We start from the raw sequence: 112,395 nt of genomic DNA, 5'->3' as shown, positions 1-112,395 counted from the left end.
TCCCGCACATGGGCCTGACCACCAAGGGCACCATCGGCGCACGCACCGCGCTCACACTCGATGAGTGCGTCGAGCGGATCCAGGCGATTCGGGATGCCGCGGTCGCGGTCAACCCGGACATTCTCGTCCTGTGCCACGGCGGCCCCATCGCGGAACCCGCGGACGCACAGTACGTACTCACCCACACGGACGGGGTCGTGGGCTTCTTCGGCGCGAGCTCGATCGAACGCCTGCCCACGGAAGCGGGCATCCGCCGGCAGACCGAAGACTTCAAGTCCATCATCGTCCGGCCCTGAGGGCGGGTGCAGGCGAGAAGCATACGTACTGGAAAGGAGAGGAATCGTGAGCGAATCCGAGACGAGGGCCCAAACCGTGCAGTCGGAGCTGTCGACCGAGGTCTTCGACTGGGGAAGCATCAAGTGGGGGGTGAGCGCCGATCTCTTCTCGGGGGCGCCCCTTACCGCGGGTGAGGTGATCATCAACCCCGCCAAGGGCCACGAGCCGCATACGCACCCGAACTCCGACGAGGTCCTGTACTTCATCGATGGCGATGGTGTCCAAACCGTGGGTGACTCGGGGGAGTTCCCGGTGAAGGCCGGGGACTTCGTGTTCGTGCCGAGGGGAACGGTGCACTCCACCTTCAACACCGGCTGGCGGCAGCTGCGCATCATCGCGATCTACACGCCGGGCGGCGCGGAGCAGGCACTGCGGGAGGCACCCGACTACACCGTGCTGACTCCGGGCGTCCCGCCGGTCTGGGAGCGGGCGCGCTGAGCGGACGGGGCGGGAGACTTCCTGTCCCAGATCGGGAACCTGGCCCGGCAGCCGACGTCTTCGAGGTGGGCTGGGCGGTCCGGACCACGTCAGGAGAGCTGCCGCCAAGCGTGGTCGAGCGCGGCGCGCAGCTCGGCGATCTGGTCGGCGATGAGACCATCGGTCATGCTCCGCTCCAGGTCGCGTACGGGCTGCGCGTACTCGGCGAGGAGTTCGTGTCCGAGGCCGGTCAGTGCGATGAGAAGCTCGCGCCGGTTGGCCGCGTTGGGGCGCCGGACGACGTAGCCCCGGGTCTCGAGCGTGCGGACCATGTCGGCCATCGACTGGGCGGTGACGAAGGAGTCACGGGCGAGCTGTGCGGCGGTGAGGCCGTCATGCCGCTCCAGCACGGTCAGCGCGGTGTACTGCAGAGCGGTCACACCCGCCGGCTTGAGTAGCTCGTCGAGCCGTGCCCGCACGACGAGTTCGACGCGTTTGACCAGGTACAGCAGTGACGGGGGCGCCTTCACACCTCGACCGGCCGGCTGCATGGCGGCTTCCGACACGGCGCCCTCCATTCGGCTGTCCCGAGGGGCGGCCGCGGCTGCGCGCCCTGCAGAAGATAGGTCCACCCTACCCTATTGACAGGATTCCTGCCGGTCGTCAGACTGACCGTCAGCCATAATCAGGAATCCTGTCAATGAAGTGCGGAGTTCCATGGATCTGACGGGGAAGGCGGCCGCGCACGGCCACCGGCAGCCCACGATCGACGAGACGGCCGACCACTGCTGTGCGAGACACGCGCCAACGTCCTTCAGCACCCCGCCCCCCGCTCCGTCACACCGACACCGGAATGGACCCCGATGAGAACTCCAGTCGCCCTGCTGACCCTCTGCCTGTGTGCTCTCACCTCCCTACCCGCACAGGCCGCCACGGACACCCACCTGGAGGGCCGCCTCCCCTCCGGCGCCGCATACGTGATGGACGTCCCTGCCGCCTGGAACGGCACCGTGCTCCTCTACAGCCACGGCTACGCCCCCGCCGGACAGCCCAACCCCGCCCGGAACACGCCCAGTCCGGCCACCCTGGACTCACTTCTCGACCAGGGCTACGGACTCATCGGGTCCTCGTACGCGACGAACGGCTGGGCGGTCACGGAAGCCGTGCCCGACCAGCTCGCCACCCTGGACCTGTTCACCGACAAGTTCGGCAAGGCGAAGCGGACCATCGCCTGGGGCACCTCGTACGGGGGACTCGTCACGACGAGGCTGGCCGAGCGGCACGCGGACCGCTTCGACGGCTCGCTCTCCATGTGCGGTCTGGTGCAGGGTGGCGTGGCGAACTGGAACAACACGCTGGACTCGGCGTTCGCGCTGAAGACACTGCTGGCGCCGGACGCGAACATCCCGCTCACCGGATTCGCCGGCCGGGCGCAGGCGCAGAGCGCCGCCACGACCCTGACCGCCGCGGCCACCGCGGCCCAGCTGACCGCCGGGGGCCGCGCCCGCGTCGCCCTCGCCGCGGCACTGTACAACATCCCCGGCTACAACAGCACCACGCAGACCGAGCCGGGCCCCACCGACTGGGACGCCCAGCAGGCCAACCAGTACACCGCCGTCACAGGGCTCCTCCAGCTGTCCGCCTTCGGCTGGCGGCAGGAGGCCGAGAGCCGCGCCGGGGGCAACATGTCCTGGAACACGGGCGTCGACTACACGGCAATGCTCCACCGCTCCCCGCTGTTCAAGGAGGTGACGGAGTTGTACAAGAAGGCGGGTCTGTCGCTGCGCACCGACCTCGCGGCGCTCGACCGCGCACCCCGTATCTCCGCCGACCCCGCCGCCGTACGGTGGATGCGGAACACCAGCGTTTTCAAGGGCCGGCTCGCCGACCCCCAGCTCGACATCCACACCACCGGCGACCCGCTGGTTCCCGTCCAGGCGGAGAGCGCCCACCGCCGGGCCGCTGTCGCAGCCGGCTCGGGCGCCCTGCTGAGCCAGGCCTACGTCGACGGCCCCGGGCACTGCACCTTCACCTCGGGCGAGATCATCGGCGCCCTGGACACCCTGGAGCACCGCTTGGACACCGGCAGCTGGGACACCTCGCCGGCCACGCTCAACTCCCGTGCGCAGCAGGCGGATCCGACGAGCAAGCCGCGCTACGTGGCCTACCGGCCCGCCTCGTACCCGCGCCCGTACGACCTCGCGCACCATGACGGCTCCCGGCCATGACGGCTCCCTTCGGCGCCCGACCGGCTCTGTCCATGCCTGCCGCACCCGGCCACGAGCACTCCGCGCTGTGTCCCATGGGCATCACCCGCCGAGACTGCGCGCCCTGCGGAAGATAGGCCCACGCCACCACCATTGACAGGATTCCTGTTAGTCGCGAGACTGTCAGCCATAACCAGGAATCCTGTCGATGAAGGGTGGAGTTCCATGGATCTGACGGGGAAGGTGGCCGTCGTCACCGGCAGCGGCCGCGGTCTCGGGCTTGCCTACGCCCGCGCACTCGCCGCGGCCGGGGCATCCGTCGTGGTCAACGACGTGGAACGGCAGGTCGTCGACGCGGCGGTGCAGAGCGTGGAGTCGGTCGGCGGCAAGGCGTTCGGAGTGACCGCCGCGGTCGGCGCCACCGCCGCGGCCGAGGAGCTGATCTCGGCGGCGGTGGAGCATTTCGGGCGGCTCGACGTGCTGGTGACCAACGCCGGCATCCTGCGGGACAAGGTCCTGTGGAAGATGACCGACGACGACTTCGACGACGTGGTCCGTGTCCACTTGCGCGGCACGTTCACCTGCGCCCGGGCAGCCGCAGTGCGGATGCGGGAGCAGGGCGAGGGCGGCCGCATCATCCTGATCGGGTCACCGGCCGGGCAGCGCGGCAACTTCGGGCAGACCAACTACGCGGCGGCCAAGGCCGGCATCGTGGCCATGGCCCGTACCTGGGCCATGGAGCTGGCACGGGCGCGGATCACGGTGAACGCCGTCATCCCCGTGGCGGCCACCGAGATGACCAGGACGATCCCGGCGTTCGCACCCGCCATCGAGGAGGCCGAGCGCACCGGTGCCCCTCTGCCGGACTGGATGCGCAAGCAGGAGGGACTGGGCACCGTGGAAGACGCTGCCGGCCTGGTCGTCTTCCTCGGCTCCGACGCCTCGGCCGCCGTCACCGGTCAGGCGATCGGCATCGGCGGGGACCGGCTGGCGCTGTGGTATCACCCGCAGGAGAAGAAGGCCGACTTCCGCGACGGCGGCTGGAGTGCCGACGAGATCGCCGCCGCCTGGAGCGACGGTGTCGCAGCGCAACCCGAGACCTTCGGCATCCCCGCACCCCAGCCGCCGACGGGAGACTGACATGGCCGCCCCGGCCCCATGGACCCGGCCCAGCTGACCGCGATCGACGTGCACACGCACGCGGAGGTGTCCCGCACGGGCCACCGCTCCCTCAGCCCGGAGCTGAGGCCAGGCTCCCCCCGAAAGGCACGGTAGCCGTATGCGCAACCACGGCGTCGGATCTTGGATCGCGCGACGCGCCCGCAAAAGCCCTCACCGCCCCGCCGTCGTCCACGGCGGTGTCCAGATCACCTACGCCCAACTGCACGACCGCACCACGCGCCTGGCCCACCATCTGCGCCGCCTCGGCGTGCGTCCCGGCGACCGCGTCGCCTTCCTCGGCCCCAACCACCCCTCCTTCCTGGAGACCTTCTTCGCGGCCGGTCAACTCGGGGCCATCTTCGTGCCGCTCAACACCCGGCTCGCCGAACCCGAACTGTGGCACTGCCTCCAGGACTCCGGGGCGAACGTGCTGGTGCACACCTCGGCCTTCGAGCACTTCGCCCTCTCCTGCCCTACCCCCTGTCTGGTCGCCGTGGGGGACCGCCTGGACAAGGACCTCGCCGCCTGCACACCGGTGCCTCTCGACATCCCTGTGACGCACGCCGACACCGCGGTCATCATGTACACGTCCGGGACGACCGGGCATGCCAAGGGCGCCGTGCTCACCCACGGCAACCTCATCTGGAACAGCCTGAACACCTTGGTCGACGGGGAGTTCGCCGCCGGTGACGTGACCTTGCTGTCCGCGCCGTTGTTCCACACGGCCGCGCTGAACATGACCTGCCTGCCCGCCGTTCTCAAGGGCGGCACACTCGTCCTCGAGGAGTCGTTCTCGCCTGCCCGCACCCTCGACCTGATCGAGCGCTTCCGGGTCACGGTGATGTTCGGGGTGCCGGCCATGTTCCGGCAGATCGCCGCGGAGCCCCGGTTCGCCGACGCCGACCTGTCGTCGCTGCGGATCCTGCTGTGCGGGGGCGCACCGGTGTCCGAAGCGCTGATCCGCACCTATCAGCAGCGCGGGCTGGGTTTCCTCCAGGGCTACGGCATGACCGAGGCGTCCCCCGGCGTGTGCCTGCTCGACGCCGAGCACGCCCTCGACAAGCTTGGCAGCGCCGGTCTTCCCCACTTCTTCAGCGACATCCGCATCGTCGACCGCGCAGGCGAGGACGCCACACGTGGCGAACTGCTCGTGGAGGGCCCGAACGTCATGAGCGGATACTGGAACCTCCCCGAGGAGACGGCGACTGCCTTCCACGACGGCTGGTTCCGCTCCGGAGACATCGCCCACGCCGACGAGGACGGGTACGTCACCATCGTCGACCGCGCCAAAGACATGATCATCTCTGGTGGGGAGAACATCTACCCGGCCGAGATCGAGAACGTTCTGTACGAGCACCCGGCCGTCGGCGACTGCGCCGTCATCGGTGTCCGGGACGAGAAGTGGGGCGAGGTCCCCCGTGCCGTCGTGGTCCTGGCACCCGGCGCCCAGGCGAGCGCCGAGGACATCCTCGCCTTCATGGAAGGGCGCCTGGCCCGCTACAAGATCCCCAAGTCGCTCGTCTTCACCGACGTCCTGCCGCGCAGCGGCGCCGGGAAGCTGCTCAAGCCCCGCATCCGCGACAACTTCGGTACCACTATCTGAAGGAGACCTGCCGTGACCGCATTCCGCACCGTCACCGGACTCGACGAGATCAAGGCCCTCGCCGGGACCGACCTCGGCCGTACCGACTGGGTGGAGATCACCCAGGACCGGGTGAACACCTTCGCCGACGCCACCGGCGACCACCAGTGGATCCACATCGACCCCGAGCGCGCCGCCACCGGTCCGTTCAGCGGAACGATCGCCCACGGATACCTGACCCTGTCCCTGATCATCCCTCTCTTCAACCAGTTGCTGGCCATCGAGGGCACCTCCATGAGCCTCAACTACGGCCTGGACAAGGTCCGTTTCCCCCATCCGGTGAAGGTCGGCGCGAAGATCCGCCTGCACTGCGTGGTGGAGTCCGTGGAGGAGGTCCGCGGCAACGGTGTCGAGATGCGGCTCGCCTTCACCGTGGAGATCGAGGGCTCTGACAAACCCGCCTGCGCCGCGCAGGCCATCTACCGCCACTACGCCTGAGGATCACCACCCCGCAGCGGCAGACGGCTGCCCGCCTCGCGCAGCCACGCACCTCGCAACTGTTCGGACGGAACGAGGCGCAACCGCGAAGAGCCGGCTGCCGCTCTCGACACCCACGCCCCTCACATCCTCCGAAGGACTGCCGGCCATGGACCGCGACCTGTTCGACACCGACCACCAGGACTTTCGCGCAATGGTGCGGGACTTCGTCACCAAGGAAGTCCAGCCGCATCTGTCAGCCTGGGAACAAGCCGGGCAGGTGGACAGGGAACTGTACGTGAAGGCCGGCGCCGTGGGTCTGCTGGGCCTGGACATCGACGAGGCGTACGGTGGGGGCGGTGTCGCGGACTTCCGCTACAACCTCGTCGTCATCGAAGAGCTGTGCCGCGCCGGAGCAGCCGCCGTGACCATGAACCTGAGCGGGTTCAACGACCTCGTGGCGCCCTACCTGAGGGACCTGGCCACCGAGGAGCAGCGACAGCGCTGGCTGCCGGACCTGTGCAGCGGTACGAAGGTGTCGGCCATCGCCATGACCGAGCCCGGCACCGGCAGCGACCTGAAGGCCGTACGGACCACCGCGGTACGCGACGGGGACGAGTACGTCGTCAACGGAGCCAAGACCTTCATCAGCAACGGCATCCTCGCCGACCTTGTCGTCGCCGTCGTCTCCACCGATCCGGCCGTCGGCCGCGACAGCATCAGCCTTCTGGTGCTTGAGCGCGGCATGCCCGGCTTCGAGCGGGGCCGCAAGCTGGACAAGATCGGTCTGCATGCCCAGGACACGGCCGAGCTGTCGTTCACGGACGTACGGGTGCCCGCCGCGAACCTGCTGGGCGAGGAGGGCCGCGGTTTCGCCTATCTCATGCACAACCTTCCGCAGGAGCGTCTGAGCGTCGCCGCCACCGCGGTCGCCTCCATGGAACGCACCCTGAAGAACACCCTTCAGTACACGGCGGAGCGCACCGCGTTCGGACGGTCCGTCGCCGGCTTCCAGGCCAACAGGTTCACCCTCGCCGAGATCGCCACCGAGGTGCAGGTCGCCCGGGTGTTCCTCGACCGGTGCGTCACCGAACTCGTCGCCGGCCGGCTCAGCCCCGTCGACGCAGCCATGGCCAAGTGGTGGACCACCGAACTCCAGCAGCGCGTCGTCACACGCAGCCTGCAACTGCACGGCGGCTACGGCTACATGACGGAATACGACGTCGCCCGCGATTTCCTCGACGCCCGCGCGAGCACGCTGTATGCCGGCACCACAGAGATCATGAAGGAGATCATCGGCCGCTCCCTGCGGCCCTGACCGCCACTCGACGAAACCTCCGGCGGGAACATCGCTTTCCGGGGACGGGTGTTCGTCCCGCGACCGGCTTCCTGCCGGTGAACGCGGGTGACGATGCATCATGCCCCGTGGGAAGCGTGTGCAGCAGGCCGAACGCTGCCGGGCACACCACCGGCGAGGCCCCCAGGACGGTGAGGCGAGAGACAGGATTCTCGGCCGACCCCCTGGAGGCCTCCCTCGTCGCGGGCCGTGGGCCGGCCCCCGATCAGACGCCGCTTGCAGCAGCTCACGAAGCCGGAGCAGCATCCGCCTGACCGTTGACGGGCAGCCCTGCCGAGGAGTCCGCGGACATGCCGGCGAGATCGGTGCGGCTGGTCTCCCCGAGCAGGGCGAGGCACACCACCGTCCCCAGACAGAACGCGGCGATGATCGCAGAGATGATCAGCGTTGCCCCTTCACCGGCGTCGGCCCGCACCTCGGTGAAGATCAGCGGGGCGAAGCCGGCCCCCAGTCCTGCGATCTGGTAACCGAGGGAAGCGCCGGTGTAACGGCTCCGGGTGGAGAACAGTTCCGTGTACAGCGCGGCGAGCGGGCCGTACATCATCGGATGCACCAGCGACTGCCCGACCACCAGCGCCAGCACGAGCAGCGCTGTGCTGCCCGTGTCGACGAGCGGGAACAGCGCGAAGGAGAAGCCGCCCACCGCCAGCGCGCCCGCCATGACCACCGGACGCCGTCCCAGGCGGTCGGACAGCGCCGACCAGCCGATGATGCCGGCCACCGCCAGCGCGGAGGACACCGCCAGGCTGTTGAGCACCGTCTGCCGTGCGAAGCCGTCCTGGACCGCGTAGGAGATGATGTACGTGGTCACGGTGCCCTGGAAGACGAACGCAGACAGGCCGACCCCGATGCCCAGCAGCAGCACCCGGGGGTAGTGGCGCAGCACGTCCCACAGGGGGAGGGATGGGCGCGGCGTCGATTCCTGCTTCTTCTCCGCCTCGGCGAACACCGGTGTTTCGGTGACGCGCACCCGGATGAACAGGCCGACGGCCAGCAGCACCAGGCTGAGCAGGAAGGGGATGCGCCAACCCCAGGACAGGAAGGCGTCCTCACCGACAGCGGCCGCCGTCGCCGACAAGGCGACCGTGGAGAGCGCCATGCCGAAGGGGGCGCCGGCGTTGGTGAAGCTTGCCCACAGCCCTCGCCGTCGGGTGGCGTGCTCGGCGGAGATGAGCACGGCACCGCCCCACTCACCGCCTACCGCCACTCCTTGGATGATCCGCAGGAGCAGCAGTGCGACCGGTGCCAGGGTGCCCACCTGGCCGTACGTGGGCAGGACGCCGATGAGGAAGCTGGCGACACCCATGAGAGCCATCGTCAGCACAAGCATCTGCTTGCGGCCGAGCCGGTCCCCGAAGTGCCCGAAGATGATCCCGCCCAGCGGCCTGGCCAGGTAGCCCGTGGCGAAGGTGGTGAAGCTGGCGAGGGTGCCGGCCACGGGGCCGAGGTTGGAGAAGAAGACGTGGGCGAAGATCACCGCCGATGCGGTGGAGTACAGGAGGAAGTCGTAGTACTCGATGACGCTCCCCAGGAAGCTGGAGGTCACCGCCCGGCGCAACTGCAGGGGATCGTGCGTTACCTGATGGGGAGAAGCGGCCTGCATGTCGTGAGCTCCCTTGCTCGCTGAGGTGGAACAGCCCGCAAAGCGGCGTGGCTTCAGTGGTGGATGACGTGGATGCCCGTCTTGCACGGCGTGCTCGTAGCAAGAAGCAGCGAGGTGCGTCCGGTGGATGTTCGGGGCCGCGGTCGGGCCCGGCTGGTGTCAGCCGTGTCCGGCCGTCCCCCGGAACTACCACCGGTGTCCGGTCAGCCGACCCGCCCGTAAAGTAGGGCAGGTTTTTTCTCTACGTCAAGATTGTGACCAACATTGGCCGTCTCGTCTACCCTCTAGGCGTGACGTTCGAAAACGAGGACGAGCAGACCGCGGCGACTTCGGCTCGGCCGCAATCACTGATGTTCAGCTTCCTTGGCATCTACGTGCTGGACCGCGACGTCGCCGTGTACTCCGGAAGCGTCATCGACGTCCTGGCCCGCCTGGGCGTGTCGGAGGATGCGGTGCGCTCCACCCTGTCCCGCATGGCCAGGCGTGACCTGCTGACGCGTCATCGCAGAGGACGCAAGGCCTATTTCGGTCTCACCGAGCGCGCCATCCGTGTACTGCAGGACGGGCGCCGGCGGGTCCGTGACACCGGCGCGGTCAACGAGGACTGGGACGGCACCTGGACCGTGGTCGCTTTCTCACTCCCCAACGACCGGGTGAGCACACGCCACGACCTGCGCTCCCGACTTGCCTGGGCCGGCTTCGCCTCTCTCCAGGCAGGCCTGTGGATCGCTCCGGGCACCAAGGACATCGCGGCGGCCCTCGCACCCCTCGAACTGGGTGACCACGTCACCACTTTGCAGGCACGGGCCATGGGGCTGACCGACTCCGCCGACCTGATCCGCCGCGCCTTCGACATCGACGGCATCGCCGCCCGCTACCAAGCGTTCCTGGGCCAGTGGGACACCAGCCCACCACCGGCCGTGGCAGGTGACGACCTCGCCTGCCAGATCCGCCTGCACACCGACTGGCTGCAGGTCGTCCGATGGGACCCTCATCTGCCGGCCGAGCACCTGCCCGAGCAGTGGCCGGCGATCCGCGCCGAGCAGGTCTTCAGCCTGCTCAACCGCAAGATCGCCCCGGGCGCCGCCAAGCTGGCGGCAGCGCTGCTGGACGAAATCAGCCTGTGAAACCGGGTCAGCGCGCGGCTCGGCGGGCGGCTGCCTCGGCGACGAAGGGGTCCAGGGAGGCGGGATCGGCCAGCGCGTCACGGCTGGCGACATCGGCCGCTTCAGCTCCGAGCAGGATCCTCTTGGCGGGCAGTTCGAGCTTCTTCCCCGTACGGTTGCGTGGGATGGCCGGGATGGCGGTGATGCTGTCCGGCACGTGCCGGGGGGACAGGGCACCGCGCAACGCCGCGGCGATACGCCGTCGTAGGGCCTCGTCGAGTTCGGCGCTGTCGCGCAGAACCACGTACAGAAGCAGCTCGCCGGGGCCGCCCGCGGGGTCTTCGAGATGGATCACCAGGCTGTCGTCGATCTGCGGGAGTTCTTCGATGACGCGGTAGAACTCCGCGGTGCCCAGCCGCACTCCGCCACGGTTGAGGGTGGCGTCGGAGCGCCCGGCGATGACGCAGTTTCCCTGCGGGGCGAAGCGCACCCAGTCGCCGTGCTTCCACACTCCGGGATAGGTGTCGAAGTAGGCGGCGTGGTAGCGGGAGCCGTCCGTGTCGCCCCAGAAGCCCACCGGCATGGACGGCATGGGCTCGGTGACGACCAGTTCGCCGAGTTCGTCGACGACCGCGCGGCCCCGCTCGTCGAAGGCCGCCGCGGCGACGCCCAGGCAAGGGGCCGAGATCTCCCCGGCGATGACCGGCTGCCAGGGGCCGCCCTGGACCAGCCCCGAGCACACGTCGGTGCCTCCGCTGCCGACGTTGAGGAGGACGTCCGGGCCGAACTGCTCGTGCACCCAGTAGTAACCCTCGGCCGGCAGCGGACTGCCGGCGGCACCGATCTGGCGCAGCCGGGACAGGTCGTGATCCTTCCGCGGTGTCAGGCCCTCCTTGCGGCAGGCCATGAGGAAGCCGGGGCTGGCGCCCAACAGGGTGGCACCGGTCTCCTCGGCGAGTTGCCACTGCCAATCCAGGCCGGGATACAGGGGGTTGCCGTCGATCATGACGATCGAGGCGCCCACCACGAGCCCGGAGACGAGGGCGTTCCAGATCATCCAAGCGGTCGTGGAGAACCACAGCAGCCGGTCGCCGGGACCCAGGTCCCAGCTCAGGGCATGGTTCTTGAGGTGCTCCAGGAGAATGCCGCCGTGGCCGTGCACGATCGGCTTGGGCTTGCCTGTGGTACCCGACGAGAACAGCACGCACAGCGGGTGGGCGAACGGGACGGGCTCGAATCCGGGGTCGCCGGGCCCGGCGAGCAGGTCGTCCCACCGGACGGTGTCCGGGAGTTCGCCGGGGCCGTAGGGGACGTGGACGGCGTGCCGTACGGTGGGCAGCCCGGCTCGGACGGCCGCCACATCGTCGCGGCGGTCGATGTCCTTGGCGCCGTAGCTATAGCCGGTGACGGCGAGCAGGACGGTCGGTTCGATCTGGGAGAAGCGGTCGACGACGGCGGCGGCGCCGAATTCCGGTGCGCAGCTCGCCCACACCGCGCCGAGGCTGGCCGTCGCGAGGAACGCGACCAGGGTCTCGGGGATGCTGGGCAGATAGGCGACTACCCGGTCCCCGCGGCCGACCCCGAGGCGGCGCAGACCGGCCCTCGCCCGGGCGACCTGATCGGCCAGTTGCCCCCAGCTCAGCTCCACCGGCGGGCGGGTCTGCGAGTGGGCGACGACGGCCACCTCGTGCGGGGCGGCCTCGCGGGAACGCAAGGCGTGCTCGGCGTAGTTGAGGGTCGCGCCCGGAAACCATTCGGCTCCCGGCATCTCGCGTCGGCCCAGTACACGCCGGGGCGGGGTGTGCGCACGGACCTGGAAGTGGTCCCAGATGGAGGACCAGAAGCCGTCGAGGTCGGTGACCGACCAGCGGTGCAGCTCGTCGTAGGAAGAAAAGGTGAGTCCTCGGTTCTCCTCCAGCCAGCCGAGGTAGTGGCCGATCCGGGTCGTGCGGCGGAGGTCCGGCGGCGGCACGTAGAGGGGCTGCCCCGGCGTCACGACGTCGGCTCCGGGCTGTTTCCCGCCACGAGTCGTACGCCGTGGTCGTCGCCGCCTCCGGAGCCGCACGCGGCGAGGGTCAAGGTCATGGCTAGCGCGGCGGGAAACCACCGGGGGACGCTCATTTCGACGATGATCGAGGAGTGCCCGGGGCATGTCAAGGCGGGCGGCCCCGCCGGGTCACTCCGTGGGGCGGAAGACCAGCAGGGCGCGGGGGCGCTTGGCGAGGACGACGGGGCCGGGGACGGTGACCGTCTCCCCGTCGCGTGCCAGCCGGATCTCCCCGGCGGGATCGCCGGGCGCGGCGACCCGTACGGTGTCCGCGCGCCACTGGAGGTAGTGCCGTGACAGGCCCACCCCGCCGAACACCGTGCTGACCATCGCGCGGAGGCGGGGCAAGCGGGCGGTGGCCGTGAGCAGGCGGATGTCCAGCACGCCGTCCTCCAGCCTGTTCCTGCGCGTCGGCGCGACACCGCGCGACTCGTAGGCGCAGTTGCCCAGGAACAGCAGCCACACCCTGCGTCGCACGCCGTCCACGACGAGCTCCAGCGGGCGGCTGTCGCGCATGAGCAGGTCCGCCATGGCCAGCACCAGCGCCGGCCACTTCCCGATCTTCCTTTCCCAGTCCTCCCTGCGGTCGACGAGCAGGGGGTAGATGCCGATGCCGGCGGTGTTGAGGAAGACGCGGCCGGCGACCTCACCGACGTCCACGGCGACCACCTGGCCGTGCCGGTACGCGGCGACCGCCTCCTCGATGGTCTCGAGGCCGAGCGTGCGGGCGAAGTGGTCGAGCGTCCCCGCCGGGACGGGAAGCAGCGGGACGCCCTGCTCCAGCGCCGCCTGCGCCCCGCAGTTCATGGTGCCGTCGCCGCCCGCCACGGCGAGCACCCGGGCGCGTTTGGCGGCGTCCTTGAGCCGCTCCATCAGGTCCTCACCCGCCTCGGTCTCGATGACCTCGGCCCTGGGCAGCGCCTTGCGCAGGGCGGCGGCCGTGCAGGGGTCGTTCCCCGCGGCGTTGTTGACGACGGCGACCACTCCCTCGCCTTCGGGGTCCAGTTCGGGCAGCGGCGCGGTGGCGGCGACGCGCGCCCCGCCGATGACGGTGTGACCAGGCCAGAGACGCCTGGTGACCAGTGCCGCGGTCACGCCGAGCGCCATCCCGGCGAGCACGTCCCCCGGGTAGTGGACGCCGGTGTAGACGCGGGAGAAGCACACCGCGCCGGCGGTCACGGCGACCGGCACCGCCACCCTGGCCGGCGCCTCCAGCGCCACGGCCGTGGCGAACGCCGCCGCCGAGGCGGAGTGACCGGACGGGAACGAGTGCGAGGAAGGGATCTTGCCGAGGCGGGCCAGCGGGAAGTCCACGATGGACGGCCGGGCCCGCGCGAACGCCTGCTTGCCGAGCAGGTTGACCACCGGGCTCGCCAGGCTGATCGCCAGGAGCCCGCGCGTGGCGGCGCGGCGCATCCGCCGGCGCCCGGTGAGCGCCAGGCCGCCCGCGACGGCCGCCCACAGCACGGAGTTGTCCGCGGCGCGCGAGAGTCGCGGCAGGAGGTGGTCGAAGCCCGGGAAGTGCGCGGCGGCGACCGACTTGAACAGGCGCCGGTCCAGCGCGCCGAGCCGCTTCCTGATCCCCGGGCCGGTGGGGCTGGCGTTCCACATGCCTTCGTTAGTGCCCACAGAGGACGTCGCCAGTCACGCGGTGTGAAACCGGCGCCCTGTCAAGGCGGCGGGGGCGCGTCAGCGGCCGGACAGCGTGCCCGGCTCGGCCGGGGCGGTCAGGGAGGCGGCCTCGGTCTGGCCGAGCGCGGCCCGCAGCACCTCGTCTACGTCGAGCTCGAGCACCCGTGTCGTGCCGTCCGCGGCGGCCTCACGCGGGCGTACCCCCGCGTGGCCGAACGCCGCGCGGAAGAACCTCTCCTCCCCCAGCAGGCGGCACAGGCTCAGCACCCTGGCGTACAGCAGGGGTGGCTCACCGGGGCCAAGGCCGTCCTGCGCCGCCGGCGGGCATTGCTCTCCGAGCGTCCGGGTCTCGGCCTTGGCCTCGGCCTTCGAAAGCATCGGCTCACCGCTCACGGCCCCACCTCCCGTTAACCGAGTGTGTCGCCATGGTGACATCGATGAGCCCTCGAGGAAGCGGGACGGCACGGCGAGGAGCGAAAATCTTCTACCGAGAGTGACCACCGTACCCACGCGAATAATGCTCCCGACCGGCCCGCCCCGCAGCGCGAGGGCCGATTTCCGCTGGCGTGGCGGTCTTGGGGCGGGCACCGTAGGGGCATGACCACGCATGACACCACGATCGCCACCTTCCGCGTCCACCCTTTCCCCGCCGAGGCGCTGGAGTGCGCGCGAGCGGGCGAGGACGCCTCCGGCAACCCTCCCGCGCTGATCGTCGCCGAGGGCGGCGAGCCGCTGCGCTGCTGCCTGCGGGACGCGGAGCCGGGCGAGGAGTTGCTGCTGTTCGGCTACGAGCCGCCGCTTCCGGCGAGCCCGTACCGCGAGATCGGCGCCGTGCTGGCGCACGCCCGGCCCTGCGAAGGCCCGGCGGCGCTCGACCGCTACCCGGCCGGCTGGTACGGACGGCCGCAGGTGCTGCGGGCCTACGACGCCCGGGGCTGGATCCACGACGCCACCCGGGTGCACGACGGCCAGGACCCGGAAGGGGTGATCGCCGCGATGCTGGCCCGGCCCGGCGTCGTCGAGATCCACAGCCGCAACGTCGCCTACGGCTGCTACATGTTCACCATCACCCGCCCGGACACCCCCCACGAGGACGCCTGAGCACCGTATCGAGCGGGGAGAGGGGGCGGGTCAGGGGTGCCGGTCGAAGGCGGCGAGGAGGCGGTCGGCGGCCAGGGCGGGGGTGAGGGTGCCCTCCAGCACCTCGCGCTCGATCTCGGCGCTGATCGCCGCGACCCGGGGGTCCTCCTTGAGCCGGGCGAGCAGCCGGTCGCGCACCAGGGTCCAGGTCCAGCCGACCTGCTGGCGGCGGCGCTTGGCCGCGAGCTCGCCGGAGGCCTCCATGAGGTCCTGGTGGTGGACGATCTGCCGCCACAGCTCGGGAAGGCCGGTGCCCTGCATTCCGCTGCACGTCAGCACCGGCGCGGTCCACGAGCCGCCGCCGGACCGCAGCAGCCGCAGCGCGCCGGCCAGCTCCCTGGCGGCCTTGCGGGCGTCCATCTCGTGCGGGCCGTCGGCCTTGTTGACCGCGATGACGTCGGCCAGCTCCAGCACGCCCTTCTTGATGCCCTGGAGCTGGTCGCCGGTCCTGGCCAGGGTGAGCAGCAGGAAGGTGTCCACCATCTCGGCGACGGCGGTCTCGGACTGCCCGACGCCCACGGTCTCCACGAGCACCACGTCGAAGCCCGCCGCCTCGACGACCACCATGGCCTCGCGGGTCGCCTTGGTGACGCCGCCGAGGGTGCCGGAGGTGGGCGAGGGCCGGATGTAGGCGTGGGGGTCGGCCGACAGCCGGGCCATGCGGGTCTTGTCGCCGAGGATGCTGCCGCCGGTGCGCGTGGAGGAGGGGTCGACGGCGAGCACGGCGACGCGGTGCCCCTCCCCGGTGAGGTGGACGCCGAGCGCGTCGATGAAGGTGGACTTGCCCACCCCCGGCACGCCGGTCACCCCGACCCTCCTGGCCTTGCCCGCCAGCGGCGTCAGCTCGACGAGCAGCCGCTGGGCGAGCTCACGGTGGTCGGCCCGGGTGGACTCCACGAGCGTGATCGCCCGGGCGATCCACCCGATGGCCCCCTCCCGGACTCCCTGGACGTAGTCCTCAAGCGCCGGCATGGCCCAGCCGGGCGGAGAGCTCGCGCAGCAGGTCCAGGGCGGCGTCGGCGATGACCGTGCCGGGCGGGAAGATCGCGCTCGCTCCGGCGTCGTGCAGCGCCTGGAAGTCGTCCGGGGGGATCACCCCGCCCACGACGATCATGATGTCGTCCCGGCCCAGCTCGGCGAGGCGCTCGCGTAGTTCCGGCACGAGCGCCAGGTGCCCTGCCGCCAGCGAGGAGACGCCGACGACGTGCACGTCCGCCTCGACGGCCTGGCGGGCCACCTCGGCCGGGGTCTGGAACAGCGGGCCCACGTCCACGTCGAAGCCCAGGTCGGCGAAGGCCGTGGCGATCACCTTCTGGCCCCGGTCGTGCCCGTCCTGCCCGATCTTGGCGACCAGGACGCGGGGCCTGCGGCCCTCCTCGCGCTCGAACGCGGCGCAGGCCGCCCTGGCCTTCTCGATGTTGGCGGCGTCGCCCGCCTCCTCGCGGTACACGCCGGAGATGGTACGGATCTGGCCGGAGTGCCGCCCGAAGACCTTCTCCAGGGCGTCGGAGATCTCCCCGACCGTGGCCTTCGCCCGCGCCGCCTCGATGGACAGGGCGAGCAGATTGCCGTCTCCCTCGGCGCCCCGGGTGAGGGCCGCGAGGGCGTCCTGGCAGGCCCGCTCGTCCCGCTCCTCGCGCAGCCTGCGCAGCTTGTCCATCTGCTGGGCGCGCACGGCGGTGTTGTCGACCTTGAGCACCTCGATGTCCTCGTCGGACCCGGTGCGGTACTTGTTGACGCCGATCACCGGCTGCCTGCCCGAGTCGATGCGCGCCTGCGTGCGGGCGGCGGCCTCCTCGATGCGCAGCTTGGGCAGGCCCGCGTCGATGGCCTTGGCCATGCCGCCGGCCCGCTCGACCTCCTGGATGTGGCCCCAGGCGGTGCGCGCCAGCTCGTAGGTGAGCCGCTCGACGTACGCGCTGCCGCCCCACGGGTCGATGACCCGGCAGGTGCCCGACTCCTGCTGGAGGAGCAGCTGGGTGTTGCGGGCGATGCGCGCGGAGAAGTCGGTGGGCAGTGCCAGCGCCTCGTCGAGGGCGTTGGTGTGCAGCGACTGGGTGTGCCCCTGGGTGGCGGCCATCGCCTCGACGCAGGTGCGCACGACGTTGTTGAACACGTCCTGGGCGGTCAGCGACCAGCCGGAGGTCTGGGAGTGCGTGCGCAGCGACAGCGACTTGGGGTTCTGGGCGCCGAAGCCCTTGACCAGCTCCGCCCACAGCAGCCGGGCGGCGCGGAGCTTCGCGACCTCCATGAAGAAATTCATGCCGATGCACCAGAAGAACGACAGGCGCGGGGCGAACGCGTCGATGTCCAGCCCGGCCTCCACGCCCGCCCGCAGGTACTCGACGCCGTCGGCCAGCGTGTAGGCCAGCTCCAGGTCGCAGGTGGCCCCGGCCTCCTGGATGTGGTAGCCGGAGATCGAGATGGAGTTGAACTTCGGCATCCGCTGGGAGGTGTAGGAGAAGATGTCGGAGATGATCCGCATCGACGGCCCGGGCGGGTAGATGTAGGTGTTGCGGACCATGAACTCTTTGAGGATGTCGTTCTGGATGGTCCCGGCGAGCTGCTCGGGCGCCACCCCCTGCTCCTCGGCGGCCACGATGTAGAGCGCGAGCACCGGGAGCACCGCGCCGTTCATGGTCATGGACACGCTCATGCGGTCGAGCGGGATGCCGTCGAACAGCTGCCGCATGTCGTAGATCGAGTCGATCGCCACGCCCGCCATGCCGACGTCGCCGCCCACGCGCGGGTGGTCGGAGTCGTAGCCCCGGTGGGTGGCGAGGTCGAAGGCCACCGACAGGCCCTTCTGCCCGGCGGCCAGGTTGCGCCGGTAGAAGGCGTTGGACTGCTCGGCGGTGGAGAACCCGGCGTACTGCCGGATCGTCCAGGGCTGGTTGACGTACATCGTCGGGTAGGGGCCGCGCAGGAAGGGCGCGACACCCGGGTAGGTGGACAGGAAGTCCAGGCCCTGGAGGTCATCGGCGGTGTACAGCGGCTTGACGCCGATGCCCTCGGGGGTGTCCCACACCAGGTCGGAGGGGTCCTTGCCGACCTGGTCGCGTACGGCTCGCGCCCACCGCGCCGGGTCGGCGGGCGGCCCGCCGGGAGCGCCCGCGTTCAGGGGCAGCGCCGTGAAATCGGGAATCATGGGGCAACTCCCAGGTCGTCGAAGGTGGTGCGGAGCACCTGGAGCACGTCGCAGCCGGCGTAGAGGGTGGCGTCCACGCCCTCGTGGTCGCCCTTCCCCGCCAGCCAGACCTTCTTCGCGCCGGCCCGTCTCAGCGCGGCGGCGACGGCCGTCGCGTGCTCGGCGTACAGCTTGTCGCCGGAGCACAGGCAGGCGACGGTGGTGCCGCCGCGGACGAACGCCTCGGCGATCGCCTCCGGGTCGGTGCCCGGCCCGCTCGTGATGGTGGCGATGCCGCCGGCCTGGAACAGGTTGGCGGCGAAGGAGGCCCGCGCGGTGTGCGCCGCCACCGGGCCGATCGTCGCGAGGAACACCCGCGGCCGCTCCCGCGCGCGGTCGGCGCGGTCGCGCAGCGACTCGAAGCCCTGCGCGTAGTGCACGCGGGGCAGGCCGCCCACGGCCGGCCGGGGGGCCGGTTCGCGGGCGGGGCGCCGCTCGTCGAGGTTCGGGAACTCGCTGACCCCGGTGATCGGCTCCTTGCGGCGGGCGATGTCGTGGGAGCGGCGCGCCCAAATGGCGGCGAGGCGTTCGGGGATCAGCCGGTCCAGCGCCGCCTCGGCGCCGCCCGCGCGCTCGATCTCCTGGAACCACTCCCAGGCCTTGCCCGCGAGGTCGGCGGTGAGCCGCTCCGCGTACCAGGAGCCGCCGGCCGGGTCGGCGACCCTGGCCACGTTGGCCTCCTCGACCAGCAGCGACTGGGTGTTGCGGGCGATGCGCCGGGCGAAGGCGTCGGGCAGGCCGAGGCGCGCGTCGAAGGGCTGCACCGTGACGGCGTCCGCGCCGCCGACGCCGGCGCCGAAGCAGGCGAGCGTCGTGCGGATCATGTTCACCCACGGGTCGCGGCCGGTCATCATCGCCGAGGAGGTGACCGCGTGCTGGGTCTGGCCTCCGCGGGCGGGGACGCCGCAGGCCTCGGCGACGCGGGCCCAGAGCATCCGCGCCGCCCGGAACTTCGCGATCGTGAGGAACTGGTCGGCCGTGGCGGCGTACCGGAACTCGATCTGCCCGAACGCCTCCTCCACCGTGAGGCCGCCGTCGGTCAGGGCGCGCAGGTAGGCGACGCCGGTGGCCAGGGAGCAGCCGAGCTCCTCGGCGTCGGCGCCGCCCGCGTCGTGGTAGGGGGTCGCGTCCACGGTGATCGCGCGCAGGGAGGGGATCTCGCGCGCCCGCAGGGCCAGCGCGACCGCGGGGGCGAGCGGCGCCGGCGTCCCGGTTCTGGCCCGCAGGCCGATGGGGTCGGCGCCGAGGTTGCCGCCCGCCGGGGCGGTGCCGCGTTCGGCGGCGAGTCGCAGGAAGGCGTCGGCGGCCTGCTCGGTGGCGGTTCCCGCGTCGAGCACGACGGGGGCCAGGTCGAGGTAGACGCCGTCCAGTACCCGGGGCAGCGCGGAGATCTCGAGCCCGCCGTCGCCGAGGACGAGCCAGATCGAGGTGACGCCGTTCTCCAGGTCGGCCAGCACGGCCTCGCGGGTCACCGCGGGGTCGGGGTGGGCGTGGCGCTGGCGCACGTCCCAGCCGGACAGCACGCCGCCCGCCGCGCGGCTGCCCCGGACGTAGGGGGCGGCCCCCGGCACTCCGGGGTCGCCGGGCAGGTCGGCGGCGTCGTACAGCGGCCGGAGCGTCACGCCGTCGTAGGTCGTGTGGGCCAGCGCATCTTCGGGTGAGTCGACCTCGGCGCCGGACCTGCGCAGCACGCCCACGGCGAGCCGCCGCCAGTCCTCCCGCGTGCTCGGAGGGAAATCGGCGCCCGGATGGAATTCCTCAGGCTGCACCGTCATGTCCCGGATGCTAGGCGCTGCCTCGGGGCAAGGTTAAGCCGGGTCCCGCTTAGCGGCCCGGCGATTCTCCTTGTCCCGCCCCGCGCGCTTCGCCTCGTGCCAGGCCGGACGGCGTGCCGCGCCCGGGTTCAGGGAGCCGGGGCCTCGAAGGCGGCGTCCCAGGTGATCTCGCCGACGACGCCGTCCACGTCCAGGTGCTGCTCCTGCTGGAACTCGCGGCAGACGTCGCGGGAGCCGGGGCCGTACGCACCGTCCACGTCGATGGTCCAGCCGCGCTTGTCCATCTGGACCTGCCAGGTGCGCACGTCGTCGCCGCGCATGACGGGCGGGTAGGACAGCAGCCTGCCGGGCCACTGGGGGTGCTCCGCCGGGGGCGGGTCGGCCGGGCCGGTGCCGCCGCCGGGGCGCGGCGCGCCCTTCTTCACCCACGCGTACAGCGTGTCGCCGGGGCAGTCGGTGGAGTACCCGTCGCGGTGGCCCTTGATCGCCGCGCCGGCGCCGCCCTTCTCGCGCAGGTACTCGATGGCGTCGAGGATGCCGTGGAGCATGGCGTCCGGCGGCTGGACCAGGCCGGAGTCGCCGACGAGGCCGAGGACGGCGTAGTGGCCGGAGTTCAGGCCAGGGCCGTTGGCGGCGGGCAGGTGCTTGGGGCCGCGTCCGACGAAGACCTTGCGGTGCGGGCAGGCGACCATGCTGTAACCGATGTCCAGCCAGCCGTTTCCATCCATGTGGAAGTTCTGGATGGATTTCACCATGGCGACACACTTGGCGTGATCGTCCACGATCGCCGGTTCGACCCGGCCGCCGGTGTAGTGCACCTTCACGCCCTTGGTGGAGGTCAACGTCGAATAGGAGCCGCGGGGGGCGCGGGCGCCCCAGGCTTCGCGCGACACGAGGTCGATGGCCACGGACTTCTCCAGGGGGGGTACGAACAGTTCCGGACTCAGGGGCCACTGTCCAGCCAGCGGGCCCTCAAACCGGCCCATTGCGGCTCGCAGTGGTTCCAAACCGCATGTGTCACCTTAACGTGGACACATGGCCACATGGCGTGATTTACCAATTACGTATGTTGACTCTCCCTGATTAGGCCAACGCACGTGAAAAATCCATGGACTCCGCACACCATCGGCCTGAATCATGAATATATGTCCGTTGTGGAGGAGGTCCGTTTCCCCGCCGCCGAAGCCCTGCCGATGAAGGTATGGCTTGACGACGGCGACTCGCCCGTCGACGTCATCGACGCGCTCGCGCTGTCCCCGTTCGCCACGGGGAACCAGCCGTGGGCGCGTTCCGCCAACCTGGAGAGGGTGCGTCCCGGCGCCCCGCTCATGCCCGCGCGCGCCCGGCTCACCCGTGCCGCCAAGGAGGAGGACGGCCGCGACTCCCGCCTGGCGTGCGGGGACGGCTGGACCCTGCGCGTCGTGCGGTTCCGCAACCGCACGGCCGTGCTCACCGTGACCGCCGTCAGCGACGAGCTGGCGCGCTCGGTGCTGGAGGAGTCCACCCGGGACGCGGTCGAGCCGCCGCCCCAGGACGCCGACCACGTCGACATGGGCTTCTGGTGGGTGGGCGCCCACGGGCCCCGCCGCACGCAGCGCCCTATCACCGCGCCGCGCTGGCCGGCGATCCGCGCCAACTACAACCGCGGCGCGGGCGAGTCGCTGGAACACCTCATGGCGGTCACCCCGTCGGAGATCAACGGGCGGCTGATCCTCCTGCACGGCCCGCCGGGCACCGGCAAGACCACGGCCCTGCGCGCGCTGGCCAGGGAGTGGACCGACTGGTGCCAGGTCGACTGCGTGCTGGACCCCGAGCGGCTGTTCGGCGACCCCGGCTACCTGATGGAGGTCGCCGTCGGGTACGACTCCGACGACGACGACCACCGCTGGCGGCTGCTGGTGCTGGAGGACTGCGACGAGCTCATCCGCGCCGAGGCCAAGGACGCCACGGGCCAGGGCCTGTCCCGCCTGCTCAACCTGACCGACGGGCTGCTCGGCCAGGGCAGGGACGTCCTGGTGGCCGTGACCACCAACGAGGACCTCGCCCGGCTGCACCCGGCGGTCGTCCGCCCTGGGCGCTGCCTGTCGCAGATCGAGGCGGGCCGCCTGTCGGCCGAGGAGGCCACCGCGTGGCTCGGCTCCTCCGAGGGCGTCGGGCCGGGTGGCGCCACGCTGGCGGAGCTGTTCGCCCTGCGATCGGGGCGCGCCCCCGCCATCCCCCCGTCCCCGGCCGAGACGACCGGCCTCTACCTCTGACCCGCCGTCCCCATCCCGGGCCGGGGCCACCTGCCCCGCTACCTTCGCCCCTCGTTCCCCCAGAAGGGCCCGACGAGGCCGAGCTCCTCGAACAGCGCTCGCGCCTCGTCGGGGGTGCGCCGGCGGTACTCCCTGGAGAGCCGCCCGGCGTACCACCGGGTGGCCAGCAGCCACAGCGTGCGCATGTCGAGGATCACGCCGCGCGGACTGCGGTTCTGCCGCAGCCACCGGCCCACGTGCTCCTCCGAGCAGAACAGCGCCTGGTGCGCGCAGGTGAACATCACGTCGTCCCACATGCGCGGGATGGGCACCAGGAAGTGCGCCACCAGGTCCACCGGCGGGTGCTCGTCGGGGCACACGTCGAGGGCCAGCGCCTTCCCGCAGCCGGCGCAGTGGGTCGCGACCAGGCAGTCCCGGCCGACGAGCGCGGGGATCGCGAACGAGTCCCAGGCGCAGCCGCCCCACCACTTCACCCGCCCGTCGGTGACGAGGAAGCCGAGTGACACCGCCGACCACGGGTGGGCCATGAGGATCCTCCGCCGTTCCTCGTCGAGCACGATCAGGTGCGTGTCGTGCAGCGCCCTCAGCGCCTCGAGTGCCCCCGCCGTGTCGAGCCCGAACTCGGCGGCCACCTCTTCCGCGGTCGGCGGCTCCCCGCGCTCGGCGAAGCACCGGTAGACGAACATCCGCACGTCTGCAAGATCGCGCATGGGTCTGGCGTACCCGCCACGACCTCTGTCGATGCCGACCGGCTCCTGCGGGATCGGCACCGCCACGCCGGTCCCGGCAGGGAGGGCGGGGCCGAGGAGCCCCTGCCCACGGGCATGGCCGGGCGCCTGATTACGAATACGTAAACCATCCGATGTGCCGCCCAGGGGGCAAAACCAGAATCGGCAAGGTGGTCACCCCGTCACCCGCCGATCAGAGCCGCGTCGTCTTCCACCGATGGACCGCCGTGGTCCCCTCGGAGAGCGGCGTCACGGCCTACCTCGACCCCTTCGGCAGCGAGACCACGACGTGGCCGTACACCCGCTGGACCTCAGAAGAGCGCGACATCGGCTTCCCTGCGACCGAGCTGGTCCCGTCGTGGACGGCGAGCGCTCCTGCGGGGTCGTGGCTGCGGGTCGAGCTGCAGGCCCGGACCGTCACCGGCGGGCTCACCAAGTGGTACGACATGGGCCGCTGGGCGGAGGGCGGCGGCGACATCCACCGCACCTCGCTGCCCGGGCAGGGCGACGAGGACGGCGACGTCGCGGTGGACACCTTCGTCGCCACCCGCCCCGTCTGCGCGTACCGGCTGCGGATCACGCTCCACGGCCCGGGAGCGGCGGTCCACACGGTCGGGGTGATGGCCTCGGTGGTGCCGGCGCGCCCCAGCGTGCCGGTCAGCCGGCCCGGCGAGGCGGCCGGCGTCGAACTCAGCGTGCCGCCGCGTTCGCAGAAGACCCACGCCGGCCACTACCTCGAGTGGGGCGGCGGCGGGGACTCCTGGTGCAGCCCCGCCTCGATGACCATGGTGCTGCAGTACTGGGGGCGCGGGCCCGGTCCCGGGGACCTGGCGTTCGTCGACCCGGCCGACCCGTGCCCGGCCGTGGACCACGCGGCGCGCGACATGTACGACCACAGCTACCAGGGCACCGGCAACTGGCCGTTCGGCGTCGCCTACGCCGGCCGGTACGGGCTGAGCGGCTTCGTCACCCGCATGCGCTCGCTCGCCGAGGTGGAACGCTTCATCCGGGCCGGCATCCCGCTGATCACCTCGCAGTCCTTCAAGGAGCACGAATTGCCGGGGTCGGGGTACTCCACGCGCGGCCACCTCATGGTCGTGACGGGGTTCACCACCGACGGCGACGTCATCGCCAACGATCCGGCGGCGCCGTCCGATGAGACGGTCAAAAGAACCTATCCGAGGGCCGCGTTCGAGAACGTCTGGTTACGCACCACCAGCAGCGGGGGAATCGTCCATGTCATCCACCCGCTCGACATCCCACTCCCATCCTCAGAGGGCAACTGGTGATCGAATCTCCTATCACTGCCGTTGACGTCGCACGCGTGGATGACCGCCCGCTCTGGGTGGACATCGTGCCGGCCGGTGGAGGTGAGGAGGTCTGGTGGGACGAGCCGCGCCCCGGCGAGGGCGGCCGGCGCTGTGTCGTGCGGCGCGGCCCCGACGGGAGCGTCCACGACGTCCTGCCGCAGGGCTGGAACTCCCGCAACCGGGTGATCGAGTACGGCGGCCGCTCCTGGCGGCCGCTCCCCGGCGGCGGCCTGGTGTTCACCAACTGGGCCGACCAGCGGCTCTACCGCCTGGCGCCGGGAGCCGACCCCGTGCCGCTCACCCCGCCCGGACCCTCCCGCTACGCCGACCTGGTCGTCCACGGCGGCGAGGTGTGGTGCGTGCGCGAGACCGACGACGAGCGCGACCTGGTCGCGGTGCCGCTGGACGGCGGGCCGCTCCGCGTGGTCGTCAAGGCGCAGCACTTCATCATGAACCCGCGCGTCTCCCCCGGCGGCACCCAGATCGCCTGGATCGGCTACGACCATCCCGCCATGCCCTGGGACGGCACCTCGCTGTGCGTGGCCCCGCTGCTGCAGGACGGAACCGCCGGGCCGTACCGCGTCGTGGCGGGCGGGCCGCAGGAGGCGGTGGCGCAGGCCGAATGGCGTGACGACGACGCCCTGTACGCCGTGACCGACCCGACCGGCTGGTGGAACATCCACCTGGTCCGGCTGGACGGCTCCCCCGCGCGCAACCTCACCCCGATGCCGCAGGAGTTCGGCGACGCGGCCTGGAAGCTCGGCTACCGGTGGTTCACGCTCGCCGGCGACCGCATCGTCACGATGTACGGCACGGCCGACGGCAAGCGGCTGGGGGTGCTGGACCCGGAGACCGGCGAGATCACCGACATCGGCGGGTCCTACACCTACTGGGCGCCGACGATCTCCGCCTCGCCGGACGGGTCGAGAGTCGTCGCCGTCGGCGGGTCCCCGCGCAAGCCGTTCGAGGTCGTCCGGATCGACCTTTCGACCGGCGCCCACGAGGTGCTCTCCCCCGCCAAGAAGCTCCCCGACCCGGCGGTCCTGCCGACCCCCGAGGCGATGGCCTTCGACGGCGTGCACGCCCACGTGTACCCGCCCGCCGGCGCGGTGGAAGGCGCGCCCTCCCCGTATGTGATCTTCGTTCACGGAGGCCCCACCGGGTCCAGCCCGATGGTCTTCGACCTGGAGGTCGCCTACTTCACCAGCAGGGGCATCGGCGTGGCCGAGGTGAACTACGGGGGCTCCACCGGGTACGGCAGGGCCTACCGCGAGCGGCTGCGCAACAACTGGGGCATCGTCGACGTGCGCGACAGCGAGACCGTCGCCCGCGGCCTGATCGCGGCCGGGCTCGCCGACCCCGAACGCGTCGCGATCAGGGGCGGCAGCGCGGGCGGCTGGACCTCCGTTGCCGCGCTCGTGCACAGCGACGTCTTCCGCGGCGCGGTCGCCCACTACGCGATCACCGACCCGGAGGGCTGGGCGAGGGAGACCCACGACTTCGAGTCCCGCTACCTCGACGGGCTCATCGGCCCGCTGCCCGAGACCCGCCAGCGCTACCTCGACCGCTCCCCGACCCTGCACGCCGCCCAGGCGTCCGGGCCCGCGCTGCTCATGCACGGCCTGGAGGACGCCATCGTCGACCCCGGCCAGGCCGAGCGCTTCGTCGCCGCGCTGGACGAGCACGGTGGCCGGTGGGCGTATCTTACGTTTCCCGGGGAACAGCACGGCTGGCGCAGGGAGGAGACCATCGTCGCGGCGCTCGAGGCGGAGCTCGCGTTCTATGGTCTCATTTTCGGCTTCCCCACCCCCGAGGTGCCGCCGCTGGCATTGAAAGGACGAATGTGACCGACGTCGCGGGCATCTGCTCTGACCTGCTCAGGATCGACACGACCAACGACGGGACGCCGGACGGCTCCGGCGAGCGGCCCGCGGCGGAGTACGTCGCCGGGCTGCTCGCAGGCGCCGGCATCGAGCCGACGGTGTTCGAGTCGGCGCCCCGCCGCACGAGCGTGGTGGCCAGGATCCCCGGCGAGAGCCCCGAGGCGCTGCTGATCCACGGGCACCTGGACGTCGTCCCCGCCGACCCGGCCGAGTGGACGACGCACCCGTTCTCCGGCGAGATCGCCGACGGGTGCGTCCACGGGCGCGGCGCGGTGGACATGAAGGGCACGCTGTCCATGACGCTGGCGCTGGTGCGCGAGTGGGCGCGGCGCGGCGTCCGTCCCCGGCGCGACATCGTGCTGGCGTTCCTGGCCGACGAGGAGGCCACCGGCGAGTACGGCGCCGGCTACGCCGTCACCCGGCACCGCGATCTGTTCGACGGGTGCACCGAGGCCATCAGCGAGTCCGGCGGCTTCAGCGTGACCGTCCCGCCCGGCACGATCGGCTCCGGCGCCGTCCACTCCGCGGCCTTCGCCGGCGATGACGCGCCGGCCGGTCCGTCCTCCGGTGACCTGCGGGTGTATCCGGTGGCGGTCGGCGAGCGGGGCACGGCGTGGATGAAGGTCACCGCGCACGGTGTGGCCGGGCACGGCTCCAAGCCGCCGGTCGACAACCCGGTGGCCGAGCTGTGCCGGGCCCTCGCCCGCCTCGCCGACCACCGCTGGCCCGTACGGCTGACGCCCGCCGTCGCCTCCCTTATCGGCAACCTCGGCAAGGCGCTCGGGACGACCATCGACCTCGACCGGCTCGACGAGGAGGTGGAGCGGCTCGGCAGGGCCGGCACGCTGTTCAAGGGCGTGATCCGCAACTCGGCCAATCCGACCATGCTGGACGCCGGTTACAAGGTCAACGTCATCCCGGGCACGGCCGAGGCGCACGTGGACGGCAGGATCCTGCCCGGGCTCCGCGACGAGTTCCTCGAGACGATCGACAAGCTGCTCGGCCCCAAGATCACCCGGGAGTTCGTGAGCTTCGACGACGGCGTGACCTCCCCGGCCGAGGGGCTCTTCGACGACCTGTGCGCCGCGCTGCGCGCCGAGGACCCTGCGGGCCGGCCCGTGCCGTACGTCACGACCGGCGGCACCGACGCCAAGTCGTTCGCCAAGATCGGCATCAGGGGGTACGGCTTCGCGCCGCTGCTGCTGGATCCCGGCCTGGACTACTTCGGCATGTTCCACGGCGTGGACGAGCGGGTGCCGGTCGCCGGCCTGGAGTTCGGGGTCCGCGTCCTGGACCGCCTCCTCACCGCCCCCGCGCCGTCATGCTGAGACATCCCGGCGGCGCCACCGGCCGTCTCGGCCGGGCGGAGGTACGAAAGACAGTGCTTGGGGAATACTGCCAGAAAGGCCACAAAAGGGACTGAGCACTACACGCCGAGAGAACGGCGTGTCTTCCACAGCAAATCACTCGTGACACCTCGCGCCGGACGCGCATGCCGCTCAGCGCACTGCACGCGGGAAGCGCGTGCCCCTTCAGCCCGCCGCCATCCGGCCCGGTACAGGGGAATCGTCCGCCTGAGCGCTGCGCGGGAGCCCGCGCGGCTCCACCTTCCCGACTCATCACCGGACACGTCATCGTGTCATCCGTAGCGAGGTGAACTGCTTATAGGTCTGCTCGAGACAGCGTCGGACAGGAGCAACCATGGGCATGCAACGACAGCTGAGGAGAACCATCGGCCTGACTCTCATCACCGGGCTCGGAATGGCGCTGATCGGCGCCGCGACCCCGATGGCGTCCATCGCCCCGGCCGCGGACGCGGTGGCGCCGGGCGGCTCGCGGACACCGTGGGCGGACCACGCCGAATCCGATCTGGCCGCACTGCGCCACATCTGGGAGCGCGAGGCCGTCGCCTGGGCCCGGGGAGACGCGGCGGCGTACGCGGCGGCCTACACGCGGGACGCCGACCTCGTCAACATCAGAGGCGAGCACCTGCGCACCCGCGACGGCATAGCGTCCCGGATCCAGTACTACTTCGACAACCAGCTCAAGAAGACCCGCCTCCTCAGGCTGGAGGAGAGGGTCCGCTTCGTGTCGCCCACGATGGCGATCATCGTCCGGAAGGACTGCGTGCTGTACGGCACGGAGACGGCCTGCCGCCCGGACACCCTCTCGCTGAACACCAGCGTCGCCGTCAAGCATGACGGCCGGTGGATGATCACCTCCTTCCACAACACCCTTGTCCGGCGGTAGGACGGGACGCTCCCGCCGGAAGGTCATGGCGCCTTTCCCCACGCGGCTCGCGAAAGGACACGTCACGGGCTTACAGCGGTAAGGAAGGAAGCGCTTCTACGCTTGTTCCAGATCCAGTTCGATCGGGGGGAACAGATGGGCATTCGTCGATATGCGAGCAGAACGGTCCGCCTGGCATTCATGGGGGGCCTGGGAATCGCGCTGAGCGGCGCCGCGACACCCACCGCGGCCGGGACGCCGGCCGGTGAGACGGTCGCGACGGCGGCCCGCTCTCCAATGGCGAGGACCAGCCAGACCAACCCCGATCTCGCCGCCTTGGCCCGGCTCTATCAGCGGCAGGCGGAGACATGGGCCCGGGGAGACGGAAAGGCCTATGCCACGACTTACACACCGGATGCCGATTTCGTCAACGTCACAGGCGAACATATGCGCGGCCGTCACGAAATAGGGGTCAAATACCAGCGCTACCTCGCCAACCAGCTCAAGAACAGCCGCATCCACACGCTCGAGGAAAAGATCGACCTGCTGTCCCCGACGCTGGCCCTGATCATCCGGAAGGGTTGCGTGCTCTACGGCGCCGAGACGTCCTGCCACCCGAACACCCTCTCGATCAACACCAGCATCGCGGTCAAGACCTCCGGCCAATGGCTGATCAGGTCGTTCCACAACACCCTGGTGAACCTGGCGAAGACGTCCTCGGCGTCCGCCAAGACCAAGTAGGCCGCCGCGCGGCGGCCGCCGCCACGGGACCCGGCGCCCGCTGCGGCCGTCCCCGCGCGGAACCGCGACGGCGATAATGCGAGAGAGGCTGATCCGGGGGACCGCTCTTCCCCCGGATCAGCGTCACATCAGGCCGAGGTCAGGCTGAACCGCTGCTGCTCGGTGTCGATCGCGAGGATCCGGACCGAGACGCGGGTGCCGACCGGCCAGGACTGCTGGTGTGCGAGACCGGTGAACCCCTCGGACTCGACGAACGATCCGAACGGCACTTCCTTGGTCACCACACCCTCGATGACGTCACCGACCTGGTGACGGGCGAGGAATTCCTGCCAGCTCATGTATTCACCTCCGTCCGTTACGAGTGGCTGTGCGCGCTTCTCGTAACGGGGGCGGGCCTCTCGCCCGCGCGGTGATCAAGCAGTGGCCGGGCGCCCGTTCTGTGTGCGGCGTGTGGCCGACCCGGCAGTCATGAGGACAAGAGTAGCGCCAGAGACCTTGCGTGAGAAGGCGCGACCGTTCAGCGGGTGTAGACGGCATCGCCGTGCCCATCGCCGACACGCGACGCCGAAAGGGGGCGGGCGTTGACTCAGGTTGCCTCATCCCCTGTACTGAACGCTGCCGATCACGCGTGAATGATGGTGCAGAACCACAATAACGGGGCGATTCATACAAGTGCCGGCCGGTAATACCGGCCGGTCGTCTCCTGTTCCAGGAAAGCTTCATTGGTCAGCAAAAGGGGAAAACCACGTGGAGCCGTTCCCTCGCGGGTGGAAGCTGCTCTCAGTGACCACCGCAATCACAGCGAGCCTGCAGGTGACGGCCGCGCCGGCGCACGTGGACGACGTCGCCTTCCCCTATTCCGGGATGACGTCCAGATCCGTCGTCAGCGGAGTGGTCGCCGCGGACGGCGTGGCCGTCCAGGGCGCCGATGTCCTCGCCATCGCCTATCCCGCCGGGGACGCGCTCGACGTCCCGGAGGGAACCGATCTCGGCACTCTGGTGGTCGGCGCGGCGGGCACCGACTCCCTCGGGCGGTTCTCGGTCAACGTCGACCCCTCGGCGCTGCCGGCCCCATACGTCGATGACCGGGGGCGGGTCCATCTGGAGATCGCCATCTCCCACGGCGACCGTGAGGTGCACTGGACGACGACCGCGGTCCGCTCGTCCCACGCCACTCCGATCGGCGGCACCGCCGAGCGGTGCGGCGCGTACGTGCGGCGGGACTGTGATCCCGGAGACCCCGTCTACGTCGTTCCCGGCATGGGCGGGTCCGAGCGGCTGGTGGTGATCGTCGGCACGGCGGGCGGCCGGCCGGTGCTCCCGCTGTGGTCCACCGCCTCCAGCGAGGCCGCCGGGGCCTCCGTCCCCCGGCAGCTCGTCGTCGACCTCGGCGCCCGCCCCTCGGTCGCCGACGCCAACGACGACCCCGCCACCTGGGTGACCGCTCCCGCCGGCGAGCCGGTCGCCCCCGTGCCCGAGGGCGAGGCATGGGCTCCTCCGGCCACGCCGCCCCCGGCTCCGTCCCGGCCGATCGGAGCGGCGGCGGCCCTCGAGGCGAAGCTCGCCGAGGCGACGCCCCGCTCGCCGGCCTTCCCCGCCATCGCCGCCGCGATCCGGGACCGATCCCTCACCCCGGCACAGATCACCGAGGGCAGGATGGCCGCGGCGGGCAGGTCCCCCGGTCCGTGCGTGTCGCGGGTGGTGAAGCGGCACAACGGGCGCGAGGAGACCTACATGGGCGTCTACGCCTGGTCCGGCGCGCTCGCGACGGTGACCCAGGCCGACGGGGCCGACCACACGCTCAGCGTGGGAACGGGAGGCGCCCACGGAAAGTGGTCCTCCAGCGGCTCGCTGACGCTGTCGGTGCGGGTGGGCAACAGCCACACGGTGTCCCGGGTCGCGGACGCCTGGGCCATCGGCACCGTCAATTACGGAGTCATAGCGAACAGCTGCGATGGCAGGCGGAATCTGGTACCCATGAGCCTCGGGGATCCCATCAAGCGTTTCGCTCGCGCCTATCACCCGGCTTTGAAGGCACAATGCATAACGCTTTACGGAAAATCCTCCGTCTGGGACAAGGATCAGGCGCGGAACGTGAGAATAGGCGGCGGCGTCACCGTGGCGGGTTTCAGCGCATCGGCCCAGAGCGGCTACGACACCCGGTCGAAACTGTCGTTCAGGCCGACGAAACTCACCCGCCTCTGCGGCAACAGAAGCGTGGGTGTGCGGCTTTCCTCCATCATCGAGGCACATAAGGGTTAGATCATCCTGATACCGGAAAAAGCGACCCGCACTCGCGTGGCGATGGCCTGCCTCATACTGCTCTCGGCGGCCTGTCCCGGCTGCGCGAGCGAAGGGGCGGCCGACGGCCTGTACTCGGCGTCCCCCCGGCTGGTCGAGCCGGGCGACGGCGGGCGGCAGTCCTTCGCGCTCCGCCTGACCACGCAGGGCATGCCCTACCTGTTCGGCGGCTTCGCCGTCTGCCTCGACAAGGCCGGAGCCGTCGAGGTGACCGGCGTCGAGTTCGAGAACGCCGCGGGCGGGCTGTCGGTCCAGGCGTTCGCGCTCCGGCCCTTCTACCGGGGCTTCGGCGAGGACGGCGTGGGCTGGGGCGAGCCGAAGAGCCTCAAGCGGCGCGGCATCTCCACCGCCCTGCGCACGGTCACCCAGGTGTGCCAGGCGGACGGCTCGTCACGCGTGGAGTTCAGCGAGGTGGTGCTGCAGACGTCGCGCCCCGGTGCCGTCAGCGCGTCGAGCTCCGGCTTCGTCATCACCTACAGCAGCGGCGGGTCCGAGGGCAGGTTCCGCGTGCCGTTCGGCATCACGCTGTGCGCGCCGGCGGACAAGTCGCTCCCGCTGTGCCAGTCGCAGACCTGAGCGCTCTCTCCCCTGCCCCGGGACCGTCGTTCCCTCCCGCTACCCTCCGGGCTTCAGCACGGAGTCGATGATGTACAGCGTGGCGTTGCGCGTCTGGATGCCGCCACATGTCACCTTGGCGTCGTTGACCTTGTAGGTGTCGTCCACCCGCCGGATGGTGAGCTTGCCGCCCTCCACGGTCGTGAGCTGGCCCTTGTCCAGGTCGGCCGGCGTCTTGCGGCCCTGGACGACGTGGTAGGTGAGGATCCTGGTCAGGGCCTGCTTGTCGCCCAGCAGCCTGCTCAGCTGGTCCTTCGGGACCTTGTTGAATGCGGTGTTGGTGGGCGCGAAGACGGTGATGTCCTTGGCGGAGTTCAGCGTGTCGACCGCGCCCGCCTTCTTGGCGGCGTCGACCAGCGTCGACAGCTCCGGGATGTGCGAGGCGGCGGTGATCAGCGGCTCCTTCGCCATCTGGGCCGGGCTGCCCGGACCCGAGGTCGGCAGGGACGCGCAGCCCGGCCCGAACGGAGTCGCGGACGGCGAGGCCGGTGATTCCGTGGGAGACGTGGGCGACGTGGGCGACGTGGGCGACGTGGGCGACTCCACCGGCGAGGAGGGAGGCGTCACCGGCGGGGACGGAGGCTCCACCGGCGAGGACGGAGGCTCCACCGGCGGGGAGGGGGATGGCGCCGGCGTGTGGACGGTGCCCGGTGTCACCGCACCGGCTCCCGCACCACGCCCGCTCGTGCTGGTGGCCCCGGCTCCGGTGGTGTAGGCGGCCGTGAACGACAGTGCCGTTACCAGCGGAAGGGCGAGAAGACGAGTGTTCATGGGTCTGTCCCCTTTTGCGCTCTTTGAAGGGCGGTCACCGGGCAGTGGCCACGACGGTGGTGCACCTTTCGGCGGCATGGAAGATCGGGAGACGGCCTCTGAGTGATCCGCCGCGAGCAGGATGGCGCCGGCCTTCACACCGGCGAAGCGGTGGAGGACGCCGGCCCTTCACACCGGCGACGCGGCGACGGACGCCGCTCCTGACTCGCATGTCGGGCCCGCCCGCGAGGTGACGCGGCGAAAGCCCTATGAGAAGGCCGCGAACGTCGGGCCCCCGCTCAATCAACATCACCATACGCGCGGTCGTTCCCGCAGGTCGTTCCCGCGGGCCCGGCGCACAGCGGCCCTCTCATTATCTCCGGGACCCCTCCCCGTCCACCCATGCCGACGCCCGTAAAGCGACAAAAGGTGCACCATGTCGATCGCCTCTCCCCAGGCCGCCACCAGTCCCCCCAGCCGCCCATCGCCCCACGGCTCCCCCGCGGCACCTCCCGAACGCCCGCCCCGGCACAGCGTCACCGGCACACCCGTATTCACCCTTGACCGCCCGGAGAGATTACCCAGACGATCAAGCCGTCCGCGGGCGGCGGCGTGGCCGCCGGCTTCCGGCATCTGTGGCGGCAGCCGGTGGTGCGGACACTGACCCTCTTCAACGCCGCGATGAACGTCGTCTGGGCTGCCGCGACGGCCCTGCTCCCAACCGTGGGATCGATGTAAAAGTTTCTAGACATGAGGTCAAAGATTTGCTACTTTCGAGATGTCAAAGATTCTGTACATCGAGGAGCTGATCATGACACTCGAGGAGAGACGGGCGTGGATCCGGCTGGTGGTGGCCGTCGCCGCGTACGGCGGGTACGTGGTCGTGGTGTCAGGCCGGGCCGGCGGGCGGTCGCTGGCCGAGGTGCCCTATGCCGCGGCGCTGCTGTGGAGCGTGGGGGCGGCCATCGTCGCCGCGATCGTGGTCGAGGTCGTGATCGGTGCGGCCAGTCCGAAGGCGTCCCTGGTCAAAGACGTAAGGGACCGGGAGATCGGGCGGCTGGGTGATCACGTCGGCCAGTCGTTCGTGGTGATCGGCGCGGTCTCGGCGATGCTCATGGCGCTGGCCGAGTGGGACGGCTTCTGGATCGCCAACGTGATCTACCTGTGCTTCGTGCTGTCGGCGGTCCTGGGCAATGTCACCAAGGTCATCGTGTATCGCAGGAGCCTCCCTCAATGGTGAAACCGACCCGTGTGAACAACCGCATCCGTGCGCTGCGTTTCGCACACGACGAGATGACCCAGGCCGAGCTGGCCGAGCGCATCGGCGTGACCCGGCAGACCGTCATCGCCATCGAGCAGGGCCGGTACTCGCCATCCCTGGAGATGGCCTTCCAGATCGCCCACGTGTTCAAGGTCCCGCTCGATGAGGTGTTCCACTATCCCGACTCCCAGGAGGAGACGACGTCAACGACCCCGGCCTGAAGGCCGGGCTTGAGGCCATGTCCGCCTGCTTCAAAGAGCGGACGGCTACGGCTACGCAACCCAACCGGAAGCGCGGCACTGTTCCGCGTTTCCTCCCCCGTTTCCTGCCCCGCCTGAAAGCGGGAGTATCCACGCTCAAGGAGATCAGATGAAAGCGATCGCTCAGGACGTGTACGGCTCGGCCGATGTGCTCCGGTTGCGCGAGGTGGACCAGCCGTCGATTGGGGAAGACCAGGTGCTGGTCCAGGTGCGTGCCGCCGGGGTCGACCCGGGCGTGTGGATCTGCATGACCGGCCGGCCGTACGGCGCGCGGGTCGCGTTCGGGCTGACAAGGCCCAGGGTAGCGGTGCGAGGCCGGGCGCTGGCCGGGGTGGTGGCGGCGGTCGGCTCCGGCGTGCGGCGGTTCCAGCCCGGTGACGAGGTGTACGGCACCAGCTCGAGCGGCACGTTCGCCGAGTACACGGCCGCCTCCTGCGAGCGGCTCGCACCCAAGCCGCCCAGGCTGTCGTTCGAGCAGGCCGCGGCGGTGCCCATCTCCGGGGTGACCGCGCTGGAGTGCGTTCGCGACGGCGGCCGGGTACAGGCGGGGCAGAAGGTGATGGTCATCGGCGCGGCCGGCGGCGTCGGGTCGTTCGCGGTGCAGATCGCCAAGGCGGCCGGCGCGAAGGTGACCGGCGTGTGCGGCACCGGCAAGGTGGAACTGGTGCGGTCGCTCGGCGCCGACGAGGTGATCGACTACACCCGAGAGGAGGTCGACCGCGACGGGCCAAGCTACGACGTGATCATCGACATCGCGGGGTGCCGCCCGCTGTCGCTGCTGCGGCGCGCCCTGACCCCGCGCGGGACACTGGTGCTGGCCGGCGGCGGGCACGACGCCGGCGGACTGCTCGGTGGCTACACCCGCCAGTTGCGCGCGCCCCTGGTATCGATGTTCACCAGACAGCACCTGCGCGGCCTGGCCTCCAGGGAACGCTCCTCGGAACTGGAGGAACTGGGGCAGCTGATCGAATCCGGCGCGGTCACCCCGGTCGTCGACCGCACCTACCCTCTCGCCGACGCACCCGACGCCATCCGCTACCTCGCCGAAGGCCACCCCGCCGGGAAGATCATCATCACTGTGGGATCAAGTGCCGACCACATGACCGGCGACTGACGGCCCGCGATATCCGAGCGCACCAGTCCCGCACCCCGCTCACCAGTCAGAAAGCCGCGCAGGGTGGCCGGCGAACTTCCCGGTCCGCACACCGGACAGGAAGACGCCCCACTCCGCCGGACTGGACGACAACCAGGGCCCGTCCAGATTCTTGCTGTCTCGTATCAGGACCAGTTCCCCGGACGCGACCTTGCGCGCGACAGCCGCCCGGCCCGGTTCCGTGATCGCACCTTCCACCCGGCCGGTCTCAACAACGCGGGGGCTCGCCGTCAGCCATGCTGAGGCCACCTCGACACAGTTGCCTTCACTGTCGCTATGACTCGACTTGCGCCAACGCGAAACGATCAGGTCCACTTCTCCAGCACCTTCCCGATGAGCTCGATGGACGCCCTCTCCGGAAGAGCCTCCGCACGCAGCACGTCGAAACGGTACGCGAGCTTGGCCACGTCTTCCGGAGCGTTGACGATCTGTCCTCCCATCGCATTGTCAAGGTAACCGATCTCAGAAGTACCGGGGAGAGACAGGAGCGCGATAGGGCCGTTCGTTCCTGGATAGGCCCCTACGGTGGAGGGAACGACCTGCAGGGTCATTCGGCGATCATTAGCGGCTCTCAGGAGATGCTGTAGCTGGCCGCGCATGGTGTCTGCCCCACCCACAGGCCGGTTCAAGACGGCTTCGTCAAGGACGATGACGAGTGCGGGCGACTCCTTGTCGAGGAGCAGTTTCTGACGCTCCAGCCGTTCTGCGATCTTCGCTTCGATCCGCTCATCGCTGTCTCCGGGGCTGCCCGCCTCCATCACGGTCCGGATGTACGACTCCGTCTGGAGCAGGCCGGGCACGTTGATCGGCTCGAAGTTCCGTATACAGGTGGCCTCCCGCTCAAGCTCGAAGTACGAGCGTGCCGGACCTCTGTGGACGGCGCGGCGGACGAGGGGCCACAGGCGCGAGAAGGTGCCGTCGGTCTTCAGGGCCTTGTCGCAGCTGTCGGCGAAGTCCTTCTTCGGGTTGCGCTTGCAGTTTTCCACGGCGCTGACCTGGGCCGACGAATAGTTGATCAGCGCACCGAGCTGCTCCTGGGTCAGCCCGGCCTCCTCACGGACGCGGCGGAGCTCGGCGGCGAAGAACGCGAGGGGGCTCCCGCTCGGGTCGGGTTCGTGTAGGGGCGTCATGCTCGGCGTCCTCCAGATCTCTACGACTCGACAGAAACCGTCAGCAGTTCACGGGCGGACCACGTGTCGTTCCGCGACCCGGCCTGTACAGCACAAGGACACCTGTCGTGACGGAATACTTACCTTCCGTGACCATCGTCGGCAATGGTGGAGGTCCGCGCAACGCCTTTGTTGAAGTCCAGTTCGAAAGGTGAACACGCCCGTGACCCCTTCCCCGTCCGAGACGATCGAGCCGCTGGCCGCTCTCGCCCGCGCGTTCGACCCTGAGCGCTTCTCCGCCCGGGTGGTACGCGGCTACGCCCGCCCGTTCCTGAGGGTGATCTCGCTGGAGGCCACGTCCCTCACCGAGCGGATCACCGTGCGGCCGGACGAGTCGGGGACGCCGTACTTCTGGTGGAGCTGGAACGAGCGCGTCGGCCCGGTGCGTGACATCCCCGGCGCCGCCCGGAAGATCACGACCGTCCTCGGCCCGGTGCGGCGCGCCGCGGGCGCGGCCGAGGAGCCGCGTCCATGATCGGGCTGCCGCTGGCGCGGGGAGCGGAGGAGCGGTTCGCGGGCATGCTCACCGATCTCGGCGTGCGGCTGCGCCGCGACGGCATGCGCACCCTCCTGGTCCGGACCGTGCGGCTCAGGCTGCGGTCCCCGAAGGGCCCGGGCCTGATCGCCTACCGCGAGCCCGAGATGACCGTGCGCCTGCCGGGGGACCCCCGGCCCGTCCTGGTCTCGGTCGAGCGGGGGCGCTGCGGCCCGATGCTGCGCATGGAGTTCCCCTCCGGTGGCGTGCCCGTCCTCCGCCTGCGGGCCACGGACATCCCGCTCGCCGTGGGCCTTCTCCACCAGCTCTTCGGCCTGTCCGCTCCCCCGGCGTCCTGCCCCGGTATCGACGAGGTGGCCAGGTGAAACGGGACATGCCCCTATTAACCTCGTAGGCATGACGACGAACCCCGTGCGGGTGGCTCGGCGGGCGGTGCGGGAGATGCGGCGGGTGGCGTCGCTGACTCCCCCGCAGCGTGATCGCCATGTCGACCTGATCCGGGCCGTCGCCATCGCGGCGGTGGTCCTCGGCCACTGGCTGTCGGTCTACGTGACCCACGACGCCTCGGGGTTCCATGGCCGCAGCGTCCTGGAGGTCGTGCCGTGGACGCATCCGCTGACATGGCTGTTCCAGGTCATGCCGCTGTTCTTCCTGGTCGGCGGCTTCGCGAACGCGGCGTCGCTCACCTCGACCCTGCGGCGCGGCGGGAACGGCACGGGCTGGGCGCTGAGCCGGGCCGCCCGGCTCGTCCGCCCGACGACGGTCCTGCTGTGCGGGCTGGCCGTGGGCGCCTTGGTGGCCAGGGCCCTCGGGGCGGCTCCCGCACTGGTCGGCATGGCGGTCTGGCTGGCCTCGATCCCGCTGTGGTTCCTGGTGGCCTACATCGGCGTGGTGTTCCTCACCCCGTTCATGCACGCCTTGCACCGGCGCGCGGGCCTGGCCGTGCCCATCGTCCTGGCGGTGATGGTGGGCGCGGACGACGTGGCGCGCCTGGCCTTCGGCGTGCCCTATGTGGGGCCGGCGAACTACCTGCTGGCGTGGCTGGCCGTCCACCAGCTGGGCTTCTCGATGCAGGACGGGCGCCTGCCGTCGCGGCCGGGCGTCGCCCTGCCGCTGGCCGCCGCCGGGCTGGCCGCGCTGGTGCTCCTCACGGTGGCGGGCCCGTACCCGGTCAGCATGGTGGGGGTCACGGGCGAGCGGACGCAGAACACCGCTCCGCCCACGCTGGCCCTTCTCGCCCTGGCCGTCACGCAGACGGGAATCGCCCTGGCGCTACGCGAGCGGGGCAACCGGTTGCTGCGGCGGCCGGGCCTGTGGACGGCCGTCGTCGCCGTCAACTCGGTCATCATGACGCTGTTCCTGTGGCACATGACCGCCGTCGTGTTCGGCGTCGCGCTGCTGTACGGCACGGGCGTGCTGCCCTCCGCCGCGCCCGGCTCGGCCCTCTGGCTGCTCCTGCGGATCCCCTGGGTCGCCTGCCTGGCGCTGATCCTCGCCGTCCTGGTCGTGGTGTTCGGCCGCTTCGAACGACGGGCGGCCCGGCGGCCCCAGGCCGTCGAGCCGGTACGGGGAGTGCTGCCCGCCGCTTTGACCGTCGCGGGGGCCGGCGCCGTGGTCGCCGGGCTGCTCGGGGTCGCCCGCGCCGGTCCCGGTGACCACGGGCCCACGGGCCTTCCTCCGGGCGTGCTGGCCACCTATCTCGGCGGCGCCATCCTGCTCGCCCTCGTCCAGCGGCACTGGTGCCCGGCGCCCCGGTGAGCGGCCTCAGGACCGCGCGGGCGGCTGAAACCGGTACATCCACGTGTACGACTCATCATCCGCCACCACAGCGCTCCTTTCCCTTAAGGTGGCCGGAAACCCCTTCCCTTCTGAAAGATGGTTTCATCAATTAGTTTTGTCGTGCGATCATCTGCCAGAGGGGGATTGGTGCGGATCACAGGCAGGAGGGCCAGACGGCCGCAGTCAGTGCTCAGGTCGCTGCCTTTCGTCGCCCTCGCCACGGTCGCCGCCGTCGATCTGCTCGCGGGGCCGCGCCTGGGTTTCCTGCCGCTGCTGACGCTGGGCCCCACGTTCGCCTCGGTCTCCGGCAGCGTGCGCCGGACAGTGGCCGTGGGCGTGCTGGCGCTGGCCATCTGCCTGCTCCTCGCGCACTACAACGACCTCCTGCTCACCCCGCAGAACAACCTCACCATCGCGACCATCGTCGGCGTCACCGGCGCCGGCGCGCTGGCGAGCCATCTGCGCATCCGGCGCGAGCGTGAACTCCGCAACGTGCGGATGGTCGCGGAGGCCGCCCAGCGCGTGCTGCTGCGCCCTGTGCCGCGCCGGGCGGGCGATCTCCGTATCGCGCTGTCCTACACCTCGGCGGCGGCGGAGGCCCAGATCGGCGGCGATCTGTACGAGGTCGTCACCACGCCCAGCGGTGTCCGCCTGCTCATCGGCGACGTCCAGGGCAAGGGGTTGGCGGCGGTGGAGACGGCCGCCTGGGTGCTCGGCGCGTTCCGCGAGGCCGCCTATGACGAACGCGAACTGTCCGGTGTGGGGGATCGCCTGGAGAACACCCTCGCGCGGCATCTGGGCGGGGAGAAATTCGTCACGGCCATCCTCGCCGAGGTCCACGACGGGGAGATCTCCCTGCTCAACTTCGGGCATCCCGCCCCGTTGATCCTGCATCCCGACGGCCGCACCTCCTTCGTCGAGCCCGAGACGGAGAGTCCTCCGCTGGGGCTCGCGTCGCTCAGCCCGGGCGCGGCCAAGCCGCACCGCGTACCGTTCGTGGAGGGCGACCAGCTCCTGCTGTACACCGACGGCGTGATCGAGGCGCGCGACGGCGCCAGGACCTTCTATCCGCTGTTCGAGAGGGTCAAGGTGCTGACGGACGCCGATCCGCAGGTCGCACTCGATGAGCTGCGCTCGGACCTTCTCAGCCACGTAGGCGGCCCCCTTCTGGACGACGCGGCGATGCTGCTTCTGCGCCGGCACGCGAAACCCCACGTCAACTGACGTAAGGGCAGGTCGCCTCAGGAGCCCTGCCGCCGTGCGGCGAGGCCGGGCCGAGCCGGACGCCGGTGGGCCGTCAGATGCCGGCCAGGTCCGCCAGGATCCGGGCCTCCCGCATGACCCGGGACCCGCCGTCCAGGTCGCCGTGCTGGACCGCCCAGAGCGCCGTCTCGACGCGGCGGGCCACCGCCCACGCCTGCAGGCGCCGCGCGTCCTCGCCGAGGGCATCGGCCACCAGCGCGAACCGTTCGCCGGCCACACGGCGCGCATCGGAGTGCGCGAAGGGGTCGTCGATCTGCTCGACCAGCGGCCAGGGGTCGTAGCCGGGGTCGCCGATCATCGGCTTGGCGTCGATGGCCAGCCAGGGGCGGCGCGTGGCGGCGAGCACATTGCCGGGGTTGAAGTCCCCGTGGAGGACGACCTCCCGGGTCGCGGTGCCGGGCAGCTCACGCAGCAACCGCGTGCCGTGCGCCACGAGCCCGGGGTCGAAACCAGGCCGGAAGCGGTCCATCCGGGTCTCGACCAGGCCGGCCCATTCGGCGGTGACCTCGCAGAGGCGCTCGATGCCCGTCTCGGCGCGCGGCGGCGGCGCGCACCACAGCTCGTTCAGCACTTCCGCGCCCAGCAGGAGGCGTTCCCCGGCTCCGAGGTGGTCCGCGGTGTCCAGCCGGCCGCCGGGCTCGCACCGCTCCAGCAGCAGCGCGTACTTCTCCTGGTCGTGCCGGTACACCTGTACGGCGCCGCGCCCGTCCCACCATCGCAGGGCCTCGGCCTCGCCGGCCGCCTCACGGTGCGGCCGGCTCACCTTGAGCACCGCCGGGCCGCCGTCCGGCAGGAGTGCGGGCGCCACCCAGGCGGAGCTTCCGCCCTCGAAGGGCGCGCCGAGCCGGAGGGACCACCGCTCGCGCAGCTCCTCCACCAGGGATGGGAGCGCCGCCAGCCATGACCGGCCGTCCTCGGTGCGCCCGACCATGGTCACGACCATCGACGTCGGCGGCAGGTACCCCAGGGTCACCTATCGTCCTTCTCGGAACAGGACCGCGCCTTCGGGCGGAGGGGAGGTCAGCGGAGTTTGGGGTCCAGGGCGTCGCGGACGACGTCGCCGAGCATCAGGAAGCTCAGCACGGTGGCGGTGAGGAACATCGCGGGGAAGACGAGCAGGTGCGGGTACTCGGCGAAGAACGACTGCGCCACGTTGAGCTGCAGGCCCCACGACACGTCCGGGTACTGCAGGCCGACGCCGAGGTAGTCCAGGGTGGCCTCTCCGGAGATGACGTTGCCGACGTTCAGCATGGCGACCACGAACACCGGGGCGATGGAGTTGGGCAGGATGTGCTTGAACATGATGCGCCCGTCGCCGGCCCCGAGCGCCTTGGCGGCCTGCACGTAGTCGGAGTCCCGCACGGCGATCACCTGCCCGCGCATCAGCCGGGTCATGGTGGTCCAGCCCAGGAGCACCAGCACGACGGTCATGGCCCAGATGCCGTGCCCGGGGAAGGCGACCAGGACGACGGTGGACCCGAGGACGAAGGGGATGCCGAAGAACACGTCGGTGATCCGCGAGATGAGCGCGTCCAGCACGCCGCCGTAGTACCCGCCGACCAGGCCGAGCAGGATGGCGATCAGGAGCGCGAAGACCGTCACGGCGATGCCGATGAGCACCGAGGCGCGGGTGCCGTGCACGATCTGGGACCAGTAGTCGCAGCCCTGCAGGTCGTACCCGAAGATCGCCGCGCCGCCGGGGCCCTGCTTGGACATCCGCAGGTTGCACTGCTCGTTCGGGCCGAGCCTCGCGAACAGCGAGGGGAAGGCGGCCATCGCGCAGGCGACGACGAGGATGACCATCGAGATCCAGAAGATGAGCCGGCCGCGCAGCTCCAGCCAGGCGTCGTGCCAGAGGGATCCCCGCACTTCACGCGCGGGCTCCGGACCCGGGGCCGCCGACTCGACGGAGGCCTTGAGATCAACCACGGCGGATCCTCGGGTCGAGCACGCCGTACAGCAGGTCGACGAGCAGGTTGGCCACGATGAAGATCATCACCAGCAGGGTGGTGACGCCGACGACGACCGGCCCCTCCTGGAGCTGGATCGACTGGAAGACCTGCTGGCCGATGCCCGGCAGGTTGAAGATGCCCTCGGTGACCACCGCCCCGGCCATCAGGTTGCCGAAGTCGACGCCGAGGTAGGTCACCACCGGGATCAGCGAGTTGCGCAGGGTGTGCCGGCCGATGACCCGGGACCGCCGCATCCCCTTGGCGACGGCCGTGCGGACGTAGTCGGCCCGTAGGTTCTCCACCACGCTGGCGCGGGTCAGCCGGGCGACGTACGCCAGGCCGAACGAGCCGAGCACCATGCCGGGCAGCAGGTAGCTGGTCGGCCAGCCCTCGTCGGTGCCGGCGGTCGGGAACAGCCCGAGGTTCAGGCCGAGGACGATCTGGGCGGTGTACCCGACGACGAAGACCGGGACCGCGATGACGAACGTCGTCCCGGCCAGCACCGCCGTGTCGGCGAGCCGGCCCCGCCGCAGCGCCGCGAACACGCCGAGGCCGATGCCGACGACCAGCTCGAAGATCCAGGCGGTGACCGCGAGTTGCGCGGTGATCGCCCAGCGGTCGGTGAGCAGCTCGCTGACCGGCTGCCCGGTGAAGGTCTCCCCCAGGTCGCCGTGGAGGAACACCCCCGCCATGTACAGCCCGTACTGCACGATCAGCGGGTCGTTCAGGTGGTAGTGGTCGCGCAGTGCCTGCAGGACGTTCTCCGGCAGCGGCTTGTCCCCGGCGAGCGCCACGATCGGGTCGCCCGGCAGGGACCACACCATCGCGTAGATCAGGAAGGTGGTCGCCACAAAGACCGGGATGGCCTGCAGCAGGCGGTGGACGGCGTACCTCACTGCCGGGCTCCCGCCCCGGCGCGGGGGGACCCCGGCCGGCCGGGGGCCGTGACCGTGCGCGGAGTCCCCATCGTGTGCATCCTTACTTGACCGTGATCGTGTCGAGGTTCGGGCTGTACGGGTCGATCGCCACACCCGTGATCTTGTTGGAGAACCCTGCCTGATCCTGCCAGTTCCACAGCGGGATCATGGGCATCTCGGCGAGCGCCACGTCCTCGGCCTGCTGGTAGAGGGGGATGCTCGCCTCCATGCTCGGCGCCGCGTTGGCCTTGGCGATCAGGTCGTTGAACTGCTTGTTCTCCCAGCCCATCCGGTTACCGGCGCCCCACATCGACTCCAGGTAGTTCTGCGGGCTCGGGTAGTCCATGACCCAGTTGTTGCGGTAGGGGCCGTCCTCCTTCTTCTCGCGCAGCGTCGAGAGGTAGTCGGCGGCCGGGATCTTCTTGAACTGGACGTCGGCGATGCCGAGGTTCTGCTTGAGCTGGTTGGCCACCGCCTGCATCCACTGCTCGTAGCTGGGGTCGGCGTTGGAGAAGTAGAGGTTCAGCGTGCCCTTGATCCCGCCGGACTTGTCGTAGAGCGCCTTGGCCTTGGCCGGGTCGTACGCGCACGCCTCACCGCAGGGGTTGTCGCGGTATCCCGGCACCAGCGGCGCCACCAGCGAGGCCATCGGCTTGAACGTGCCGTTGTACACGGCCTGGACGATGCCCTGCCGGTCGATCGCCATCGAGATCGCCTTGCGCAGGTCGGCGCTCTGGAACCGCTTGTCGAACGTCGGGAAGCCGAGGTAGTCCATGGTGCCGCTGGCCGTGGGGACGAACCGGTCGCCGAGCAGCTTCTTGGCCTCGCCCGCGCTCGCCGGCGGGATGGTCTGCAGCAGGTCCACCTTGTTGGCCCGAAGGTCGGTGTACGCGGTGTCCCGGCTGGCGTAGATCTTGAACAGGACGGCGTCGGACTTGGCCGGGCGCGAGCCCGCGTAACCGTCGAACTTCTTCAGCTTGATCTGCTGGTTGTGCGACCACTCGCCGTCCAGCGCGAAGGGGCCGTTGCCGATCGGCTTCTGGTCGTAGGCCTTCAGATCGGTGAAGGCGGCCTTCGGCATCGGCGCGAAGCCGGTGTAGGCCAGGGTGATCGGGAACTGGCTGAACGGCGCCGTCAGGTGCACCTCGAGGGTGTTGGGGTCCACGACCTTCAGGCCGCTCAGCTTGTCGGTCTCGGGCTTGGCGCCCTCGGCCTCGGGGTTGAGCTTGTCGTAGCCCTCGATGTTGGCGAAGTAGTAGTTGTTGGTCCACGCGTTCGGGCCGTAGGCGGCGGCGTTCCAGGCGTCGGCGAAGCTCTCGGCGGTGACAGCCTCCCCGTTGTGGAACTTCTGCCCCGGCTTGATCTTGATGGTCCAGGTCTGCTGGTCCTGGCTCGTCACCGACTCCGCGGCGCGCATCTGCGTCTGCCCCTTGGCGTCGATCACGACGAGCGTGTCGAACAGCGCCTGCAGCACCGTGATCGAATAGCTGCTGGAGGTGTTGCCGGGCGTCAGGTGGTCAGGCTCGTTGAGCGCGACCGAGAACTGCTTCGGTCCCTTTCCGCCCTGGTCACCGCTGGTGTCCCCGCTGGAACCGCCGCATGCGCTCAGCGTGAGCGCCGCCGCGAGGAGGACGGCGGCACCTCGCGCCTTCTTGTGGACCGTCACTGTTCCTCTGCCTCTCCGTCGCTCCGGCGTGATGCCGGAGAGGCTAAATAGCAGAGCAAGGGTCTGCATCGGAAGGTTTACGTATTCCGTGTAATGATCTGTGTCGGGCAAGCTGAGCGTGGAGGACCGATGGATCAGATCACCCTGGACGCACGCCACCTCCACGCGTTCACCGAAGTGGGGTTCGAGGTGGCCGGCGGGTCCGGGGCGCACGGCGCCATGACCGCCCTGCGGAAGATCATCCCGGTGGAGGCGTACGAGTTCGTCGCGTTCGACCCGGCGACCGGATGCCACCGCAGCCTGGTGTCCTCCGGTTACGCCCGGGTCGACGAGGACGCCGCCGAGGAGTACGCCCGCCTGGACCCCTACCGGCGCGCCATGACCTCCCGCATTCCGCTGACGATGGGCTCCCCCGGCACCGAGCTCTACTACCGCAGGCACCTGGAGCCCTACGGCTGGCGCTCGGGGCTGACCGCGCCGCTGTTCGTGAGCGAGGGCCGCTACACCGGCCTGCTGCACGTCAGCAGCCGCGACACGCTGCCGCCCGAGACCGCCACGGTGATCAGCGCGGTCTCCGGCACGCTGGCCCACGTCACCGATCTGACCCGATGCGTGATCGACCCGATGGGGGTGCCCCCGGGGTTCCACGCCGTCGCCTTCGAGCGCGGCGGGCGGCGCCGGGCGGTCGCCGGCTGGCCGGCCTCGGAGGCGATCGAGCGCGAGCCCGCGATGGCCGAGCTGGCCACGGACTTCATCGACTCGCGCGAGCTGTCGAGGCGGGGGCTCTGGCTGGACTCCCGTGGCCAGTGGCGCGAGGTGCGGGTGCACCGCGCCGGCGTCGGTTTCCACGGCGCGATCCAGGGCGCCGTGATCGCCGAGCGGCCGTGCGCCCTGCCGTACGAGCTGACCGCGCGGGAGGTGGAGGTGCTCACCCGGGTCGCCCTGGGCGACTCCAACCCGCAGATCGCCGCGGCGCTGGTGCTCAGCGTCCGCACGGTGACCACGCACCTGGAGCACATCTTCGCCAAGCTCGGGTGCGACAGCCGCACCCGCCTGACCACCAAGGTCCTGGCCGAGGGCCTGTGCCGCCTGGACCTGCCCTGACCGGACGGCGTCCCGGTCAGCGGGCGACCCGCAGGGAGCCGTTGGAGGCGGCGGGGACGGGGTTCAGCAGGTCGACGTGCATCTCGAACCACACGTTGTTGGTCCCCTCCTCCCTGATGAACCCCCAGCGGTGGGCGAGCGCCTCCAGCAGGAGCAGGCCCCGCCCCCCGGTGTCGAGCGGGGAGGAGGGCCGCCATCCGAAAGGGGGGTCCAGGGAGCCGGCGTCCTGGACGGCGATGCGCACCCATTCGGCGGAGTAGGAGACGCTCAGCGAGAACGTGCCGCCGTGACCGGAGTCGGAGTGCACCACCGCGTTGGTGGCGATCTCGCTGGTCAGCAGCACACAGTCGTCGTGGAGCGGGTGCCCCTTCCCCAGCGCGGAGGACACCAGCCGCCTGGCCCGCGCCACGGCGTCGGGATCGCCGGCGAGGTGCAGCACGCGATCACTGGCTGGTTCCGCCCCGCCGAACCCTGATGAAGTCATGCGACCCCCCGGTAGAGATCTGCCCGCACCCTGTTAAGGACGCCCGGGACGTGCCTAGAGATGTCGCGGAAAGGTAGGAACCTAGTTGCCCGTGGGAGCGCTCCTATGTGCTCCACCGCAATCGGACGGGCGCGCCTCGACGGTCAGGTCGCCTCGACGGGCTCCCGCGACGGCGGCGGAACGGGCTGGTCCTCGTCGACGATGTCGGCGGCCGAGCGGACGATGAGCGGGTCGGGGACGCCCACGACCTCGTGGTCCTTGTTCGTGTACTGGAACTGGCTGAGGACGTGGCGCATGGCCTCGATGCGGCCGCGCTTCTTGTCGTTGCTCTTGATGACGGTCCAGGGAGCGTCCTCGGTGTCGGTGTTGAGGAACATGTCCTCCTTGGCCCTGGTGTACTCGTTCCACTTGTCCAGGGACGCCAGGTCCATCGGGGACAGCTTCCACTGCCGGACCGGGTCGACCTGGCGGATGATGAACCGGGTGCGCTGCTCGCGGTGGGAGACCGAGAACCACAGCTTGATGAGATGGATGCCGTCGCGCACGAGCATCCTCTCGAAGAGCGGCGTCTGCATCATGAACTCCTGGTACTCCTCGGGCGTGCAGAAGCCCATGACGAGCTCCACGCCGGCGCGGTTGTACCACGACCGGTCGAACAGGGCGATCTCTCCGGCGGCGGGCAGGTGGGCGATGTACCGCTGGAAGTACCACTGCGTGCGCTCTCGCTCGCTGGGCTTCTCCAGGGCCACCACGGTCGCGCCGCGCGGGTTGAGGTGCTCCATGAACCGCTTGATCGTCCCGCCTTTGCCGGCGGCGTCGCGGCCCTCGAACAGGATCACCAGGCGGCCCCCGGTGTCCTTGATCCAGTACTGCAGCTTCAGCAGCTCGATCTGGAGCAGCCGCTTGATCTGCTCGTACTCCGAGCGCGACATCCGCTCGGAGTAGGGGTAGTGCTCGCGCCAGGTGTCCACGGCTCGGCCGTCGGCGTAGAGCAGGACAGGATCGTCGTCGTCGCTGTCGTCGACCCACAGGCCAGGGGTGCGGTCGAGCAGCTCGCTCGAGTCGGGGGGCTGGGGATAGATGCTTTCCGAGGAAGGTCCCGAGTCCATATTGTCAGCATTTCACACATACGGAACGCCGACTGCCCAACCTGGCGACGCCAGGTCTCGATCGAGGTACATAGCGCGTCAAAAGTGCCCAGCCATGATGGAGCGGTGCGACGATTGGCAGGCAACTATCCACGTGAGCTGCCGCCTCCGTCTCTGACGTTCGGCATAGGGAGCGGCCGGATGCCTCTGAAGATGGCGATCACCAGCCACTGTGATCCCGACTGCACGGTGGTCGCGCTCGACGGCGAGCTCGACGCGACCACACGGGTGAAGGCACGGGACGCGCTGGACGCCCTGCTGGCGCAGGGCCGCGATCGCATCGTCCTGGACGTGACCGCGCTCCGGTTCTGCGACTCCGGCGGCATCTGGCTCCTGCTCGACGTCCACCGCCGCGTGCGCAGGTCCGGCGGCTGGGTACGGCTCGCCGGCGCCGAGGGCTTCCTGCGCCGCCTGCTCGCCCTCACCCGCCTGGACGCCGCGTTCGCCCTGGACGCCGACGTGGCGGCCTCGATGGCGGCGGTGTCGGCGCCCACGCCCCGGTCCCGCGACGACGCGGGCGGCTGATCGCGCGCCGGCGGCCGGGAGCGCCGGCCACCGCTGGTCGCGGTCCACTGTCGATCGGGAATGCCCGGCCACCGCCCTGATCGCGGTCCACCGTCGATCAGGGGCGCTCGGCGACCGCCTTGATCCGGCGCAGGGTCTGGCGCATGCCCTCCACCACGAGCTTCTCGCGGTCCTTGCCGAGGACGCCCAGGGCGAGCACCGCCCGCACCGGGGCCGCGGGGGTCCCGATGTGCTCGCGCCACTCGCACAGGAGCGTCCCCTCGCCGTCGGGGACCAGGCGGTACCCCCAGCGCATGCGCGACAGCCCCACCTCGAAGGTGAACCGGCGGGGCCGCTCCCACTCGACGACGGTGCAGGTGGTGGACCAGCGGAACGGCCCGCGGCGGTTGCGGCCGACGAAGGAGGCGCCCACCCGGCCGCCCACGCCCGCCAGCCAGCGCCCTCCCCTGCTCTCCGGGCTCCACTCGCCGTAACGGGTGACGTCGGTGATCAGGTCCCACACCTTCCTGGGGGGTGCGTCGATCCGCACGCAGACCTCGTCCACTGGGGGGCTCCTCCTGGCTCGATCGGTGCTGCCGGCGCCGCGCCTGCCCGGCGTGGACCTCAAGTCCATTCCATATGGCGACTCGTCCCGGCGCACCCCTTTCGCGGCGCCGACGTCACATCTGTGACGCTAGGACGGCAGCCCGGTGACCGAGCGCCGGCTGTCCTCGCGACCGGGGAGGCCGGGGCCCGGCCCGGCGCCGAATCGGTCGCTCAGCCGCAGCACCGCGCCGGCGCCCGCCGTGCTGGCGAGGATGGATCCGGCCACGTCCGTCGGATAGTGGACGCCAAGGTACAGGCGCGCCATCGCCTGCGCGACCACCAGCAGGACCCCCAGCACGACGACGAGCCGGAAGTAGCGGGTGCGGCGGGCGAGGAAGGCCAGGGCGATGGCCAGCGACATCGTGAGCGCCACGTGGCCGCTCGGGAAGCTGTCGTGCCCGAGCTGCGGGACGAGCTGGAAGGCGACCGGGGGCCGAGGCCGGTCGATCAGCGCCTTCAGCACCGAGTTGACCGTCCAGCCCACCGACACCAGCAGGAACGTGATCACCGCCGTGCGAGGGCGCCGGGCCAGGAACAGGTAGGCGGTGAGCAGCGCGATCATCGCCACCCCCGCGGGCGGGACGAAGCCGGCGTTCAGCACCTGGGCCGCCACCGTCAGCGGTCCGCTCCGCGCGCCGCGCACGGCCTCGTCCAGGCGCAGATCGACTCCGGTCCATTCGGCGGTCCTGGCGGCGAGGCCGAGGGCCAGCGCGAGGGCGAACAGCAGCAGCGGAAGCCCCAGGGTGTCGAGCGCTCTTCTGGCCACAGGCGGTGTTCCGATCTCGTTCCTCGCGCCGGCGCGCGGCGCCGGGTGCGACCGGTTACGGCCACGCTAGGAGGAGAGGGGTCAACGGACGTCCAAACGCCGGTCAGCGCCGGGGCCGCCCTTGCCCACGCGCCCGCGCCGCCACGGCGCGCCGCCCGTGCGTTCCGGTTCGCGAGCGGGTCAGACCACCGGGAGGAGGCGGACGGCCTCCAGGGCCAGGGCGAGTTCGACGATGTCGCGAGGGCGGGACACCGAGCGGCCGGTGAGCTGTTCGACGCGGCGGATGCGGTTGAAGACGGTGTTGCGGTGGCAGTACAGCTGCCCGGCCGCGCGCGCGGCCGATCCCTCGCAGCGCAGCCACGCCGAGAGCGTGGCGAGCAGGATCTCGCGGTCGGGCGGGTCGAGGGCGAGCAGCGCGCCGAGGACCTCTGCGGTCAGGCGGCCGGAGAGCTCGGGCTGGGAGACCACCAGCGCGGCCGGCAGGCGCCGGTCCAGCCGGGCGATCTGCGGGCCGCAGCCGGAGCAGGTGCGCATGGCCAGCTCGGCGAGCTTCCTGGCGGAGGCCAGCTCCTCCAGCCCGTCGACGACAGGGCTGACGCCGGCCGGGCCGTACACCCCGGGGGTCATGCCTTCGATCAGCTCGTCCAGCGTGCCGTCGCCGAGCGCGACGACGGCCACCTCGTACTGGGTGCGCATGCGCCACAGCAGCCGCATCGGCCCGAGCGTCTCGGGGTGGCCGTCCACGCCGGCGCCCAGGCCGCCGTGGCGCACGGGGAGCCTGATTGTGACGACCGCATAACGGCCGCGCTCGGGCAGGTCCAGCGCGGCGGCGGCGGAGCGGGGGACGGCCGCGTCGCCGGTGCCCTCCAGCAGGTCGTCCAGTAGGGCGTTCACCCGCTCGTTGCTCCGGCCGAGCAGCTCCTTCTCTCGGCGCCGGTAGGTCTCGGCGGCCGTCAGGGCCTGCCGGTCGATCGCGTGCCAGACGTGGGACGCCGTGCGCACCAGGGCTCCGAGCAGCTCGGGGTGCTCGCGCTCGATCAGCTCGACGAACCCGGCCCAGGTGACCTGCGCCGCGAGGCGGTACATGCGCATGAGCGAGTCCAGGGGCAGCCCCTGTTCGGCGCGGCGGCTCGCCATCGACCGGGCGTACTCCAGGTCACGGCGTTCCGCGGGCCGCTGCAGGATCGCCTCGATGCCGATGCGCAGGCCCTCCTCGGTGCTTCGCCAGTGCTCTTCGAGCGTGACGACCCTGCGGTAGGCCTCGTCGCCCTCCCGAACCCGTTTGACCAGCTCGTCGGCCAGTTCGGGAAGGCGGTCGAGCAGCCGTGCGGCGGCGATGCGTAATACGTGGCGCACCTTCTGGTCCACGTGCTCCTTGCGCTTGGCGGCCATCTTTCAGAGACTGCCATCCGCCCCTGTCCGGAACAAGGTTCGGTTTCGTTTCGTGACGTGCCGTTGTGCCCGTGCACAACGGCCTTCCCGCGACGGTGGGCACCCGTCCCGACTTCACCGCCGCATCTGGACGACGGTGCGCGTACGGCGTTTGTGTGTGCCTCACCGACTCTCAGGAGGAGCACATGGACGTCACGGCGCCCCCGCCCGGCGACGCCGGGCTGGCGGTCCGCGATCTGGCGGTGAACTACGGCCCGGTACGCGCTCTGCGCGAGGTGACCTTACGGGTGCCTCCCGGATCGATCGTCGCCGTCCTGGGCGCGAACGGCGCGGGGAAGAGCACCCTGTTACGGGCGATCTCGGGGACGCTGCGCTTCCACCGAGGTTCGGTCGGCGGCGGGGTGATCTCCTGGGCGGGGACTCGACTGTCCGGCCTTCCCGCGCCCGCCGTGGTGGCCCGCGGCGTGACGCAGGTCCCCGAGGGGCGGCGGGTGTTCGCCAGGATGACCGTGGAGGAGAACCTGCGCGCCGGCGGGCTCGGCGCGCGCGGCGCCAAGGAGTCGGCGGCGGCGCGCGAGGAGGTCCTCGCCCTGTTCCCGGTCCTGGCCGAGCGCGCCCACCAGCGCGCGGGGCTGCTGTCGGGCGGCGAGCAGCAGATGCTCGCGATCGGCAGGGCCCTGATGGCCCGTCCCTCGATGCTGCTCCTGGACGAGCCCACGCTCGGCCTGGCTCCGCTGGTGGCGGCCCGCATCGCCCAGACCGTCAAGGAGATCAACGCACGCGGCACCTCGGTGCTGCTGATCGAGCAGAACGTCACGCTGGCCATGTCCCTGGCCTCCTACGCCTACGTGCTGGAGGTGGGCGAGGTGGTGCTGGAAGGCCCGACCGCCGAGCTGGCGGCGGGGGACGAGGTGCGGCGGCGCTACCTCGGCATCACCGGCCCGCAGGACGAGGAGCCCCGGAAACTCGCGCCCGCGCGCCTCAAGATCGCGAGGTGGTCGGCATGACCACGTCATACCAACCGGACGGTATGCCGGAGTCCGCGGACACCGAGCCGGACGACGCGCCCCACTCCACGCCGTCCCCACGGCCCCGCGACCCCGAGGAGCCCTCACTGCTCGACGTGCGCGACGTCACGGTCCGGTTCGCGGGGCTGACCGCCCTCTCCGAGGTCAGCTTCGCCGTCGCGCCCGGCAGCGTGCACGCGGTCATCGGGCCGAACGGCGCCGGCAAGTCCACCTGCTTCAACGTGCTGTCCGGGGTGTACAAGGCGACCTCGGGCAGCGTCCACTTCGCCGGCGCCGAACTCACGGCGCTGCCGCCCCACCGCATCGCGGCGCTCGGCGTCGCCCGCACGTTCCAGAACATCGCCCTGTCCCGCCACCTGCCGGTGCTGGACAACCTCATGCTCGGCCGGCACCGGCTGACCAGGAGCGGATTCGTCTCGGCCGGCCTGCGCCTGCCGTCGGCCCGCCGGGAGTGGTCGCGGCACCAGGCGCGGGCCCGGGAGATCGCAGAGTTCGTGGGCCTCGGCGAACGCCTCGGCACCCCCGTCGGGCTCCTGCCGTACGGGGTGCAGAAACGGGTCGAGCTGGCCCGCGCCCTGTGCATGGAGCCCCGGCTGCTGCTGCTCGACGAGCCCGTGGCCGGGATGAACGGCGGCGAGCGGCTGGAGATGGCGCGGCTGATCGGCGCCGTCAGGGAGAGCCTCGGCATCTCGATCCTGCTCGTCGAGCACGACATGGGCATGGTCATGCGCGTCGCCGACCGGATCACCGTGCTGGACTTCGGCCGCCGCATCGCCGACGGCACCCCCGAAGAGGTGCAGAGCGATCCGGAGGTCATCCGCGCCTATCTCGGCACGAGCGCCGACCAGGAGGACATGTGATCACGTTCCTGGAGCTCCTCCTCAACGGGATCTCCATCGGAGCCGTCTACGCGCTCATCGCCCTCGGCTTCGTCGTCATCTTCAAGGCCACCGAGGTGGTGAACTTCGCCCACGCGTCGCTGCTGCTGGCCGGCGGCTACCTGGTCGCCCGGCTCCAGCCGGTGGTCGGATTCTGGGCCGCGCTGCTGATCGGCGTCGCCTCCGCGGCGGTCGTCGGGGCGCTGATCGAGTTCCTCATCATCCGGCGGGCCAACGTCGGCTCCCAGAGCGTGCTGGCGATCGTCACCATCGGAGTCGACATCGTGCTCACCACCGAGCTGACCCGGCAGATCGGCACCGAGATCCTGGCGCTCGGCGACCCCTGGGGCGACTCGGTGGTCCACCTCGGGCAGGTGACCATCGCCGAGACCAGGATCGTGGCGCTGTTCACGGCCGCGGCGCTGATCTCGATGTTCCTGCTGGCGTTCAAGTACACCGGCTGGGGCATCGCCATGCGGGCGACCGCCGAGGACGCCGAGACCGCCGCCCTCATGGGGATCCGCCTCGGCCGGGTCTCCTTGAGCGCGTGGGCGGTGGCCGGGGCGCTCGCGGCCGTCGCGGCGGTCTTCCTGTGCGTGTTCCCCACGCCGGGACTGGACCGCGGCACCTCGCTGGCGGCGATCAAGGCCTTCCCCGCGGCGATACTCGGCGGCCTCGACTCCACCACCGGAGCGCTGGCCGGCGGGCTCATCGTCGGGGTCACCGAGGCGCTCATGACCGGCTACCAGAACCAGCTGGCGTTCCTCGGACGCGGCATCGGGGACGTCGCCCCGTTCCTCGTCATGATCGTCATCCTGCTCCTGCGCCCCGCGGGCCTGTTCGGAACGAGGGAGACCGCGCGTGTCTGACACCCCCGAGACGATCGCGACCCCGGACTCCACCGCCCCGCGGGAGCAGGCCGCCGCCGGACGTCCCGCGCTCCTCCGGCTCGCCTCGCGCCGCTCCTCGCTCGCCCGGCCGCTCCTGTGGGCCGCCGCGGCGGCGCTGGCGGTGGCCGTGCCGTTCTACCTGGAGGGCTTCTGGTTGCAGACGGGCCTGTTCGCGATGTCGGCGGCCGTCGGCGCCATCGGCATCGCGCTGCTGACCGGCTCGACCGGGCAGCTGTCGATGGGCCACGCCTTCTTCCTCGCGGTCGGCGCCTACTCCTACGTGTACTTCGCCGACGACCCCGCCGCCGGCGCGTCGCACGCGCTGGGCGGGCTCGGGCTGCCCACCCCGATCGCGGCGGTGCTGGCGGTGGTCACCGCCGGTGTCGCCGGGGGCCTGTTCAGCCCGATCGCCGGACGGCTGAAAGGCGCCTACCTCGGCATCGCCACCCTCGCGCTGATCTTCCTCGGCCAGCACCTGCTGTTCAACGCCGAGCCGGTCACCGGCGGCTACAACGGCCGGGCCGTGCCGCCGATGGAGCTGTTCGGGCTGGTCTTCGCCGACTCGCCGAGCCTGGTGGTCTTCAACGTGCCGTTCGGCTCGCTGGAGCGGCTGTGGTTCCTCGGCCTGCTGGTCGTCCTCGGCGCCGCCGCGTTCGCGCGCGGCGTGCTTCGCGGCCGGCCCGGGCGGGCGATGAACACCATCCGCGACCACGAGATCGCCGCCGGCGTCATGGGCGTCCCCGTCGCCCGCTATCGGGCCGGGGTGTTCGTGCTCTCCTCGATGTACGGCGGGCTCGCCGGGGTGATGCTCGCCCTGGTGTTCCAGCGGACCGTGCCCGACTACTTCAGTGTGCTGCTCTCGCTGGACTACCTCGCCATGATCGTCATCGGCGGGCTGGGGTCGATCGGCGGCGCCATCATCGGCGCGGTCTTCGTCTCGGTCCTGCCCCAGCTGCTCACCCGCTACAGCGACAACCTGCCGCTCATCGCCGAGCCGGGCTCCGGCGGCGTCTCCCCCGCCGAGGCCGCCCGCATCCTGTACGGCGCCGCGGTGGTCACCGTGGTGCTCTTCCTGCCCGGCGGCCTGGCCGGGCTGTTCGGCCGGCTGCGCGCGATGGCCGCCGGCCGAGCCGCCCTGTTCACCCGCGCGCCTCAGGCCCGGCTCTCCCCGCCGCCCGCCTCTTCCTCCCCCTCCCCCTCCCCCGACACCAGGAGATGACATGGGCAAGTTCGGCATCCGCACCGGAACCATCACGCTGGCGGCGCTCGCGCTGGCCGCCACCGCCTGCGGCAGCGGCAAGGCCACGGGCGGCGAGGCCGCCACCGGCGTGGACGGGGTGAAGACCGGTCCCGGCGTGACCGCGGACAAGATCACCCTCGGGATCCTCACCGACCTGACCGGCCCCTACGCCTCCTTCGGCAAGAGCCTCACGCAGGCACAGCAGCTGTACTTCGATCAGGCCAACGCGGCGGGCGGGGTGTGCGGCCGCAAGCTCGAAGGCCTCGTGCGCGACCACGGCTACGACGCGCAGAAGGCGGTGGCCGCCTACACCGAGATAGCGCCGAAGTCCGCGGCCATCCCGCAGTTCATCGGCTCGCCGATGGTCACGGCGCTCAAGCAGCGCATCGAGACCGACAAGATGCTGACGCTCCCCATGGCGTGGGCCACGAGCCTGCTGGGCAGCCCGTCGATCCAGGTGACCGGCACCACCTACGACATCGACATGATCAACGGGGTCGACTTCCTGACCAAGGAGAAGGGCATCAAGTCCGGCGACAAGATCGGCCACCTGTACTTCGAGGGCGACTACGGCCAGAGCGCGCTCAACGGGTCGAAGTACGCCGCCGGCAAGCTCGGGCTCACGATCGTGGAGCAGAAGATCAAGGCCACCGACCAGGACATGAGCGCCCAGGTGTCGGCGTTCAAGGACGCGGGCGTCAAGGCGATCATGGTGTCGGTCGGCCCCCGGCAGGCGGCCTCCCTGGTCGGCGTCGCCGTCGCCAAGGGCATGGACATCCCGTTCGTCGGCAGCAACTCCGCCTACAGCCCCCAGCTCCTCGGCACGCCCGCCGCGCCGGCGCTGCTGAAGAACTTCTTCGTCATGACCGCCGCGGCGCCGATGAGCGCGCCGATCCCCTCCATCCAGAAGCTGGTCACCGACTACCAGACCAAGTACCCCGGTCAGGCGGTCGACAGCGGCGTCGGCGCCGGTTACGCGGCGGCGCTGATCGTGGGCGACGCGCTGAGGCGGGCGTGCCAGGACAAGGACCTCAGCCGCCAGGGCATCGTCGACGCCCACCGCTCCCAGTCGGCCTGGGAGGGCGGGTTCGGCCAGCCCATGGACTTCTCGCGCATCGACCAGCCCTCCTCCCGCGCGTCGTACGTCGTCAAGCCGGACAAGTCGGCGGTCGGCGGCACGGTGATCCTCAAGGAGGCCGCCTCCTCCGCCCTCGCCAAGGAGTACCACGTCCCGGTCGGCTGACCGGGACGACCGGGACGGGAGGGCAGGCCGGGGCCGCTCAGCGGAACACGCCCGTGTGACCGAGGGAGTGCAGCCCCGGCTGTGGGTACACGGCCAGCCCGTGCGGCCCGGCGTCCACCGGGATCTTGCGGACGAGACGCCCCTCGCGGGTGTCGAACACGTACACGACCCGGTGGTAGCGGCCGGCCAGCCACAGGTGGCGGCCGTCGGCGGAGACGCCGCCCATGTCGGGCGAGCCGCCGCCGGGGATGTGCCAGGTTTCGACCGGCCGCTGCTCGGCGAAGGAGAACACCGACACCGACCCGGCGCCCCGGTTCGACACGTACATCTTCTTGGAGTCCCGGCTGACGTAGAGCCCGTGGGCGCCGGCGCCGGTCCTGACGAAACGCTTGACCCCGAAGCGCCCGGCGTCCACGAGCCAGACGCCGCCCTTGGCCATGTCGGCGACGTAGAACGTCCTGCCGTCGGGGGACAGCTTGACGTCCTGCGGCATGCTGTGGTGCGACAGGCGCACGACCTCGCGCACCTTGCGGGCGCCGAGGTCGACGACCACCAGGTGGCCGGAGAACTCGCAGCTCGCCAGGAAGGTCGAGCCGTCGACGGTGAAGTCGGCGTGGTTGATGCCCCGGCACGGCATGTCCAGCGAGTCGCGCAGCTTGAAGGTTTGCGGGTCGCGGAAGTCCAGCCGGTTGAGGCGCTCGGCCATCACCAGCGCCGTGGTGCCGTCGGGGGTGAAGTACAGGTTGTAGGGGTCCTCGACGGGGATCGCCCTGCCCGGTTTGCCGGTCGCCGGGTCGATCGGCGTCAGCGTGTTCCCGTCGTTGTTGTTGACCCAGAGCGTCTTGAGGTCCCAGGAGGGGACCACGTGCTGGGGCCGCCGTCCGACGGTGAAGTGACGCACGACCCGGTAGGTCTTGGGGTCGATGATGGTGACCGTGCCGCTCTCGCTGTTCGGCACGTACACCAGCGAGGGGAACCCGGCCACGGCGGGGCTGAGCATGCCCGGCCGGTCGTGGGCGTACACGTCGCGGGTCGCGACCCTCTTGGCGCCGCCGTGCGCGGGCGGCCCGGTCTCGGCGGGGGCGGGCGAGGACGCCCGGCCGCTCGGGACGGCGCCGCCCGCCGGCCGCGGGGGCTCGGGCGAGCAGGCGGACACGGTGGCCGCGAGGACGAGGGCGGATCCGGCGAGGATCAGCGGGCCGGCCTCGCGTGAGCTTCCCCTCATCCGGCCAGGCCTCGAAGCAACGAAGCCGGCATGGTACGCCGCTGCATGTCTCCCCTTCGCGATCCGCTCTCCCGGCTTCGGGCCGGCTACGGCCACGCTAGGAGCAGATCGGTCAGGGGACGATCAAGCCAGGGTTATCACAGCGTTGGCGTTCACCCGGCAGGGAGGTCGTCTCGGGTGACCACGCGTTCGCGGACCCGCCAGGTGTCGCCGGAGGGCACCAGGACGTCCTCGCACACGGTGCTGCGGTGCAGGCGGGGCAGGTCTCCAAGGGGGGTCTCGATGACCAGGGCGTAGGAGCGGGCGTGGACGGTCCCGTCCTCGCGCGGTTCGACCGTCAGCATGCCCATCCAGTGGCGGTGGACGACGCCGGCGGCGGCCCGCTGCCCGGCGGCCGCGCGCGCCCCTGACGCTATGGCGGCCCGCCCGCGGACCGGCTCGGCGAGCGTGGGCACGCTGAAGGTGCCGTCCTCGGTGAACGTGGCGGCCCACTCGCCGGTGGCGCCCGTGTCGAGAAGGCGCATCTGCTCCGCGTAGAAGCGCTGCACCCGTACGTGCAGCTCGTCGATCGACAGTGTGCCGGTCATCGCTGGGAAGCCCATCGCGCCGTTCCTTCCGGGTTGTTCGAGCGGACCGGCCAAGCGTGACGGCACCGGCTGGAGAGCGCCTCGAGCGCGTTTCGAGCAGCGCGGTGGACGGTGTCGGGTGTGCGCTCCGGTCCGCCGGAGCCGGCCATCGACCTTGTGACCCGGGAGTTGGAAGATGCGGCTGATCGACCTGTCCTCGCCCATCGACGCGCGCTTCTGGGAGCCCGACCCGGTCACGCACACGGCGATGTCCCCCGCGGAGGGGGCGCGGCACATGAGCGAGGAACTGCGCGCGCACATGGGCATCGAGTTCGACGTGGACGCGCTGCCCGGGGGGGAGTTCCTGAACAACGACACCCTCTCGCTGACCGCGCACACCGGCACCCACGTGGACGCGCCCTCCCATTACGGGTCCGGCGCCGGCCACGGCGTGCCGAGGACGATCGACCTGATGCCGCTCGAGTGGTTCTTCGCACCAGGGGTCGTCCTGGATCTCACCTCGGTCGGCACCGGGGTCGCGGGCGCGGCGCACCTGGAGAAGGAGCTGGCCAGGATCGGCCACACCCCCTCGCCCGGCGACATCGTGCTGCTGAACACCGGCGCGTCGAAGTGGGTCGGCACGCCGCGCTACTTCACCGACTTCACCGGGCTCGACGGTCCGGCGACCCGGTTGCTGCTGGACATGGGCGTCCGCGTCATCGGCACCGACGCCTTCAGCCTGGACGCGCCGTTCCCGTACATCATCGAGCGGTTCAAGGCGACGGGCGACACGAGCGTGCTGTGGCCCGCGCACTTCCTCGGCCGGGAGAGGGAGTACTGCCAGATCGAACGGCTGGCGAACCTGGACGCCCTGCCCGAGCCGTACGGCTTCCAGGTGATCTGCCCGCCCGTCAAGATCGCGAACGCCGGCGCGGGCTGGGCCCGGGCCGTCGCCGTGCTGAACGGCTGACAGGGAGACGACGATGCGTCACGCGAGCCTCGGCGAGGGACTGGCCGTATCGGCGGTCGGCCTCGGGTGCATGGGGCTGGCCACGCCGGCCGGCCGGGACGAGCGCGCCGCCACCACCGTGGCGCGTGCCCTCGACCTCGGGATCACGCTGTTCGACACGGCGGACTACTACGGCCAAGGCTCGGGCGAGGAGACCCTGGGGCGGCTGCTCGGCCGGCGTCGCGACCGGGCCGTGGTCGCCACCAAGACCGGCATCGTGCATCGCGACGCCGGCCCGCCGGTGCTCGACGGGCGACCGGACGCCGTCAGGCGCTCCTGTGAGGAGTCCCTCAAGCGCCTGGGCACCGACCACATCGACCTCTACTACCTGGCGCGCGTCGATCCCGCGGTGCCCGTGGAGGACTCGATGGGGGCGATGGCCGAGCTCGTGGCGGAGGGCAAGGTGCGCCACGTCGGCCTGTGCGAGGCGGCTCCGGCGACGCTCGAACGGGCGCACAAGGTGCAGCGGCTCACCGCCCTGCAGACGGAGTACTCCCTGTGGGAGCGCCACGTGGAGCGGGACATCCTGCCCGCGTGCCGGCGGCTGGGCATCGGCCTGGTGGCCTACCGGCCGCTCGGTCTCGGCATGCTGACCGGCGAACCGGTCGACCTGGACGCGCTCCCGCCGTACGACTGGCGCCACCGGGACCCGCGCCACCAAGGCGACGCGCTCACCCTCAACCGCGAGCCGGCCGCGCGCTTCGGCGCCCTGGCCGCGGAGATGGGGTACGGCGCGGCCGAGCTGGCACTGGCCTGGCTGCTCTCGCGGGACGGCGACATCGCGGTGATCCCCGGCACGCTGGACCCCGCGCACCTCGAACGCGACGCGGCGGCGGCCACGCTGCCCGTGACCGCCGCCGAGCTGGACCGCGTCGAGGAGCTGTTCCCGCCCGGCCGCACCGCCGGCGACCGGTACCCGCCACCGCTGATGAAGATGATCGACCTCGGGTGAACCCGGCCCGTACGGGGGCGCCGGGGTGACCTCCCGCACGGCGGGTCACCCCGGCGAGCGCCGGCCTGTGGGCGAAGCGTCACGTGCTCAGCCGATGATCGCGACCGGGCGGACGGGGAGGTTGGCCATGCCCTTGATCGGCGCGGGCAGCACGGTCAGCCGGGCGCCGCGCTCGGGCACCTCGCCGAGCCGGGTGAGCTGCTGCAGGACGCACATCCCCGCGCCGAGCAGGCCGTCCTGCGCGGGCTTGTGGTTGTCGGTCCCGTCGTCGATGTTGTGCGAGTCGATGCCGACGACCACCGGCCCGGCCTGGAGGACGTGCTTGACTCCGTCGGCCGTCAGGTAGGGGGAGGCGTCGAAGAACGCGTCGGTGCCCCAGTGGCGGTCGTGGCCGGTGTTGATCAGCAGGGCCGCGCCGTCCAGGTCGCCGAGTTCCCCCAGCGCGTCCGGGTCGATCGCGACGACGCCCTCGGGCACCCGGACGACCCGCACGGGCAGGTCGACCAGGCGCTCCACGTCGAGGGCGGCCAGGTCGTGGCCGTCCTCGTGGAACATGAAGGGGGCATTGAGGTAGGTCCCGGTGTTGCCGACGATCTCGATCTTCGACATCAGGCACGACACGCCGTCGGCGAGGAAGCGGGCCGACTGCTCGCGGTCGAGCATCGCCCCGATGACGGGTTTCGGCATGAACGGGCTCACTATCATGTCCTGCGCGACCACGTGACCGAGGTCGATGATCCGACGCTTCACGGCATTCCCTTCGGGCCGGTCCTCTGAGGTCCTCACATGCTCACAGCGGCCTCTCGAGAGCCGGTCGAGGATCAGCAGCCCACGAGGCACTTGCGGCTGAACACCGTCCGGCCGTCGACCTTCCCGACGAAGCGGCCGTCGTCGCCGTGCTCGTCCTCGGCCACGTTCTTCGCCGTCAGGGTGGCCCGGTGCCCGTCCTTGGTCTTGCCGGTGCAGTCGACGTCGTACTTCGACAGCCCCTGGCGCTTCGCCGTGCACTTCAGCCCGCCGGAGAGCGGATGCCCCTCGTCGGCGAACGCCTCGGCGCCGAAGCGCGCCACGGAGTCGGCGGTGATGGACGCCCCGGCGCCGCAGCCGCCGAGCACCGTGAGGATCGCGGCAAGGCCTGCCGCGGCCACTGTGGTCATCGTGCGCACGCGCATGGTGGATCCTTCCTGCCGGGGGCGCTAGCGGCCTCCGGCGACCGTGAGGAGCTGGCCGGTGATGTTGCCGTTGGCGGGAGAGCCGAGGAAGGCCACGGCGCTCGCCACGTCCTCGGGCGAGCTCAGCCGCCCGGTCGGGGTGCGCGCCGTTTCGGCCTGCCTGATGTGTTCGGGCAGGCCCGTGCGGGCGCGTTCTGTGAGGGTGAGGCCCGGGCACACGACGTTCGCCAGCACACCTTCCGCGCCGGCCTCCCAGGCGAGGCTGCGGCAGAAGCCGTGCAGCGCCGCCTTGGCCGCGCCGTAGAACTCCTGTCCGGGGTGGCCGTTGAGCGCGACGTGCGACGAGACCAGCACGATGCGGCCGAACCTTCTGGCCGCCATGCCCTGGACGGCGAGCTGGACGGTGCGGAGCGTCGGCGCGAGGTTGTGCCCGATGACCGGCTCCCACTGCTCCGGGGGCACTTCCCACAGCCGCTGCCCGGGCGCGCGCCGCGCCCCCCAGCGGACCGCGTTCGCGATCAGCACGTCGGGGCCGTTCCAGCGTTCCAGGGCGGCGACCGCCGAGGTGACCGAGGAGGGGTCCTCCAGCGCGTAGCGCACGGTCATCACCTCGGCCGCGCCGCCCTCCGCGAGGCTCCCGGCCAGCTTCTCCGCCCGTTCCCTGCCGGTGTGGTAGGTGAGGGCGACCCTGGCGCCCTCGGCGGCGTAGACGCGCGCGATCGCCTGCCCGATGCCCCCGGTCGCCCCGGTGACCAGCACCGACCGGCCCCGCAGATTCAGATCCATCTCCGCTCCTGACGTCGTAGGTGCTGCCACGATGCCGGTCGCCGGTCGAGACCGGCTGGAGGGCCGGGTGCCTGCGGGCCGGTCAGCGGGCCGCCGCGTTGTGGAAGCGGTGGATCGCCAGCGAGGCGAACACGACCAGCAGCACCCCGCACCACACGAAGGTGGCGATGACCGGGTGCTGCAGTGGCCAGGCGAGCTGCCCCTGCGGCACCACGCTGGGGTTGCCGAACAGGTACCGGGCGGCCGCCGCGGCGGCGCTGATCGGGTTCCATTCGGCGATGGGCCGCACGAGCGCGGGCATGCCCTCGGTCGGCACGAAGGTGTTGGCGACGAAGGTCAGCGGCAGCAGCACCGCCATGGTCACGCCGGTGGCGGCCTCCGGGCCGCGGGTGACCAGGCCGACGTAGGTGGACACCCAGCTCACGGCATAGGCCAGCACGAGCAGCATGGCGAACCCGGCGAGGGCCGACCCGAGAGTGGTGTGCACGCGCCAGCCGACGATGAGCCCGCAGACCGCCATGATGACCAGGCTGAGGGCACTCTCGAACAGGTCGGAGACGGTACGGCCGAGCAGGACCGCCGACCGCACCATCGGCAGCGACAGGAACCGGTCGTTGATGCCGCGGGTCATGTCCAGCGAGACGTTCACCGCGGTGCTGCCGGCGGTGAAGAAGATGGACTGGACGAAGATGCCGGGCACGAGGTACTCGCGGTAGTCGCCCCCGGGGATGTGGATGGCGCCCGCGAAGACGTAGGCGAACAGCAGCACCAGCATGATCGGCTGCAGTGTCACGTCGATGAGCTGCTCGGGAACCTGCCTGATGTGGCTGAGGTTGCGCTTGGTGATGGTCAGCGAGTCGGCCACCGTCCAGCGCAGGCGTGCCCGCCTGGTCTTCGGGGGCCGCGGCAGGACCAGCGTGCCGGGGACGCTCATTGGGCCGCTCCCTGGGAGGTCAGTCGGTCGTCGTCGGCTGTGGTGGCGTCGGACTGGTCGGCGTCGGCGAGCCGGCCGGTCAGGCGGAGGAAGACGTCGTCGAGGGTGGGGCGGCGCAGCGAGATGTCGTCGATGGCCACCGACCTCGCGTCCAGCTCGCGGACCGCCTCGATGAGCGCGGCGGGGCCGCTGGTCACCGGTACGGTGATGCGCCGCAGGTGCCGCTCGACCCGTGGCCGCGCGGAGGCGACACGGGTCATGGCGGCGCGGGCCGTCTCGATCTCGTCGTCGCGGTGCACCACGACGTCCAGATGCTCCCCGCCGGTGGTGGCCTTCAGCTCGGTGGGGGATCCGGTCGCGAGGACCTTGCCCGCGTCGATCACGACGATCTGGTCGGCCAGGCGGTCGGCCTCCTCCAGGTACTGCGTGGTCAGCAGCACCGTCGTCCCCGCCTCCACCAGGTCGGCGATCAGCGTCCACATGCCGGCACGGCTGCGCGGGTCGAGGCCGGTCGTCGGCTCGTCGAGGAAGAGGATGGGGGGCTCGACGGTGAGGCTGGCGGCGAGGTCGAGGCGGCGGCGCATGCCGCCGGAGTAGGTCTTGGCCAGCCGCTCGGCCGCCTCGGTCAGGCCGAACCTGTGGAGCAGCTCGTCGGCCCGCCGCTGCGCCTCCTTGCGCGGCAGGTGGCACAGGCGGCCGATCATCTCCAGGTTGCCCCGGCCGGTGAGCAGCTCGTCGACCGCGGCGTACTGGCCGGCGAGGCCGATGCGGTAGCGCACGAGCTCGGCCTGCCGCACGGTGTCGTAGCCGTCCACCCGCGCGGTGCCGCCGTCGGGACGGAGCAGGGTAGTCAGGATGCGGATCACGGTGGTCTTGCCCGCGCCGTTCGGCCCGAGCACGCCGCAGATGGTGCCGCTTTTTATCGTCAGGTCGACGCCGTCGAGCGCCACCGTCTTCCCGTATCGCTTGCGCAGGCCCTCCGCTTCGATCGCGGGAGCCTCTGGGTCCGCCATCGCCCGCCTCCACTTCCACCGTTGCCATGCGTACTAAGTACGCTTTATATTTAGAGCGTACGCCTCAGAGTGCGATGTACGCAACACCGATAATGAGGAGTACAGGGACGGTGCGCCGGCGACCGGCGGCGTACGCGGACGCGGGAGGGAGGGCGGGGATGAGCGCGCAACAAGGGGGCGGAGCCGCGCCACGCGAGGGTCTCGTGTGGTCGCGAATCGGCCGTCCCGCTCCGGCCCGCCGCCCGGCGCTGTCCAGGGAGCAGATCGTGGCGGCGGCGATCGAGATCGCCGACGCCGAAGGGCTGGGCTCCCTCTCGATGCGCGGCATCGCCGTGCGGCTCGGCGCGGGCACCATGTCCCTCTACCGGCACATTCCCGACAAGGACGACCTGCTCGATCTGATGGTCGACGAGGTCTACGGCATGATCGAGCTCCCGGAGACGGCGCCCGGAGACTGGCGGGAGGTCCTGACCCTGATCGCCACCCAGACCCGCGCGGTGCTGCGCCGCCACCCGTGGTTCGTCGCGGCCGCCTCCTCCAGGGCGCCCATCGGCCCGAACGCCCTGCGCCACCTGGAGTACACCCTGGCCGCCCTGGACGGGCACGGCCTGCGCCTGCCGGAGATGGCGCGCATGGTGGGCGCGACCACCAGCTACGTCACGGGCTTCGTCCTGCAGGAGCTGGCCGGCGAGGAGGCCAAGCGGCGCAACGGTCTCACCGAGGAGCAGTGGGCGGCGTCCGTCCAGCCGTACATCCTCGAGGTGGTGGCGAGCGGCAGGTATCCCACCTTCAGCCGCCTCACCGAGCAGGAGGGCGAGGAGAGCGACCCCGATCTCGACTTCGCCTACGGCCTCGACTGCCTGTTCGACGGCTTCGCGCCACGGCTGAGCCGTCCCGAGCCCTCCTGAGAGCCGCCCCCGGGGCCGGCTCCCGCCGGCGCGGGGAGCGCCCGGACGGCGAAGGGCCCGCACCGCGTCCTGGTCCAGCGGTGCGGGCCCTTCGCGCGCCTACCGGCGGCTGAGCTTGAGCACGTCCCAGTGGGTCGGCGGGTCGGGCAGGGTGAGGGTGTCGCTGATCTCGAAGCCCGCGCCCTCGATCAGGCGCGTCCACTCGGCGAGGTTGCGGATCTTGCCGCCCGACTGCGCGAGCATGTTGAAGCTGCCCAGGTAGAGGCCGATGAGGAAGTCCTTGTTGCCGTAGGCGTCCGCCGGCATGATCCAGTCGATGAGCAGCACGTCGGTGCCCGGCGTGGTGGCCCGGTACAGGTTGGCCAGGATCCGGGCGACGTGCTCGTCGTCCCAGTCACACAGCACGGTCTTGATCGTGTACAGGTCGCCGCCGGACGGCAGCTCGGAGTGGAAGTCGCCCGCCACGCATTCGGCCCGGTCGGCCAGCCCCTGCTCCTCGAGGTACCTGCGGGCGCCGGCGACCGTCTCCGGCATGTCGTAGACCACACCGGTCGTGTGCGGAGCGGCCTGCAGGATCCGGCTGAGCAGCATCCCGTGGCCGCCGCCCACGTCGACGATCTTCCGGTAGGGACCGAAGTCGAAGGTGGTGGCCAGTGCCTCGGCGCACCCGTGGGTCATCAGCGCCATCATGTCGCCGAACCGGGTGCCCTCGGTGGTGTTCGCCGCGTAGTAGTCGTAGAAGTCCAGGCCGAAGGCCGACTTGGCGACGGGCTTGCCGGTCATCACCACCTCGGTGAAGAACTCCCCCATCCGGTACATCCCCGGCCCCGCGGCGCCCAGCGCGACCTTGGAGATCGCCGAACCGGCGTGGGTGTCGGTCCGCAGGAACTCCCCGAGCGGCGCGAGCGCGAACCGCTCGGGCTCCGGCTCCTCCAGCAGGCCGATGGCGGTGCAGGCCTTCAGGAACCGGCTCAGGGCGTCGGGGTGGCCGCCGATCTCCTCGTTCAGCTCGCCGGAGGTACGCGGGCCGCCCGCGAGACGGTCGGCGATCCCCAGCTCCACGGCGGTGCGCACGAGCTGCGCCCGGGAGTAGTTCATGATCATGTCGATGAGTTTCTCGGCTGTCGCCTGGTCTGCGGTCATGCCGCGTCCTCCTTGAAAGGGCCGTGGATTCGCCGATCGTTTCTCCTGCCTGCCGCATGGTGCGGCGCGCCTCTCGAGCCCTCCTTGAGGTAGAGCCGAGGACCGCCGCACGGCGCGCCTCGAGCGGGAGTCGAACCCCGCCCGAATCACGATCACGATGCTCGATCCAGACCGTTGAGCACGAGGAGTGGGGCCGGTGGAGATCGTCGGGCGTGGATTCATCGCGCGGAATCTGGAGCCGATCGCCGGCTCGCACCCGCAGACCGTGGTGTTCGCGGCGGGCGTGTCCAGCGGGTCGAACGCCTCCACGGAGGATTTCGGGCGCGAGGCGGCCCTGCTGTACGACGTCATCGAGTACTGCCTGGCACGCCGCCGGCGGCTGGTCTATCTCTCCACCGCCTCCAAAGGGATGTACGGCCTGCGCGGCCCGCTGGGATGGGAGCGAGGGCCGGTCTACCCGAGCACTCCGTACGCGCGGCACAAGCTGTCGATGGAGGCCGTGCTGTGCCATTCGGGGCTGGACCATCTGATCCTGCGGATGGCGCACCTCGTCGGCCCCTGCCAGCGGCCGCACCAGTTCCCTCCGGCGCTGGTACGGCAGATCCTCGCGGGGACCGTCCACGTCCACCGGGGCGTGAGCCGGGACCTGATCGACGTCGCCGACATGGTCATGTGCCTGGACCGCCTGCTCACCCTCGGCGTCTCCCGTGAGGTCGTCAACATCGCGTCGGGCGTGTCCATCCCCGTCGAGACCGTCGTCGCCCACCTGGAGCGGCGGCTCGGCGTGCTGGCCGACAAGTACCTGGTCGACGTCCGCGACGAGGGAAGCCACGGCATCTCCATCGACCGGCTGACCGAGCTGGTTCCCGAGGTCAAGACGTGCGGTTTCGGCCCCGACTACTACATCGGGGTGTTCGACAAGTACCTGCTCGGCTACGTCGCGCAGGCCCAGCGACCGCCGGTCGCGCAGGCCCGGTGACCGGCGGCGACGCCCGGACCGAGGCCCGGTGAGCCGGGCCCCTACACGGAGAGGAAGCACATGGCAGATCAGGCGCCAAGGACCGCGCTCGTGACCGGAGCGACCAGCGGAATCGGCCTGTGCGTGGCACGGGCGCTCGCGAGCGCCGGGAGCCGGGTGTTCATCTGCGCCCGCAATCCCGCCGACGTGGCCTCCACCGTCAAGACCCTCGTGGACGAGGGCCTGGACGTGGACGGCGCGACCTGCGACGTCTCCTCGGGAGACGACGTCCGCGTCCTGGTCAGGACCGCCACCGACAGGTACGGGCCCATCGACATCCTGGTCAACAGCGCCGGCCGGAGCGGCGGCGGGGTCACCGCGGAGATCCCCGACGACCTGTGGCAGAGCGTCATCGCCACCAACCTCACCGGCGTCTTCCTGGTCACCCGGGAGGTCCTGTCGGCGGGCGGCCTGGCGGCCAGGTCGTGGGGGCGGATCGTCAACATCGCCTCCACGGGCGGCAAGCAGGGAGTGGTGCTCGGGGCGCCGTACTCGGCCTCCAAGCACGGCGTCGTCGGCTTCACCAAGGCCCTCGGCCTGGAACTGGCGGCCACCGGCGTCACTGTGAACGCGGTGTGCCCCGGGTACGTCGAGACCCCCATGGCCCAGCGGGTCCGCCAAGGCTACGCGGCCCACTGGGGGATCTCCGAGGAGGAGGTGCTGCGCCGCTTCGAAGGCAAGATCCCGCTCGGCCGCTACACCACCCCCGAGGAGGTGGCCGCGATGGTGTCCTACCTGGTCACCGACGCGGCCGCGCCCGTCACCGCACAGGCGATCAACATCTGCGGCGGGCTCGGCAACTACTGAGGCGGAAGGGCGAGCACCTGTGGAGACCACCTATGTCACCGAACACTCCGTCACGATCGCGGCGCCCGCCGATGCCGTCTACCGGCTGATCGCCGACGTCGGCGCCTGGCCCCTGCACTTCGGGCCGACGATCCACGCCGAGCGTGCCGAGGGAGACGACACCGAGGAACTGATCCGGATCTGGGCCACCGCCAACGGCGAGATCAGGAGCTGGACCTCTCGCCGCGAGCTCCACCGCGACGAGCGCCGGGTCGTGTTCCGGCAGCAGACCCCGCAGCCACCGGCCGCGTCCATGGGCGGCGAGTGGGTGATCCGGCCGCTCACCGGCGGGCGGACCGACGTCGTGCTCAAGCACGACTTCTCGGCCATCGGCGACGATCCGGAGAAGGTGCAGTGGATCCGGGGCGCGGTCGACCGCAACAGCGGCACCGAGCTGGCGGGACTGAAGGCGGCGGCGGAACGCTTCGAGGGGCTCGGCGAGCTCACGCTGTCGTTCGCCGACACCGTGCTCATCGACGGCTCCGCGAAGGACGCGTACGACTTCGTCCACCGCTGCCAGGACTGGCCCGAACGCCTGCCCCATGTGTCGCGGATCTCGCTGACCGAAGACGTGCCGGGCCTGCAGAGCATGGAGATGGACACCGTGTCCCCCGACGGCTCGGCCCACACGACGTCCTCGTTCCGCGTGTGCTCACCCTGCACGCGCATCGTCTACAAGCAGGTGGTCCTGCCGAAGATCATGATGGCGCACACGGGACGCTGGTCGTTCGAGGAGACCGATCGCGGCGTGCTCGTCACCTCCTCGCATACTGTGGTGATCCGGCCAGAGTCCGTGCCCGAGCTCCTCGGCCCGGAGGCGACCCTGGCCGAGGCTCGCGGGCGCGTGCGGGAGGCGTTGAGCGCCAACAGCTCCACCACCCTGCGGTGCGCCAAGTCGTTCGTGGAGTCCGGGGCCGCCCTGGAGGTCTGCGATGGCTGAGCCGCTCCCCGACGCCGATCCGTCCCTCGGGCTCGGCGGCAGGGTCGCGCTCGTCACCGGAGCCACGCGCGGGCTCGGCCTGGCCATCGCCCGCAAGCTCTGTGCCTGCGGCTGCCAGGTGATCCTCAACTACGCCCACTCCGAGGAGGACGCCAAGGAGGCGGTCCACGCTCTCAGCGGGCTCAGGGGCACCGCGTTCCCGATCAAGGCCGACGTGACGGCACGCGACGAGGTGGCCCGGCTGCTCGGCGCGATCCGGCGGCGGTACGGCAGGCTGGACGTGTTCGTGCACAACGCCGCCTCCTGGAAGCCCATGCCGGCCACCCGTCCCGACGTCGCGGCGCTGCACCGCGACGTCGCCTCCGCCCTGGACCCGCTGCTGTTCGCGGCCTCGGCGATCGACGGGCTGATGGGCGACGACGGCCGCGTGATCGCCGTGTCCAGCGACGGGGCTCACAACGTGATCCCCCTGTACGTGAGCCTCGGCGTCGCCAAGGCCGCTCTGGAAAGCCTGGTCCGCTACCTCGCCGTCGAGCTCGGGCCGCACGGTGTCACCGTCAACGGCGTGTCGACCTCCAAGCTGGACAAAGGTCCCGGCACCCCCAACCCCGAGATGATCCGCTTCCTCGCGAGGCGGACACCGGCGGGCCGGCTGACCACGCCCGAGGACGTCGCCGCGGTCGTGGCCCTGCTGAGCACGAGCGAGGCCGCCTGGATCAACGGCCAGGTGATCAACGTGGACGGCGGGCTCGGGCTGCGGTCGTGAACCGTTCCCTGCCCGCGGCCCGGCTACGGAAGGAACGTCGTTGACCGACATCCAGACCGACTTCTGCGTCGTCGGCGGCGGCCCCGCGGGGCTGACGCTGGCGCTGACCCTGCTGCGCTCGGGCACGCGCGTCACCCTGATCGAGCGGTCGTCCTCCTTCGACCGCGAGTACCGGGGCGAGATCCTGCAGCCCGGCGGGATGGCCGTGCTGGACGCCCTCGGCGTCCTCGCCGGCGCCCGTGAGCGCGGCTGCCACGAGCACGACGGCTTCCAGCTCGTGGACCGGGGCAGGGTGCTGCTCGACGGCGACTACCGCCGGCTGCCCGGGCCGTACAACTGCCTGCTCAGCATCCCGCAGCGGCACCTGCTGCAGGAGCTCCTGGACCGCTGCCTCGCGTTCGAGGAGTTCACCTACCTCGGCGGCAGCCGGGTCACGGGCCTGCTGGAGGAGGCCGGGGCGGTGCGGGGCGCGCTGTGCGAGGGGCGGGGCGAGCGGCACGCGGTCCTCGCGCACTGCGTCGTCGGCGCGGACGGCAGGTACTCCAAGGTGCGGCGCCTCGCCGGGATCGGCTACACCCGCCTGGACGTCTTCGACCAGGACGTGCTGTGGTTCAAGCTGCCGGCCGGCGACCGGGCGCCCCGCGTGGTCAGGGTGTTCCTGGCCGGCGGCAACCCGGTCCTGACCTACGCCTCGGTGCCGGACGGCGTGCAGGTCGGCTGGACACTCCCGCACAAGGGGTACGGGAGCATCGCCGCGGAGGGCGTGGACCACGTCAAGGAACAGATCTGCGCGGCGATCCCCGAGTACACCGGGCTGGTGAGATCGCACATCGGCGCTCTCAGCGACCTGACCCTGCTCGACGTGTTCGCCGGGAGCGCCGAGCGGTGGGTGCGGGACGGGCTGGTGCTGATCGGCGACAGCGCGCACACCCACAGCCCCATCGGCGCGCAGGGCATCAACCTCGCCGTCCAGGACGCGGTCGCCCTGCACCCCATCCTGCTGGCCTCGCTGCGGAACCGTGATGCGAGCGCCGCCTTCCTCGGCGCCTTCACCGCCGGCCGCAGGCCGCCCATCGACAGCATGACGAGGATCCAGCGCGCGCAGAGCAGGGTCATGCTCTCCACCGGCGGGTTCGTCTCGGTCGTACGGCCGGTGCTCGCGGGGCTGGTCTCGCGGTCGCCGGTCTACCGCTTGATGCTCAGGAAGATCGCCTACGGCGACCCGGCGATCCGGATCTCCTCGGAGCTGTTCGCCCCCGGCCCGGCCTGAGCCCTCCCCCGCCGGGCCTTCCCGGCTCTCACGGCCACGTCCTCGTGGCGCCCATGGGGAGGGCGGGCACGATCGCTCGTGCCCGCCCCTCCATGCGCCGGTGCCGCGGGGATCACCAGTGCGGCACGGAGCTCTCGATCATGTGCAGGTACGGCCCGACGGGGCGGACGCCGGTGACCCGCAGCCCGGCCTGCCCGATCAGACCGATCAGCCCGTCCTTGGTGTGCCTGCGCCCGCCGACGTTCAGCAGCAGGAGCAGGTCCATGGCGGTGGCGAACTTCATCTCCGGGCTTCCGTCGACCAGGTTCTCGATGACCACGACGCGGGCGCCGGGGCGCGCCGCGGCCCTGACGTTGCGCAGGGCGCGCACCGTGCTCTCGTCCTCCAGTTCCAGGATGTTCTTCAGCACGTAGACGTCGGCGCCGGGGGTGACGGACTCGCGGAGGTCCCCGGGCACGAGCCGCGCGCGGCCGGCCAGGGCTCCGCCCTCCGCCAGCCGGGGATCGGGGTTCAGCAGCACGTTGGGCAGGTCGAACAGCACCCCGCGCAGATCCGGGTGGCGTTCCAGGAGGGTGGCGAGCAGGTAGCCCTGCCCGCCCGCGATGTCGGCGACGACGCCCGCGCCCGAAAGGTCGAGGAGCTCGGCCACCATCCGCGCCGACATGACGCTCGACTGCGTCATGGCCCGGTCGAACACCTGCGCCGACTCGGGGGCGTCCTCGTGCAGGTGGGTGAAGAAGTCCTTCCCGTGGACGTCGGTGAACACCTCCCCGCCCAGGCGTACCGCGTCGGCGAGCCGGCCCCACACCGCCCACGTCCAGGGCTCGGTGGCCCAAAGGACCATGTACAGCATGCTGCGCGGCGCGTCGGCCCGTAGCAGCCTGGAGGTCTCGGTGTGCGTGTAGCGCCCCTGGCCGTCCTCGGCGAAGACGCCGTGGCAGGCCAGCGCGCGCAGCAGGCGGGCCAGCGCCTCGGGGTCGGCGTCCACCTCCAGGGCCAGTTCGGTGACCGTGGCGGGGGCCTCGCCAAGCGCGTCCGCGAGCCGCAGCTCGGCCGCGGCGCGCAGGATGCCCGCGTAACCCGCGCTGAGCGCGAGCTCCCGCATGAGCATCACCGTGTGGAGCCCGGCGTCGGTGGTCATCCGGTCACTCCTCCACCGTCTGGTAGAGGTCGATGTCCGCGGTGGCGTGCTTGATCAGTTCCGGGAGGATCTCCTGGAACCCGCTGCCCATCATGGCCTGCTGGTGTGACGCCATGTCCTCCCACTCTCCGGTCTCGACGAACACGTTGGAGTTCTTGAGCGAGCGGTAGAGGCGGTGACTCACGAAGCCGGGACGGCTCTTCATGTAGCTGGTGATCTTCCCGAGCAGCTGCTCGAACTCCACGGGGTCTCCGGTGACGGTGAGCTTGTTGATGATGGTGACCACGGTCCTTGCCTCTCTCTTCGGTGCCACGGTGGGATCGGGCCGGTCCAGGACCAGGGCGCGCAGTTCGCGGCGCTGGATCTTGCCGTTCTGGGAACGCGGGATGGCGTCGACCAGCTCCACGTGCCGCAGGTGCTGGTAGTAGGGGAGCTGGCCGTTCACGAACTCCGCGAGCTCGGCGGCGCCGGTCTCGGGGTCACGGGAGACGACCAGGGCGCAGGCGACGGCGCCGCTGAACTCGTCGGGGCGGTCCACGACCACGCAGTCGGCGACGGCGGGGTGCCGCGCGAGCACCCGCTCGATCTCGGTGGGCGAGACCAGGAAGTTGTCGCACTTGAAGACGTCTTTGAGGCGGTCGACCACGAACAGGCGGCCCTCCGCGTCCATCACGCCGATGTCCCCGGTGGAGAACCAGCCCTCGCCGTCCAGGTGGGCCGAAGGCTCCTCCCCCAGGTAGCCCTTCATGAGCTGCGGACCGCGCACCTGGATCTCGCCCTTGTCTCCCACCGGCAGGACGTGGCGCGCGTCCACGTCCACGACGCGGCACCCGGTGCCGGCCGAGGGCGGTCCGCACGACCCCGCCACGGGGGCCGCCGGCCGGTCGAAGTGGGTCTGCGGCGAGGCCTCCGCGAGGCCGTACCCCTGCACCACGGGGACGCCGAAGTGCCCGGCCAGCCTGGCCGTCACCGGCGGCGGCAGGGCGGAGCCGCCCGAGAGGATCGCGTGGACGCCGGTGAGCCGCAGGTCCGCGAGGTTCGGGTCGGCCGCGAGCCTGGACAGCCGCATCGGCAGGCTGTAGTAGTGCGTGACGCCGTACCGGCGGGCCGTCTCGGTGGAGGCGGCCACGTCCGGGTCCGCGTGCAGGATCTGCGCGCATCCGGCATGGGTGGCGATGTTCAGGTGCATCAGGTGGAAGGTCGGCAGATAGTTGAAAATCACCGAGTCGGCGGTGAGCCCGTGGGCGTGTGCGGTCTGGGCGGCGTTGACCGTCAGGTTGCGATGGGTCAGCCGCACGGCCTTGGGTGCCCCCGTCGTGCCGCTGGTGAACAGGATCGACGCCACGTCTTCGGCGTCCCGCGCGGCCGGCGCCGGCCCCGTCGTGACCCGCGCCATCCGTTCCCGCAGCACGACGGCCTCAGGGGCCTCGGGGTCGGGGCGGGTCAGCAGGACGTGCCGCAGCAGCGGCAGCCGGTCGCGTGCGGGTGCGAGCACGGCGTGGACCTCGGGGGTCAGGATCGCCACCACGGCGCCCGAGGTCCGCAGCACGTGCTCGAGCCCCTCCGCGCGCAGCAGCGGGTTCACCGGCACGCTGACGGCGCCGGCGCGCGAGATCGCGTAGTAGCCGATCGCGAAGACCGGGGCCAGCGCCGCGGCGATCGCGACGACCTGGTCCGGCCCGGCGCCCAGCCCGGCCAGCACGGCGGCACAGCGGTCCACCTCGGCGTCCAGTTCCGCGTAGGTGAGGTCGCCCCCTGCCGCCCGCAGCGCCGGACGCTCCGGCGCCCGCTCGGCGGCCCTGCGGAGCAGGTCGTCGACCCGGGGTCCGCCGATGTCGGCGCCGATGGACGCGAGGGGCTCCCCCTCCGCGACGCTGAGCCTGAGCGCGTGCGACTCCGAGATCGACATGGTGGACGCCTCCCATGCTCCAACCGCTGGTTCGACCGGCATCCCGAACCTCGCAGCCGGTCCTCGGGCGCTCCTTGAGCCCCGATCGAGAGGAGGCGATTCCGCGGCCCGCCCCCCGGGGCGCGGGAGCGCGGGCGCCGGCGGCCGGACGCCGCCGTCCGTTCTCACAACGCGCCGGAGGCCGCCGACCACACTTCGTAACGCGATTCTGACATCTTAATTATTTCCTAAGACTGACACCCCCTCATTGACCCCTATTTATGCCCGAACTACGTTTGACACGCGGTCAGGAGCTCCGCGCAGGGCTGCCGGTAATCCGGCATCGCACTCGTCTTTGGAGGTTCCGGTGAGATTCAATCTATTAGGTCCGCTCGAAGTGGTCGGCGAGGGCCGGGTCTGCACGCCCACCTCGAGCAAGCAAAGGCAGGTTCTGGCGCTGCTGCTGATGCGCGCCAACCAGGTGGTGAGCCTGGACTCGATAATCGAGGAACTCTGGGACGACCATCCCCCGCACAGCGCGGTCACGACCGCGCAGACCTACATTTACCAGCTCAGGAAGTCCTTCTCCCGCGAGCTGGGCGAGGCGGCCGCCAACCGGATGCTCGCCACCTCGCCGCCGGGATACATATTCCGCGTCGAATTCGGTGAGACCGACTACCTCACCTTCGAAACCCTCGTCGGCCAGGCCCGAGCGCTGCGTAACGACGGACTTACCGCGGGTGCCGCCGAGAAAACGGCCGACGCCTTGGCCCTGTGGCGCGGAGCACCGCTTTCCAACGTCAACTACGGACGGTTACTGCACGGTTATGCGATTCATCTCGAAGAAAGACGGATCGCCGCGCTGCAGCTTCGAATAGAAGCGGAAATGGAATTGGGGCACCATCATGAGCTCATCGCGGAGCTGAGGGCGCTCGTTACCACCCATCCGTTCAACGAGTGGTTCCACGCACAGCTGATCGTCGCCTTGAACAGATGCGGGCGCCGCAGCGACGCCCTGCACGCCTACCAGAACGCCCGCGGCCTGCTCAGCGAGGAGCTGGGCCTGGACCCCTCGCCCGAGCTGCAGCACGCACACGAAGATGTGCTGAGGACCGGCACCCGCGCGCTGATGTACCGCTCCGCGGAAGTGGTGGCCACCTCCTCGCTGGCCGCCCGGTGACCCCGGCCCGAGCCGCCCTCAGTCACCACTGTCCGCCTTGAGCAGCTCGTCCACCAGGGACGTCGAGTGGGTCGCGTCGCGGAACGACGGATCGTCGAGCACCCGGCGCAGGAATCCGGTCGTCGTCGCCACTCCGGGGCCCGACACGCGGAACTCCGCCAGCGCCCGTCGCATGCGCCCGATCGCCCTGGCCCGGTCGGGCGCCCACACGATCACCTTGGCCAGCAGCGGGTCATAGGCCGGTGAGACGCGCAGGCCCGGGAAGGCGTGCGTGTCGACCCGGACGAACGGGCCGGCCGGCGGCGAGAAGCACGCGAGCACCCCCGGCGCCGGCGCGAAGCCCCTGGCCGGATCCTCCGCGTTGACGCGGCATTCGATGACGGCCCCACGGGGATGGACCTGGTCCTGCCCGAACTCCAGCGGATGACCGGCGGCGATCCTGATCTGCTCCTGGACCAGGTCGACGCCGGTCAGCATCTCGGTGACCGGGTGCTCCACCTGGATGCGCGCGTTGACCTCCATGAAGGAGAACCGGCCGTCCGGGGCCAGGAGGAACTCCACGGTGCCCGCCCCGACGTATCCCGCCGCCCGGGCGCCGTGCACCGCCGCCCGCCTGATCTCCTCCAGCACCTCGGAGGGCAGGCCCGGCGCCGGGCCCTCCTCGATGAGCTTCTGCCTGCGGCGCTGCACCGTGCAGTCGCGTTCTCCGAGCGAGACGGCGTTGCCGTGACCGTCGCAGAGGATCTGCACCTCGATGTGCCGGGCGGACGGAAGGAAGCGCTCGAGGTAGACCCGGCCGTCTCCGAAGAGCGCCTGCGCCTCGCCGCGGGCCTCCGTGTAGGCCGCCGCCAGCTCTCCCGGCTCGCGGGCGATCCGCATCCCCCGCCCGCCGCCCCCGGCGACCGCTTTGATCATCAGCGGGTAGCCGATCCGCCCGGCGGCCCGCTTGGCCGCCTCCATGCTCGCGAGCGGGGCCATGCTGCCGGGCAGCAGCGGCAGGCCGGCGTCGGCCATGAGGGCGCGGGCGCTCGACTTGTCGCCGAGCCGCGCGAGCACCGACGCGGGCGGCCCGATGAAGACGACGCCCTCCTTGTCGCAGACCTCGGCGAAGTCGGGGTCCTCGGACAGGAACCCGTAGCCGGGGTGGATGGCGTCGGCCCCCGTGCGCGACGCGGCCTCCATGATCGCCGGGATGTTCAGGTAGCTGTCCCTGGCCGGCTCGGGGCCGATGCAGACCGCCTCGTCGGCGGCGGACACCGCGCTCGAGTCGCGATCGGCCGTGGAGTGGACGGCGACGCTGCGGATCCCCATCTCCCTGCACGCCCGGACGATCCGCAGCGCGATCTCGCCCCGGTTGGCGACGAGGACCGTGCGGAACATGCCGTGGGCGGTCATGAGGCGTCCGCCGGGATCAGGGCGATGAGCGGCGTGCCGTACTCCACCCGGGTGCCGTCCGAGACGAGGATCAGGGCGACGCGCCCCGCCCGGTCCGCCTCCACCGGGGTCATCAGCTTCATCGCCTCCAGAATCGCCACCTGCTGGCCCGCCTCGACCAGGTCCCCCTCGCCGACGAAGGGTTTGGCCCCCGGCTCCGGCGCCAGGTAACACGTGCCCACCATCGGCGCGCAGAGGTGGTGGTAGGCCTCCGGCTGGGCCGCGGACGGCGGCTCGCCGCCGGCGGGCGCCGCCCGGCCCGCCTCCCGCGGCCACTCCATCTCCACCGCGATGTCCCCCACGCGCAGCGAGACGCGCCGCAGCGGCGAGCGCGCCACCGCCACCAGGTCGGCCATGCTGCGGCAGACGGCCGCCAGCACGCGGTCGGGATCCGCCGCGAGCAGGCGGTCGGGATCGGCCGCCGTCATGCCGGGACCCGGCCGAAGGCGCGGATACGGGCCCGCCTGCGCGACAGCAGGCCGGCGATGTCGTGACTCATCAGTTCCTCCAGCCGTGCGACCAGGGCGGCACGCAGGGCGGCCGCGGCCGCGGCCGCGTCGCTCTGGGCGCCGCCCGGCGGTTCGGGGATCACCCCGTCCGCCACACCGAGCTCCAGCAGGTGGCGCGCGCCGATCCGGAGCGCCTCGGCGGCCCGCGGCGCCGCCGCCGCGTCGCGCCACAGGATGGCGGCGCAGCCCTCGGGGCTGATCACGGAGTACACCGCGCCGGAGAAGGCGAGCACCTCGTCGGCCACGGTCAGGGCGAGCGCTCCGCCGCTCCCGCCCTCCCCCGTGACGACCGCCACGATCGGGACGGGCAGTCCGGCCATCAGGCGCAGGTTCTCCCCGATGGCCACCGCCTGCCCGCCCTGCTCCGCCTTGACGCCGGGATCGGCGCCGGGAGTGTCGACGAGGGTGACGACCGGCAGGCCGAGCTTGGCCGCGAGCCGCATCAGGCGCGCCGACTTGCGGTACCCGGCGGGCACCGGCATGCCGAAGTTGCGCGCCGACAACTCGGCGATCGTGTGGCCCTTCTGGTAGCCGATCAGGACCAGCGGGATGCCGGCCATGCGGCCGATCCCGCCCACGATGGCCGGGCAGTCCCCCGAGACCCGGTCGCCCCGCAGTTCCTCGAAGCCGTCGAGCATCAGGGAGATGTACTCCAGCGTGGTCGGGCGGCGCAGGTCGCGGGCGTGCTGGACCGCCTCCCAGGCGTCACGCTCCGGGACCAGGGTGGGGTCGCGCACGATCCGCGGCTCGGCCACGGCGCGGCGTCCGGAGGGCCGCCGGGTGCCAGCGGCGAGCAGATGAGCGATTGCCGGGCGCAGCTCCGCGCGGCGCCGCACCAGGTCGATCATGCCGTTCCTGAGCAGGAACTCCGCCGTCTGGAACCCCTCCGGCAGCTTCTCCCTGGTCGTCTGCTCGATCACGCGTGGTCCCGCGAAGCCGAGCCGCGCGCCCGGTTCGGCGACGATGACGTCGCACAGGGTCGCGAACGAGGCGGCGACCCCGCCGAAGGTGGGGTCGGTGATCAGCGAGATCGTCGGGATGCCGGCCTCGTCGAGCTCTCGCAGCGCCTGGCTGGTCTTGGCCATCTGCATCAGCGCGATGACGCCCTCCTGCATGCGCGCGCCGCCGGACGCGGTGACGATCAGCAGCGGGAGGCGCTCGCTCAGCGCCGTCTCCGCCGCCGAGGCGATGAGCTCGCCGACCGCGTTGCCGAGGCTGCCGCCCATGAACCGGAAGTCCATGACCGCGGCGATGAGCGGGACGCCTTCGATCGCGCCGCGGACGCACACCACCGCCTCTTCCAGCCCCGTGCCGCTCCTGGCCTCGCTGAGCCGCTGCGGGTAGGGCTTGGTGTCGACGAACCCGAGGGGGTCGCCCTGCGGCACGGGAAAGCCCAGGTCGACGCGGCTGCCCGGATCCAGCAGCTGTTCCAGGCGCTGCCCGGCGGTGAGGCGGTGGTGCGACCCGCATTCGGGACACACGCGCAGGTTGCGGGCCAGGCGCTTGGCGTACAGCAGACGCCCGCAGGCCCGGCAGACCACCCAGTCGGTGGCCCCCCCGGCCTGCGGCTCGGACACGGCGGCGGGGCGGCTCACACCTTCTCCACCAGCCGGTTGTTCACCAGGTCGAGCAACCGGCGCGGGGTCGTGATCTCGCCGATCTCCTCGTCGAGCACCGCGACGCCGACCTCGTGCTCGATGCGGCTCGCCGTCTCCAGCAGGGCCAGCGAGTCGTAGCCGAGGTCCTCGAAACCGCTGTCCAGGATGTCGCCTTCGAGGCCGGCCGAGTCGTCCTCGCCCGCGCAGGCGCGCAGGATGCGCTTGAGATCGTCGATGGTGAACTCGCTCATGTGCCTTCTCCTTGTGTGATGGCCGCGGCCCGTGCGGGCCGCGGCGCCGCCTGCGGGCATCGCCGTACGACCATCGCGGCGTTGAACCCGCCGTATCCGCGGGCCAGGACCAGGGCGGCGCCGACGGTCGCGCGCCGCGTGCGGGTCACCAGGTCGAGCCCGTAACTCTCGTCGGGCTGGACGACGCCCGCGGTCGGCGGGATCACGCCGTCACGGATGGACAGGAGCGCCGCCGCCAGATCCAGGGCCGCCCCGCCCGCGTTCAGCCGGCCCGTCATGCTCTTGGGCGCCGTCACCGGCACTCCGCACCTGCCGAAGACCTCGGCCAGCGCCTCGGCCTCGGCCCGGTCCAGCTCCGGCACGCCGGCGCCGTCGGCGAACACCACGTCGATGTCGCCGGCGGCCATCCCCGCGTCGTCCAGCGCGCCGCGGACGGCCGACGCGAGGCGGGACGGGCGCCCGGTGCGGGGGGCGGGGTCGAACGTCGCGCGGTAGCCGGCGATCTCGCCGTAGAGGTGCGGCGCCCCACGGCGGCGGGCGTGGTCGGCGTCCTCGACGATGAGGATCGCCCCGCCCTCCCCCGGGAGGTGACCGCGCGCCCCCGCGGCGAACGGGAGATAGGCCGCGCCGGGGTCGCCGCTCGTGCTGAGCCGGCCGCCCGGGATCTGCGCCACCAGTCCCCACGGGCACAGTGACGCGTCGACGGCCCCGGTGACGACCAGGGCGGTCCTCTTGCGTACCAGGCGCCGGGCCTGGGCGACGGCGTCGAGCCCGCCGGCCTGCTCGGAGACGTTGATCCCGATGGGCCCGCGCATGCCGTGCCGGATGGAGATCTGACCGGCGTTGACCGCGTAGAACCAGGCGAACGACTGGTAGGCGCTGACGTGCCGCGGCCCGAGCCGCCACAGGTTCTGCAGTTCGCGCTGGCCGAACTCGAACCCGCCGGCCGAGGCCGCCGTGGCCACGCCCATGTCGAAGTCGCCGAAGTCGCCCGGGTGGGCGTCCGCGTCCTCCAGCGCCCAATCGGTGGCCGCCAGCGCGAGCTGCGTGCCCCGGTCGGTCTGCGGGACGAGCCGCCCGGGAACGTGGTCGGCGGCCGTGAACCCAGGCACCTCCCCGGCCAGCCGGACCGGGTACCGCGAGGCGTCGAAGCGGGTGATGGGGCCGATGCCGCTCTCCCCGTCGAGCGTCCGGCGCCAGAACTCCGCCGTGCCGAGCCCGTTGGGCGCCACCACCCCGATCCCGGTGACCACGGCGCTCATGCCACGGCCCCCGGGCGCTGGAGCACCATCGCGCTCTGGAAGCCGCCGAAGCCGCTGCCCACGGTGAGGACGGCGTCGAGCCGCTTCTCGCGGGCCGTCAGCGGCACGTAGTCCAGGTCGAGCTCGGGGTCGGGCTCGTGGAGGTTGGCGGTCGGCGGCACCACGCCGTGCTCGATCGCGAGCGCGCAGGCGGCGATCTCGATGGAGCCGATCGCGCCGAGAGAGTGCCCGATCATGGACTTGATCGAGCTGATGGGGACGTCGTAGGCGTGCGGGCCGAGCGCGGCCTTGAAGGCGGCGGTCTCGTGCCGGTCGTTCTGCTTGGTGCCGGTGCCGTGCGCGTTGACGTAGCCGACGGCCTCGGGCGCCAGCCGCGCCTCGGCGAGCGCGGCCCGGATGGCCTCGGCCATCTCCCTGCCGTCGGTGCGCAGGCCCGTCATGTGGTAGGCGTTGCTGCGGTTGGCGAACCCGGTGATCTCGGCGATGGCACGCGCGCCGCGCCGCCGCGCGTGACCGAGCTCCTCCAGGACCAGCACGGCGGCGCCCTCCGCGAGCACGAAGCCGTTCCTCGTGCGGTCGAAGGGCCGCATCGCGTGCTCGGGGTCGTCGTTGTGGTTAGAGGTGGCGAGGATGGCGTCGAAGCAGGCCACGGTGATGGGGGAGATCGGCGCGTCGGTCCCGCCGGCGATCACGACGTCGGCCGAGCCTTCGCCGATCAGCTCGCAGCCGTGCCCCACGGCGTCCAGGCCGGACGTGCAGCCGGCCGACACGACCGTGACCGGCCCCTCCGCGCCGGCGACCCAGGCCACCTCGGCGGCCAGCGAGCCGGGGGTGAAGTAGTCGTACAGGTGAGGGACGGCGTAGGTGTGGTCGACCTCCCACAGCCGGCCCGCGTCGCTCACGACCGCGTACTCCCATTCGAGCTTGGTCGTGCATCCGACCGCGCTGCCGAGGCTCACCCCGGTCCGCTCCGAGGGCAGGTCGTCGGGGTCGAGGCCGGCGTCGGCGAGCGCCTCTCTGGCGCACACGACGGCGAACTGCGCGGCCCGGTCCAGGCGGCGCACCTCCTGCGCCGACAGCCCCTCGCGGACGGGGTCGAAGTCGCACTCGGCGGCGATGCGCGACCGGTAGGGAGCGGGGTCGAAGAAGCTGATGGGCCTGGTGGCTGAGGACCCCGAGGTGACGCGCTCCCAGAACGCCTTCACGCCGGGGTCGCCGGGCGCTACGACGCCGATCCCGGTGATCACGACCCGGCGGTTCATCGGCGCCCCGGGGGAACTGCGGCTCGGCACATGATCCGGCTCCTTCCACACGCAGGACGGGCCCTTGCGGACCCGTGATGACCTTGCGGAACGCTGCTCGAGTGCCACTCGAACAGTGGTGGAGGGCGGGGCTCGACCCGGCCTCGAGGAGCGCGCGTGACCATCGCGCCATGACGCTGGGAGACGACGCACGCGAGGAGCCGGCCGAGGTGCTGGTGGCCGGCGCGGGACCTGTCGGGCTGACGATGGCCTACGAGCTGGCGCGACGGGGGGTGCGGGTCCGGCTGATCGACGCGCGCGAGGGCCCGGCGACGACCAGCAGGGCGATCGCCACGCATCCCCGCACGCTGGAGGTCTACGACCAGATGGGGATCGTCGAGGACGTCCTGCCGCGCGGCCGGCGGATCACCTCCTTCACGATGTACCAGCGGGGGCGCAGGCTGACCCGGCTGGAAGCCGACTACGCGAACACGCCCACGCGCTTCCCGTTCACGATCGCGATCGACCAGGTGACCACCGAGGAGACGCTGCGCGCGGCGGCCGCCCGGCTCGGCGTCGCGGTGGAGTGGGGCGTGCGCCTGGACGGCTTCGACCGGCACGACGCCGGGGTGCGCGTCAGGCTGACCCACTCCCGGGGCGAGGCCGAGCAGGCCGAGGTGCCCTGGCTGGTCGGATGCGACGGCGGTCACAGCACCGTCCGCAAGATCCTCGGCCTGCCCCTCCTCGGCGAGTCCAGCGAGACCTGGCTGATCGCCGACGCCCAGGTGGAGACCGGCCTGCCGCGCGACAGCATCTACTGGGTGCGGTGCCCGGGCGTCACGATGATGATGGTCCCGATGATCGAACCCGGCCGCTGGCGGCTGCTCGACACCGCCGCCGTCGAGCACGACCCGAGGCCGGCGAGCGTCGCCGAGCGGTTCAACGCACTGATCGCCCCGGGCGTCGGGTGCCCGTTCCAGGTCGCCGAGCCGAGCTGGATCTCGGTGTTCACCTTCCAGCAGCGCATGACGCCGCGCATGCGGGTCGGGCGGTGCCTGGTCGCGGGGGACGCCGCGCACGTGCACAGTCCCGCCTCAGGGCAGGGCATGAACACCGGGATCCAGGAGGCGTACAACCTGTCCTGGAAGCTGGCCATGGTGGTACGCGGGCAGGCCAGGGAAGAGCTGCTGGACAGCTACGGCGAGGAGCGGGTGCCGGTGGGCCGCACCCTGCTGGCCTCCACCAAGAAGGCGACCCGGATCATCCAGCTCAAGAACCCCGTCCTGGCCGGGCTGCTGCCGGTGGTCTTCGCCGTGATGCGGGCCGTTCCGCCGCTCCGCGTCCGGATGCAGCGCGCCATCCTCGGCGGGGTCTCCGGCCTCGGCCTGCACTACGGCGCCGGCTCGCTGACCACGCCCGCCAAGGGGTCCGCCGCCGGTCCGAGGCCGGGTGAGCGGGTCACGCAGGCGGACGCGGCCGAGGCCGCGGAGCCGGCGTGGAAGGAGATGCTGGCGGAGCTGCGCGACCCCCGCTGGACGTTGCTGGCCTACGTGGACGACCCCGGCGGCGCGGCGGCGGCCACGGCCGTATGGGCCGACGAACGGCACGGCGCCTGGCTGTCGGTCCGGACGGTGTCGGCCCGCCTGTCCCCCGGGCTGCCGAACCCGCTGCCCGCCGCCGAGGGCGTGCCCGGCCTGCTCGCGCCCCGCGAGGGTCGCTGGCTGCTGATCCGTCCCGACGGCTACCTCGCCGCCGACGGCGAGGCGCTCACACGGGACGCGCTCGCCGCCGCCCTGGAGCGGGTGCCGCTCACGAGCCCGGTACGCCCGGAACGGGAGTATCCCAGCGCGGGCACTCGGTGATCTCGACCACGGCGCACGACCAGGTGAAGCCCGCTCCGACGCCCATCAGCATGATCACCTCGCCCGGGGCGACGGACCGCGTGGCGAGGAGATGGTCCAGGCTCGCGATCTGGTCGCCCGCGCCCAGGTGACCGATACGCCGGCTCCAGGACCACGTCGTGCGCTCGGGGTCGACGCCGAGGCGCCGGAAGAACGCCTGGTCGAGCCGCCGCCGGCCGAGATGCGGCACGAGGAACCGGTCCACCTCCGCCATCTTCATCCCGGCCTCGTCCAGGGCCGCCTCGAGCGCCTCACGCTGCCCCGCCCCGGTGCGGCTGACGCAGGAGGACAGCCCGGTCCTGGCGACGAACGCGCGCTTCCACACCTCGAGGTCCATCGGCCGGCGGACGCTGAACGGCGCCGGCCCGAACGGGTCGTCGCCGCGGTGCATGCCCTCCAGCTCCGGGTCGGAGACCGTGACGACCGCCCGCAGGCGGGCGAGGCCGTACCCGCGCGTCAGCATCACCGCGACGCCGCCGTCGGCGTACACGGTCCCCGGGTCGCTGCGCCAGCGGTCGAAGCCGGGCGGGCAGAACTTGTCGGCCGCGGTCACCAGCGCCGCGGAGCGCGGCCCCGCCGCGCTCAGGTATCCGGCGGCGAGCTCCAGCGCCGCCATCCCGCCGTTCGACATCTGGCGGACCTCGATGGCCGGGCACCGGTTCCCGACCGCCGTCCGCTGGACGTAGGACGCCGGCGGCCACAGGTCGTGGCCCTGGTAGTACACGGTGGCGTGCAGCATCAGCTCGATGTCCAGGGGGTCTCGGCCGGCCCGGGCGAGCGCGACGCGGGCCGCGTCCGCCGCCATCTCGGCGGGTGACTCCTCCCCGGCGACGGCCACCGACACCAGGCCCGTGCGCGCGGCCGTCTCCTGATCGCAGGCGCCCTTCGCCACGGCCTCCTCCACGGGGACCAGGGGGGCGATCGCGCTGCCGGTCGCGGCGATGTGGATGTCGCGGAACCGCATCCGTCTCCTCCGGGGGGATGTGCGAGCGAAGGCCGGAGCGGGCCCGCTTGTGGCGAGTTCCCCGCCCCGGCATCTGCTGATCGACCACTCTCGCGTCAGACGGTTCGCGTCCTGCACCGGCGTTCCTCACTGTGTGCCTCGCGCTTCGACCCCCGGCAGAGAGCTACTCGAGCCGGGCCGCGACCGGGCATCGAGTCCCTCTCGAAGGCCGGGCCGGACGATGACGCCTGTACCGAGGGCACCCATGCCGCGGACGCGCGTGACCCAGGACACCGGTGCGGCGGACACCCGTACCGGAGGAGGAAGGATTCGCGATGGAGACGGTCAAGGACGGCGAGGCGGATCGTGCCCGGACAGCCCTCGACGAGCGCCGCGGCCCGCGCCCCGTCGCGCTGCTCCTCCCGGGGCAGGGCGCGCAGCACGCGCGGATGGGGACGGGCCTGTACGACCACGATCAGGTGTTCACCGCCACGATGGACACCATCTTCTCGGAGCTGGGGCGGGAGGGGGCGCGCATCCGCGCGGACTGGCTGTCGGCGGAGCCGGCCGTCCCGGTCGACGACGTGCTGCGCGCCCAGCCGCTGCTGTTCGCCGTCGACTACGCTCTCGGCCGTACGGTCATGAGCTGGGGCGTCCTGCCCGCCGCCCTCCTCGGGCACAGCGTGGGGGAGATGGCCGCCGCCACCCTCGCCGGGGTCTTCACCCTTCGCGACGCCGTCCAGCTGACGTGGGACCGGCTGCTGCGGCTGAGCCGTACCCCGCCGGGCGGCATGCTGGCCGTCGCGGCGGGGCCGGGAGAGCTCGAGCCGTACCTGAACGACGACGTGGTGATCGGGGCGGTGAACGGGCCCCGGCAGGTCATGCTCGCCGGCACCGCGACGCCCCTGGCGAAGGCAGCCGCGGACCTGCGGGAACGGGGCTTCACCTGCAGGCCCGTGCGGGCCACCATCGCCTTCCACAGTCCCGCCGTGGCCTGCACGGCACCGCAGGACGAGGCGGCCTTCGCCGGCGTGCGGCTGCGCGCACCGGTCATCCCGCTGTACTCGGGATACACCGGACGGATCCTCACCGCGCGGGAGGCCCGCGATCCGGCCTTCTGGGCGCGGCAGCCCTCCGCCCGTGTGGTGTTCGGCGCGGCCCTCGACGCCTTGCTGGCCGCCGGGGACTTCCTGCTGCTGGAGGCCGGCCCCTCGCAGAGCCTGACCACGCTGGCACGGCGGCACCGAGCCGTGGGCCGGAACGGTGCGGCGATCCCCCTGCTGCCGCCCCGGCCCGGGGAACCCGCCGCCGACCGGGAGACCCTGCTGAGAGCCGTGGCCCGGCTGCGCGATGAAGGATACGAGTTGACCTCCTCCCCCTCGTGAACGAGTCCGGCAGGCGCCCACAACTCGTCATCGACCATCCCGTGCGTCGCGGCCTGGGCCGTCCCCGTAAGCGTCCTGGGCGCGTGTTGGCCGATACGTATTCGTCGCGGGGTAACCGCGCCTACCTGCGCCGGCGCGGCATCAAGGCGGTCATTCCAATCAAGAAGGACCAGCGAGCCAACCGTCTCAAGCACGGCCGCAGGGGTGGAGGACCGCCCGGCTTCGATGCCCAGTGGTACAAGGAACGCAACACCGCCGAACGGTGCGTCAACAAGCTGAGGGGCTACCGGGCGGTGGCCCTGCGTACCGACAAGCGCGAGCGGATCTATCAGGGCACCATCGACGTCGCCTCGATCAGGATCTGGCTCCGCGACCCAGTCGCATGACGACGGAGCATCACCTATTCACCAGCTTCAACCGTGCACGGGGTTTCTTCGGGCTCATCCAACGACGACGGCTTCAATGGGCGGATGCTCAGGACCCATGGGCCTGCCACGCGCGGAAGGCATGCCTGGACGCGCCCATAGGTCTGTTCATCGAGCTCGTCCTGGTCGATCGACCAGTCCATGCGCGGCGAACCGTCGCTCATGAAGATCGCTTCCAGGAAGTCGTTCCATCGCCCATATGAGCTGAGTACTACGAACTCATCGGGTACATCCAGGTCAAGGACGACATAGCGGTCATACTCCTCTGGACCATCAGGATTGAGGAGGAGTTCCGCTGTCAACGCCACTCGATCATCGCGGGTATCCGGCCCAGGCCATGCCCACAGCGGTGGTCGGCCCGCGCAGTCGATGCCGCGCCGCGCCATCTCCTCCACCATTTCCTCGTAAGCAGGACGGTATGAGTGGCTCAGCACCCTGGCCCAGTCCCCAACCAATTCACCGCTATCCTCCAGCGACTTGAGAACCATTCGATGCTGGACCGTCCACAAACGCACCGGACAAATTATGTCAGCACAGGACAGATGAAGCCGCGCGCGGGCCGCGCCGCGCCGACGCCTTCAGCTCCTGGGCGCGCTCCTTCATCGCGCCCCGTTCCTCATCCGTGAATCCGTCGAACTTCTCGTCGACTGCCCCGGTGTTCTTGACGGACGTCTGCGTGCCCTTCATGGCAGGTCTCCTCTCTTGCAAGGCTTGATCGGGGCAATCTCATGCTAGGGATCCGCCGCAGTGGCGGCTTCCGGTCAGCCGAGCCAGCGGCCGTCGCGCATAAGGTCGCGTCCCTGCAACTCGTTCGCCTCCCGCCATGCCTGGACGCGCCGTGGCCGGATCAGGAAGTACTGATAGGGCTCGTCGAGCTCGCGCGGGTCGAAACCGGTCTTGGCCGCGAACGCGTCGCCCGTCTCCGGGGCGAGGTCGGCGAGGTCCACCGGCTCGGCGGTGCCGTCGACGACGACGACGTCGCGCGTCGGCCCGCTGCCGAGTCGCACCCGGCCGTCCGCCAGCAGGTTGCGGCCGGTGACCGAGGCACGCGGCGTCGAGATGAGGAACGCGGTCCCGTCCCAGAGGTACGAGAGCGGGATGAGGTGGACGCCCGGGGAGCCCGGCGTCGCGACCCAGAGATCGACGTCGCTCTCCAGTCTCGCGCGAGTGTCTCGCAGCCTCTCCTCCAGCTCGCGCGGCGGCGCGCCTGTCATGCTTCCTCCAGTCACATCGTGAAGAGCCCTCTATCCAGGGGAGGGCTCCGTAGGTCATCGGCCGGTTCACCGAAGCCGCGGGCTTCGCGGACGGCACGGCCTCCAGCGCCCTGATGGCCTCGCGCACCGCCCATCTCGTGGGCCCGGTGGACACAGCAGTGGCAAGTCAGGGCGTGGTCGTCAGCGATGCGGCCTCCCACGCGAACCCGTCCGGGTCGGTGAAAGACCCGGCATCGCTGCCGAGCATGAGCCGGTGCGATCCGGTGCCGTCCATGGGGACGCCGACATCCTTGGCAAGGGCACGGCGCCCGTACAGCGCCAGCTTGACCGGACTCGACGCAGTGGCGAACTCGACGTACTTGCGGCCAAAGCTCTTCGTCACGACGAGGCCGCGGTCGGTGTAGAACCGCTTGCTCGCGGCCACGTCCGCGGCTCCCAACAGGAGCACCATCTCGTCGAACTGCTGGGTGGCCGGCCCGGTGTCCTTCTTCGCCGACGTCGCGACCTTCCAGATCGTCCCGTCCGGGGCCTGTACGACGCCGCCGTAGCCCCAGAACGACTTCGCGGCAGGCTTCAGCGGCGTGGCACCGGCGTCCAGGGCGGCGCCGATGAAGCCGTCGACGGTGGCCGGCTGGGACACCGTCAGCGACAGCGCGAAGCCACGGAAGCCGGTCGTCGGCGCCTCCGAGGCCCGCAGACGCACCTGAGCGCCCAGACCGAAGGCCGAGTAGAAGCGGCCGGCGGCCGCGGTGTCGGCCACCTCAAGGGTGAGAGATTCGATGGAAGTCATGTCCGTCACGCTAGTTGCGGCTCGGTGACCGGCGCTTCTCGATTCCTGACCGGTCTGGTCACCTGCTTCGCCACGCACGACGGCATCCCCGCCGCAGCGCCCGCCGCGCGGCGCTGGTAGGCGCTGGGCGGCATGCCGACGAGCTCGGTGAAGCGGGTGCTGAAGGTGCCCAGCGACGAGCAGCCGACCGCGAAGCAGACGTCGGTGACGCTGAGGTCGCCGCGACGCAGCAGCGCCATCGCGCGCTCGATGCGCCGCGTCATCAGATAGGCGTACGGCGACTCGCCGTAGGCGAGCCGAAACTGGCGGCTGAGGTGCCCGGCCGACATGTGCGCGCCGCGGGCGAGCGCCTCGACGTCCAGCGGCTGCGCGTACTCCCGGTCGATCCGATCGCGGACGCGGCGCAGCCGCGCAAGGTCGTTCAGGCGCTGTGCCGCGGTAAGTGCGCGCCCCCATGCGGGATGACACATGAGAGAACTCCTTTCATAGATGTCCGCGAGCACCTGGGCCACATGGCGAGGTGCTGGCCGGTGAGAGTGGAGCCGACGGCGGCCATCATGGCCGAATCGATCACTGAACGGCTCAGCGAAGCTCCTGGATGCGGATCAGGTTGCCCGCGGGATCGCGGAAGGCGCAGTCGCGGACGCCGTACGGCTGCTCCGTCGGCTCCTGGACGACCTCGGCGTCGCCGGCCTGCAGCTTCTCGAAGGTGTCGTCGAGGTCTCGGGTGGCCAGCAGGATCCAGCCGTAGGTGCCCTTGGCCATCATCTCGACGATGGTGCGGCGCTCGTCCTCGGTGATGCCGGGGTCGGCGGCCGGCGGCGCCAGGAGGATGGACGTGCCGGGCTGGTCGACAGGGCCGACCGTGATCCAGCGCATCTTGCCGTGTCCGACGTCGCTGCGTACCTCGAAGCCGAGGGTGTCGCGGTAGAAGGCCAGGGCGGCGTCCGGGTCGTCATGCGGGAGGGCGCTCGTGTGAATGGTGATGTCCATGGCCGTCACGTTATCTGCGGCTCGGTGACCGACGCTTCTCGCATCCTGATCGGTCCGGCCACCTGTTCACCCAGGATCTCCACGACCGCCTCCCAGGTGATCGCAGGCCGGGACAGCGCGGCTTAGGCGAACACGTCCGCAAGCGTCCGCAGCCGGATGCCGGGCCGGTCGGGGATGGCGTACCCACGCCTGGCCGGCAAGGGACGGATCTCCCTGACCGGGAGATACCAGACAAGGAGGCGCGGGCCCATACGGACGACACACCTCATGAACACCCACACTTCTCTTCACGTTCCGACGGCGCCCCCACCCGGCCGCCGCACCATGTAGACGTCGATCGGGTCCTGATCCTCAACGGTGAACCCGTGGCGCTCGTAGAGCCGCCGGGCGGCGCTGCCCCGCAGGACATTCAGGCGAACCGGCATGCCGTCGGAATCCGACCGTTCTAGCAGCGTTCGCAGCACAGCCGATCCGAGCCCACGGCCCTGGAGGCCCGGAACGAGATAGAAATGCTCCAGCCGCCGCCCGTCCTCCGCCGGGCGCACAGTGACGCAGCCCGCGAAGGCGCCATCTGCCACGATGACCGACGTGTGCTGAGGGGAGAAGGAATCCCGCAGCCGCTGCCGGACCCGATGCTCATCGAACCGTCCCAACCGCTCCAGGTCCGGACGCATCACCGTCGCCCGCAGTTCCGCGATCACCTCGACATCCGACGGCTCTGCGGAACGCAGAGCCCATTCCATGGGATGGCTAGGCCCGGTCCTGGACGTCGCCTGACCTGGCCGTATCCCGTCCGCCCTCGCACTCGTATCCATGGCCGAAGTATCTCAGCGACTTGCTGTGCACACGCACGCAGCGAGATCGTTTACAGACCAGGCACGCAACAGCCTCTATCGCTAGCCGAGCCCGCGCGGGCGCAGTCCTGAGTGCCGGTAGAAGCCGTCGATCAGCCGCAGGGTCGCCGCCGCGTTCTCCGGACCGGTCCGGACCCGCCCATGCGAGAGGACGGCTGCGGCGAACGCCCGGAGCTGGGCGAGGTAGGTCGGCTCGCCGGGCACGCGCTCGCGCCGCGTCTCGCCGCCGGCGCGCAGGACCAGGCGGTGGAACACCTGCGGCATGAGGTAGCCGCTCACCCGCAACTCGCCGCGTTCCCCGGTCACCCGGACCGATATCGACGGGCGGGCCGCGCTCCACAGCGAGCACCGGAACCGGCCGGTCGCCCCGCCGGGAAAGACGCACTCCCCGGTCATGGCACGGTCGACGCCGGGGCCGCGCAGCAGCGCCCGGGCTCCGGTCACCACCGGCTCGCCTGGGCCGACCAGGCGCAGGCAGTCGATCGCGTAACATCCGGCGATCATGGTGGCGCCACCGCCGAGCCCGTAGTCGTACAGGACACCGTCGAAGCGCGGGACGGGCCAGCAGTTGGCGGTCTCCACGTGGATGATCGGCCCGAGCGCCTCCCGCGCGAGGACGCGCATCCGCTCGGCGAGCGGGTGATGGCGGTAGTGCATCCCCTCCATGACGACCAGGCCGGTCCGGCGGGCCGCGGCGGCCACCTCCTCGGCCTGCCGGGCGTTCGCGGCCAGTGGCTTCTCGCACAGCACGTGCTTGCCCGCCTCCAGCGCGCGCAGCGTCCACTCAGCATGCGCGGCGTTCGGCAGCGCGATGTAGACGGCGTCCACGCCCGCGTCCTCCAGCAGCGCCTGGTAGCCGGGCCGGACGCCGGGAACTGGGAGTTGACCAGACCGCCGCCGAGCCCCTGCAGCAGGCGCGCCGCTACGAGCCCCCAAGGGTGAGAGGAAGACCCTGCCATCGCGGCGCCCACGATGAAGATCGCCATACCAGCGAGAAAAAACGGCTTGCGCCCCGGACGTCGCCGAGGCGGCCGCCAGGGATGAGGGCGAGGCCGAAGGCCAGGGAGTAGCCGGCCACCATCCACTGCAGCTGGGTGGCGTCCGCGTGCAACGAGCCGCGCAGCGCCGGTATGGCGATGTTCAGAACGGAGTTGTCGAGCAGCGTGGTGAACCCGCCGAGCGCGCAGACGACGAGCACGCGGCGCCCAGCGGCGTCGAAGCCCGTGGTGCTGTGCCTATCGGTTTCCTCGCTTCGCCCGGCCAGGAAGGCGCAGCCCTCGGCCGACAGGCCATGCGGTCCTTCGCCGGGTTCGCCGGACAGGAGGTTGCGCTCCTTCACCCCCCGTCAGGCTCGCGTGCCAGACGCACTGATCACCTCGTCCTCGGGAACGCGGAGGGCATTGAACGACGTCATGCGCCGCAGGGAGAAGCCGAGCGACTCGTATAGGCGGATCGCGTTGGTGTTGCTCGCCGCGGCGTGCAGGAACGGAATCTCCCCTCGTGCCCGAATGCCTGCGGCGACCGCCAGGACCAGTCGGGTGGCCAGACCCTGGCCGCGGAACGCAGCCTCGGTGCAGACGGCACTGATCTCTGTCCAACCGGGCGGGTGCAGCCGCTCCCCCGCCATGGCGACCAGTGCGCCGCCGCGGCGGATGCCGAGGTAGGTACCGAGTTCGACGGTACGCGGGAGGAAGGGGCCCGGCTGGGTGCGTTCGGCGAGGTCGAGCATCTCGGGCGCGTCGGCCGCGGTCAGCCGCACCGCCTCCTCGTCGGGTGCGCCGGACACTCCGGCGCCCGACATCTGGACACCTGGCACGACCCGTACCACCTCCCAGCCGGGCGGGGGCGAGATCGTGGCACCGGCCACGGAGACAATGGAGCCTGGGCCCGCGAACGCGGCGATGTCGTCCCAGTCGGCCGCCGACGGCTCGCTTCCGACCGCCAAGAAGGGAGACACGTCGGCTGGGTAGCGCCGGACGGCGCCGCGCACTTCAGCCAGATGTGCGTGCGGCCCGGTGAGTGAGGCCCACGCGGGGTTGTCCAACGGGTGCGTCACGGGGTCACCTCGATCACGATCTTGCCGCGGGTGCGTTTGCGCGCCGCGGGTTCCCCACCGAGGAGCGCGACCGCGGCCCGGTCGGCAGCGGTGATCATACGTACGCCTTCGGCATCTTCTTCCTTGTCAGCTCGACTGGCGGGGCAGGCCCGGCGGGTTGATCTGTGATTCGGGGATCGCCTCGTTGCCCAGGCCCCAGCGGTCGAGCACTTCCTTGTACTTCCCGTTCTTGATCACTGTATTGAGCGCCTCGTTGAGGGGCTTGACCAGGCCGTCGTCCTTCTTGGTCATCGCCGCGATGAGGCCTTGCAGATCAGGGCCCGCGCCCGAGGCAGTGCCGACGATCCGAGAATCGCCACTCACCGCGATGTTGTAGGCGATGGCGGGATTCGGCCCGAAGTAGGCCTGGATGCGGCCCGACTTCAGCGCGAGCAGGGCGTCGCCGTACTTGTTGTAGTACTGGATCTCGGCGTCCTTAAGGCCGGCCTCCTTGTTCTGTTTGTCCCAGTCGAGGAGGATCTTTTCCTGGTTGGTGCCCGCACCGACAGAGACGCGCAATCCGGCGATGTCGGCGGGCTTGGAGATCGCCTTGATCGGGCTGTTCGCCGGGACCTGCCAGGCGAGCTGGTCGACCCGGTAGGTGGCGAAGTCGTAGATGTCCTTGCGTTCTTCGGTCACGGTGACGTTGTTGAAGACGACCTCCAGCTTTCCGGACTTCGCGCCCAGGAAGAGGTTCTCCCAGGAGCTGATCTCCGGCTTCAGCTCCAGGCCGAGGACGTCGGCCACGAGTTGGGCGATGTCGGTCTCCACGCCGATGAACGTCGTGTCGTCGTCCGCGAGGAAGTTCAGCGGCGGAGCCCCTTCGCCGCTGTAGCCGACGACGAGCTTGCCATCCGCGGAGATGCCGGCGGGCACCTGTGCGGCGATGGAGTCGACCTTTTCGGCGCTCACGCGGTTCTGGTCGGGACTGGTGTTGATCTTTTTGCCGGCCACGCTGGGCGCGGCGCTCGTGGCGGCGTCCTTGGCCGCGACCGTCGGCTCGGCGCCGCACGCGGCGACGGCGACGGCCAGGAGGAGTGCGGGCATGACGGAAGCCCGCCAGGGGGAAAGGCGCATGAGGGTTCCTAGCGTCAGAGGACTTTGCCGATGAAGGCGCGGGTGCGTTCGTGGCGGGGACTGTCGAGGACCTGGGGCGGCGGCCCCTGTTCGAGGATCTGCCCGGCGTCCATGAAGACGACGGTGTCGGCCACCTCGCGGGCGAAGCTGATCTCATGGGTTACGACGAGCATGGTCGTGCCGGTGCGGGCCAGGTCCTTCATCACTTCGAGTACCTCGCCGACGAGTTCAGGGTCGAGCGCCGAGGTCGGCTCGTCGAACAGCACGACCTTGGGTTCCAGGGCCAGCGCCCGGGCGATGGCGACGCGCTGTTGCTGGCCGCCCGACAAGGTGCGCGGATAGGCGTCGGCCTTCTCCGCCAGTCCCACGCGGTCGAGCAGCCGGGTCACCAGGGCGTCGACCTCGGCCTTGGGCCGCTTCTGGGCCGAGAGCGGCGCCTCGGCGACGTTCTGCCGCACGGTGAGGTGCGGGAAGAGGTTGAAGTTCTGGAAGACGAAGCCGATCTTCGTCCGCTGCCGGAGGATCTCCCGCTCGTGCAGTTCGTGCAGCCGGTCGCCCGACCGTCTGTAGCCGAGCAGTTCGCCCTCGATCTCGACCGTGCCCGACTCCACCTTCTCCAGATGGTTGATCGTGCGGAGCAACGTCGATTTACCGGAGCCGGATGGGCCGAGGATCACGGCCACCTCGCCTCGCCGCACGCTCAGGCTCACTCCGCGTAGCACGTGCAGCGGGCCGAAGCTCTTGTGCACGTTGCGCAACTCCACCATCGTTGTCATGAGCGGCCCCTGCCGTAGTGACGCTCGACGTAGTACTGCACGACCGACAGCGCCGTGGTCAGGACCAGGTACCAGACGGCCGCCACCAAGAGGAGGGCCATCACTCTGCCGTTGCGCATGTAGATCACCTGCACCTGGTAGAACAACTCGGGCAGCGCCATGATGTAGACCACTGACGTGCCCTTGACCAGGCCGATGATCTCGTTGCCCGCGTTCGGCACGATGGTGCGCATCGCCTGCGGCAAGATGATCCGGAACAGCCGGCGCGCGCGCGGGATGCCCAGTGCCGCCGCGGCCTCCCGCTGGCCGGGATCCACCGACAGCAGCCCACCCCGTACGATCTCGGCGGCATACGCGGCCTGGTGCAGCGCCAAACCGAGGGCGGCGGCGGTCAGCGGGCCGATGAGGTCCATGGTGCCGATGTCGAAGAAGCCAGGTCCGAAGGGAACCCCGAACGACAGCCGGGGATACAGCAGCGCCAGGTTGTACCAGAAGAGAAGCTGCAGTATCAGTGGGACTGAGCGGAAGAGCCAGACGTAGGCCCAGGCAACCGACGACAGCAGTCGGTTGCGAGACAAGCGCATGAGGGCCAGTACGGTTCCCAGGGCGAATCCCAGGACGATGCCGAGCGCGGTCAACTCCATGGTGAGCACCAGCGAGCGCAGGACCGAGGGCGCGAAAAGGTACTCTCCGACAACCTCCCATTCCCATGCGGGATTGGTGGCGAGCGAGTTGGCGGCCATCGCCAACAGGAGCAGGGCGAGAGCGGTCGCCGCCCAGCGCAGCGGATGACGGGTCGGGACGACCCTCAGCGAGGGTTCGTCTCGCTGAACGGCCGGCGCCGCCTGAGTGCCGGAGAGTGTCATGATCCCACCGAGCTGAGTGCGGCTGCCTTGTTGCGGTCCCTTTCCGCGACCCCCTCCCGGACCAAGGGGATCACGTACCGGCCGAAGTCGATCGCATCGTCGAGGATGTCGTAACCACGCGCGGAGATGATCTCCACGCCGAGGTCGTAGTAGTCCAGCAGCGCTTCGGCTACGGTTTCGGGAGTGCCGACGAGCGCGTTGGAGTTGCCCGCACCGCCGGTCGCGGCGGCGGTCGGCGTCCACAGCGCGCGGTCGTGACGCTCCCCCCTTGCCGCCACTTCCAGCAAACGCTGTGATCCCGTGTTTTCCGGCGGCCCTGACAGGCGTCGTTTGCTCGTACCGGCGCGGCGCAGGTCGCCGAGGATGCGCTGCGCCTTCTCCCAGGCCAATTCCTCCGTCGAAGCGATGATCGGCCGGAAGGCGACCTGGATCCTCGGCACGTCCGCACGTCCGGCCCGCAGCGCGGCCTCCTTGATCGAGACGATCTGCCGCGCTGTGTCGGCCAGAGGTTCGCCCCACAGGCCGTAGATGTCGGCTTCCGCCCCGCCCGCCGTGTACGCTGCCGGCGACGATCCTCCGAAGGACACCGACGGGCGCGGCTCCTGGACCGGGAACACGTCGGAGACGAAGTCCTTGAAGGCGTAGTGCTCTCCCTCATGGTCGAAAGGCTCTCGCGACGTCCAGCCCTTCTTGACGATCTGGATGTACTCCCTGGTCCGGGAGTACCGAGCGTCCTTGGTCAGGAAGTCACCCTCGCGGCCCTGCTCACGGTCGTTGCCGCCGGTGATGAAGTGGACGGTAAGTCTCCCGTCGCTGATCTGGTCGAGCGTGGCGAACGTCTTGAGGGCGTACGTCGGGTACGACACGTTCGGCCGATGGGCGAGAAGGATGTCGAGATCGGTGACTCTCGTCGCCACGTAGGCGGCGGCCTGGGCCGGGTCGGGTGAGCCGGATCCGTAGGCGAACAGCACGCGATCCCAGCCGTACTCCTGGTGGGCCCGGGCGAGGCGAAGGGTGTACTGCTTGTCGAACGAGGGACCGGAGCGCGGCGAGGTTTCGGAGCCGTCGTTGGTCCCGCCGATGCCGAGAAACTCGACGGGCATGAGGTGCTGCCTTTCTGGGGCGATGTGAACATGTTCACCTCAACACAGCCCGACATTCCCGTCAAGTCCTACTTGTTTGGTAGGTTTTTATTAAGGCCGCCACCGCCGGGCTGGCGATGCGGCTGTAGATATTGCCGTACTTCTGCAGCGCGAACGGGTCCGCCGCGTCGGGGGTGTCCTCGAAGACGAAGCTGGTCGCCTGGCAGATGGGTACCGCCCGCGCCCCGGTCGCCGGGCCGGGGCGGCCTCCCGCGTGCAGCGCACGGGTGCGCAGGCCCCACTGGTGATCGTCCACGTACAGCATGATATGGAAACATCGAAATTCTTGACAATACCTACCTAAATTACCAAGAATTGAGCATCAGCCCTGCTCAAGGAGGAGCCCTCATGTCCCTCGACACTGTCATCGCTGAGACCCGCAAGGCGGTCACCGACGACGCCGCCAGCGCCCAGCTCGTCTTCGGCGCGCACGGAACGCTGGTCGGCGTCACCGAGGTCGACATCCGCACCGGGGCGCACACTTTCACCGTTGACGAGCCGCCGGCACTCGGCGGCGGCGACCGGGCCGCGAACCCCGTCCAGTACGCGCTGGCGGCGCTCGGCTCGTGCCAGGCGATCACCTACCGGTTCTGGGCCGAGCAGCTCGGGATCCCATTCGACACGCTCAGCGTCCGGGTGGAAGGCGACCTGGACATCCGCGGCTTCTTCGGATTCGACGACGCCGTCCGGCCGGGGTTCTCGGCCATACGCGTCCACGTCACCGTGGACGGGCCCGAGCCCGCGGAAAGCTACCAGCGGCTCGCCGTGGCCGTGGACGAGCACTGCCCGGTGCTGGACCTGTTCTCGAACCCCGTCCCCGTGACCCGTACGACAGAGCGGGCCGGCTGACCGGCCCCAGCACAACCCTTGGCAGATCCCGCGATCCTCGTCCCCACCCACCTCCATCGTGCCTGTCCTGCACCGCGGAGCGGGGCTGGCCGACGGCCGCGTGGCCGACATCACCATCGCCGAAGGCCTGATCGCACGACCTCCAGACTCCGGGTGGCGCAAGCTCCGGGCACGCCGAAGCGCTCGATCTCACCGGCTACCTCGTGCTGCCTTCCTTGGTCGAGCCGCACGCCCACCTCGACAAGGCGTTCACCGCGGCCCGGGTGGATAACCCGGACGGCTCGCTGCGCGGCGCGATCGGGGCGTGGCTAGCCGCCCGGGCCCTGTTGCGCGCGGCCCTGCTCGCGGGGGCGGACCTGGTCGGCGGAGCGCCCGCGCTCGACGACGACCCGGCAGGCGCGGTCGAGGCCCTCGCCGACGCCGGCGCGGGCGCCGGTGTGGGCCTCGACCTGCACATCGACGAGACGCTGGACCCGGACGTGTTGGACGCGCACCGCACACCGGCCCATATCCACCAGGTTTGGGGCCGACTCTACATAACGAGGCTTCCAACACTGATTTCTCGCGTGTACCGTCCTATCTCGCTCGCCCGGCCCGTGCCGTCTGGCAGTACCGACACGTCCGAGCTTTGTCAGGGCTGCTCCCACCCGGCCCGTGCACCTCCCCGGATCAGGCTGCCCTCGGCTTCAGCAGGCCGCTGCGACGGCCCACCGTCGGAGGTCTTCCACCCCCGCTCGGAGAACAAGCGCCTCACGGCGCACATGATCGTTATAGTGCCGCTCAAACTCGGCGAGCACCCGGCGCAGATGCCGCTCACCATAGACCAGCACGTGGTCCAGGCACTCACGCCGTAGTGTCCTGGCAAATCGCTCCGCATAGCAATCCGTTCGAGGCGCCCGGGGTGGAGTTTTGATGATTTGTATGCCGCCGCCGGTGAACACCTGGTTCGAAGACCCGGGAGAGCTTGCCGTCGCGGTCTCTGATGAGGAACTTGAACCGGCCGGCACGCTCCCCCAAGTCCATCAGCAGATTCCTCGCCTGCTGAGCGGTCCACGCCCCGGTCGGGTGAGCGGTCACGCCCAGGATGTGGATACGTCGGGTTTCGATCTTCATCACGAAGAAGATGTACAGCCGCTTGAGGAACAGGGTGTCGGCGTGCACGAAGTCACAGGCCAGCAGGCCGGCCGCCTGGGAGGCCAGGAATAGCCGCCAGCTCGGTGACACCCGGCGTGGTGCCGGGCCGGACCCGGCCGCCGCCAGAATCCGCCGCATCGTGCCCTCCCCCACCCGATGCCCCAGGCCGACCAACTCACCCTGAATCCTTCGATGGCCCCTGGCACAGCACAAGCGTGCGGCACGGTCCGCTTCCTCTCATACCGCTGTGCGGGCCCGGCGGCTACCCTCGCCGCAGCTGGTCGTCGTTGCAGCCAGTGAGGGCATTGAACGGACCTGTCATGAATCACGTCGACGATGCGGTCGGGTGGTGCAGGCGGCTGAATGCACTCCGGTGGAAGACCAGCGGCGAGGACGTGTCGACGTGCTCGACCGCGTGCAACTCCAGAAGCACGATGATGTGATCGCCAGCTTGCACCTCCTGGTAGATAGTGGTGTCAAACTGCGCCAGTCCGTCCACGAGCGTTACCGCGCCCAGGCCGCTGAGCGCCACGTCCACCCCGTCAAAGCGGGCCTCGGCCGGCCCTGCCAGTCGGCGCGCGACCGGCCCGTGATGGTCGGCGAGGATGGTCACACCGAGATGCCTGGCCCGGCGCAGCCAAGGCCAGGTCTTCGACGCTTTGGCGACCGAGAACGACACGAGTGGCGGTCTGAGGCTAACGGATGTGAAAGAACTGGCTGCCAGACCGACCAGCTCGCCATCGACCTTCGCGGCGACAGCCACGACCCCGGTTGGGAAGATCCCGAAGACCTTCCGCAACCCGTCCGGGTCGAGGTCCTGGTTGGTGCGGAACGGACGCGCGGCGGCGACCACCGGCGCACGGTCGGCAGGATCCGGTGGCACGTCGTCGACGTCGGACCGGGGGCTCATGCCGGCCTCCCCGTCGAGAGACTGCCGCCGAACGGGACGGCAGTCGTCGTGGTCCGGGGCGGAGCCGGATGGCGCCACAGGCCACGGCGGGTCAACTCGGGCAGAACTCCTTCGCCGAAGTGGTACGCCTCCTCCAGGTGAGGGTAGCCCGACAGCACGAACTCGGAGATCCCGACCGACGTGTACTCCTCGATCAGGTCGGCGATCTGCCCGTGCGATCCCACCATGGCGGTGCCGGCACCCCCTCGGACCAGGCCTACGCCCGCCCACAGGTTCGGGTAGATCTCCAGCCCGGCCTTCGTGCCGCCGTTGAGGGCGAGCATTCGCTTCTGCCCTTCGGACTCGCTACGCCGCAGTCCGTCCTGTACGCGTCGGATCTGCTCCTCGGAGATGCCCGCGAGCAACCGGTCGGCCTCGGCCCACGCTTCCTCTGCGGTGTCGCGGGCGATGGTGTGCAGCCGGATGCCGTAGGTCAGCTCGCGGCCCTCTTTGTCGGCGAGCACGCGCAGCCGGCCAATCTTCTCCGCGACCGCCGCGGGTGGCTCGCCCCAGGTCAGGTAGACGTCCACGTGCTTGGCCGCGACGTCGTACGCCGCCTGCGAGGACCCTCCGAAGTAGACCTGCGGAAGCGGGTCGGGGATCTGTGCGAGGACCGCGCTGTCGATGCGGTAGTGGCGCCCCTCGCGGTCGACCGTCTCGCCGGTCCACAGCGCCCGAACGATCTCGAGGAACTCCGCACACCGTTCGTACCGGGCCTCCTTGTCGAGGAAGTCCCCGTACATGCGCTGCTCGTGGCTCTCGCCGCCGGTCACCACGTTCAGCAGGAGACGGCCAGCGGACAGGTTCTGGAACGAACCCGCCATCTGCGCGGCGAGGAACGGGGAGACCATCCCCGGCCGGAACGCGACCAGGAACTTCAGGCGTTCGGAGAGGCTGCTGAGCATGGCGGTAGTGATCCAGGCGTCCTCGCACCACGCTCCGGTCGGCGTCAGCGCGGCCTCGAACCCGAGCTGCTCGGCGCTCCGTGCGATCTGGCCCAGGTAGGGCACCGTCGCCGGGCGGCCGGAGGCCTCGGCTGCCACTCCGTGACCGCCGCCGACGACGTGCCGGCCGTCACCGCCGTTCGTGGGCAGGAACCAGTGGAACTTCAGGTCAGTCATCACGCCTCACAGCTGTCCGTGGTTGGGAGGAAGGGTGCCCGTGACGGCCCAGTGGCCGAGGTGCTGAATCTTCCACGCGGCGGGATCGTGCAGTGTGTGGGTACGCGCGTTGCGCCAGTGCCGATCGAGGCGCAGGCTCGCTGCGGCCGACCGGGTGCCGGCGACCTCGAAGAGCCGGGTGCTCGCCTCAAGCGCCGCGCTCGTCGTCGCTGCACGGGCAGCCGCGACCGCGAGACTGGCCTGGCCTGCGGACTCCACGGTCAGGTCGGCGCCGGCCCGGTCGACGGCTGCCGCAGCTTCCTTCAGCAGGGCCTCCGCCGCACGCACCGCCAGCTCCATCTCGCCGAAGGCGTGGATCACCAGCGGGTCGTCCGCGGCGCGTTCTACCCCTGCGTCGGGATAGGGTCTGCTCACGTCACGGACGAACGCGGCAGCTTGCAAGACCGCCGCTCGTGCGATTCCGGCGTCGATCGCCGCGTGCAGCACCTGCGCGAACGCGCCATAGGTCTGCGGGCCGTCGAAAGTGACCGCGTACGGGGTGATGAGGTCCGTTGTGACGCTCACATCGGTCAGCACGACACTGCCGCTGGCGGTGGTGCGCTGGCCCAGCCCGTTCCAGTCGTCGATCACTTCGACACCGGGGGTGGTGCGCTCGACCCAGGCGACGTGCAGCGGTCCGTCCACATCAAGGTGGGCGAGCACCGGGATCCAATCAGCGAGCAGCGCACCGGTGGCGTAGAACTTGCGGCCGTTCAGCCGCCAGCGCCCGGGGCCGTCGGGGACCAGCGTCGTCCGAATGTCCCGCACGTGCTTGGTGCCCGCCTCCGACTGCGCGTTGCCGAACCGCTTGCCGGCCAGCACCTCGGCGAACAGCTGGGACTGCTGCGCCGGTGTGCCGTGCAGTCGCAGGTTGCTGACGTAGACGAAGTGGCTGTGCGGGATCTGCCCGATGTTCGGGTCGGCGACCGACAGCAGCCGGATCACCTCGACCACCGTGGCTACCGGCAGGTCGGCGCCGCCGTACGTCGCCGGCACCGTAGTGGCCAACAGGCCGGATGCGCTGAGCCGGTCCAGCTCGTCGGAAGGCAGGATCCGCTCCGCGTCGCGCCAGGCAGCCGCTGCGGCGAAATCGGTGGCCAGCTCCGCTGCCGCCTCCACCGCCTCCTCGGTGGAGAGCACCGGTACCCTGATCTTCTGTTCCGATGCTGTCATGCATCGTCCTTTCCACGCGGATACTCCCAGTTCCGGGCGTACGCCGCGCTCGGACTCGTTCCGTTGAGCACGTGGTCGCCGATGATCTGGTGGCGGTAGATGAGCGGGTTGTGCGAGGCCAGCGTGCGGGCGTTGCGCCATCTCGACATCCTCAAACAGCGTCGTCCCGCTCCCGGTCAGCCGCTGCCCGAACCCGTCCCAGTCATCGAGCCGGTGCACGCCCTGGGCCGCAGTGGGAACGAGCACGTCCGCGCTGTGCCCGCCGTCCACCGTCGCGGTCGTGTGGATCCAGTCGGCGAACAGGCTGCCTGTCGAGTAGAACTTCTTACCGGTGAGCCGCCAGCCGCGACCGTCCGGCACTTCGCTGATCGTCGTCGCGTTCTCCCAGAACGAACGGTTCCCGAGCTCGCTCTGCGCGTTGCCGACGACCATCCCGTCGGATATCCGGCGCAACCAGCGGTCGCGCACGTTGCCATCGGGGTGCACGAGCCGGCTCTCGACGAAGCCGAAGTGGCCACGCAGCAGCTGCGGCAAGTTCGAGTCCGCCTGAGCCAGCGCGACGAGCAGGCGGAAGAACTCCGGCAGGGTTGCGCCGAGGCCGCCTTGCGAGCGGGGCACGCGGATCCTGGTGAACCCGGTCTCGCGGAGCCGGGCGACCTCGTCGTACGGGAGCCGGCGGTCGGCCTCGCGGTCCAGCGATCCCTCTGCGATCTCCGCGAAGACCGGCGCGAAGCGCTCCGTCAGGTCGGTGGTACCCGTGGTCCCGCTCATGCCGGGACCAACCGGGGCAGCGCGGTGAGCAGCCGCTGGGTGTACGGGTGCTGCGGGCGGCGGAACACATCGTCCGCGGTACCGGACTCGACGACCTGGCCGTCCTTCATCACCAGGATGCGGTCACTCATGTGGTGGATGACCCCGAGGTCATGCGAGATGAACAGGTAGCTGACCCCGAGCTCGTCCTGTAGGTCGGTGAGCAGGTCGAGCACCTGCGCCTGGATCGAGACGTCGAGCGCCGAGACCGGCTCGTCGCAGACGATGACTTCTGGCTCCGGCGCGAGCGCACGGGCGATGGCGACCCGTTGCCGTTGTCCGCCGGACAGGCGCAGCGGCGCGGCGTCGAAGTGCTGATCTCCCAGCCCCACCTGCTCCAGCAATCGGACAGCCCGTTCCCGTGCCTCCGCCCGGGACGAGGGTGGGCGGTTGCCCATGGTGAGTGCGTCGATGGTGATCCGGCCGACCGACCAGCGCGGGTCGAACGAGTTCAACGGGTCCTGGTAGACGACGCCGATCCGTTTGCGCAGGGGGCGACGCCGGCGCGGCGGCAGCGTTGACCAGCTCTCCCCGTGGAGCAGCACCTCCCCGGAGGTCGGTGCGAGCAGCGACAGCGCGATTCGCGCCGTCGTCGTCTTGCCGGAACCCGACTCGCCCACGATGCCGAGAGTCTCACCCCCGAACAGCTCGAACGACACGTCGTCAACGACGGTCCGGTCTACCCTGTCCGGCCCCCGGTAGACCTTGGTGAGGTGCCGCGCCTCCAGTACGGGTCGGCCGCGGTCGACCGGCCTACGGGAACGCTGCGGGACGTTGCCGCCCCTCGACAGCCGAGTCCCACGGGTGTGCTCGGACGGGATCGCGTCGAGCAGCGCCTGGGTGTAGGCGTGCCGCGGCCGGCGCAGGACCTGGTGTACCGGACCGTGCTCGACGACCTCGCCGTCCCGCATGACGGCCACCTCGTCGGCCAGCCGGGCGACGACCGACAGATCGTGGCTGATGAGGATGATCGACGTGCCGTGCGCCTTCGCCTCGGCCAGCAGGTCGAGCACCTGCGCCTGGACGGTGACGTCCAGCGCGGTGGTGGGCTCGTCGGCGACGATGAGCTTCGGGTCGAGCGCGATCGCCGATGCGATCAGGGCGCGCTGGCGCAGGCCGCCGGAGAGCTCGTACGGTCGCTGCCGCGCCTTCACCGCGGGTTCCGGGACACCCATCGAGCCGAGCAGCTCGATGGCCTTGCGTGATCGTGACGCTCTGGTGCCCCAGCCGTGCACCCGGAGCGGCTCCGCGACCTCGTCACCGACCCTGCGGAGCTGGTCCAGCGAGCCGAGGGCGTCCTGCAGGACGAAGCCGATGTCGCGCCCACGGATCGCCCGCCAGGTGCGCTCGGATTGCGTGGTCAGGTCGATGCCGTCGAGTTCGATCCGGTCGGCCCGGACGTGGGCTCCGGAGCCGGTGAGGCCGACGAGCGTCCTGGCGGTGACGCTCTTTCCCGACCCCGACTCCCCCACGATGGCGAGGCAACGGCCGGGATGGGCGGTGAACGAGATGCCCCTGACGACCTCGTGCCCTCCGAAGGACACCCGCAGGTTCTCGACGGCAAGCAGCGGCACGTCCGGGTCGGTGCCCAGGGATACCCGCTCAGAAGCTGTGACCTCGGTCATCGAGCTGCTCCTTCCAGTCGGTGCTGGAGCGTGCGCCCCAGGGAGGTGACGGCGAGGGCGACCAGGACGATCACCAAGCCGGGCATGATCTCCAGCCACGGAGAGGTGGTGATGGAGTCGCGGCCCGCGTCGAGTAGTGCCCCCCATTCCGGACTCGGCGGCGCCACGCCGAGGCCGAGGAACGCCAGGCCGGACGCCCAGACAATCGACTGACCGACACCGAGCGTCATCACCGCGACGAGCGGACGGATGGCGTTGGGGAATAGGTGCTGCCGGATCACGACCCACCGGCCGTGGCCGAGCGCCACTGCCGACTCGATGTAACCGGCCTGACGGACGTGCAGGACCTGGCCGCGGACCATGCGCGCGTAGCCCGGCGCCGAACCGATGCCCACGGCGACGATCTCGGTGGCCACGGACGGGCCCCGGATGGCGATCAGAAGCAGCGCCAGCAGGAGAACAGGGAACGCGAAGGCGACCTCCAGGATTCTGGTGAGGACCGCATCGACGATCCCCCGGGCGAGCCCGGCGGCGAAGCCGAGCAGGATAGCGATCGCCATGGCCAGCCCCGTGGCCCCCAGACCGATCCCGAGGGACTCCCGCGCACCGTAAACAGCCCGGGTATAGAGGTCGCGGCCCGCGTCGTCGGTGCCGAACACGTGACTGAACGATGGAGACAGCAGCGTGTGCTGAAGGTCGATCGTGGTCGGGCTCCCCGAGGTGAGCACCGACGGCGCGATGACCGCCACCGCCAGAAAGGCGACGACCAGCAGCGACGCCGCGGTGGCAGGACGGAGCTGCACCCTGATGGCGGCCAGACGGGCGCGCGTGGCCGCCGGCGAGACGGATGCGGCGCTCATGAGGCGCGCAGCCTTGAGTCGATGAGCACGTAGGCGAGGTCGACCAGCAGATTCGCGATGACGTACACGCCGGCCACCACCAGGACGATCCCCGACACAGTCGGCACGTCCCGGGTGTTGACCGCGACCACCAGAACCTGTCCGATGCCCGGCCGCCCGAAGACGTTCTCCGCGATGACCGCGCCGGAGAGCAGCGAGCCCAGGGCCCAGCCGGAGAGCGTGACCGCCGGCAGCACCGAGTGCCGCAGCGCGTGCTTGAGGCGAACCCCGGTATCGCTCATGCCGCGGGTTCGGGCGGTGGTGATGAATGGCTGGTCGAGCACTTTCTCGAACTCGTCGCGGGTCACCTGGCCGAGGAAGCCGGCTAGGGGGAGCGCGAGGGTGAGCACCGGCAGGACGGTTCCCGCGACGCCTGTCCCCCCGATGACGGGGAAGACCCGCAGCTCCACCGCGAAGACGACCAGGAGGACGACCCCGATCCAGTACGGCGGCAAGCTGGCGGTCAACGCCTCCCAGGTCGACCCGATCGCGGTGACGAACCGTCGGCGCTTGACCGTCACGAGGATGACCACGAGAGAGAGCACCCACGCGGTGACCAGGGCCGCGACGGTGAGGACCAGGCTCGGTACGATCTGGGCACCGATGACCTCGGTGACCGGCTTGTGCTGTGTGTACGAGGTTCCGAGATCGCCGCGGAACAGCCCGCTGACGTAGTCCACGTACTGGACGGCCAGCGGCCGGTCGAAACCGAACTGGTGATTGACCGGCGCCAGGTCCGCAGCCGACCACAGCTGGGCACGACCGGTCTGCTGGTTCAGGATCGTGGTCGCACGGTCACCCGGCACGAGCAGCTGGGCGAAGAACGTCACCGAGGCGGCGGCGACCAGGACGAGGATCGCGAGGGCGAGTTTGACGAGGCCCCAGCGGACCGCCCGCACGCCGGAGCGCGCGGACGGCGCGCGTGAGAGCGCGGGTATCGGGACTGCGGGATCCGCAGCCTCGGCGGCTGTGGTCATCTCGGCCTCACTTGGTGAAGTAGGCATCCGAGAACACCGGCTCGCCCTGGCTCTTCTCCAGCCAGACGTCGTGCAGGTTCTTCGCGACGGCGATCGAGCTGGTCTGGGTGTAGAGGCCGACCGCGGCGGCGTTGTCCTGGATGATCTGCTGGGCCTGCCCGTAGAATTTGTTCGCCTCCTCGGTGGTCGCGGCACTGTTGCCCTGCTGGATCACCGTGCCCAGCTCGTCGTTGTCGTAGAAGGACGAGTTGTTGTAGTTGGGAGAGTCCTTGGTGCTCGGGCGCCAGACGATCCAGAGGATCGCGGCGCTCGGGCTCGTCCAGTACCACGGCTGGGCGTCGTAGGAGTCCGGCGACGAATACTTGCCGGAGAAGGTCTCCGCCTGCGTCTCCGGGATCAGCTCCACGTTGAAGCCGACCTGCTTCCACTGCTGCTGCAGGATCTGCAGCACCGTCGAGCCCTCGCCCGTCATGACGGAGCCCGCCGGGAAGGCGAACCGGACCTCGAGCTGCTTGCCATCCTTCGTCCGGTAGCCGGCCGAGTCCCTCGTCGTCCACCCGGCCTGGTCGAGCAGCTGGTTGGCCTTGGCCGTGTCGTACGGGTATGCCTTCGCGACCTCGGGGTTGTAGCCGGGAGTCGACTGACTCACCGAGGGGTTGTTCTCGTACGGGATGACCCCGTGGAATCCGGCTTCCACAGCGGACTTACGGTCGGCACCGTACGCGAACGCCTGACGGACCAGCTTGTCGGTGAAGACGCCCTTGATCGTGTTCATGTAGATCGAGACCGGCTTGCCCGGGGTGATGTACTGCTGCACCTCGAACTTCGCCTGTGCGTCTTTCCAGTTGACCGTCGGCACGTCGTAGATGACGTTTGATTCACCGGTTGTCAGTGACGCGTAGCGTGCGACCGGGTCGAGCAGGAACTTCCAGTCCACCTCGTCGACGATCGCCGGACCCTGGTGCTTGGCCGTGGCCGGCCAGGACGTGTAGTCCGGGTTTTTGACCAGGATGAGCTCCTGGCCGTGCTTCCACTCCTTGACCTTGAACGCACCGGAGCCGATCGGCTGCTCACAGTTCTCTTTGTCACTCCGCTTCAGCGCGGTCGGGGACTGGATCCCGAAGTACCCCTGCGTCAGCATCGTCAGCAACGGCAGGTACGGCTTGTTCAGGGTCACCTGGAGGTGCGTCGTGTCGAGCGCCTTCGCCGACGCGAAGTAGGGGTCGATCGAGACCTGGGCCGTGCTGTTGCCGCCCTTCTCCCAATAGGCGAAGTTGTCCGCGACCGCTTGCGCGTCCAACGCCGTGCCGTCGGTGAACTTCACCCCCGGCTTCAGCGTGAACGTGTACGTCAGCCCGTCGTCCGACACCTTCCAGTCCGTGGCGAGCCACGGCTTGATCGATCCGTCATCCGCCTCGGTCACCAGCGAGTCGAGGATGTTGCGATCGATGTACGCCTGCTGGAGCCATCCCCCGTAGAGGCAGGGTGGCTCCTGCTCGTGGCCGTAGATGATCGTGCCGCCCTGGACCTTGGTGCCTGTGCCTGCGCCTGCGCCGGTGGCGGGGGCATCGGCGCCGCACCCCGCGAGCAGGGAGCTGAACAGCAGGGCACCGCTGCCCACGGCAACCAGTCGTGCGCGGGTGAATCGGGTCATCTCTGTTCTTGTCCCTCTCCGGGTGTTTGGATGGCTGACGCGCTCTGCGAAGTGCGGTGCACGGTGATGGGGAGGTGCACACCGCCGCGGTAGCGGGAGCCGTGGTGCCACTCCGGCAGGCGATCGCCCGCGCCGAAGATGCGATCGCGCAGCGACTCGCCCTTGCGGTAGGCCGAGCGGAGCCGGCCACGTTCACGGAGGACCGGCACGACCAGTTCGATGAAGTCCTCGGCGGTGCCGTACGAGTGGTACTGCAGCAGGTTGATGCCGTCGACACCGACGTCGTCGAGCCAGCTCTCGATCGCGTCGGCGACGACCTCCGGCGTACCGACGGCGAAGAGCGCATGCCGGGCCAGGTCTCCGAAACCGGCCAGGAACTCGCCGACGGTCTGCTCCAAGTCGAGGCCGCGCCAGCGGCCGATGTCGCCGGTGGCAGCGGCGACATCTTTGAGCTGGGTCGTTGGCGGAAAGGCGGTCGGGTCGAACGTCAAGCCGGCATGCGCCAGGTAGCCCTCGGGGCTGCTCAGTCGCTGGAACTCCGCAAGCTTCGCCGCCGCCTCCTCCTCGGTGCGTCCCACGATCACGCCCGCGGTGGTGATGAACCGGATGTCGTCCGCCCGGCGCCCGGCGTCCGTGGCCGCCCTGCGGATGGTTGCCATGGTCCGCTTCAGGAACTCGACGTCCGGCCCGCCGGTGAAGACGATCTCGGCGTGCTTGCCGGCGAACGCCGCCCCGGCAGCCGACGCGGTCGCGGTGAAGAGCAACGGCGTCCGCTGCGGGCTCGGCGACGACAGATGCGGTCCCTCGACCTTGAACCAGGTGCCGTCGTGGTCGATCGGACGGATCTTCGCCGGGTCCGCGAAGAGGTTGGCATCCCGGTCCGCGACGATCGCGTCGTCGTCCCACGAGCCCTCCCACAGCTTGTAGAGGACGTCGAGGTACTCGTCGGCGATCTCGAAGCGGGTGTCGTGATCCACCTCGCCGTCCCGCCCGAAGTTCCGCGCGGCGTTGGGCAGGTACGAGGTGACGATGTTCCAGCCCACCCGTCCCTTGGTGAGGTGATCCAAGGTGCTCAACCGGCGGGCCCACGCGAACGGCGGCTCGTACGTCGTGGAGAACGTAATCCCGAAGCCGAGGTGCTCGGTGACCGCCGCCATCGCCGGTACGACCATCAACGGGTCGTTGTTGGGAATCTGCAGGCCTTCACGGATCGAGACGTCCGCCGAACCTCGGAAGACGTCGTAGGTCCCGACCACGTCGGCGAGGAAGACCGCGTCGAACCCGCCGGACTCGAGTAGCCGGGCGAGCTCGGTCCAGTACTCGATGTCCGTGAACCGCTGCCGGTTGTTGCCCGGCAGCCGCCACAACCCGTGTGTGATGTGGCCGACGCAGTTCATCTCGAACAGGTTGAGGATGAGTTGCTTCTTCTCACTCATGGCCGGCGCTCAGATGGGCTGCGGCGCGAACGCGCCTCGGTAGCGGGTGGCCTGGTGGCGCTCGGGCAGCCGGTCACCTCGGCCGAAAAGCTTGTGGCGCAGTGTGCCCTCGGCGTACTCCCGCTGCGCCAGGCCTCGCCGCTGGAGCACGGGGACGACGTGGTCGACGAACTCCTCGTACGAACTGGGGATCTCCGTGTTGACCAGATTGATCCCGTCGACGCCGGCCGCCTGCCACCGCGCGAGCACGTCGGCGATCTGCTCCGGGGTACCGACGATCCGACTGTTGGTGGCGGTGTAGTGCGCGACGTCGCGGAGGGTGGCCGGCCGGTCGGGGACCAGGTCCTTGATCCAGCCGACGATGCTCTGCACCCCCTCGGTTCGCAGCTCGCCGATCGGGGTGTCGAGGTCCTCGTGCCCGAAGTCGATCCCCAGGGCGCCCGACATGTGCGACAGCTGGCCGTCGTAGTCGATCCACTCGTCGAGCTCGGCCGCCTTCCGCTTCGCCTCCTCCTCGGTCGACCCGGCGACGACGTAGAGTCCCTGGAAGAACTTGATGTCGTCGGGCCGACGGCCGTGCTGGACGGCGCGCGAGCGGATGTCGGCGGTGTCGCGGGCGGCCGCGGCCAGGTTCGGCGATTGGATGAAGACCGCTTCGGCGTTCTTGGCCGCGAAGGTGCGGCCTGCTTCGGAGGCGCCCGCCTGGAACAGCAACGGGGTGCGCTGCGGCGACGGGCTGGCCAAGTGCGGCCCTTCGACCGTGTACCGCGGACCAACGTGGTTGATCCGGTGGACCTTGTCGAAGTCGGCGTGGATCCCCGTCTGCCGATCCTGGACGAGGGCGTCGTCCTCCCACGAGCCTTCCCAGAGCTTGTAGGTCACGTCGACGTACTCGTCGGCCCAGGCGTACCGCTCGTCGTGCGCGGTCAGCCCGGCCAGCCCGAAGTTGCGGGAGGCGTTCGGCAGGTAGTTGGTGACGATGTTCCAGGCGATCCGGCCCTTGCTGGCGTGGTCGAGCGTGGAGATGCGGCGGGCGAAGCTGAACGGGTGCTCCTGCAGGATCGACGCGGTGAACGCGATGCCGAGGTGCTCGGTGACGTACGCGATTGCACTGGCCAGCACCGACGGGTCGTTGCTGGGCACCTGCAGGCCTGCCTCGAAGTACTTGCGCTCGTCTCCGCGGTAGGGCGCGTAGAGCCCCACCACATCGGCGAAGAAGATCGCGTCGAATTTCCCCCGCTCCAGGGTCCTGGCGAGCCCCACCCAGTGGTCGAGGTTGTTGAAGTCGGCCTGCCGCGCCGTCGGGCGGCGCCAGGTGCCTTGGATGATGTGGCCGGTCGTGTTCATCACAAACGCCGCGAAATGCATCGGACGTGCCGGTATAGGTACAGTTGTGGACATGGATGTCTCCAGGGAGAGGACAGCGCGAAGGTAGGTCCGGTACGCAGAAATGAGAGGTGCCCGGGATCAGAGCGCGGTAGTACTAGGCCTGGCCTGGTCCCCGACAGAGGCAACTGGCCGTCCGAAGGAGGTCGATCGGGCGCCGGGTCGTCAGTACTACCTCCACGGCCGACCTCCTCTCCCGCTCTAGTGGGCCGCTTTTCCCTACTAAAACTATAGGCTTAGTGGGTTATTTACCCCAACCCCGCCCCGGCAGGTGTTCCATATCGCCCTGCCGTCTTCACCGTTCACGGATGGCCTCATGCGAATCGAGCAGCTTGAGTACGTAGTGGCCGTCGGCACGTACGGCTCACTGCGCCGCGCCGGCGAGCATCTACACGTGTCCCTGCCTGCCCTGAGCGAGGCCATCAGCAAGCTGGAGCGTGAGCTCGGCGTGGCGCTGCTGGACCGGCACCGGTCCGGGGCGCGGATCAGTTACGCCGGGCGTGACCTGCTCCAGCCGATCATCGACGTCCTGGATTCGGTGGCCCGGTTGCGCGCGGCCGCCGGGGACCAGCTCGCCGCGCGCCGGCTACTCCGGGTCGGCACGGTCAATGCCGGAACGGCCACCCTGCTACTCCCCGCGTTGCAAGCCTTCCATGCCCAGCATCGCGGCTCGACAGTCGAGATTCGCAACCTCCAGCAGGACGACATCTACGTCATGCTCGCCGAGGGCACGCTCGACGTCGGACTGGTGAACCTACTCGAGGGCGACGACGTCCCCCCGGAGTTGGAGCGCACGCCGCTCCTGGCCGGCCGGCCGGTGGCCGTCATCCCGGCCTCACACCCGCTCGCCGCCCAACCCGAGGTGAGCGCGGACGAGCTGCGCGCGGAACGCTTCGTCGCCATGCGCGCGGGCTACCTGATGCACCGCTTCGCGCACCGGCTCTTCGGCTCCAATCTGCCTGCCGAGTGGTATTCCACAGACGGCGCCGAGATGGGCAAGTTGATGGTCGCGCAGGGCATCGGCATCGCACTGCTCCCGGACTACAGCGTTCGCGGCGATCCGCTGGAGTGGGCCGGGCTCATCGTCGGCCGACCAATCGCCGGCGATCGGACCGCCGTCACAATGAGCGCGGTGCGGCGTCGGCAGACCCGGACGCCTGCGGTCGTGCAGGACATGATCCGGCACCTGCAGAACAGCGCCGAGCCCGGCTCCGGGCCCACCCCGAACGGCGCCAACGAACAAGCATGACCGGCGCACATCAACGCGCCGCCACCAAGCGAGCCTCGACTTCCGCCGAGAACGCCTCTACCTGACCACGGCCCTGTGGGTGCCCAGAATTTCGGCCATCGAGTGTGACCTGGGGTTTCCCGTTCCGCGGGCAGACTCGGCCTGAGACCGGCAGGATTCGGGTTCGTGGCTTTACGACTGATCTATCTGATCTTCATTCGGCTTCTCGATGCCCTTGCCCTGGTCCTACGCTCGGACGTTTCCAAGGACGCCGAGATCCTTATGCCTCGCCACCAGCTCGCGGTACTGCGTCGTCAGGTCACCCGGCCCAAGCCGTCGTAGGCCGACCGGGCCCTCATCTCGGCACCTCTAGCAGTGTTCGCAGCACAGCCGATCCGAGCCCCCGGCCCTGGAGGCCCGGAACGAGATAGAAATGCTCCAGCCGCCGCCCGTCCTCCGCCGGGCGCACAGTGACGCAGCCCGCGAAGGCGCCATCTGCCACGATGACCGACGTGTGCTGAGGGGAGAAGGAATCCCGCAGCCGCTGCCGGACCCGATGCTCATCGAACCGTCCCAACCGCTCCAGGTCCGGACGCATCACCGTCGCCCGCAGTTCCGCGATCACCTCGACATCCGACGGCTCTGCGGAACGCAGAGCCCATTCCATGGGATGGCTAGGCCCGGTCCTGGACGTCGCCTGACCTGGCCGTATCCCGTCCGCCCTCGCACTCGTATCCATGGCCGAAGTATCTCAGCGACTTGCTGTGCACACGCACGCAGCGAGATCGTTTACAGACCAGGCACGCAACAGCCTCTATCGCTAGCCGAGCCCGCGCGGGCGCAGTCCTGAGTGCCGGTAGAAGCCGTCGATCAGCCGCAGGGTCGCCGCCGCGTTCTCCGGACCGGTCCGGACCCGCCCATGCGAGAGGACGGCTGCGGCGAACGCCCGGAGCTGGGCGAGGTAGGTCGGCTCGCCGGGCACGCGCTCGCGCCGCGTCTCGCCGCCGGCGCGCAGGACCAGGCGGTGGAACACCTGCGGCATGAGGTAGCCGCTCACCCGCAACTCGCCGCGTTCCCCGGTCACCCGGACCGATATCGACGGGCGGGCCGCGCTCCACAGCGAGCACCGGAACCGGCCGGTCGCCCCGCCGGGAAAGACGCACTCCCCGGTCATGGCACGGTCGACGCCGGGGCCGCGCAGCAGCGCCCGGGCTCCGGTCACCACCGGCTCGCCTGGGCCGACCAGGCGCAGGCAGTCGATCGCGTAACATCCGGCGATCATGGTGGCGCCACCGCCGAGCCCGTAGTCGTACAGGACACCGTCGAAGCGCGGGACGGGCCAGCAGTTGGCGGTCTCCACGTGGATGATCGGCCCGAGCGCCTCCCGCGCGAGGACGCGCATCCGCTCGGCGAGCGGGTGATGGCGGTAGTGCATCCCCTCCATGACGACCAGGCCGGTCCGGCGGGCCGCGGCGGCCACCTCCTCGGCCTGCCGGGCGTTCGCGGCCAGTGGCTTCTCGCACAGCACGTGCTTGCCCGCCTCCAGCGCGCGCAGCGTCCACTC

Annotated in this window: 116 protein-coding genes (1 of these 116 only partly in view); 46 read left to right on the top strand and 70 right to left on the bottom strand. The window is 70.7% G+C overall.

Going from position 1 to position 112,395, the window contains the following annotated elements; all coding sequences use genetic code 11:
* Together MYF83_RS05395 and MYF83_RS05390 are read left to right on the top strand one after the other, a co-directional pair.
* Nucleotides 1–296: the final stretch of a phosphoenolpyruvate hydrolase family protein gene (locus tag MYF83_RS05395; RefSeq protein ID WP_248959047.1), read on the top strand. 532 nt of this gene lie to the left of the window's left edge; only the last 296 of its 828 coding nucleotides appear in the window; the start codon falls outside the window, past its left edge; it ends in the stop codon at nt 294–296.
* 46 nt (nt 297–342) lie between these two features.
* A complete protein-coding gene (locus MYF83_RS05390; RefSeq protein ID WP_248959046.1) occupies nt 343–774 on the top strand; it encodes a cupin domain-containing protein in 432 nt (143 codons plus the stop codon).
* Nucleotides 775–863: 89 nt separating this feature from the next.
* Here the strand turns inward: MYF83_RS05390 and MYF83_RS05385 are convergent, their stop codons facing one another.
* Nucleotides 864–1,319: a MarR family winged helix-turn-helix transcriptional regulator gene (locus MYF83_RS05385; RefSeq protein WP_248959045.1), complete on the bottom strand. Its 456-nt coding sequence runs from the start codon at nt 1,317–1,319 to the stop codon at nt 864–866.
* A gap of 297 nt (nt 1,320–1,616) precedes the next feature.
* Here MYF83_RS05385 and MYF83_RS05380 point away from each other — a divergent pair, with 297 nt between their 5' ends.
* From MYF83_RS05380 to MYF83_RS05360, 5 genes are all read left to right on the top strand, one after another.
* On the top strand, nt 1,617–2,981 hold the full coding sequence (locus tag MYF83_RS05380) for an alpha/beta hydrolase family protein (protein ID WP_248959044.1): 1,365 nt from the start codon (nt 1,617–1,619) through the stop codon (nt 2,979–2,981).
* Nucleotides 2,982–3,185: 204 nt separating this feature from the next.
* The gene (locus tag MYF83_RS05375; protein ID WP_248959043.1) at nt 3,186–4,100 is read left to right on the top strand and encodes an SDR family oxidoreductase; all 915 of its coding nucleotides are present in this window, start codon (nt 3,186–3,188) and stop codon (nt 4,098–4,100) included.
* A 139-nt stretch (nt 4,101–4,239) separates the two neighbouring features.
* Nucleotides 4,240–5,724: an acyl-CoA synthetase gene (locus tag MYF83_RS05370; RefSeq protein ID WP_248959042.1), complete on the top strand. Its 1,485-nt coding sequence runs from the start codon at nt 4,240–4,242 to the stop codon at nt 5,722–5,724.
* A 12-nt stretch (nt 5,725–5,736) separates the two neighbouring features.
* Nucleotides 5,737–6,201, top strand: coding sequence for a MaoC family dehydratase (locus MYF83_RS05365; RefSeq protein ID WP_248959041.1), 465 nt, complete (start codon nt 5,737–5,739; stop codon nt 6,199–6,201).
* Between the two features lie 148 nt (nt 6,202–6,349).
* Nucleotides 6,350–7,498 carry an acyl-CoA dehydrogenase family protein gene (locus MYF83_RS05360; RefSeq protein ID WP_248959040.1) on the top strand — a complete coding sequence of 383 codons (1,149 nt, stop codon included), beginning with the start codon at nt 6,350–6,352 and terminating at the stop codon, nt 7,496–7,498.
* 265 nt (nt 7,499–7,763) lie between these two features.
* On the opposite strand, the gene MYF83_RS05355 is transcribed toward MYF83_RS05360, so the two are convergent.
* Nucleotides 7,764–9,140, bottom strand: coding sequence for an MFS transporter (locus MYF83_RS05355; protein ID WP_248959039.1), 1,377 nt, complete (start codon nt 9,138–9,140; stop codon nt 7,764–7,766).
* 254 nt (nt 9,141–9,394) lie between these two features.
* Here MYF83_RS05355 and MYF83_RS05350 point away from each other — a divergent pair, with 254 nt between their 5' ends.
* Nucleotides 9,395–10,267: a PaaX family transcriptional regulator gene (locus MYF83_RS05350; RefSeq protein WP_248959038.1), complete on the top strand. Its 873-nt coding sequence runs from the start codon at nt 9,395–9,397 to the stop codon at nt 10,265–10,267.
* Between the two features lie 7 nt (nt 10,268–10,274).
* Here MYF83_RS05350 and MYF83_RS05345 read toward each other — a convergent pair whose 3' ends face one another.
* From MYF83_RS05345 to MYF83_RS05335, 3 genes are all read right to left on the bottom strand, one after another.
* The gene (locus MYF83_RS05345) at nt 10,275–12,242 is read right to left on the bottom strand and encodes an acetoacetate--CoA ligase (RefSeq protein ID WP_248959037.1); all 1,968 of its coding nucleotides are present in this window, start codon (nt 12,240–12,242) and stop codon (nt 10,275–10,277) included.
* A gap of 180 nt (nt 12,243–12,422) precedes the next feature.
* A complete protein-coding gene (locus MYF83_RS05340; RefSeq protein WP_248959036.1) occupies nt 12,423–13,922 on the bottom strand; it encodes a bifunctional phosphatase PAP2/diacylglycerol kinase family protein in 1,500 nt (499 codons plus the stop codon).
* A 60-nt stretch (nt 13,923–13,982) separates the two neighbouring features.
* Entirely contained in the window at nt 13,983–14,318 is a 336-nt protein-coding gene (locus MYF83_RS05335) for a hypothetical protein (protein WP_248959035.1), read from the bottom strand.
* 204 nt (nt 14,319–14,522) lie between these two features.
* Here MYF83_RS05335 and MYF83_RS05330 point away from each other — a divergent pair, with 204 nt between their 5' ends.
* Nucleotides 14,523–15,026, top strand: a complete 504-nt coding sequence (locus tag MYF83_RS05330; protein WP_248959034.1) for a DUF1203 domain-containing protein — start codon at nt 14,523–14,525, stop codon at nt 15,024–15,026.
* A gap of 30 nt (nt 15,027–15,056) precedes the next feature.
* Here MYF83_RS05330 and meaB read toward each other — a convergent pair whose 3' ends face one another.
* The 4 genes from meaB to MYF83_RS43610 form a co-directional block, all read right to left on the bottom strand.
* Nucleotides 15,057–16,037 (bottom strand): methylmalonyl Co-A mutase-associated GTPase MeaB, encoded by a 981-nt coding sequence (gene meaB / locus MYF83_RS05325; RefSeq protein ID WP_248959033.1) that lies wholly within the window; start codon nt 16,035–16,037, stop codon nt 15,057–15,059.
* On the bottom strand, nt 16,024–18,213 hold the full coding sequence (gene scpA, locus MYF83_RS05320) for a methylmalonyl-CoA mutase (RefSeq protein ID WP_248959032.1): 2,190 nt from the start codon (nt 18,211–18,213) through the stop codon (nt 16,024–16,026). The genes meaB and scpA overlap by 14 nt, the downstream gene beginning before the upstream one ends.
* A complete protein-coding gene (locus MYF83_RS05315) occupies nt 18,210–20,027 on the bottom strand; it encodes a methylmalonyl-CoA mutase family protein (RefSeq protein ID WP_248959031.1) in 1,818 nt (605 codons plus the stop codon). Before MYF83_RS05315 ends, scpA begins: the two co-directional genes overlap by 4 nt.
* Before the next feature lie 128 nt (nt 20,028–20,155).
* The gene (locus tag MYF83_RS43610; RefSeq protein WP_248959030.1) at nt 20,156–20,935 is read right to left on the bottom strand and encodes a peptidoglycan recognition protein family protein; all 780 of its coding nucleotides are present in this window, start codon (nt 20,933–20,935) and stop codon (nt 20,156–20,158) included.
* Between the two features lie 237 nt (nt 20,936–21,172).
* Here MYF83_RS43610 and MYF83_RS05305 point away from each other — a divergent pair, with 237 nt between their 5' ends.
* A complete protein-coding gene (locus tag MYF83_RS05305) occupies nt 21,173–22,282 on the top strand; it encodes a DUF5925 domain-containing protein (RefSeq protein ID WP_248959029.1) in 1,110 nt (369 codons plus the stop codon).
* 38 nt (nt 22,283–22,320) lie between these two features.
* On the opposite strand, the gene merB is transcribed toward MYF83_RS05305, so the two are convergent.
* Complete coding sequence (gene merB, locus MYF83_RS05300) at nt 22,321–22,992, bottom strand: organomercurial lyase (protein ID WP_248959028.1); 672 nt, start codon at nt 22,990–22,992, stop codon at nt 22,321–22,323.
* Between the two features lie 188 nt (nt 22,993–23,180).
* Between merB and MYF83_RS05295 the strand changes: the two genes are divergently transcribed.
* The 5 genes from MYF83_RS05295 to MYF83_RS05275 all read left to right on the top strand — a co-directional run bounded on the left by MYF83_RS05295 (nt 23,181) and on the right by MYF83_RS05275 (nt 29,173).
* Nucleotides 23,181–24,299 (top strand): C39 family peptidase, encoded by a 1,119-nt coding sequence (locus MYF83_RS05295; RefSeq protein ID WP_248959027.1) that lies wholly within the window; start codon nt 23,181–23,183, stop codon nt 24,297–24,299.
* A gap of 35 nt (nt 24,300–24,334) precedes the next feature.
* A complete protein-coding gene (locus MYF83_RS05290) occupies nt 24,335–26,167 on the top strand; it encodes a S9 family peptidase (protein WP_248959026.1) in 1,833 nt (610 codons plus the stop codon).
* The gene (locus MYF83_RS05285; RefSeq protein WP_248959025.1) at nt 26,164–27,531 is read left to right on the top strand and encodes a M20/M25/M40 family metallo-hydrolase; all 1,368 of its coding nucleotides are present in this window, start codon (nt 26,164–26,166) and stop codon (nt 27,529–27,531) included. Before MYF83_RS05290 ends, MYF83_RS05285 begins: the two co-directional genes overlap by 4 nt.
* 373 nt (nt 27,532–27,904) lie before the next feature.
* Nucleotides 27,905–28,453, top strand: coding sequence for an SgcJ/EcaC family oxidoreductase (locus MYF83_RS05280; RefSeq protein WP_248959024.1), 549 nt, complete (start codon nt 27,905–27,907; stop codon nt 28,451–28,453).
* A gap of 102 nt (nt 28,454–28,555) precedes the next feature.
* The gene (locus MYF83_RS05275) at nt 28,556–29,173 is read left to right on the top strand and encodes an SgcJ/EcaC family oxidoreductase (protein WP_248959023.1); all 618 of its coding nucleotides are present in this window, start codon (nt 28,556–28,558) and stop codon (nt 29,171–29,173) included.
* A 128-nt stretch (nt 29,174–29,301) separates the two neighbouring features.
* Here MYF83_RS05275 and MYF83_RS05270 read toward each other — a convergent pair whose 3' ends face one another.
* Nucleotides 29,302–29,511: a S1 RNA-binding domain-containing protein gene (locus MYF83_RS05270; RefSeq protein WP_248959022.1), complete on the bottom strand. Its 210-nt coding sequence runs from the start codon at nt 29,509–29,511 to the stop codon at nt 29,302–29,304.
* A 445-nt stretch (nt 29,512–29,956) separates the two neighbouring features.
* On the opposite strand from MYF83_RS05270, the gene MYF83_RS05265 reads away from it, so the two are divergent.
* Both MYF83_RS05265 and MYF83_RS05260 read left to right on the top strand, forming a co-directional pair.
* Entirely contained in the window at nt 29,957–31,435 is a 1,479-nt protein-coding gene (locus MYF83_RS05265) for a hypothetical protein (RefSeq protein WP_248959021.1), read from the top strand.
* 36 nt (nt 31,436–31,471) lie between these two features.
* On the top strand, nt 31,472–32,050 hold the full coding sequence (locus MYF83_RS05260) for a hypothetical protein (protein ID WP_248959020.1): 579 nt from the start codon (nt 31,472–31,474) through the stop codon (nt 32,048–32,050).
* Between the two features lie 39 nt (nt 32,051–32,089).
* Here MYF83_RS05260 and MYF83_RS05255 read toward each other — a convergent pair whose 3' ends face one another.
* A complete protein-coding gene (locus MYF83_RS05255) occupies nt 32,090–32,500 on the bottom strand; it encodes a fasciclin domain-containing protein (protein WP_248959019.1) in 411 nt (136 codons plus the stop codon).
* Between MYF83_RS05255 and MYF83_RS05250 the strand changes: the two genes are divergently transcribed.
* From MYF83_RS05250 to MYF83_RS05235, 4 genes are all read left to right on the top strand, one after another.
* Entirely contained in the window at nt 32,478–32,804 is a 327-nt protein-coding gene (locus tag MYF83_RS05250) for a hypothetical protein (RefSeq protein WP_248959018.1), read from the top strand. The genes MYF83_RS05255 and MYF83_RS05250 overlap by 23 nt on opposite strands.
* An 846-nt stretch (nt 32,805–33,650) precedes the next feature.
* Entirely contained in the window at nt 33,651–34,079 is a 429-nt protein-coding gene (locus MYF83_RS05245; protein WP_248959017.1) for a hypothetical protein, read from the top strand.
* Nucleotides 34,073–34,321, top strand: a complete 249-nt coding sequence (locus MYF83_RS05240) for a helix-turn-helix transcriptional regulator (RefSeq protein ID WP_279339122.1) — start codon at nt 34,073–34,075, stop codon at nt 34,319–34,321. The genes MYF83_RS05245 and MYF83_RS05240 overlap by 7 nt, the downstream gene beginning before the upstream one ends.
* Nucleotides 34,322–34,469: 148 nt before the next feature.
* Nucleotides 34,470–35,474 (top strand): NAD(P)-dependent alcohol dehydrogenase, encoded by a 1,005-nt coding sequence (locus tag MYF83_RS05235; RefSeq protein ID WP_248959016.1) that lies wholly within the window; start codon nt 34,470–34,472, stop codon nt 35,472–35,474.
* Between the two features lie 39 nt (nt 35,475–35,513).
* Here the strand turns inward: MYF83_RS05235 and MYF83_RS05230 are convergent, their stop codons facing one another.
* Together MYF83_RS05230 and MYF83_RS05225 are read right to left on the bottom strand one after the other, a co-directional pair.
* Complete coding sequence (locus MYF83_RS05230; RefSeq protein WP_248959015.1) at nt 35,514–35,828, bottom strand: DUF397 domain-containing protein; 315 nt, start codon at nt 35,826–35,828, stop codon at nt 35,514–35,516.
* Nucleotides 35,819–36,643, bottom strand: a complete 825-nt coding sequence (locus MYF83_RS05225) for a helix-turn-helix domain-containing protein (protein WP_248959014.1) — start codon at nt 36,641–36,643, stop codon at nt 35,819–35,821. Before MYF83_RS05225 ends, MYF83_RS05230 begins: the two co-directional genes overlap by 10 nt.
* Before the next feature lie 202 nt (nt 36,644–36,845).
* Between MYF83_RS05225 and MYF83_RS05220 the strand changes: the two genes are divergently transcribed.
* The 4 genes from MYF83_RS05220 (at nt 36,846) to MYF83_RS05205 (ending at nt 40,181) form a co-directional block, all read left to right on the top strand.
* Nucleotides 36,846–37,157, top strand: coding sequence for a hypothetical protein (locus MYF83_RS05220; RefSeq protein ID WP_248959013.1), 312 nt, complete (start codon nt 36,846–36,848; stop codon nt 37,155–37,157).
* Nucleotides 37,154–37,543: a hypothetical protein gene (locus MYF83_RS05215; RefSeq protein WP_248959012.1), complete on the top strand. Its 390-nt coding sequence runs from the start codon at nt 37,154–37,156 to the stop codon at nt 37,541–37,543. Before MYF83_RS05220 ends, MYF83_RS05215 begins: the two co-directional genes overlap by 4 nt.
* 31 nt (nt 37,544–37,574) lie before the next feature.
* Nucleotides 37,575–38,936: an acyltransferase family protein gene (locus tag MYF83_RS05210; RefSeq protein WP_248959011.1), complete on the top strand. Its 1,362-nt coding sequence runs from the start codon at nt 37,575–37,577 to the stop codon at nt 38,934–38,936.
* Between the two features lie 168 nt (nt 38,937–39,104).
* On the top strand, nt 39,105–40,181 hold the full coding sequence (locus MYF83_RS05205) for a PP2C family protein-serine/threonine phosphatase (protein ID WP_248959010.1): 1,077 nt from the start codon (nt 39,105–39,107) through the stop codon (nt 40,179–40,181).
* Between the two features lie 73 nt (nt 40,182–40,254).
* On the opposite strand, the gene MYF83_RS05200 is transcribed toward MYF83_RS05205, so the two are convergent.
* The 4 genes from MYF83_RS05200 to MYF83_RS05185 form a co-directional block, all read right to left on the bottom strand.
* Nucleotides 40,255–41,193: an aminoglycoside phosphotransferase family protein gene (locus tag MYF83_RS05200; protein WP_248959009.1), complete on the bottom strand. Its 939-nt coding sequence runs from the start codon at nt 41,191–41,193 to the stop codon at nt 40,255–40,257.
* Between the two features lie 47 nt (nt 41,194–41,240).
* Nucleotides 41,241–42,149 carry an ABC transporter permease gene (locus MYF83_RS05195; RefSeq protein ID WP_248959008.1) on the bottom strand — a complete coding sequence of 303 codons (909 nt, stop codon included), beginning with the start codon at nt 42,147–42,149 and terminating at the stop codon, nt 41,241–41,243.
* A complete protein-coding gene (locus MYF83_RS05190) occupies nt 42,142–43,068 on the bottom strand; it encodes an ABC transporter permease (protein ID WP_248959007.1) in 927 nt (308 codons plus the stop codon). The genes MYF83_RS05195 and MYF83_RS05190 overlap by 8 nt, the downstream gene beginning before the upstream one ends.
* Nucleotides 43,069–43,150: 82 nt before the next feature.
* Entirely contained in the window at nt 43,151–44,755 is a 1,605-nt protein-coding gene (locus tag MYF83_RS05185) for a peptide ABC transporter substrate-binding protein (protein ID WP_248959006.1), read from the bottom strand.
* Between the two features lie 129 nt (nt 44,756–44,884).
* On the opposite strand from MYF83_RS05185, the gene MYF83_RS05180 reads away from it, so the two are divergent.
* The gene (locus MYF83_RS05180; protein ID WP_248959005.1) at nt 44,885–45,859 is read left to right on the top strand and encodes a helix-turn-helix transcriptional regulator; all 975 of its coding nucleotides are present in this window, start codon (nt 44,885–44,887) and stop codon (nt 45,857–45,859) included.
* Nucleotides 45,860–45,875: 16 nt separating this feature from the next.
* On the opposite strand, the gene MYF83_RS05175 is transcribed toward MYF83_RS05180, so the two are convergent.
* Both MYF83_RS05175 and ppk2 read right to left on the bottom strand, forming a co-directional pair.
* Nucleotides 45,876–46,343, bottom strand: coding sequence for an ATP-binding protein (locus tag MYF83_RS05175; protein ID WP_248959004.1), 468 nt, complete (start codon nt 46,341–46,343; stop codon nt 45,876–45,878).
* Nucleotides 46,344–46,486: 143 nt separating this feature from the next.
* A complete protein-coding gene (gene ppk2, locus MYF83_RS05170; protein ID WP_248959003.1) occupies nt 46,487–47,452 on the bottom strand; it encodes a polyphosphate kinase 2 in 966 nt (321 codons plus the stop codon).
* A gap of 180 nt (nt 47,453–47,632) precedes the next feature.
* On the opposite strand from ppk2, the gene MYF83_RS05165 reads away from it, so the two are divergent.
* A complete protein-coding gene (locus tag MYF83_RS05165; RefSeq protein WP_248959002.1) occupies nt 47,633–48,016 on the top strand; it encodes an STAS domain-containing protein in 384 nt (127 codons plus the stop codon).
* Between the two features lie 97 nt (nt 48,017–48,113).
* Here the strand turns inward: MYF83_RS05165 and MYF83_RS05160 are convergent, their stop codons facing one another.
* From MYF83_RS05160 to MYF83_RS05150, 3 genes are all read right to left on the bottom strand, one after another.
* Nucleotides 48,114–48,560, bottom strand: coding sequence for an SRPBCC family protein (locus MYF83_RS05160; RefSeq protein WP_248959001.1), 447 nt, complete (start codon nt 48,558–48,560; stop codon nt 48,114–48,116).
* A gap of 129 nt (nt 48,561–48,689) precedes the next feature.
* A complete protein-coding gene (locus tag MYF83_RS05155; protein WP_248959000.1) occupies nt 48,690–49,367 on the bottom strand; it encodes a phosphatase PAP2 family protein in 678 nt (225 codons plus the stop codon).
* A 180-nt stretch (nt 49,368–49,547) separates the two neighbouring features.
* Nucleotides 49,548–50,759: a PucR family transcriptional regulator gene (locus MYF83_RS05150; protein ID WP_248958999.1), complete on the bottom strand. Its 1,212-nt coding sequence runs from the start codon at nt 50,757–50,759 to the stop codon at nt 49,548–49,550.
* A 185-nt stretch (nt 50,760–50,944) separates the two neighbouring features.
* Between MYF83_RS05150 and MYF83_RS05145 the strand changes: the two genes are divergently transcribed.
* From MYF83_RS05145 to MYF83_RS05125, 5 genes are all read left to right on the top strand, one after another.
* A complete protein-coding gene (locus MYF83_RS05145) occupies nt 50,945–51,766 on the top strand; it encodes an ABC transporter ATP-binding protein (RefSeq protein ID WP_248958998.1) in 822 nt (273 codons plus the stop codon).
* On the top strand, nt 51,763–52,647 hold the full coding sequence (locus MYF83_RS05140; RefSeq protein WP_248958997.1) for an ABC transporter ATP-binding protein: 885 nt from the start codon (nt 51,763–51,765) through the stop codon (nt 52,645–52,647). The genes MYF83_RS05145 and MYF83_RS05140 overlap by 4 nt, the downstream gene beginning before the upstream one ends.
* Entirely contained in the window at nt 52,644–53,534 is an 891-nt protein-coding gene (locus tag MYF83_RS05135) for a branched-chain amino acid ABC transporter permease (protein WP_248958996.1), read from the top strand. Before MYF83_RS05140 ends, MYF83_RS05135 begins: the two co-directional genes overlap by 4 nt.
* A gap of 115 nt (nt 53,535–53,649) precedes the next feature.
* The gene (locus MYF83_RS05130) at nt 53,650–54,774 is read left to right on the top strand and encodes a branched-chain amino acid ABC transporter permease (RefSeq protein WP_248959181.1); all 1,125 of its coding nucleotides are present in this window, start codon (nt 53,650–53,652) and stop codon (nt 54,772–54,774) included.
* Nucleotide 54,775: 1 nt separating this feature from the next.
* Complete coding sequence (locus MYF83_RS05125; RefSeq protein ID WP_248958995.1) at nt 54,776–56,038, top strand: ABC transporter substrate-binding protein; 1,263 nt, start codon at nt 54,776–54,778, stop codon at nt 56,036–56,038.
* Nucleotides 56,039–56,075: 37 nt separating this feature from the next.
* Here MYF83_RS05125 and MYF83_RS05120 read toward each other — a convergent pair whose 3' ends face one another.
* Together MYF83_RS05120 and MYF83_RS05115 are read right to left on the bottom strand one after the other, a co-directional pair.
* A complete protein-coding gene (locus tag MYF83_RS05120) occupies nt 56,076–57,263 on the bottom strand; it encodes a YVTN family beta-propeller repeat protein (protein ID WP_248958994.1) in 1,188 nt (395 codons plus the stop codon).
* A 152-nt stretch (nt 57,264–57,415) separates the two neighbouring features.
* Nucleotides 57,416–57,865 (bottom strand): nuclear transport factor 2 family protein, encoded by a 450-nt coding sequence (locus MYF83_RS05115; RefSeq protein WP_248958993.1) that lies wholly within the window; start codon nt 57,863–57,865, stop codon nt 57,416–57,418.
* Nucleotides 57,866–58,025: 160 nt separating this feature from the next.
* On the opposite strand from MYF83_RS05115, the gene MYF83_RS05110 reads away from it, so the two are divergent.
* Both MYF83_RS05110 and MYF83_RS05105 read left to right on the top strand, forming a co-directional pair.
* A complete protein-coding gene (locus MYF83_RS05110) occupies nt 58,026–58,799 on the top strand; it encodes a cyclase family protein (protein ID WP_248958992.1) in 774 nt (257 codons plus the stop codon).
* 13 nt (nt 58,800–58,812) lie between these two features.
* Nucleotides 58,813–59,790, top strand: coding sequence for an aldo/keto reductase (locus MYF83_RS05105; RefSeq protein WP_248958991.1), 978 nt, complete (start codon nt 58,813–58,815; stop codon nt 59,788–59,790).
* Nucleotides 59,791–59,877: 87 nt separating this feature from the next.
* Here the strand turns inward: MYF83_RS05105 and MYF83_RS05100 are convergent, their stop codons facing one another.
* The 5 genes from MYF83_RS05100 to MYF83_RS05080 form a co-directional block, all read right to left on the bottom strand.
* Nucleotides 59,878–60,540, bottom strand: coding sequence for a cyclase family protein (locus MYF83_RS05100; protein WP_248958990.1), 663 nt, complete (start codon nt 60,538–60,540; stop codon nt 59,878–59,880).
* Between the two features lie 71 nt (nt 60,541–60,611).
* Nucleotides 60,612–60,962 carry a hypothetical protein gene (locus tag MYF83_RS05095; protein WP_248958989.1) on the bottom strand — a complete coding sequence of 117 codons (351 nt, stop codon included), beginning with the start codon at nt 60,960–60,962 and terminating at the stop codon, nt 60,612–60,614.
* A gap of 24 nt (nt 60,963–60,986) precedes the next feature.
* Nucleotides 60,987–61,748 (bottom strand): SDR family oxidoreductase, encoded by a 762-nt coding sequence (locus MYF83_RS05090; RefSeq protein ID WP_248958988.1) that lies wholly within the window; start codon nt 61,746–61,748, stop codon nt 60,987–60,989.
* Nucleotides 61,749–61,830: 82 nt separating this feature from the next.
* The gene (locus tag MYF83_RS05085) at nt 61,831–62,682 is read right to left on the bottom strand and encodes an ABC transporter permease (protein WP_248958987.1); all 852 of its coding nucleotides are present in this window, start codon (nt 62,680–62,682) and stop codon (nt 61,831–61,833) included.
* Nucleotides 62,679–63,695, bottom strand: coding sequence for an ATP-binding cassette domain-containing protein (locus MYF83_RS05080; RefSeq protein ID WP_248958986.1), 1,017 nt, complete (start codon nt 63,693–63,695; stop codon nt 62,679–62,681). Before MYF83_RS05080 ends, MYF83_RS05085 begins: the two co-directional genes overlap by 4 nt.
* Nucleotides 63,696–63,853: 158 nt before the next feature.
* Between MYF83_RS05080 and MYF83_RS05075 the strand changes: the two genes are divergently transcribed.
* Nucleotides 63,854–64,603, top strand: coding sequence for a TetR/AcrR family transcriptional regulator (locus tag MYF83_RS05075; protein WP_248958985.1), 750 nt, complete (start codon nt 63,854–63,856; stop codon nt 64,601–64,603).
* A gap of 99 nt (nt 64,604–64,702) precedes the next feature.
* On the opposite strand, the gene MYF83_RS05070 is transcribed toward MYF83_RS05075, so the two are convergent.
* Nucleotides 64,703–65,746, bottom strand: coding sequence for a methyltransferase (locus tag MYF83_RS05070; RefSeq protein WP_248958984.1), 1,044 nt, complete (start codon nt 65,744–65,746; stop codon nt 64,703–64,705).
* Nucleotides 65,747–65,942: 196 nt separating this feature from the next.
* On the opposite strand from MYF83_RS05070, the gene MYF83_RS05065 reads away from it, so the two are divergent.
* The 5 genes from MYF83_RS05065 to MYF83_RS05045 are packed head-to-tail and all read left to right on the top strand — an operon-like array spanning nt 65,943 to nt 70,586.
* Nucleotides 65,943–66,725 (top strand): NAD-dependent epimerase/dehydratase family protein, encoded by a 783-nt coding sequence (locus tag MYF83_RS05065; RefSeq protein ID WP_248958983.1) that lies wholly within the window; start codon nt 65,943–65,945, stop codon nt 66,723–66,725.
* 60 nt (nt 66,726–66,785) lie between these two features.
* Nucleotides 66,786–67,571 (top strand): SDR family NAD(P)-dependent oxidoreductase, encoded by a 786-nt coding sequence (locus MYF83_RS05060; protein WP_248958982.1) that lies wholly within the window; start codon nt 66,786–66,788, stop codon nt 67,569–67,571.
* Nucleotides 67,572–67,590: 19 nt separating this feature from the next.
* A complete protein-coding gene (locus tag MYF83_RS43605; RefSeq protein ID WP_248958981.1) occupies nt 67,591–68,550 on the top strand; it encodes an aromatase/cyclase in 960 nt (319 codons plus the stop codon).
* Entirely contained in the window at nt 68,543–69,316 is a 774-nt protein-coding gene (locus MYF83_RS05050) for an SDR family oxidoreductase (protein WP_248958980.1), read from the top strand. Before MYF83_RS43605 ends, MYF83_RS05050 begins: the two co-directional genes overlap by 8 nt.
* 40 nt (nt 69,317–69,356) lie before the next feature.
* Complete coding sequence (locus MYF83_RS05045; protein ID WP_248958979.1) at nt 69,357–70,586, top strand: FAD-dependent monooxygenase; 1,230 nt, start codon at nt 69,357–69,359, stop codon at nt 70,584–70,586.
* Between the two features lie 112 nt (nt 70,587–70,698).
* Here MYF83_RS05045 and MYF83_RS05040 read toward each other — a convergent pair whose 3' ends face one another.
* Both MYF83_RS05040 and MYF83_RS05035 read right to left on the bottom strand, forming a co-directional pair.
* Nucleotides 70,699–71,727 carry a methyltransferase gene (locus MYF83_RS05040; protein WP_248958978.1) on the bottom strand — a complete coding sequence of 343 codons (1,029 nt, stop codon included), beginning with the start codon at nt 71,725–71,727 and terminating at the stop codon, nt 70,699–70,701.
* Nucleotides 71,728–71,731: 4 nt separating this feature from the next.
* A complete protein-coding gene (locus MYF83_RS05035) occupies nt 71,732–73,636 on the bottom strand; it encodes an AMP-binding protein (RefSeq protein ID WP_248958977.1) in 1,905 nt (634 codons plus the stop codon).
* Between the two features lie 346 nt (nt 73,637–73,982).
* On the opposite strand from MYF83_RS05035, the gene MYF83_RS05030 reads away from it, so the two are divergent.
* Nucleotides 73,983–74,795, top strand: coding sequence for an AfsR/SARP family transcriptional regulator (locus MYF83_RS05030; RefSeq protein WP_248958976.1), 813 nt, complete (start codon nt 73,983–73,985; stop codon nt 74,793–74,795).
* 18 nt (nt 74,796–74,813) lie between these two features.
* On the opposite strand, the gene MYF83_RS05025 is transcribed toward MYF83_RS05030, so the two are convergent.
* The 6 genes from MYF83_RS05025 to MYF83_RS05000 are packed head-to-tail and all read right to left on the bottom strand — an operon-like array spanning nt 74,814 to nt 81,111.
* The gene (locus MYF83_RS05025) at nt 74,814–76,190 is read right to left on the bottom strand and encodes an acetyl-CoA carboxylase biotin carboxylase subunit (protein WP_248958975.1); all 1,377 of its coding nucleotides are present in this window, start codon (nt 76,188–76,190) and stop codon (nt 74,814–74,816) included.
* Nucleotides 76,187–76,657 (bottom strand): acetyl-CoA carboxylase biotin carboxyl carrier protein, encoded by a 471-nt coding sequence (locus MYF83_RS05020; protein WP_248958974.1) that lies wholly within the window; start codon nt 76,655–76,657, stop codon nt 76,187–76,189. The genes MYF83_RS05025 and MYF83_RS05020 overlap by 4 nt, the downstream gene beginning before the upstream one ends.
* Complete coding sequence (gene accD / locus MYF83_RS05015) at nt 76,654–78,333, bottom strand: acetyl-CoA carboxylase, carboxyltransferase subunit beta (protein WP_248958973.1); 1,680 nt, start codon at nt 78,331–78,333, stop codon at nt 76,654–76,656. The genes MYF83_RS05020 and accD overlap by 4 nt, the downstream gene beginning before the upstream one ends.
* On the bottom strand, nt 78,330–78,587 hold the full coding sequence (locus tag MYF83_RS05010; RefSeq protein ID WP_248958972.1) for an acyl carrier protein: 258 nt from the start codon (nt 78,585–78,587) through the stop codon (nt 78,330–78,332). Before MYF83_RS05010 ends, accD begins: the two co-directional genes overlap by 4 nt.
* On the bottom strand, nt 78,584–79,849 hold the full coding sequence (locus MYF83_RS05005; protein WP_248958971.1) for a ketosynthase chain-length factor: 1,266 nt from the start codon (nt 79,847–79,849) through the stop codon (nt 78,584–78,586). Before MYF83_RS05005 ends, MYF83_RS05010 begins: the two co-directional genes overlap by 4 nt.
* A complete protein-coding gene (locus tag MYF83_RS05000) occupies nt 79,846–81,111 on the bottom strand; it encodes a beta-ketoacyl-[acyl-carrier-protein] synthase family protein (RefSeq protein ID WP_248959180.1) in 1,266 nt (421 codons plus the stop codon). Before MYF83_RS05000 ends, MYF83_RS05005 begins: the two co-directional genes overlap by 4 nt.
* A gap of 170 nt (nt 81,112–81,281) precedes the next feature.
* On the opposite strand from MYF83_RS05000, the gene MYF83_RS04995 reads away from it, so the two are divergent.
* Nucleotides 81,282–82,952, top strand: coding sequence for an FAD-dependent oxidoreductase (locus MYF83_RS04995; protein WP_248958970.1), 1,671 nt, complete (start codon nt 81,282–81,284; stop codon nt 82,950–82,952).
* Here MYF83_RS04995 and MYF83_RS04990 read toward each other — a convergent pair.
* Nucleotides 82,900–83,955 (bottom strand): ketoacyl-ACP synthase III family protein, encoded by a 1,056-nt coding sequence (locus MYF83_RS04990; protein WP_248958969.1) that lies wholly within the window; start codon nt 83,953–83,955, stop codon nt 82,900–82,902. The genes MYF83_RS04995 and MYF83_RS04990 overlap by 53 nt on opposite strands.
* Before the next feature lie 314 nt (nt 83,956–84,269).
* On the opposite strand from MYF83_RS04990, the gene MYF83_RS04985 reads away from it, so the two are divergent.
* Both MYF83_RS04985 and MYF83_RS04980 read left to right on the top strand, forming a co-directional pair.
* A complete protein-coding gene (locus MYF83_RS04985; RefSeq protein ID WP_248958968.1) occupies nt 84,270–85,319 on the top strand; it encodes an acyltransferase domain-containing protein in 1,050 nt (349 codons plus the stop codon).
* A gap of 83 nt (nt 85,320–85,402) precedes the next feature.
* Nucleotides 85,403–85,705 carry a hypothetical protein gene (locus MYF83_RS04980; protein ID WP_372500091.1) on the top strand — a complete coding sequence of 101 codons (303 nt, stop codon included), beginning with the start codon at nt 85,403–85,405 and terminating at the stop codon, nt 85,703–85,705.
* 14 nt (nt 85,706–85,719) lie between these two features.
* On the opposite strand, the gene MYF83_RS04975 is transcribed toward MYF83_RS04980, so the two are convergent.
* From MYF83_RS04975 to MYF83_RS04905, 15 genes are all read right to left on the bottom strand, one after another.
* Nucleotides 85,720–86,259: a DUF3841 domain-containing protein gene (locus MYF83_RS04975; RefSeq protein ID WP_308201403.1), complete on the bottom strand. Its 540-nt coding sequence runs from the start codon at nt 86,257–86,259 to the stop codon at nt 85,720–85,722.
* 13 nt (nt 86,260–86,272) lie between these two features.
* Nucleotides 86,273–86,431 carry a hypothetical protein gene (locus tag MYF83_RS04970; RefSeq protein ID WP_248958966.1) on the bottom strand — a complete coding sequence of 53 codons (159 nt, stop codon included), beginning with the start codon at nt 86,429–86,431 and terminating at the stop codon, nt 86,273–86,275.
* 74 nt (nt 86,432–86,505) lie between these two features.
* On the bottom strand, nt 86,506–86,958 hold the full coding sequence (locus MYF83_RS04965) for a pyridoxamine 5'-phosphate oxidase family protein (protein ID WP_248958965.1): 453 nt from the start codon (nt 86,956–86,958) through the stop codon (nt 86,506–86,508).
* 166 nt (nt 86,959–87,124) lie between these two features.
* Nucleotides 87,125–87,748: a VOC family protein gene (locus tag MYF83_RS04960; RefSeq protein WP_248958964.1), complete on the bottom strand. Its 624-nt coding sequence runs from the start codon at nt 87,746–87,748 to the stop codon at nt 87,125–87,127.
* A gap of 5 nt (nt 87,749–87,753) precedes the next feature.
* A complete protein-coding gene (locus MYF83_RS04955; RefSeq protein WP_248958963.1) occupies nt 87,754–88,218 on the bottom strand; it encodes a helix-turn-helix transcriptional regulator in 465 nt (154 codons plus the stop codon).
* A gap of 112 nt (nt 88,219–88,330) precedes the next feature.
* Nucleotides 88,331–88,741 (bottom strand): VOC family protein, encoded by a 411-nt coding sequence (locus tag MYF83_RS04950; protein ID WP_248958962.1) that lies wholly within the window; start codon nt 88,739–88,741, stop codon nt 88,331–88,333.
* Between the two features lie 287 nt (nt 88,742–89,028).
* Entirely contained in the window at nt 89,029–89,442 is a 414-nt protein-coding gene (locus tag MYF83_RS04945; protein WP_248958961.1) for a GNAT family N-acetyltransferase, read from the bottom strand.
* A gap of 195 nt (nt 89,443–89,637) precedes the next feature.
* Entirely contained in the window at nt 89,638–90,531 is an 894-nt protein-coding gene (locus MYF83_RS04940; protein ID WP_279339119.1) for a Gfo/Idh/MocA family protein, read from the bottom strand.
* The gene (locus MYF83_RS04935) at nt 90,518–90,934 is read right to left on the bottom strand and encodes an MFS transporter (RefSeq protein WP_248958959.1); all 417 of its coding nucleotides are present in this window, start codon (nt 90,932–90,934) and stop codon (nt 90,518–90,520) included. Before MYF83_RS04935 ends, MYF83_RS04940 begins: the two co-directional genes overlap by 14 nt.
* Before the next feature lie 6 nt (nt 90,935–90,940).
* Complete coding sequence (locus tag MYF83_RS04930) at nt 90,941–91,651, bottom strand: GNAT family N-acetyltransferase (protein WP_248958958.1); 711 nt, start codon at nt 91,649–91,651, stop codon at nt 90,941–90,943.
* 126 nt (nt 91,652–91,777) lie between these two features.
* On the bottom strand, nt 91,778–92,737 hold the full coding sequence (locus MYF83_RS04925) for an ABC transporter substrate-binding protein (protein ID WP_248958957.1): 960 nt from the start codon (nt 92,735–92,737) through the stop codon (nt 91,778–91,780).
* 44 nt (nt 92,738–92,781) lie between these two features.
* On the bottom strand, nt 92,782–93,543 hold the full coding sequence (locus tag MYF83_RS04920; protein ID WP_279339118.1) for an amino acid ABC transporter ATP-binding protein: 762 nt from the start codon (nt 93,541–93,543) through the stop codon (nt 92,782–92,784).
* The gene (locus tag MYF83_RS04915; protein ID WP_248958956.1) at nt 93,540–94,409 is read right to left on the bottom strand and encodes an amino acid ABC transporter permease; all 870 of its coding nucleotides are present in this window, start codon (nt 94,407–94,409) and stop codon (nt 93,540–93,542) included. The genes MYF83_RS04920 and MYF83_RS04915 overlap by 4 nt, the downstream gene beginning before the upstream one ends.
* A complete protein-coding gene (locus MYF83_RS04910; RefSeq protein ID WP_248958955.1) occupies nt 94,406–95,512 on the bottom strand; it encodes an LLM class flavin-dependent oxidoreductase in 1,107 nt (368 codons plus the stop codon). Before MYF83_RS04910 ends, MYF83_RS04915 begins: the two co-directional genes overlap by 4 nt.
* A gap of 61 nt (nt 95,513–95,573) precedes the next feature.
* Nucleotides 95,574–95,816 (bottom strand): PLP-dependent transferase, encoded by a 243-nt coding sequence (locus MYF83_RS04905; protein WP_248958954.1) that lies wholly within the window; start codon nt 95,814–95,816, stop codon nt 95,574–95,576.
* Nucleotides 95,817–95,899: 83 nt separating this feature from the next.
* Here MYF83_RS04905 and MYF83_RS04900 point away from each other — a divergent pair, with 83 nt between their 5' ends.
* Entirely contained in the window at nt 95,900–96,400 is a 501-nt protein-coding gene (locus MYF83_RS04900; protein ID WP_248958953.1) for an OsmC family protein, read from the top strand.
* A 308-nt stretch (nt 96,401–96,708) separates the two neighbouring features.
* On the opposite strand, the gene MYF83_RS44150 is transcribed toward MYF83_RS04900, so the two are convergent.
* The 13 genes from MYF83_RS44150 to MYF83_RS44140 form a co-directional block, all read right to left on the bottom strand.
* Nucleotides 96,709–96,894 carry a hypothetical protein gene (locus MYF83_RS44150; RefSeq protein WP_372500090.1) on the bottom strand — a complete coding sequence of 62 codons (186 nt, stop codon included), beginning with the start codon at nt 96,892–96,894 and terminating at the stop codon, nt 96,709–96,711.
* A 192-nt stretch (nt 96,895–97,086) separates the two neighbouring features.
* The gene (locus MYF83_RS44145; RefSeq protein WP_372500089.1) at nt 97,087–97,341 is read right to left on the bottom strand and encodes an integrase core domain-containing protein; all 255 of its coding nucleotides are present in this window, start codon (nt 97,339–97,341) and stop codon (nt 97,087–97,089) included.
* The gene (locus MYF83_RS04890) at nt 97,244–97,672 is read right to left on the bottom strand and encodes a hypothetical protein (protein ID WP_248958951.1); all 429 of its coding nucleotides are present in this window, start codon (nt 97,670–97,672) and stop codon (nt 97,244–97,246) included. Before MYF83_RS04890 ends, MYF83_RS44145 begins: the two co-directional genes overlap by 98 nt.
* 187 nt (nt 97,673–97,859) lie before the next feature.
* A complete protein-coding gene (locus MYF83_RS04885) occupies nt 97,860–98,444 on the bottom strand; it encodes a flavin reductase family protein (protein ID WP_248958950.1) in 585 nt (194 codons plus the stop codon).
* Complete coding sequence (locus tag MYF83_RS04880) at nt 98,441–99,604, bottom strand: LLM class flavin-dependent oxidoreductase (protein WP_248958949.1); 1,164 nt, start codon at nt 99,602–99,604, stop codon at nt 98,441–98,443. The genes MYF83_RS04885 and MYF83_RS04880 overlap by 4 nt, the downstream gene beginning before the upstream one ends.
* Nucleotides 99,605–99,610: 6 nt before the next feature.
* Nucleotides 99,611–101,434, bottom strand: a complete 1,824-nt coding sequence (locus MYF83_RS04875) for an SfnB family sulfur acquisition oxidoreductase (RefSeq protein ID WP_248958948.1) — start codon at nt 101,432–101,434, stop codon at nt 99,611–99,613.
* Nucleotides 101,435–101,583: 149 nt separating this feature from the next.
* Nucleotides 101,584–103,251, bottom strand: a complete 1,668-nt coding sequence (locus tag MYF83_RS04870) for a dipeptide ABC transporter ATP-binding protein (protein ID WP_248958947.1) — start codon at nt 103,249–103,251, stop codon at nt 101,584–101,586.
* On the bottom strand, nt 103,248–104,111 hold the full coding sequence (locus MYF83_RS04865) for an ABC transporter permease (RefSeq protein ID WP_248958946.1): 864 nt from the start codon (nt 104,109–104,111) through the stop codon (nt 103,248–103,250). The genes MYF83_RS04870 and MYF83_RS04865 overlap by 4 nt, the downstream gene beginning before the upstream one ends.
* Nucleotides 104,108–105,127: an ABC transporter permease gene (locus MYF83_RS04860; protein ID WP_248958945.1), complete on the bottom strand. Its 1,020-nt coding sequence runs from the start codon at nt 105,125–105,127 to the stop codon at nt 104,108–104,110. The genes MYF83_RS04865 and MYF83_RS04860 overlap by 4 nt, the downstream gene beginning before the upstream one ends.
* A gap of 7 nt (nt 105,128–105,134) precedes the next feature.
* Entirely contained in the window at nt 105,135–106,781 is a 1,647-nt protein-coding gene (locus MYF83_RS04855; RefSeq protein WP_248958944.1) for an ABC transporter substrate-binding protein, read from the bottom strand.
* Nucleotides 106,778–108,217, bottom strand: coding sequence for an NtaA/DmoA family FMN-dependent monooxygenase (locus tag MYF83_RS04850; protein WP_248958943.1), 1,440 nt, complete (start codon nt 108,215–108,217; stop codon nt 106,778–106,780). Before MYF83_RS04850 ends, MYF83_RS04855 begins: the two co-directional genes overlap by 4 nt.
* A 9-nt stretch (nt 108,218–108,226) precedes the next feature.
* Nucleotides 108,227–109,585, bottom strand: a complete 1,359-nt coding sequence (locus tag MYF83_RS04845) for an LLM class flavin-dependent oxidoreductase (protein WP_279339132.1) — start codon at nt 109,583–109,585, stop codon at nt 108,227–108,229.
* 115 nt (nt 109,586–109,700) lie between these two features.
* A complete protein-coding gene (locus tag MYF83_RS44140) occupies nt 109,701–109,784 on the bottom strand; it encodes a putative leader peptide (RefSeq protein WP_372500096.1) in 84 nt (27 codons plus the stop codon).
* A gap of 135 nt (nt 109,785–109,919) precedes the next feature.
* Here MYF83_RS44140 and MYF83_RS04840 point away from each other — a divergent pair, with 135 nt between their 5' ends.
* Nucleotides 109,920–110,852 carry a LysR family transcriptional regulator gene (locus MYF83_RS04840; RefSeq protein WP_248958941.1) on the top strand — a complete coding sequence of 311 codons (933 nt, stop codon included), beginning with the start codon at nt 109,920–109,922 and terminating at the stop codon, nt 110,850–110,852.
* A gap of 334 nt (nt 110,853–111,186) precedes the next feature.
* Here MYF83_RS04840 and MYF83_RS04835 read toward each other — a convergent pair whose 3' ends face one another.
* Both MYF83_RS04835 and MYF83_RS04830 read right to left on the bottom strand, forming a co-directional pair.
* Complete coding sequence (locus MYF83_RS04835; RefSeq protein ID WP_248958940.1) at nt 111,187–111,456, bottom strand: GNAT family N-acetyltransferase; 270 nt, start codon at nt 111,454–111,456, stop codon at nt 111,187–111,189.
* Between the two features lie 195 nt (nt 111,457–111,651).
* The coding region (locus MYF83_RS04830) for a Gfo/Idh/MocA family protein (RefSeq protein WP_248958939.1) at nt 111,652–112,395 on the bottom strand (744 nt) is incomplete at its 5' end.

This window comes from Sphaerisporangium perillae (genome assembly GCF_023276435.1).
Classification (GTDB): domain Bacteria; phylum Actinomycetota; class Actinomycetes; order Streptosporangiales; family Streptosporangiaceae; genus Sphaerisporangium; species Sphaerisporangium perillae.
Note: the sequence above shows the minus strand (reverse complement) of the source record. Positions and strands in the feature narration are given on the sequence as shown.

Coding starts and splice junctions, on each gene's coding strand:
- MYF83_RS05355 (WP_248959039.1), bottom strand. CDS start 9,140: ATGCAGGCCGCTTCTCCCCATCAGGTAACGCACGATCCCCTGCAGTTG.
- MYF83_RS05235 (WP_248959016.1), top strand. CDS start 34,470: ATGAAAGCGATCGCTCAGGACGTGTACGGCTCGGCCGATGTGCTCCGG.
- MYF83_RS05000 (WP_248959180.1), bottom strand. CDS start 81,111: ATGAACCGCCGGGTCGTGATCACCGGGATCGGCGTCGTAGCGCCCGGC.
- MYF83_RS05085 (WP_248958987.1), bottom strand. CDS start 62,682: ATGAGCGTCCCCGGCACGCTGGTCCTGCCGCGGCCCCCGAAGACCAGG.
- MYF83_RS05240 (WP_279339122.1), top strand. CDS start 34,073: ATGGTGAAACCGACCCGTGTGAACAACCGCATCCGTGCGCTGCGTTTC.
- MYF83_RS04860 (WP_248958945.1), bottom strand. CDS start 105,127: ATGACCACAGCCGCCGAGGCTGCGGATCCCGCAGTCCCGATACCCGCG.
- MYF83_RS05210 (WP_248959011.1), top strand. CDS start 37,575: ATGACGACGAACCCCGTGCGGGTGGCTCGGCGGGCGGTGCGGGAGATG.
- MYF83_RS05005 (WP_248958971.1), bottom strand. CDS start 79,849: ATGAGCGCCGTGGTCACCGGGATCGGGGTGGTGGCGCCCAACGGGCTC.
- MYF83_RS05315 (WP_248959031.1), bottom strand. CDS start 20,027: ATGACGGTGCAGCCTGAGGAATTCCATCCGGGCGCCGATTTCCCTCCG.
- MYF83_RS04985 (WP_248958968.1), top strand. CDS start 84,270: ATGGAGACGGTCAAGGACGGCGAGGCGGATCGTGCCCGGACAGCCCTC.
- MYF83_RS04955 (WP_248958963.1), bottom strand. CDS start 88,218: ATGTGTCATCCCGCATGGGGGCGCGCACTTACCGCGGCACAGCGCCTG.
- scpA (WP_248959032.1), bottom strand. CDS start 18,213: ATGATTCCCGATTTCACGGCGCTGCCCCTGAACGCGGGCGCTCCCGGC.
- MYF83_RS05255 (WP_248959019.1), bottom strand. CDS start 32,500: ATGGCGAAGGAGCCGCTGATCACCGCCGCCTCGCACATCCCGGAGCTG.
- MYF83_RS05215 (WP_248959012.1), top strand. CDS start 37,154: ATGATCGGGCTGCCGCTGGCGCGGGGAGCGGAGGAGCGGTTCGCGGGC.
- MYF83_RS05120 (WP_248958994.1), bottom strand. CDS start 57,263: ATGAGGGGAAGCTCACGCGAGGCCGGCCCGCTGATCCTCGCCGGATCC.
- MYF83_RS04890 (WP_248958951.1), bottom strand. CDS start 97,672: ATGCGGCGGATTCTGGCGGCGGCCGGGTCCGGCCCGGCACCACGCCGG.
- MYF83_RS05040 (WP_248958978.1), bottom strand. CDS start 71,727: ATGACCACCGACGCCGGGCTCCACACGGTGATGCTCATGCGGGAGCTC.
- ppk2 (WP_248959003.1), bottom strand. CDS start 47,452: ATGGACTCGGGACCTTCCTCGGAAAGCATCTATCCCCAGCCCCCCGAC.
- MYF83_RS05075 (WP_248958985.1), top strand. CDS start 63,854: ATGAGCGCGCAACAAGGGGGCGGAGCCGCGCCACGCGAGGGTCTCGTG.
- MYF83_RS04990 (WP_248958969.1), bottom strand. CDS start 83,955: ATGCGGTTCCGCGACATCCACATCGCCGCGACCGGCAGCGCGATCGCC.
- MYF83_RS05090 (WP_248958988.1), bottom strand. CDS start 61,748: ATGGATCTGAATCTGCGGGGCCGGTCGGTGCTGGTCACCGGGGCGACC.
- MYF83_RS04915 (WP_248958956.1), bottom strand. CDS start 94,409: ATGACACTCTCCGGCACTCAGGCGGCGCCGGCCGTTCAGCGAGACGAA.
- MYF83_RS05165 (WP_248959002.1), top strand. CDS start 47,633: ATGCCTCTGAAGATGGCGATCACCAGCCACTGTGATCCCGACTGCACG.
- MYF83_RS05180 (WP_248959005.1), top strand. CDS start 44,885: ATGGATCAGATCACCCTGGACGCACGCCACCTCCACGCGTTCACCGAA.
- MYF83_RS04885 (WP_248958950.1), bottom strand. CDS start 98,444: ATGAGCCCCCGGTCCGACGTCGACGACGTGCCACCGGATCCTGCCGAC.
- MYF83_RS04950 (WP_248958962.1), bottom strand. CDS start 88,741: ATGGACATCACCATTCACACGAGCGCCCTCCCGCATGACGACCCGGAC.
- MYF83_RS05150 (WP_248958999.1), bottom strand. CDS start 50,759: ATGGCCGCCAAGCGCAAGGAGCACGTGGACCAGAAGGTGCGCCACGTA.
- MYF83_RS04855 (WP_248958944.1), bottom strand. CDS start 106,781: ATGACCCGATTCACCCGCGCACGACTGGTTGCCGTGGGCAGCGGTGCC.
- MYF83_RS05105 (WP_248958991.1), top strand. CDS start 58,813: ATGCGTCACGCGAGCCTCGGCGAGGGACTGGCCGTATCGGCGGTCGGC.
- MYF83_RS05360 (WP_248959040.1), top strand. CDS start 6,350: ATGGACCGCGACCTGTTCGACACCGACCACCAGGACTTTCGCGCAATG.
- MYF83_RS05330 (WP_248959034.1), top strand. CDS start 14,523: ATGACCACGCATGACACCACGATCGCCACCTTCCGCGTCCACCCTTTC.
- MYF83_RS05035 (WP_248958977.1), bottom strand. CDS start 73,636: ATGTCGATCTCGGAGTCGCACGCGCTCAGGCTCAGCGTCGCGGAGGGG.
- merB (WP_248959028.1), bottom strand. CDS start 22,992: ATGCGCGATCTTGCAGACGTGCGGATGTTCGTCTACCGGTGCTTCGCC.
- MYF83_RS05145 (WP_248958998.1), top strand. CDS start 50,945: ATGGACGTCACGGCGCCCCCGCCCGGCGACGCCGGGCTGGCGGTCCGC.
- MYF83_RS04850 (WP_248958943.1), bottom strand. CDS start 108,217: ATGAGTGAGAAGAAGCAACTCATCCTCAACCTGTTCGAGATGAACTGC.
- MYF83_RS05305 (WP_248959029.1), top strand. CDS start 21,173: ATGTCCGTTGTGGAGGAGGTCCGTTTCCCCGCCGCCGAAGCCCTGCCG.
- MYF83_RS04865 (WP_248958946.1), bottom strand. CDS start 104,111: ATGAGCGCCGCATCCGTCTCGCCGGCGGCCACGCGCGCCCGTCTGGCC.
- MYF83_RS05050 (WP_248958980.1), top strand. CDS start 68,543: ATGGCTGAGCCGCTCCCCGACGCCGATCCGTCCCTCGGGCTCGGCGGC.
- MYF83_RS04925 (WP_248958957.1), bottom strand. CDS start 92,737: ATGCCCGCACTCCTCCTGGCCGTCGCCGTCGCCGCGTGCGGCGCCGAG.
- MYF83_RS04995 (WP_248958970.1), top strand. CDS start 81,282: ATGACGCTGGGAGACGACGCACGCGAGGAGCCGGCCGAGGTGCTGGTG.
- MYF83_RS05375 (WP_248959043.1), top strand. CDS start 3,186: ATGGATCTGACGGGGAAGGTGGCCGTCGTCACCGGCAGCGGCCGCGGT.
- MYF83_RS05060 (WP_248958982.1), top strand. CDS start 66,786: ATGGCAGATCAGGCGCCAAGGACCGCGCTCGTGACCGGAGCGACCAGC.
- MYF83_RS04880 (WP_248958949.1), bottom strand. CDS start 99,604: ATGACTGACCTGAAGTTCCACTGGTTCCTGCCCACGAACGGCGGTGAC.
- MYF83_RS05175 (WP_248959004.1), bottom strand. CDS start 46,343: ATGACTTCATCAGGGTTCGGCGGGGCGGAACCAGCCAGTGATCGCGTG.
- MYF83_RS04920 (WP_279339118.1), bottom strand. CDS start 93,543: ATGACAACGATGGTGGAGTTGCGCAACGTGCACAAGAGCTTCGGCCCG.
- MYF83_RS05080 (WP_248958986.1), bottom strand. CDS start 63,695: ATGGCGGACCCAGAGGCTCCCGCGATCGAAGCGGAGGGCCTGCGCAAG.
- MYF83_RS04970 (WP_248958966.1), bottom strand. CDS start 86,431: ATGAAGGGCACGCAGACGTCCGTCAAGAACACCGGGGCAGTCGACGAG.
- MYF83_RS05270 (WP_248959022.1), bottom strand. CDS start 29,511: ATGAGCTGGCAGGAATTCCTCGCCCGTCACCAGGTCGGTGACGTCATC.
- MYF83_RS05245 (WP_248959017.1), top strand. CDS start 33,651: ATGACACTCGAGGAGAGACGGGCGTGGATCCGGCTGGTGGTGGCCGTC.
- MYF83_RS04845 (WP_279339132.1), bottom strand. CDS start 109,585: ATGCATTTCGCGGCGTTTGTGATGAACACGACCGGCCACATCATCCAA.
- MYF83_RS05115 (WP_248958993.1), bottom strand. CDS start 57,865: ATGGGCTTCCCAGCGATGACCGGCACACTGTCGATCGACGAGCTGCAC.
- MYF83_RS05370 (WP_248959042.1), top strand. CDS start 4,240: ATGCGCAACCACGGCGTCGGATCTTGGATCGCGCGACGCGCCCGCAAA.
- MYF83_RS04870 (WP_248958947.1), bottom strand. CDS start 103,251: ATGACCGAGGTCACAGCTTCTGAGCGGGTATCCCTGGGCACCGACCCG.
- MYF83_RS05025 (WP_248958975.1), bottom strand. CDS start 76,190: ATGACCGCCCACGGCATGTTCCGCACGGTCCTCGTCGCCAACCGGGGC.
- MYF83_RS05380 (WP_248959044.1), top strand. CDS start 1,617: ATGAGAACTCCAGTCGCCCTGCTGACCCTCTGCCTGTGTGCTCTCACC.
- MYF83_RS05095 (WP_248958989.1), bottom strand. CDS start 60,962: ATGCGCGTGCGCACGATGACCACAGTGGCCGCGGCAGGCCTTGCCGCG.
- MYF83_RS05020 (WP_248958974.1), bottom strand. CDS start 76,657: ATGACGGCGGCCGATCCCGACCGCCTGCTCGCGGCGGATCCCGACCGC.
- MYF83_RS05280 (WP_248959024.1), top strand. CDS start 27,905: ATGGGCATGCAACGACAGCTGAGGAGAACCATCGGCCTGACTCTCATC.
- meaB (WP_248959033.1), bottom strand. CDS start 16,037: ATGCCGGCGCTTGAGGACTACGTCCAGGGAGTCCGGGAGGGGGCCATC.
- MYF83_RS04910 (WP_248958955.1), bottom strand. CDS start 95,512: ATGCCCGTCGAGTTTCTCGGCATCGGCGGGACCAACGACGGCTCCGAA.
- MYF83_RS05010 (WP_248958972.1), bottom strand. CDS start 78,587: ATGAGCGAGTTCACCATCGACGATCTCAAGCGCATCCTGCGCGCCTGC.
- MYF83_RS04900 (WP_248958953.1), top strand. CDS start 95,900: ATGTCCCTCGACACTGTCATCGCTGAGACCCGCAAGGCGGTCACCGAC.
- MYF83_RS04840 (WP_248958941.1), top strand. CDS start 109,920: ATGCGAATCGAGCAGCTTGAGTACGTAGTGGCCGTCGGCACGTACGGC.
- MYF83_RS05225 (WP_248959014.1), bottom strand. CDS start 36,643: ATGACGCCCCTACACGAACCCGACCCGAGCGGGAGCCCCCTCGCGTTC.
- MYF83_RS05070 (WP_248958984.1), bottom strand. CDS start 65,746: ATGACCGCAGACCAGGCGACAGCCGAGAAACTCATCGACATGATCATG.
- MYF83_RS05125 (WP_248958995.1), top strand. CDS start 54,776: ATGGGCAAGTTCGGCATCCGCACCGGAACCATCACGCTGGCGGCGCTC.
- MYF83_RS05140 (WP_248958997.1), top strand. CDS start 51,763: ATGACCACGTCATACCAACCGGACGGTATGCCGGAGTCCGCGGACACC.
- MYF83_RS04960 (WP_248958964.1), bottom strand. CDS start 87,748: ATGACTTCCATCGAATCTCTCACCCTTGAGGTGGCCGACACCGCGGCC.
- MYF83_RS04905 (WP_248958954.1), bottom strand. CDS start 95,816: ATGCTGTACGTGGACGATCACCAGTGGGGCCTGCGCACCCGTGCGCTG.
- MYF83_RS05110 (WP_248958992.1), top strand. CDS start 58,026: ATGCGGCTGATCGACCTGTCCTCGCCCATCGACGCGCGCTTCTGGGAG.
- MYF83_RS04965 (WP_248958965.1), bottom strand. CDS start 86,958: ATGACAGGCGCGCCGCCGCGCGAGCTGGAGGAGAGGCTGCGAGACACT.